Below are 115,343 nucleotides of genomic sequence, written 5' to 3'. Positions count from 1 at the left end.
AGCTACTGTACTAACTTTCGCATCAAGATTTCCAGCAACTTGAACACCAACTTTTGTATGAGGAAGAACGTTAAAAACATTTTGCGCAAAATCACGCAATGATATTGGCACATCCAAAACACCAATTCTGCCTAAGCCAATGTTACGTCCAGCAGAATCGATCTGTTTAGAAACAACAATTGGACGCAAATTATGAAGACCAAAATACTCTGCCGCAGCATGAGCAACTCCACGCCACGCGACATCCGCATTAGTGTGGCCAACCCATAGCGCACAATTATTACTAATTAAACGCTGTACAATTTCGCCACGAACAGTTTCGTTTGAAACTCCATGCACAGCTTTGAAAAATAGCGGATGATGAGTCACTAATAGGTTGGCACCCATTGATAACGCTCGATCAACTGCGCTAATCGTAGGATCACTGACACATACGATTCGCTGAATTTGGGAATTCAAGTCTCCAACAATAAGACCAGGCTCATCCCACTCTTCAGCAAAGCTTAATGGGTACAATGTTTCTATAGCTTCAATTACTTTGCTTAATCTAATCATTTCTTCTACCTTTAAGTAGTGTTAATGCGCTGCTAGTTGCCAATCTACACCAACTCCAGTAGAAACATTAAGAGGAACATCTAAATGCACAGCATTTTCCATAGCTTTACGCACAATATTTTCTACCTGCTCTTGCTCACCATGTGAAATTTCTAAAATCAATTCATCATGTATTTGCAATATTACTCGGCTACGAACTTTTGCTTCACGCAATCCCAAATCAACACGAAGCATAGCAAGTTTCATAATATCTGCGGCAGTACCTTGTATTGGAGCGTTAAGAGCTCCGCGCTCAGCAGCTTCACGAGATGCACGATTATTGGAAGAAAGCTGCGGGAAGTACCTACGTCGACCAAACATAGTTTCTGTATATCCAAGTTCTTTTGCCTTTGACACAAGAGATTCCAGATAGTCATGAACATTGCCAAAAGTATCAAAATACTTATTCTTCAACATTTCAGCTTCAGCCGGACTAATAGAAAGCTGTTTGGCTAGTCCATAAGTACTCAATCCATATGCTAATCCATAGCTCATAGCTTTTACATGAGAACGTTGATCCGGCGTTACTTGTTCAACAGGAATCTTATAAACTAAGCTCGCAACATATTTATGAAAATCTGCGCCGGAACGGAATGCTTCAATAAGAGTTTTATCATGAGATGCATGAGCCATAATACGAAGCTCAACTTGTGAATAATCACAACTCATTAAATATTCAAATTCTTCTCCTGGAATAAAAGCAGCACGAATCTCACGACCAGCAGCATTCCTATTAGGAATATTCTGGAGATTAGGATCAGCAGAACTTAAACGACCAGTTGCCGCAATAGTCTGCTCAAAAGTTGTATGGATGCGCCTATCATCATAATGAGCCGCATCAATTAAACTTTGCACAATCTGCTTCAATTTATTAGTTTCGCGATGTTTAAGTAAGGCGCCCAAGAATTGACTTGCAGGCTCTTCGGGATCGAGTTTAACGTACATAGCTTGCAAAGCTTCGGCATTAGTCGTGTACGAGCCATTCTTTGTGCGACGAGTAGGTTTAAGACCAAAATGCTCAAAAAGTATTTGCTGCAACTGCTTAGGACTTTGTAAATTAACAGAACTACCTGCAACTTTCCAAGCCATATTTTGCGCGAACTCAGCATCTGCAGAAAATTGCTTAAGCATACCACTTAAACGTTGCATATCAACTGCAGCACCGACGTCTTCCATGCCACGCAAAACTCGCGAAATAGGCATTTCCAAATCAGTCATCAAACCAGTTTGTTTTCTATCATCAAGTGTTGAAGCAAAATGAAGAGCCAAAAGACGAATAAGAAGCGCAGTTCTTAAGAATTTAGCTTCACGCGCTTGAGTTTGCTTTTCATTATTTTCTTCTTCACTGGCTGGCGTTTCATCGTCAATAAGAAGATCGAGCTCACCCTGCTTAGCTTCATTTTCACCCAAATTATCTTCATCTGACTGAATATCTAAATAATGTTCAGCCATATTTTCTAAAGTTTCAGCTCGAAAATCAGGCTCCAATAAATATGATGCCAATCGAGTATCAAGAAGTGGAGTGCCAAATGAATTATTCGAATCGAATAATTCTAACGATTTTAGCAATCCCAAATGCTTTTTATAATCATGCAATACTGTTATTGAAGAATTTTTTTGCAAGAACTTTCGCAACATCTCGAGCAAAGCTCGATCTGCCGATTGCAAATCAGACGCGTACAATAACACAGCTTTATGAGCAACAAGAATTATTAAAGAATCTGCAGTCAACTCAAAATGATGTTTTGAATTCTTCTTGCACTCATGAGCGTATATTACAACTTCTTGATTTTTCAGTATAGGTTCGGCACATTTACGAGAATTATTTATAATTTTTTCGGAACTTAATTCTTCAAAATTCTCTTCTTCGGAACTTAGTTGGTCGAAAGTATCTTCAGTATTTTTTGAATCTTTCTTTATTTCTGTATAAAGTAAAGAAGAAACGGAATTCTCCCAATTAATAAAGTCTTCTACAGTTTTAACATGATGCAAGTCAATGCTTGCTAGCATTTCTTGAAAATTTTCTGCGTCAATATTTGATTGATCACCTTGAACTAGCTCATCGTTATTAGCATTACCTTCATACGTAGACGAAAACATTATACGCATATTATTTTCAATAGATTGTTGCGTACCGTTGCTAAAAGTTTTGAGAATCTTTCTCTTTTTTAATTCGCCAAATTCAAGTTGAGACAGCAAGATTCCTAATTTTGCAGCATCAACATCACCAAAGCACAAATCATCTACAGTTACGCCTAAATCCAAATCGCAAACTAAAGCATTAACTTTACGGTTTAAACGAACTTGATCAATATTTTCTCTTAAAGCTTCTCCCTTTTTACCGCTAATCTCATTCGAATGTTCAATAATATTTTCTAGGCTGCCGAATTGATTAATCCATTTAGCAGCGTACCCATCTCCAACACCTGGAACTCCTGGGATATTATCTGCAGTTTCTCCTCTTAACGCTGCTAGATCAGGATATTGCTTAGGCGTAACATGATATTTTTCAAAAACAGCATCCTTATCCATTTCTTTTAAATCTTTAAAATGCTGTCCTGGATACAAAACAGTAATATTGTCATCTATAAGTTGGAATGCATCACGATCGCCAGAAAGTACCAAAGTTCTATAACCGGCATTCGCTCCCATTGTTGCAAGGGTGCCGATAACATCATCACCTTCATAACCTGGTTTCTCAATATAAGTGATACCAAGAGCTTTAAGCATCTGTTGAATAATAGGAAGCTGCGAAAGAAGCTCCTGCGGAGCAGCATCACGAGTACCTTTATATTGAGGAAGCATAGTATTTCTAAAAGTTCCACCTTTAACGTCAAAAGCAATAGCTAAGCGGTCAGGCTTCTCTTTTTTTACAACCTGCGAAAGCATAGTAATAAATCCCCAAATGGAATTTGTTGCTTGCCCAGAGCGAGTAGAAAAATTATCTGCAGATATTGCAAAAAAAGCACGGAACGCAAGAGAATGGCCATCGACAACCAACAACGTTCCTTTCTCATTCTTAAGTTCCGAAGAATGTTCTTCAACGATGTCGGTATTCACTGTTGACTACTCACCCACGTTCCGTAATTACTAATAAATAACTATGCAGTTATATAAAAATGAATAAATATAACCCTACTAATTTTCAGATGAAGATTCTGCTTTATCATCGCTATACTTTGCAATAATAGCCATTGCAAGACGCTTCTTAGGGATACGCTGATCCATAGAAGTTTTTTGAATCCAGCGGAAAGCACCCTGTTCAGAGAATCCAGCCTTATCCATAAGAAGACCTTTAGCACGATCTACAAGCTTACGTTCTTCTAAAGTATCTTCAGCTTTCTTCAACTTTTCTTCTGTTTTCTTCAACTGATCTTCAGCATCGTGTAACTTGTTTTCTGCACGTTCAACACTATCTAATAAATCGTTGATTTCACTAAAGCGACCCATAGCAACTTCCAAAGCAGGAAGAAGTTTAGATTCTTCATACGGTTTAGTAACGTACGCCATCGCTCCAGCACCAGTTGCTTGTTTTACTAAATCTGACTGTGAAAAAGCAGTGAGCATTACTACAGGAGCAATATTCTCATCACAGATTGTTGCAGCGGCGGTAATGCCATCCATAACAGGCATCTTAACATCCATGCATACAACATCTGGATGATTTTCACGCGTCAACTCAATAGCTTCTTGACCGTTAGCAGCCTGACCTACAACTTGATATCCGTTATCTTCAAGCATTGCCACTAAATCCATACGATTAACTGATTCATCTTCTGCAACTACCACAGTACGAATATGATTGTTTTTCTTTTCTTTAGATTCTCGCTGAGCAGCTTCATCATCTGCAGCTTTGCGCAGCTCATCATCAGTAAGTACCTCAGGCATCGCTGGCTCTGTCCCTTCATTTTCATCCATACCTGGCATATTCAAAACCTCACTTCATTGCCACACATTCACAGGGCAACATCGCCATGCATCTTTAACATGGCGCTCACGCAACGGCACACTCACAAACACTAGTGAAAATTGCGCATCATAACACAATTTGCAAGTCATTAAAATACCGCACGCGCACCATGTTCGTGTCAATTAATAATATCATAAGAATTGCAAGACGCGCGAACAAGCACATACAATTAGCACTATTTTGCTTATTTTATATAATCGCAGATAATAATACAGCCAGCGCACCAAGTATTGCCTGAGCAACGCACATAGGAAAAGCGTTCTTGTAATCACCTATAAGCACACATTTAGTAAACTTATAAGCTTTAATTGCAATGACTAACAATAAGAGCCACTGAAAAGCAGCAAAAAATAAATGCCATGAAGTATTGCATACAATCGCACTAAAACTGAGGAAAACTTCAACACTATAAAAGCGCCATATTGATGGCACTGCAGAAGGTAACACAATAATCAAAATAGAATATGCGATCAATAGAACAGCAGAAACAATGCTCATAGCAGCGCATAAACGCCTACCATTGCGCTCACCAATTCTAACCATAGCAGTTATTTTTCCATGCTCTTTATCGCTTTTAATATCTCGAAGATTGTTTACCATCATTAAGCAAGCCGAATAAGCACCAGGAATGCAAGATATTAGCAAACAAGCCAAAATCCTTTGCCCGCCATTAATAAATATACTAGTTTCTGGAATACCAATTCCATATGTAATTGCGCATAACGAACCAATAAAAGGAACAGGACCGAAAAATACAAACGCACTTACTTCTCCCCAACCTTTATAACCGTAAGGATGTTTACCCCCGGCATAAAACCAGGCTGCAGCAAAGCACGCAATTCCAAGTAAAATAAACCAATATATTCCAGTTCGCAAAACAATAATCAAACCAAAAATACAAGAAATAAAAGCAGAAATTATTACAGCTTTAAGCACAGATTTCGGGGAAATTCCAGCATTTGCAAGGCGCCAAGATACATCGCATAAAGGCTTTGAATTATTGCTACTTAAAGCACGCAAACTACGATTCTCATCCAAGCCATTCAATCCGTCACAATAATCATTGGCATAATTGACGGCGATTTGCATAAACGCAGCAACCATGCAGCACAAGAAAAATTGTATAAAACATTGCTCTAGATGCATAATTGGTTCTTCAAAATACGAAAATCGCATCATTCTAAATGAAACCGCAAACGCCATAACAACAGGAACTAAGCCTATTGGAAGCGTGTAAATTCTTGCACCCTTAAGCCAAATTTTTACACTTTTCATCAAAAGCCTCATAAATTATTTATGATTTATTTATTTATGATTTACACAAATATTTTACACTAAATTTGGCAAAAAGATTGAAGTGCATATTGGTAAAGCAATAATAAGTGCAGAAATAACTAAAGACAAGAATCCACGCCATCCGAATGGGTATTTGTAATACGAAGACTTGCGTGTACGCAAATAAAAGCCGCGCTCTTCCGCTGCTAGCGCAGAACTATCTGCTTTACGCACTGAAGAAACCAAAAGAGGCACAATAAGAGGCATCATAAGTTTTAATTTTTTAAATGGATTTTTACTATCGTATTCAACTCCGCGAGCCATTTGAGCTTCTGTGATTTGAGACATTTCTTGCGCAAAAATAGGCACAAAACGAACCGCAGTAGTTATAGTAAAAGCATAACAATATGGAATATGCAAATATTGGACTACAGCATTTGCAAGATCGTTTAATTTAGTTACTGTTAGCACTGTAACAAGAGGAAAAGCAAAACAGAACAAACGCAAAGAAGCTTTCGCTCCAATATCAATACCTCTTAACGTAAACCATAGAAAAATATAGTTCCCACTTTGAGCAATAACAGTTTGTAGCAAAAACATTACGCAAGAAATTATTAGCATAGCTTTAATAAGGCCAAATAATGTTTTAACAACATGAGTAAAAGCCATGCCAACAAAAATAATAACAGCTAGCGCAATAAGTACAGAATACTGTTTAGCAATAAATACGCTTATTACAATACTCGCAGCAAGAATTAGCTTCGCAATAGGGTTTGTGCGGTGAAGGAATGTGTTGCCTGATTGATATGTTAATAGTCTCGTTTTCATAAATATCAGATGCCTTTATTTTACTTCTAACTATTCTGCTGATTATGCTGCTTATTCTGACTAAGTTTTGCGATTTTACCAAAACGCAACGCTTCAACTAATTCTTTTCGCGTATACAATCCATAGCATTGCTTAAAACCGTTAGAAACCAAACCTTGGCAAACAGCACACAATAATGGTGGATATAAAGAAGCAGCTGAACAGACGTCTGGTTTTTCAAAAACATCATGCGCTGAACCATCAATAATAAGCTTTCCATCATTAATCGTTATAAGTCTAGTTGCATAATCAAGCACAACTTCCATATCATGACAAACCATAATCACGCAACAACCGTGAGCTCGCAACTCCTCAACCACTTGCATAATTCTCACGCATTCATAGTAATCAAGCCCACAAGTTGGTTCATCGAGAACAAGTATTTTAGGACGCGTTACGACAGTTGCAGCCAATGCCACCATTTGTCTCTGCCCTCTAGAAAGCATGAATGGGCTGTCAGTAGGATTTAAGTCAAGTTTCTCAATAATTTCCATTGCATGCGTTTTCGCCTGACTAGAATCTTCACCAATTAAAATACAGCTCAACTCTACTTCTTCAAGAACAGTCTCTTTACATAATTGATGATCAGGATTTTGGAATAATGTCGCAACATATTTTGCTATTTGACTAATTCGCAATGGCTTGGTGTCGATACCATCAATTGTTACACTACCTTCAGTAGGTCTTAGTAAACCGTTAATAATTTTTGTAATAGTAGTTTTTCCGGCACCGTTTTTACCAATTAGTGCAATCAATTCACCAGCATAAGCATCAAATGAAATATCTTTTAGAGCCTTGACATCATTTGCATAAGCAAAACTCACATGATCTATTGAAAGGCATGGCTTATCAGTATTATTAACTGCATTGTTAGCTCTTTTAGAATCTTCTTTATTAAGTTCTAAATCAGCTTCTGCATCATGCGCGTAATCGCTATTAGAAAGTTTAGAATAATCAGAATGCAAAGTTTTAACAATAGTATTTACAGTTTCTTCAACGCCAACACTAAGAGGTGCTGGATCGCAAATTTGTTCATCTTGTAATTGTTTAAGCAATCGCGTAGTACGTGGATAATTAATACCTACTTTACGAAGTAACTCTATATCTTTAAGAGCTTCGCAAACAGGAGCATCGAGAACAAGCTCACCTTTAGAAAGCACTATAAGACGCTTGCAATATTCACTTAATAAAGCTACTTTTTGCTCAATCACTACAATAGTAATACCAAAGTTTTTATTCAAATCACTTAAAACGTCGAAAATCATACGTGAAGAAACTGGATCCAGCGCACAAGTAGGCTCATCTAAAACCATCACTTTAGGCCTTAAAGCCAAAATAGCAGCTATTGCGACCTTCTGCTTTTGACCTCCAGATAGCGTGTCTAAATCACGATTCCGCAAATTGCTAATACCAACAGTTTCTAGTGCATTTGCTATACGCTCAGGAATTTCATCGTGCGAAACTCCGAAGTTTTCTAAACCAAAAAGCAACTCATCTTCAACGTTTGCAGCAACCATTTGCGCATCAATATCTTGAATAACAGAGCCAATTAAACAAGCAATATTAGTGAGCTCAAGAGTAGTAGTGTCATGACCAGCAATTCTGACAGTTCCGAAAAACTTTCCCGAATAATGGTGAGGAATTGCTCCAGAAAAAAGTGAAGCAAGAGTTGTTTTACCAGACCCAGAAGGTCCAATAATTCCAACGAATTCACCTTGATGAATACTAAGGTTTACTTTATGAAGAGCATAGTTGCAATTATCTTCATTGTCTTTTTTATCTTTATTTGCAACACTTTCATCACTATGAGTATCGTAACGAAAAGATACATTGCTTAATTCAAGCAATGGCACTTCTTTTACTGATTCATCACTTTTTTTCATAGGCTCTTTACACGGTTCGGCAGAATCAACTAAATGATTATCTGCAACATATTTTTCTTGCTGAGACATAACATTCCTAACTCTAACACACCGAGCAAACGCTAAAAAATTAATAACACAAAAACACAAGTTGACATCAATCATATTAGACTGATGCCAACTTGCTTTTATACCTTTATATTTATACTTCTATGACTTTATACATTTATACGCATTAAACACATTCGTTAATAATGATGTATAACGTGCAATTAAACATGCAATCATAAGAATTTCTTAGTTACATTATTTATTATTTGTGCAATACAAGTCGCAATGGAGTATAAAGAATTTCAACAATAATCGCATTAAATGCAGCAGTACCAAAAATAATTGGCATCATTACGATTACCATGTTTGGAGAATGAAGAATAAAGTAAGCAGCAATAGAAGCGAAAATGCAACCAGAAATTACTGTTGTAACAAAAGTTGCAATAAATGGGAAAACACTTACTTTACGAGCAGCATCCTTTGGGAAGAGATGGACATATCCAATTAAAATAGCTGTCATAATAATTGCAGCAGGAATGTCACACGCATATTCAAGGAATGGAATCGAAGTATTAAGTTGGATTAATGTTGCAGCAAGAGCTCCAATAATAGCTCCTTGATAAATCTTTGGACGAACCAACAAAATCGCCAAGCAGAATGAAGCAATAACAAACTCAGGCTGGATATTTCCAATAGAAAGAGGCTTGGCAACAGTAAAATCAAGAATGCATCCTGCTGCAAATAGAACTGCAACCAGCACTAACGAAGTAATATTTAGTGCATGATTCTTAACTTTCGCATTTTTCATCATTACCGACGCAACATCAGCAGTTGCATTTGCGACGCCGCTAGTAGCTTCCATAACTTTTTCATTAGTTTCATTAGCCATGATTTCTCTCCTTGTTTAAGCTTCATATTATTTGAATACAAAGCTATCGAATATTTTGTTGTGATTTGTGATTTGTGATTTGGTTATTTTTGAAATTTAAGGCTTGTATACAAAAAGACCCCCGGGGCTTACCCGGAGGTCTTTTACAAGCTTTTATACGCAGCTTCTAAAACTTCAGAGTAAACTCACGCCAAAGAGAAGACTGCCACCACCACATACGTGCAGCATTAAGAGTATCGAAAGATTCAGCATTCATGTTCATGTTAAGCATGATGTCTGCCTCCTTAACTCATTAATACTAACTGTGGTTCACGCACAAACCCCAACCGAAGTATTCGATATTTGTTTGTGTTGGAAATGATGCTAACACCATAAAAGTACAAATGCAAACATTTTTTCAAAAATATTCTCCTAATGAAATAATTATTACAAAAATATTTATAAATTTATTATTCGTAAATCCTTATTTTGCAAAGAAAATCTCGTTTTAAATAAAGAAACTCCCGAAATAATGTAAAAGAAAAAATTTACTTAAATAAATGCAACACGCTGATTCATTTAGTTATTTTAGAATTTTTTACATTTTGACTCTTTAATTGCTGAGCAATTTGCAATTTTACTGCAATAATTCGCTTTACAGACTCATCAATTCGAGACTCAGGTATATCACCTTGACGAACTGCATTAACAACAGAATAATACGCTTGACGCAAATTTGCAGGAGAAAGTAATATATCGATGCCTGCTTTAATTCCTGTAATTGCAGCAACTCCAGGAGAATAGCGCAACGATATTGCGCCCATTCCTAAAGAGTCAGAAATAAGAATACCTTTATAACCAAGCTTTTTACGAGCTAAACCAGTAACAATTTTCTCAGACATGCTAGCAGGAATATCATCACCTGTAATCTTCGGATACGACACGTGACTGACCATAATAAACTTAACACCAGTGTCTACAGCATCTTTGAATGGTACTAAATCTATTTTTCTTAACGCAAGTGGAGTTTGGTTCGAAACAGTAACGCCTTTGTGAGAATCCTCAAAAGTTGAGCCATGACCAGGAAAATGCTTATACGTGGCAAAAACGTGATGCTCTTGCAAACCGTCAGTAAACGCATCTGTCATATTTGCAACTAGCGAAGCATTAGAGCCGAATGAACGCTTGATCATCAGGTTATTATCCGGATTAGTAATCACATCAGCAACTGGAGCAAAATCAACATTAAAACCTAAATTCGAAAGATAATTACCAATGTAAGCACCAGTTTTATAAGCTTTGCGAGTTTTCTTAGTCGCTCCAATATCCCTCATATTAGGCGAGGAATTAACACCCATTTGAGGATTTGAGCTAACTCGCGCAACAGTGCCACCTTCTTCATCAACAGCTACTAAAGCAGGCAGTGACACTCTAGATTCGCTTATTGATTGCAACCCAGAAATCATTTGCTGAGTTTGATTAGGATTCTGAATATTCTCCCTGCTATACATTATTCCGCCAACAGGTATGGAATTAAACGACTGCTGCATTTGCGAGCCAGAAGATACCACAGTCCCGTATGTTCCAGCTAATTCTTCAGGCTTAACTATGAACATTTGAGCAACTTTATCTTCAAGAGACATCTTTGATAGCACATTTTTAACAACACTGCTATTAGGGTCAATCCCCCGTCTTGCTTGCCTTTTACGTGCTTGCTTTAGTGCTTCAAGTTTTTTAGCCACATCCGCAGGGTTAACTGTTTTCTTACTAACATAAGTTTTAGAAGAAACATTAAAAAAATGCGAGCGCATAACAGATACTGCAGCAAACATAGATATTGTAAGTAAAACAATAGCTATAATAGCCACTAAAATAGCAGCAAAACGCTTTCTTGGAACAACACTTGCAATTTGATTATGATGCTGAGCACTACGATATTGCATAGTGCGACCATCTACATAATGCGGACTGCTTTGTAGTTTACGTGTCCTTTGCTTTCGCATAACGAGTTTCCTCTAATTCGCTAAAAATGAACCAAAAAGTAGTAGCGTAATACTAATGCCTATTTATCTCACAAACATAGCCAGTTTTACCGCTAAAGGTTTTACGCAATGTAGGAGTCGTAAATAAATCATCGCGCTGATCATTCCAAGACCACTCATCATTTAAACGCCAAAGCATAAGATAGAACTCAGGCTCTCCATCTTTATCGTTTCGACTTGGTTCTCCTGGCAACCAGTTTTCATACTTTACTTTTTCACCAGTAACCCAGTGCGCAAATACGTCACCATTCTCACGTTGCGAAGTATAACCGCCAATCCACACATACTTAACGCCTTCCTTTTTCGCCATATTGATTACCTTTTTCTCTTTACTCTTACTGGTAAGAGTTACTAAGTAACCACCATCTTGCATGCATGCACTATTAGCTTCAGTCCACTTCACATCGCCCTTATGTAGCACGAAGCGAGTTGCACCCTTCTTATAATTCTTCTTCTTAATTGGCTTAAACGACAAATCATCACCAATACCACCAGACTGATGATTCTTGGAATCTGCAACCAATGCAGAAACCACTCGATCAGCATACGCATTCGAAGAAGAATCAGAATCATATTCTAAACAATAAACATTATCTTGATTGACTCGAATTCTATTCATTACCTCTTGCATATCTGAAATTGAATTCATATCCCAGAAGTAACCATTCGTTTCATTCGCAATATTTTGCAGAGTACTTGAATCAGCTTCACTAGTACCAATCAAATATACAGGAATACCTTTTTCTTTAGCTAAAGAAATAACCTCATCAGCAGTATGAGTACTCTCATTATTTTGACCATCAGTAAACGCAATTACGCAATTAAAGCCAGGATGATTAGAAGCATTAGTAATTCCGGTATAAAGTGCGTCATACAAAGCTGTCATGCCGTAAGGAGTCATATTATCAATGCCTGTAAGCAATCGATCTTTATCGTTAGTATACGTTGCCATATACATTAAGTAACTATCGAAAGATATAAGCTCTCCTGTATCGCCAACCTTATAATTAAGATTGCGCACAAAATCACTCATAGTACGTTTCATCGTATCTATAGAATCTTCCATAGATCCAGATTTATCAAGCAGAATTTCGTAATTAACACCTTGTTTATCTTTAATGCGCTCAACTTTATGGATAAGTCTTTCAGCTTCTCTGCCACCACCAATCTTCTCACGAATTGCAGCAGTAGGAGAATCAATTTCCAAAGCTTTTCCACTACTATCAGTAAGCGAAAAGTACAGTTTTACATGAGGATATTTAGATACGTCAGAGTCAACAATTTTCAACTTATAATCCGCGTATTTATTGGATTTCATAATTTCTTTTCGCAAAGTTTCGTAAGGAATTTGTTTTGGTCTCATATAATCCCAAATGCAATACCCGAAAATACTTGAAAGAATAACAGCAATCATAACAATAATAGCTATAATAATATTCCTTCGCTTCGCATCATTTTCAGCAGCAACTTGCGCATACCCGTATTGTTGTTGATACGGGTATTGTGTATTTGCTTCAGGGCGATAATACTGATTAGGAATGTTGCTGGTATAAAATACTTGCGTTTGCGCTTCAGGATGAGGCTGCTCTGCTTGCTGAGACTGAGTATTATTTGCTGAAGAAGTAATTTCTGCACCACACTGCGTGCAGAACCTCGTATTATCTTTTAAAATAGCTCCGCAATTAACGCAGTACATGATTTTCTTCTTTCTCTTCCTTATTAGTAAAACATTCACATACAGTTATAAAAAACCAAACTATCTATTAATTCTATACCCTGCTTCAAACACAAAGCCGAGGATATCGCAACAAATGCAATTATCCTCGGCTTTTATAATGAGCGAACTTATTAGTTCATTTATTTACTAATAAAACCTCACGAATTCCTATAGCGCTTGTGACTCTTAATACGAAGTAGCAATACGCTCGCAGCAGCAATAAGTATTGAGCATACAGCAGTAACTACGAATATATTACTGCCTGTCGCACTTAAACTATGAAGCTGTTGCGAAACTGCATTGTTTGTTACTGTGATATCTGTCCAAGCAACTTGATTACCTTTCTCGTCAACCAAAACAACCGTATGCTTTCCGGTGTATCCAGCTGGGAATTGAGCATCAAACTGAGGCTTGCCATTAACCATGCGAACAGTCACAAACTTTGAACCATCAGCACCCTTAAGCAAACGAGGAGACGAGTAAATGTACGCGTATGCATAAACTACTCCATCGCGCTGCAAACGCTCGATGAACTCGCTGTTTACAAGATTAATTCTTACACTGTTAACAACACCTGCAGTTGCAACGTTATTGTTACCAACGCTAAGAGTTCCCTTTAATTCTGGATTAAGCTGCTGAACAGTTTTCGGAGCAACAGGTACAGGAGTGGATTCTGCTGGTTTAGTTGGCGCAGAATGCTCAGACTTTGCCGGTGCAGACTGTTCAGACTTAGCACGCGCGGACTGTTCAGACTTAGCACGCGCGGACTGTTCAGACTTAGCAGGTGCAGAATGCTCAGATTTAGCCGACTCAGTCTGTTCAGACTTTGCTGGTGCAGGATGATCAGACTGGGCTGGCGCAGACTGTTCAGACTTTGCTGGTGCAGAATGCTCAGCTGGAGTTTCAGTCTTAGACTGATCCGGATTAGTCTGACCTGGCTTAGTCTGACCTGGCTTAGTCTGACCTGGCTTAGTCTGATCCGGCTTCGCTGGAGTTTCATGCTCAGATGGCTGATGCTGAGGAGTCGGCGCCGGAGACGGTGTTGGTGCAGGCCGAGGCGTTGGCGCCGGAGCAGGATTCACAGGACCAGGAGTTGGAGTTGGAACTGGCGCTGGTTGCGGACCAGGCTGCGGCTGAGGTCCAGGAGCTGGTGGCTGAGGTGTTGGCACTACAGGACCAGGCTGAGGATTAACAGGACCAGGACCAGGCTTAGGAGTTGGAGTCTTTTCTGCATTAAGCAATACAGCAGTCGAAAGAGCAGCAACCTTATATGTTCCGTCGGCAGAAACATTAGCCTCTTGAGCTTGAGCAGCGTCATTAACTTTGCCATTAGCAACAAGAGCAGAATACTTTCCTGCTGGAATCTTTACTTGAGTTTCAGCATTATTAGCATTGAACACTACAACGTATTGCTTATCTGCATCTTTAAGCGTGTAAGCAATTACACCATCAGGAGTGCCATCAATCATCTTCATGTTCTTGTTAATTGTTGCATAATCAAAATCACGAAGAGATTTAATGCTCTTGCGTAACTTCAACAATCCCTTGAAATAGTTCACGGAATCAGACTTTTCTGTTGCACGATTCCAATCAAGAGCATTGTCTTTATCTCCAGAATTGTAGCTATTAGCGTTACCGTTCTTAGTTCGCAAGAACTCCTGACCAAGTTGAATGAATGGCATGCCACGAGAAAGCAAAATCATTGAATTTGCAAGCTTTACTCGCTTCAATCGTACGTCTTCAGTGTCATGAGTAGCAGAAACCTTTAGCTTATCGTACAACGACAAGTTATCGTGAGCTTCAACATATTGAACAATTTGACCTGCATCAGCAAAGTGCGTTTCAGCATTACCATTCCAACACTTGATAGTACTCTTACCATCTGCAGTCTTACTGCCTGTACCAAATTGGCAACCGAGCAAATTATGCTCAAGCAAAGCCTTGGTGTCTTTACTAGTATTGCCATTGACAAAACCAGTAGACGCATCACCAAACACAGAACCCTTCGTAGAATCACGGAAGGAATCGTTAAAGAACGCTACACCTGGAATCTTATAAGCATTTGGCTGAATAGTAGACTCGCTCTTAGGAAGCAGTTTATTCATATCCCAGCCTTCGCCGAGCACAATAATTGAAGGATCAATCTTATTAAGCTCAGCACGCACTTCCTGCATAGTCTTCAGGTCAATTAAGCCCATCAAATCAAATCGGAAGCCGTCAAGGTTGTAATGCGTAGCCCAATACTTCACAGAATCCAAAATATACTTGCGCATCATTTGACGCTCAGAAGCAGTATCGTTACCGCATCCAGAATTACCATTCAGAGCGCCATCCTTATAACGGAAGTAATATCCAGGAACTGTCTTGTTAAACGAATGCTTTTGCACATCATGAACATGGTTGTAAACAACATCCATAATCACACGCAAACCAGCCTTATGAAGGCCAGCAATCATTTGTTTAGCTTCCTTAACTCGCGTTGTTGGATTAGCAGGATTCGTAGAGTAAGACCCCTCAGGAACATTGTAATTTTGCGGATCATAACCCCAGTTTTGAGCTCCTGGCTGACCGTAACCCAAGTTACCTGCTTCATTCACAGAACCAAAATCATACATTGGCATGATTTGTACGTGAGTGACACCAAGCGACTTCAAATAATCAAAGCCAGAAATATTATGCTTATCTGTGGTCTTAGTACCTTCTTCTATTACTCCAAGATACTTACCACGATGAGAATCGCTAATACCAGAGTTTGGATTGATTGAGAAGTCACGAACATCCATTTCTGCAATTGTTGCGTCACTTGGATTCGTAAACTTTGGCATACGCTTTCCAGCGTTACCAGCGTCTTTATCTGCTAATACAACAGAACGCTCACCATTTACTACTGCAGCTTTAGCATAAGGATCAGCAGAAACATCCACTGTGCCATCAGCAAAATGAACTTCATATGCGTAAGCCGTATTAGCTTTGTCGCCATCAAGCTTTACAGACCATACGCCATGATTTTCTGCTTTCATAACTGTTTCTTTATCTTTTTCAGCTTTTTCAGCAGTTGACTTATAAGTAATCAACTTTACTTCAGTTGCTGTTGGAGCCCAAAGCTTGAAAGTAGTTGAAGAAGCAGAATACACAGCACCTAAATCATCGCCAGTATAAGCGTATTTCTTATCGAATTCATCGGTACGAATTACGCTAGCACCAGTTTTCGAGGAAGCAGAAAGCTTAATACCTGTAGCTAATCCCTTAATACTCAACTCATACTTATGCTTAATATTAAGGTCATTCTTGGTTTCGATAGTAATCTCTGAACCATTAGCTTTAGCAGAAGCAATTTCAACTTTCTTGCTAGGATTTTCACTAGTATCCAAAAGTGTTACGTCAGAGTCTTTTACAGAAGACACATCTCCAGATACTTTTACAGCTAACTTCTTTAAACCAGCAATATCAGCAGACATCACGTGAGCTGTAAGTTGTGGCATAGTAGCGTTTAAATACACTGTCATGTCATCTTGCATTAACCAGACTTCAGCACTACCCTTGTTTGGATCACTTGGATCTATCTTAATAGCATTGTTTGGAATACTGCGATCGCTAGGATCTTGCTGATTCCAAGCGTCAATTGGCGTAGATTTTCTAACTTTGAAACCAACACTGTCAATACCACCATCATTCTTAGCAGTAAAGGTTGCAACTTTGCCGTAATCGTCATGCGAAGTGAAGTAACGAGCAGATCCATTAGTTCCGTCGTTCCAAGTCCACATGTTCCAGCCTTCATAATCGCCAGCATTCCTGCGATAATGAACTGTTACCTTTAATTCTTTTGGCTTACTCTTAAGGTTGTCTGGAGCAGTGAACTGTGTAGTATCCGATCCGCCTGTTACCCAAGCTTCAGCAAGACCACTTGCACAGTTTTCAATAGCACGATCGCCACCGTCTTTACTCCAACCTTTTGTAGTAGTAATAAAGGAAAGTGACTTGTTTTCAAAAGCACCATCAACTTTAGTTTCAAAAACTTTGCCGAATTTATCAGTGCCATTAAACTTATGCCAAGCTCCAGGTAAATCTTTACCATCCTTGTCTTTGCCCCACAACCAAATGCCAATATCGCGAGTATCACCCGCTTTTTGTGCATAGTGGATGCGAACAGTGGTCTTTGGATTATACGCTACTGGGCAAGGATTTACTCCAACGCTACCCTTGTGATCTTGAGCTAAATACGAATCAGTGTGAGCTGGAATCTTAAAGTTATTATTATATCCTTCGTGATACCAGTAGTTTTCACCATTATTAAACACTGCTTCATAAGCTTTACCATTGGTTCTAATTGTCTTCTTATACCAACCGTCGCAAGCCTTCTTCATCTCATCGCCAGGAGCCTGAGTCCAGCTTGAGCCTATGCCGTAATGAACATATACTTTTTTACCGTTAAACTTTTCGTCTGGCTTAAAGTAAATAGTTGTTGTAGGATCTTCTGGCATGCCTGCATCAGGCTTTTCTTCACCATATTTAGGATCAGATGGGTCTGTAGCAGTGCCAGCCGGATGTGTAGCTTTTGTTGCATTAACATGTAAAACTACTGCTTCGCGAGCGCCAATCTTGGTTTTAACTTCACCTTTTGCAACTTTAACAGTCTTAGAGCAGTCACCTGCAGCGTACACATTGCAATACTCACCATCAGGCAAATCAGTTTTATAAGAAACTTCTTTTTCGTCAAGCGAATTGTTTATTGCTAAGAAGCCCTTCTTTTCACGGCTAAAAGCAACGTTATTGTCTCCATCATCCTGCCAATTCGTAACTTTCGCACCTTGCACAGCATTGTAGAATCCAATCATTCCACGAATAGAAGTCCAACGCTGAGTGCACTGCCAATTGGAATCCTTACCACAAGTCACATCCGAAACAGAAATATCAGTTGCACCAGGAGCGCCATCATCATTCTTATCGAACTTGTATCCGGAATACACGTTTGGAGTGCCGTATGGCCACGCGAGCATGAACGCGTTTGCTAAAGCGTAACGACGACCATCCTTATACGTAAGCACGCTGTTACCGCGCTCTGTATCCCAATTCGTAACAAAAATAGCAGCTTTATCGCTCTTAACCATTCCGTCTTGAATTTTGTTCAGAGGCTTGCTTGCCTTAATCAGCGAGCCTTTGAAGTTTTGCTTAAGCTGGTAAGAGTAGCCAAACTCGTTAACTTCGCCTTCATTCAAATGTGCAGACGGCTGAATTTGTGCAGCTTCTGAAGAGTTGCCAATAGTCTCTTGCATCCACCAGATGTCATTAATCTTTTTGCTATCTTCAACACTTTCGTTGTATTGCTTTATAGCAGAAGCTTTAATGCCCCTCATATCTTCTGGCGAAATATGCTTAACTGCATCCACACGGAAACCAGCAACGCCAAGCTTCAACAAATCTGCAAAATACTTACCTAAAACTTGCTGAACATGCTGACTACCAGTATTCAAATCAAGTAAGCCTACAAGCCTGTGAGTCCAAACTTCTTCAGCATTCGTATAATCTTTAATATTTTCAGCACTTTGATGGAAATCGTCTTTAGTGTATCCAGCATCTTCAAAAGTCTGAGTAGACACATCATACTTACTTCCACCAACACCGACTTTATCTTTATTATCAGCGCCAGCCATGTGATTAATAACAGCATCAGCAATGATTCCAACATTTGCCGCTTTGCAAGTTTGAATCATCTGCTTAAACTCAGCTTCAGTGCCAAGTTTAGAATTTAATTTATAGCTAACAGGCTGGTAAGAAGTCCACCAGGCTTTACCTTTAATATGATCCTGCGGTGGAGACACCTGCACATACTTCACACCTTCAGGACCATAAGTTTTAGTGCACTCTTGAGCAATACTCTTCCAATTTTGCTGAAAAGCAGTAACAATAACACCTTTACCTTTAAGAGTTACATTCGAAGAAGTTTCTTTGCTATTGCTAGACTCCCCGCTAGTCACAGCGTTTGCACTACCCGTAACAGCAAAACCAGTTACAAGCATTGCAACAGACGTAGCAACAGCAACCATCTTCGATGCAAAGTGTCGACGATGACTCATCAGTATCCTTTCCTCCATTGGTATCAACACGCTTCTTCCTTGGGCGCATTAATAGCCTCAATGCACAAACGATGGCTAGCACTACTATGTTGCCAGCCATCGTTATAAACATGCATTATCAGCGGAGAAAATTATAACATCTACATATTGACAATATTGCAATAACTATACAAAAACTGTAATAATGTCAATACAAATTTACTTCCAGATCGTCCTTTACTTCGCAATTTACTTATTAGAACCTGCCTTATTTTTTGCACAGAATCAGAGCTAACTCAATCAATAGCACAGCGAAAACAATTACAATCATCGCCACAGTACTAAACGTGGAAGTACTTCCAAAATGCTCTACAGCCTTAACATGCAAAGCAATAGCAGAATTAGCTGGAATAGTTATCTCTACTTTCCCACCATTTACAGTAACTGTGCTAGAGCATTTACGTGAAGCATATACGTTACAATACTCACCGTCAGGCAAATCAGTTTTATAACTCACATTTTTAGGCTTATCAGTATTGTTAATCGCCAAGAATCCCTTGTTTCCGCGACTAAAAGCAATGTTATTATCGTTGTCATCCTGCCATTGAGTTACTTTCGTGCCCTTAACAGCATTGTAGAATCCAATCATTCCACGAATAGAAGTCCAACGCTGAGTGCACTGCCACTGAGAATTCTTTCCGCACTTTACATCTGGAATGTTCGTATCAGTTGCACCAGGAGCACCGTCATCGCGCTGAGTGAACTTATATCCAGAATAAATATTTGGTGTTCCATACGGATAAGCAAGCATAAAAGCATTAGCTAACTCGTACTTTGCCCCATCCTTATAAGTGAGAACTCGAGTCGAATTGTCACGCTCAGTATCCCAGTTAGTCACAAAAATAGCTGCTTTCTTATTAGGAATAAGCTGATCTGTAATATGAGACAAATTCTCAATTGAGCCATAGAAATAATTACGCAAGCGATACGAGTATTCAAACTCATCTACTTCACCTGTACCAACATATTGATCTGGCTGAATTTTAGGATCTTGTTCAGGAAAACCAATTGTTTCTTGCATCCACCAAATATTTTCAGGCTTCATTCCAGCAGCTTTAGCAGCAGCTTCTTTTATGCCTTTCACATCTTCAGGACACATATGTTTTGTGGCATCAACTCTAAAGCCCGCAACACCCATTTTCAGCAATTTTGCAAAATAGTTACCAAGAATTTTTTGTACATGAGGCTTAGAAGTATCCAAATCAAGCAAACCAACTAAACGATAATTCCAAACGACTTGCGCATCTTTATATGTGTAAATATCTTTATCTATTTGGTGAAAATCATCTTTTGTGTAACCAGCATCCGGATAGCTTTGATTTGCCGCATCATACTTACTACCGCCAACACCTACAGTATCTTTATTACTATCGCCGGTTGTGTGATTAATTACAGCATCAACAACAATTCCAACACCAGCTGCCCTGCAAGTAGTAATCATATTTTTAAACTCGTCTTCAGTGCCAAGCTTTGAATTTAGATTGTAACTAACTGGCTGATAAGAAGTCCACCATGCTTTACCTTTAATATGATCCTGCGGCGGCGAAACCTGTACATAACTCACACCCTCAGGACCATAAGTTCGCTTACACTCTTTTGCAATACTTTTCCAATTTTGCTGAAAAGCAGTAACGATCACACCTTTTGGCGGAAGACCGTCTGTTGATTTAGTTGAAGCAAATGCCGAAGAGTTTGGAACAATAGCAAAAATACACATTAATACCGTTGCTACAGCAGCAATTGCAGTAATTGCAGTAAAAGAGCACATTACATTGCGCTTGTAATTATTGATTAATTCGCAAGCATAATTACTTTTTTTACGCTCACTTGCTTGCAATTGTGCACTGTGGATCATCGTTGTTCCTTTCACATCACGTACAGCACTTTCATTGTGCGAGAATACTTTTATTATTATACGCTTATTGTTTATGTACGAGACATTAAAATATAAAATAAAAACGTCGCCTAGCAAGCTAAGCGACGTCGTGCACGTGCCCCCGGTGAGACTCGAACTCACACTGCACAGATTTTGAGGCTGTTTCCTCTACCAATTGGGATACAGGGGCATTTTTAATTTTCCGCATTTTTTTGCGACTTGTTGACTATAGCACACTTTAAGCCACATGCAAATAGTTAAAGCGTTTTGCGCGTGTCGCAAATCAACAATATTGATCATACATAACATAATGCGCGCAAACTGCAAAACAGCTAGCGCGCATTACGCAAACTATACTACTGCGCAAATGCACTTAAACTAGAAGAACTAGCGTATTAGTACAAGAAACGCAGAATCAAGCAATTAGTCGCAAGCGCCGACGGTGTGAACGTAGATGGAGTCAGTGCGACCAGCCTGGCGTTCACCCTGAGCAGTGCTCAAGATAACAATCTGATCACCATCGGAAACCTTACCGGCTTCGCGAAGAACCTTGTCAGTGAAGATCATCAAATCGTGACGATTCATGTCATGGTAATCTTCACTAATCAAGAAGCCTTCAGTACCCCAGCTCAAAGCCAACCAACGATAAGTGTGCTCATTGTTAGTCAAGCCGTAGATTGGAGCGGTTGGGCGTTCACGAGAAATGCGATGAACTGTGCGACCAGTCTGAGTGTAGGCAACAATAGCCTTAGCATTAAGCTTATCTGCCAAATCAACAGCTGCAGAAGAAACTGCACCGGTGCTAGACATGTCAAGCTCAACAGCAGGAATGCGATCATAGCCGTGCTCAGTAGCATACTGAGAAATACGAGACATAGTCTTAACGGTAACATCTGGATACTTGCCAACAGCAGTTTCGTTAGAAGTCATTGTTGCGTCAGCACCGTCGAGAACAGCGTTAGCACAGTCAGAAGCTTCTGCACGGGTTGGAACTGGAGAGTTAACCATTGTGCCAAGAACTTCAGTAGCAACGATAACTGGCTTTGCATAGCGACGAGAAAGCTCAATGCAGCGCTTGGTGACAAGTGGAACCTCTTCGAGAGGCATTTCCACAGCCATATCACCACGTGCAACCATAATGCCATCGAAGGTCTTAACAATCTCTTCCAAGTTTTCAACAGCCTGTGGCTTTTCAATCTTGGCGACGATTGGAATGCGACGACCTTCTTCGTCCATGATTTCGTGAGCGCGATCAATATCGGTAGCGAAACGCACGAAGGACATAGCAATAATGTCAGCACCAGTGCGAATAGCCCAACGAAGATCAGCCTCATCCTTTTCAGTCAAAGCTGGGAGGGAAACTGCAACGCCTGGGAGGTTAATGCCCTTGTGGCTGGAAACTGGACCAGCAACAATAACCTTAGTGTGAACGTCGTTGCCTTCTACCTTAGTTACCTCAAGGCGAACCTTACCATCATCGATAAGAATTGGGTCGCCTGCGTGGCAATCTCCTGGCAAGCCCTTAAAGGTTGTAGAAGTGCGGTGCTCGTCACCTTCAACATCATCAGTAGTGATGATGAACTCCTGACCTTCTTCCAAATAAACCTTATCTTCGCCTTCAGCGTTCTTCTTGAACCATCCACAGCGAATCTTTGGACCTTGCAAATCAACAAGAGCAGCAACATTGCGGCCAGTGGACTTGGAAGCTGCACGAACGTTGTTGTAAACGCGCAAATGATCTTCAGGAGTGCCGTGAGAACGGTTCAAACGAGCAACATCCATACCGGCTTCAACAAGCTTGGTAATACCTTCCAAGGATTCGGTAGCTGGACCAATAGTATCAACGATTTTGGCTTTACGCATAATGCCTACCTATTTTCTATTTCTGTTTATTTTTTTATGGGCGATTTAATGATAAAACCATAAAACGCCCAATTCCGCTTTCCAGTGTATCAACGTATTGTGACCGCTTATTGTATTTATTCGGCGTTTTGTGAACGCTCACAAAAAATACTCAAGGAATATCTATTTACTACGATTAAACACGACTAGATACGCTCTCTTATTAATCGAGTTTAGCTTGCGATTAGCCGCGATTAGCGCACTATATAGCTAACACTAGCTAGCGCAAATGCCTAGCATGCTTACGATTTATACCAGCCAGACTACTTTGCAACCTGCTTATTCTGCACAAGCTCAGCCTAAAGCAGCCACACACTAAACCTTTTATCAACAAAAGCTGTAGATTTAAAATGTGTTATTTTATTTCTTAAATAATTCTGAATGCGTACCAAGCCTGTATAACATCAAAACAAGAATTTCATTTTTAATTTCATAAACTAAAAGCCAATCGGGTTCAATATGACATTCTCTTGTTCCGCTATATTTTCCAGTCAGACCGTGATCACAATATTTAGCTTCTAGTACACCACCGTTAGCTAAAACATCAATTACTTTTAAAAGATTATCCGTATTTTTATTTTGCTTCTTAGCTAATTTAAGGTCTTTTTTGAATTGATTCGTGAATTTTACTTCATATTTCATAAATCAAGAGCCACCTTAAGATCTCCCATATTCCGATAACCCTTTACACTAGGATCAGACGCAATCCGTCTACCTTCCTCAATAGCAGCAATCGTTGTATCATTTGGAACCTCTAATTTAAGAGAAAATGGAATCCCGTTCTCACGAATAGTTGTTCGCAAAAACATGTTAATCGCTGTTGTCATATTGAGCCCGAGTTCTGAAAAAATCTTATCAGCTTGTTCTTTAATTCCCTTATCTGTTCTAATATTTAAATTCGTAGTAGTCATATACGACACCTCCATCTTCTTTTACTATACGCAAACATTCGTTTACATTCAACATATTGTCATTGCATTGTATATAACTTAAACTAACTAAAGTAATCCAATAATCTTTAATTCACATGATTGAATAAATTAAACTCTCTTACTAATTAAGTAGTTTTAAACCCAAAATTACATCATATTAGAAAAATCAATAAATATTTTGACATACGCGTCAAATATTTTCAGTAGATAAAAGTAATCAATTGCACGAACATTTTTGATTTGCAACGCTCATCAATTTGCAATGCTCATTTATTAGCATCACTTATTAGCCGCATCTATTTGCCGCAACTCTTTCTTTAGATCGCGTATCTCGTCGCGCAATCGCGCTGCAAGCTCGAATTGCAACTGCTCAGCAGCAACATGCATTTGCTCGCTCAAATTTTTAATCAGCGACATAATATCGTCTTGCGGAAGCTCAGAAATATTCGCCATACGCTTTTCCTTGCTTTGCTGCCCAAGATTTGGCTCTTTTGGCACGCCATAATGCGAGTTCCCAGCCTTGTTAGCATTTCTGTAACCGCCTGCTAGCAAAGTTTGCGTATCAACATCCTCTTTAGCGAGCATGTCGTTAACATCGCTAATCTTCTTTCGCAAAGGCTTAGGATCAATTCCATGAGCTTTGTTATACGCAATTTGCTTTTCACGGCGGCGCTCTGTCTCGCTAATCGCCTTGCTCATAGCATCCGTAACAGTATCCGCATACATAAGAACAGTTCCAGAAACGTTACGAGCAGCACGACCAATCGTCTGAATAAGCGAACGGTAAGATCTTAAGAAACCTTCCTTATCTGCATCCAAAATCGCTACAAGCGAAACTTCCGGCAAATCCAAACCCTCACGAAGCAAATTAATGCCAACAATCACATCAATTTTGCCTTCGCGAAGCTCACGCAAAAGCTCCACTCTGCGCAAAGTATCAACATCAGAATGCAAGTACTCAACTTTAATACCAAGCTCCAAAAAGTAATCAGTTAAGTCTTCCGCCATTTTCTTTGTAAGCGTAGTAACAAGCACGCGCTCATCTTTTGCTACTCGCTCCTTGATTTCCGCAAGCAAATCGTCAACCTGACCTTCTACAGGGCGAACCTCAATCTTAGGATCAAGCAAGCCGGTAGGGCGAATAATTTGCTCAACTACGCCATCTGAAAGCCCCAGCTCATAATCTCCAGGCGTTGCAGAAAGATACACAGTTTGACCAATGTGCTCCAAAAATTCTTTCCACTTTAACGGTCGATTATCCATTGCCGATGGCAGTCTAAAGCCATGTTCTACAAGCGTTCTTTTGCGCGAAGCATCGCCTTCATACATAGCTCCAATTTGCGGCACTGTTACATGCGACTCGTCTAAAACTAGCAAAAAGTCATCCGGGAAAAAGTCAAGCAGAGTATGCGGAGGCGTGCCTGCATCGCGTCCGTCAAAATGCCTAGAATAATTCTCCACTCCTGGGCATACACCAACTTGGCGAAGCATCTCCAAATCGTACGTAGTTCGCATTTCCAAACGCTGAGCTTCCAGCAATTTGTTCTGCTTTTTAAGCTGAGCTACTCTCTCGTCGCGCTCTTTTTCAATCGCCTCTAACACGCGCTCCATGCGCTCCGGTCCTGCAATGTAGTGAGACGCTGGGAAAATATGAACACTACTCTCCTGGCGAATTACTTCTCCTGTAAGAGGATGTAACATGGTAATTCTGTCGATTTCGTCACCAAAGAACTCAATTCGCACAGCTAATTCTTCGTACACTGGAATAATCTCAACTGTGTCACCGCGCACTCTAAAAGTTCCGCGCGTAAAGGCAATGTCATTGCGTTTGTATTGCATACTCACAAATTGACGCAATAAATCATCTCTCTCAAGTTGCTCGCCAACGCTTAGCATAAGCATTCGCTCGGCATACTCCTCTGGAGTACCGAGTCCATAAATGCAAGAAACAGTAGCCACAACAACGCAATCGCGTCTAGTAAGCAAATTCGCTGTAGCAGCATGACGAAGCCGCTCAACATCGTCGTTAATATTCGAATCTTTTTCAATATACGTGTCTGTTTGCGGAATGTACGCTTCTGGCTGATAGTAATCGTAATAAGACACAAAATAGCTCACGGCATTATCTGGCATAAGCTCGCGAAATTCCGCGCAAAGCTGAGCTGCCAAAGTTTTATTCGGCTCAATAATAAGTGTCGGTCGTTGCAAACGCTCAATAAGCCAAGCGGTTGTAGCAGTTTTACCAGTTCCAGTAGCACCCATTAAAACAACGTCGTTTTCTCCGTTTTCAATGCGATTCGCTAACTCTTCGATTGCTTGCGGCTGGTCACCCGAAGGCGCATACGGCGCTTTTACTACAAAAGGCTTGTTTGTGCGCTGAATTTTATTCGACATAATCTTTTACTTCCCCAGTTCTTTACTTCCCCAATTTCGCAATTTCAGCACTTTTATTGTTTATTTCGCGCAACCATGATTTCAACGTATCGTCAACACTGTTAAGCATAGATTCCATTGGTTTAGTGGAATCAACTACAAAATCCGCCATATCTTTTCGAACTTTACTTGGAAGTTGACTATTTATGCGCGCTAAAGCCTGACTCTCAGTCATGTTCCGCTCGCTTATCATTCGCTTAACGCGAATTTCTTGAGGCGCTTCAACAGTAATAATATGATCAAAACTAAATGGAATGCTGTCGATTACTTGCGCAAGAAGTGGAATGTCATGCACAATAACTGAATTTATACTGTCCAACACGTTGCAATTTTCTTTAGCATTGCAATTTTCCTTAGAAATTTTACTAATATACTCGCTTTCTAAAAGCTTTGCGCAATCATAAATAGCAGGATGAATTATAGACTCAATCTTACTTAACGCTTGCTTACGTTCATCGTCGTCACCAAAAATACGCTCCGCAATAAACGCACGATTTAAAGAACCATCATTCTTAACAGCATTTTCCCCAAAAATACCTACTATTTGTTGCAATACTGCGCTTCCCGGTTCCACTACTTTACGCGCTAAAACATCGTAATCAATAACAAACGCACCAAGCAAACGCAAATGGTTTACTACAGTAGATTTTCCGGCTGCAATTCCGCCTGTTACCGCAATCCGCAATATTGTCATATATAAATTATAAGTAATGCCCCAGTAAATAATTACCAGGGCATTGTTATTAAAAGAAAACAAATGGTTAATCTTGTAATTCTGCACCATCAGCATCTTTATGCCATTTAGTCCCAGGCTTTGAGCAAAGAATGCAAATTCCTTCAACACATGACCATATAATCGAAATACCTGCAAGCAAACCAATAGAAAGAACAGAAATCAACAATTGGGCAATAGCCTTGCCTTTAAAACCAAGGTAGAAATTGTGAATCCCTAAACCACCTACAAAAATCGCTAAAAGACCGGCAGCAAGCTTATGTCGAGAACTTACTAAAGTAGCATTATTCGCTGAATTATTCCCATCGTATGAAGGGAACTGAGCATTCTTCTGATTGTTATCAAATGTACTCATAATTTTCACCAATCCTTTTAATAACTTAATTAATGCTTTAACAAAATCATATAATCGTGCTTCTTAAAAGAAAATTTGTTGTACTCACATTTAATTACAGAATATAAATTATAAAATCAGAGTATTTAGAGCACATTGCGATAATCGCAATGAACGAAATGCCCTGATGATTACTCACCAGGCATTTCGTTCATACGCTTTTAGTAGAAAACTACTTCTTTTCGCTTAAAAGCTGTTCGCGCAAAGCTGCGAGCTGATCAGAATCAGCTAAAGCACCTTCACTAGTTGTTTCAGAAGAATAGTTGGAAGCAACTTCTTCCTTCTTTTCTTCCTTAGCTGGCTTCTTTTCAGCTTCTTCTTGCTGACCGTCAGCAGCAGCAGATTCTGCTGCAGCTGCAAGTTCCTTAGCAGCGAAAGCCTTGTGCTCTTCCCAAAGCTCGTGAGCTGCAGCATACTGAGCTTCCCACTCTTCGCGCTGCTGCTCGTAACCAGCCATCCACTCGTTAGTGTTTGGATCGAAGCCTTCTGGGTACTTGTAGTTGCCTTCAGCATCGTACTCAGCTGGCATACCGTAAAGAGCTGGATCGAAATCTTCAGAATTTGGATCAACAGCCTCATTAGCCTGCTTCAAGGAGAGGGAAATACGACGGCGATCAAGATCAACATCAATAACCTTGACGAATACGTCTTCATTTGCCTTAACAACAGTTTCTGGATTCTCTACGTGACGGTTTGCAAGCTCAGAAATGTGAACCAAGCCCTCAATGCCATCTTCAACGGAGATGAACACACCGAACTGAACGATCTTGGTGACCTTACCCTTAACAACCTGTCCAGGAACATGAGTGCGAGCGAAGCGCTGCCATGGATCTTCCTGAGTTGCCTTAAGGGAAAGGGAAATACGTTCGCGATCGAGATCAACGTCGAGAACCTCAACGGTAACCTTATCGCCAACCTTAACAACCTCAGATGGGTGATCGATATGCTTCCAAGAAAGCTCAGAAACGTGAATGAGACCGTCAACACCGCCGAGATCAACGAATGCACCGAAGTTTACGATAGAAGACACAACGCCTTCACGAATCTGACCTTTCTTAAGCTGCGAGAGGAAGGTCTCACGAACTTCAGACTGAGTTTCCTCGAGGAACTGACGACGAGAAAGCACAACATTGTTGCGGTTCTTATCGAGCTCAAGAATCTTAGCCTTAATCTTCTGACCAATGTATGGAGAAAGATCGCGAACGCGACGCATTTCAACCAAGGATGCTGGTAAGAAGCCACGCAAACCGATATCTACGATCAAGCCGCCCTTAACAGCCTCAATAACGGTACCTTCAACGATGCCGTCTGCATCCTTAATCTTCTCGATGTCACCCCAAGCACGCTCATACTGTGCACGCTTCTTGGAGAGAATAAGACGTCCTTCCTTGTCTTCCTTAGTGACAACAAGGGCTTCAATGGTGTCGCCAACCTCGACAACATCATCTGGATCAACGTCTTTTTTGATGGAAAGTTCACGGGAAGGAATTACACCTTCAGTCTTGTAGCCGATGTCCAGCAATACTTCGTCGTGATCAATCTTTACGACGGTACCTTCAACTAAATCACCATCATCAAAATTCTTGATGGTTGAATCGACTGCCTTGATGAAGTCTTCTTCGGTGCCAATATCATTAATCGCAACCTTGGCGACTTCGTTATTATTCTCTGCCATTAGTTATTAGTGGTTTCTTCTTGGGGTGGATATTACTCGATATTTAATTATGTATTTACGTTACGCATGTATGCCATGCACACGCTTTGTCGATTTTATATACAGGCATAGCCAAAATTTACGTTTTACTTCGGGCGTGTCGCATTTTATTTGCAATTAACTGCTCGCTCAGCCATATCTACAACATTCGCCAGCAACATAGCTCGAGTCATCGGACCTACTCCACCAGGATTCGGAGAATACGCTCCAGCAATTTCGCGACAAGCTGAATCAACATCACCTTTTACGCGGTATCTACCAGCTTCTTCATCAAAAACACGAGATACGCCTACATCAACAAGAACAGCACCAGGTTTAATATCTTCTGGCTTAACAAAACCAGCACAACCCATTGCGGCAATTATTACATCAGAACGACGCATAATCTCCTGCACATTCCGAGTATGTGTATGGCACAACGTAACAGTTGCATCTACTCCCCTGCGGGTTAAAAGAAGGCCAATAGTACGTCCAACCGTAATGCCACGACCAAGCACACAAACTTCCTTACCAGAAAGTTCAATACCGTACTCATCAAGCAAAGCTAAAATTCCACGCGGCGTGCACGGCAAAGGTGTTGTAATATTACCGGAAATATGCGTAACAAGTTCACCCAAATTATACGGATGCATTCCATCACAATCTTTTGCAGGATTAATAGAAGAAATAACTTTTTGAACATCAATTCCTTTTGGCAATGGCAGTTGCACAATAAATCCAGTACAAAGAGGGTCATTATTTAATTTCTGTAAAGCAGCAAGAATCTCATCTTCACTAGCATCTTCTGGCAGATCGCAACGAATAGAATTAATCCCCACTTCTTCGCAATCACGATGCTTACCAGCAACATATTTCAACGAACCAGGATCACTACCTACAAGCAACGTACCCAAACCTGGATTAATGCCTTTTTTATGTAAAATAGCAACGCGCGCTGCCAAATCTTTTTTAATTTTACTAGCTAAAGCTTTACCATCTAACACAATAGCCATAAAAAATTTCCTCCCAACTCGCACAATTCGTAAGGATAGGCTATCGTGAAGTATAGAAGATATGGGTCGACTAACAATTTTGCGTGCGCCGACGCACCATTATCACGGGAGGAGTCACAGTGATGCGTACCGTTCTTTGTGCAGTAAAGAAGTTTGGAAAAACTGCCATAACATGCCTTATTGCTTCTGCAGTAATACTTGGATTTGCAGCTTGTGGAAAAACTGAGGAAAAACCAAAAGAAAAACCAAAAGCTGCAACAAATATTTCCGTTGTATCCACTGTTGACACCTGGGGTAGCTTAGCTCAAGAGATCGGTGGCTCTGACGTCAAAGTTGAATCAGTTATGACTGGCTCAGATACAGACATATCGTCGTTTAAACCTAGCTCAAAAGATTTAAAAAATATGCAGAATGCACAAGTATTAGTTACAAATGGTGCAGGCTACGATGATTGGGCAAACAAAGTACACCCAGCTAAAGCTGAAGTGCTTAGTGCAGCAGGTACTGTAGGAGCACTTAACGGAGACAATCCATATCTTTGGTTTTCTCACGATGCTAGGGATGCAATGGCATCTGCCATGGCTGACACCTTCTCCAAAGTTTTGCCATCAAAAAAACAAGCTTTTTCTAAGCGACTAGCACAATGGCAGGAAAAGGAAAAGAAATTAACCACCTACTTAAGTGATTTCTCTAAAGAAAATGGTAACGCAAAGTATGCTTCTACATCTCCTATTCTTTTCTGGCTAATGTCTGATGCCAATTTGAAAGATAGCTCACCTAAAGAATATGCTGACGCACTAAATAACAATAATGAACCAGAACATTCAAGCGTTGAGGAGTTTCAGAAGCTTATTGAAGGTCGCAAAATCGATGTGTTGATTAGTGATAGCCAACAAGGAAACGATGTTCTAAATTTGCTAAACGGAATCGCAGGACGCAGCTATACGTCCACAGTGCGAGTAAGCGAACTTATGCCAAAATACGCAGATCAGCTTGATAAATGGATTATGAAGATTTGTGACGACCTACATAATGCTGTAAAAGCAACAAAGGATATGCGTAAAGACATTGATGACAAAGAGCCTCAAAAAAAGCCAATCACTGAAAAGCCACACGTAGCAAAGAATACCGATCCTAAAAATTCTAACCAAGGTCAACAAGATCCAGGTAAGTAAATTTAGGTGAATAATCTATTAACATAAAAATCCTTGCATTTTATAAATGCAAGGATTTTTTATTATCTGTTTTAAGCAAGAACAAAAGCAAAATATACAATAAATACGTAAGCAAATATATAAGCAAAAGCCCTTCTAACTCGCCTATATACCAACGTTTAGAAAGGCTTAAAATAATATGAACAATTAATATCTATTTATTTTGCATAACGCAAATCACTTTTTCTTAGATTTCTTATTACGCTCTTCTAACAGCGCTAAAGTTCGCGATGCAGGCTCTTCTGGAGCTACAGTATGGTGATTTTCATCGCCTTTTTGAGGCTCCTTGTATCCAAGATTCACATCTAAAAGTCGCTCCGCCTCAATCTCATCAATCTTTTCAGACAAAGCAATTTCGGAAATTAAAATACTGCGAGCGCGAGCAAGCATTCGCTTTTCTCCTGCAGACAAACCATGCTCATCAACATCTCGCTGAGATAAATCACGAACTACTTCAGCAATATTGTTAACATCGCCAGTAGCAATCTTCTCTACATTAAGCTTGTAGCGTCTAGACCAATTCATTTCTTTTTCAACTATTGGAGTACGCAAAATCTCAAAAACTTTTGCAACTTCTTGCGCTCCAACAATGTCTCGCACGCCAACTTTTTTAACATTATCGACAGGTACGTTAATTTCTAAACCATCAGATGATAACACTACCAATCGTAAATATTGACGAGTTACACCTTTTACGGTGCGCTCACTAATTTCTTCAATACGAGCCGCACCATGACGAGGATAGACGACCATATCGCCGACTTGATATTCCACAGAACCCTCCGTATGCACAGAAAAACTCATAACAGTTTCCCATAAGGTCACGACTTGAAAAAATTTTCATATTTTTTTCACAATAGCGCGAAACACACGCGACTTACAGCAATAAAGCATGTATGATAGTCAGCATGAGTACAGTTACTAACATCAATGAAGATGCAGTCGCAGTCCCAGTCCGACAGGACGTATTAGCTGCGGTGAGCAATGCAGAATATTACAATCCACATGAGGTTCTCGGAGGTCACCTTGGAACTGGCAAAGGTGCCGACACTGTAACCGTCCGCGTATTGCGTCCTATGGCAAAGAAAGTTGTTATTCTTACTAAGAACGGTGAATACGAAGCTAAACACGAATATAACGGCATCTTTGCAGCTGTTATTCCTGCAGTAAAGCACACAAAAACAAAGTCTTGGTCTGTTCCTAGTTATCGCGTTTACACTGTGGAAATAGACGGTTCTGAATCCACAGATGACGATCCTTATCGTTATTTGCCTCAAGTTGGCGAACTTGACATGTACTTATTTGGAGAAGGTCGTCATGAACGTCTTTGGGAAGCATTAGGCGCACATGTCAAAACAATAACAGATTCATGGGGGCTTATATCTCCTGAAACTGGAAAGATGGTAAAGAAAGTTACTGGTACTGCTTTCTCAGTGTGGGCACCAAATGCTCGTGCAGTACGCGTAGTTGGTAACTTTAATTACTGGAATGGTCGTCGCCACGCTATGCGCTCGCTCGGCTCTTCTGGCATTTGGGAACTTTTTATTCCAGGAGTTACAGCGGGCGAAGTATATAAGTACGAAATTCTTACGCAATCTGGTAATTGGATTATGAAAGCCGATCCGATGGAGCGCTCTCATGAAGTTCCACCAAACACAGGATCTGTTGTTGTTGATTCTGAGTTTAAGTGGCACGATACCGATTGGATGAATAAGCGCGCAAAAACAGACGCTCACAACGGTCCAATAAGCATTTACGAAGTGCAAGCTAACAGCTGGAATCGCGATCTGGGTAATTATCGCGAACTTGCTGATCATTTAGTTGATTATGTGCAAAGAGAAGGCTTTACTCACGTCGAGTTCATGCCGCTGACGCAATATCCATTCTCTGGGTCTTGGGGATATCAGGTAACAGGTTATTATGCAGTCGATTCTCGCCTTGGCTCCCCTGATGACTTTAAGTACTTGATAGATAAACTCCATAAAGCAGGTATTGGCGTCATTATGGATTGGGTTCCAGCTCACTTCCCTAAGGATGACTTTGCACTCGGTCGTTTTGATGGCACAGCATTGTATGAGGATCCTGATCCTATGCGAGGTGAGCATCCCGATTGGGGTACTTACATCTTCAACTTTGGTCGTCATGAAGTTCGTAACTTCTTGGTTGCTAATGCTTGCTTCTGGCTTGACGAATACCATGTTGACGCGTTGCGCGTTGACGCAGTTTCTTCAATGCTTTACTTGGATTACAGCCGTGAAGCAGGACAGTGGAGACCAAACATCTACGGCGGACGCGAAAATCTTGAAGCAATTGACTTCATTAAGGAAGCAAACGCAACTGCATACAAGAATAATCCTGGCATCATGATGATTGCTGAGGAATCCACTGCTTACCAAGGCGTAACTGCACCGACCGATATGGGTGGCTTAGGATTCGGCTTGAAGTGGAATATGGGCTGGATGCACGACACTTTGCAATACCTTAAAGAGGAACCAATTAATCGTCGTTGGCATCATAACGAAATTACATTCTCAATGGTTTATGCATACTCTGAGCATTATGTGTTGCCATTAAGCCACGATGAAGTTGTGTACGGTAAGGGTTCGTTACTTGGAAAGATGCCAGGAGACGAATGGCAACAGTTCGCAGGATTGCGAGCATTGCTTGCATACCAGTGGTCTCATCCAGGCAAGAACCTTCTGTTCATGGGTGGAGAAATCGGACAGTCCAGCGAATGGAATTTCAATACTTCGCTTAACTGGAATGAGCTGCAATGGCCGTTCCATCAAGGTGTGCAAAAGCTTGTTGCAGATTTGAATACTCTGTATAAGAGCTCTCGTGCATTCTGGAGTCAAGACTTTACTCCTGATGGTTTCCAGTGGCTTACAAGCGACGATTCCGATCACAATACTTTAAGCTACATGCGTATTGGCGACGACGGAGAAGAAATCGTTGTAGTAGTAAACTTCTCAGGTCAAGCTTGGCAAGACTATCAGGTTGCGTTACCAAAAGGCGGACAGTGGGAAGAGATACTCACAACTGATGATGCAAAGTATTGCGGATCTAATATTCACAACGGCACATTCACTGCTACTGCTGAAGAGTATCATTCTCGACCATACTCTGCAAGAATCACTGTTCCAGCGTTAGGTGCGGTATTCTTGAAGCCAGTACAACACTGAAAGGTCTTTTTAAAATATGCTAAACGCTCCATCAGCTAGCGTAAATGCTCGTACAATTCTCGTTGTTGAGGATGAGCCAGATCTTGCTACAGCAATTGCACAACGCATTACTGCACAAGGCTGGAGAGCAAGAGTCGCTGCAGATGGGGCGTCTGCTGTTAGAGCTGCCGAACAACTAAAACCTGATCTCATAATTATGGATATTATGCTTCCTATTATGGATGGGATTGAAGCAACTCGACGAATTATCTCCAAAATGCCTGTCCCTATCCTCATGTTAACAGCACGCGACGCAGAAGCCGATAAAATTGTTGGCTTAAGCGCAGGCGCAGATGATTACATGACTAAACCATTTTCGCCACGTGAGTTAATTGCTCGTTGCGCAGCATTGCTGAGACGCGTAGAACGCGCATCGCAAATAGCAAAGACAATGGAACATGAACGCACAATTAATTTTGGGTCACTTATTATTAGACCCCGTCAAAGACTTGTAACTTTAAACGACAAAGAGGTACATTTTACACCAACTGAGTTTGACTTGCTCGCTACTCTAGCTCGTCATCCTCATACCGTATTTAAGCGTGAAGAGTTACTTGAAGAGGTGTGGGATTGGCCAGATGCCTCTGGAACTCGCACAGTGGACTCGCACATTAAGTCTTTGAGGCATAAAATTGGATCGGAATGGATTCGTACTGTACACGGAATAGGATACGCATTCGAGCCACCTATTAGTGATTACGACAAAGTTCTGCAATCACAAGTTTCATAAATAGTTATAACTTTCATAAGTAGTAAATAGTTACAACACTTTAGCTTCGGAAAATTCGTAAATGGTATTAGAAAATAAAATAAATACTGCTAATTCTGAACAATATAAAAATACTAAGCAACGTAATTTATTAAATAAAAACTCAAATCCTCAACTTAGAAATAAGTCAAAAACTCGATTTACGAATTCTTCTGTAAAGCATAATTATCCAAATCGACCTGTCGGATTTTTTTCATCTCTAAAAATTGAACTTTCGGCAATTATTGTTTTTGCAACAGCAATTGCTTTTGTAATGGCATGGTTTTTACTTAAAACTGGTCTAAATGGCTGGATTGCAATGCCATTAACGCTTATTGTTGCTCTAGGAATTACATACATTTTTTCTAGAGGACTTACAGCACCACTTCGTCAAATGAAAAATGCTGCAGAAGCCATGGCTGATGGCGACTACTCTGTACGAGTTGCTGTAGAAAATCGTCGTGACGAAGTAGGTAAATTAACTCTTGCATTTAATGAAATGGCAGAAGAACTTGAACATGCAGATCAGATGCGTAGAGAGCTTATAGCAAACGTAAGTCACGAATTACGCACTCCTGTTTCTGCTTTACAAGCAATGCTTGAAAATCTTGCAGACGGAGTTGTTGATCCTACTCCATCTAATATGGAAGCTATATTAAACCAAACTCATAGACTCGCTGATCTTATTACTTTCCTTCTTGATTTATCTAGAGTTGAAGCAGGTGCGGAAAGCCTTAATATAACTTCATTTAATTTCACAGACTTTATTGACGAAATTATTGAGCCACTAGAAATAGCTGATTCAGGTCATAATCATAATATTGAAGTTCAAATTAATGATGAGATTGAATTAACAGGAGATCAAGCTCGCCTTTCGCAACTTTTTACTAATATTATTTCCAACGCTCTAAAACATTCAGATGATGGAACTCGTGTCCTTATAAGTGCTCATATTAATCACAACCAAAACTCTGTAATATGTAATGTTGTGAATTTTGGAGAACAAATTCCTCAAGAAGATCGCGCCGATATTTTCAGAAGATTTGTTAAAGGAAATCAGCGAATTGGCACAGAATCAGGAGGAACAGGATTAGGATTGTCAATTGCTCGTTGGGCTGCACAATTGCACCATGGAACTGTAAAAGTAGTAGACGATAAGCGTGGTCCAAACTTTGAGATTACGCTTCCGCTAAACTATAGCAATACAATAGTAAACTAACATTCGTAATCTGCTGTACGATCATCCTTATTGCATACACACGCTAAAGAAAAGCATGCCAAAACAGTAATTCCACTACTCTGTAGAGTTGAAACGCAGCTATTCATAGTTGAGCCAGTAGTTACAATATCATCCAATACAATAGCTTTGTACTCGCGTTGATTTTCAGACTTTTGCTTTCTCAATTCTTTGAAATCGATGCTAAACGCTTTAGAAATTCTGTTAGACCTTCCACGAAAACCGGAAGTTTGCACTGATTTCGCAGTAATTCTAGCATTCATACTTACAATATCTAAAACGTATGCCCTAATGCCACTATTACACAATCGTTTAGCAACACAATTTGCAACAGGCAACATATGTTTACGCCCACGATGTCTTGATGAATACTTAGATGACGGAACTGGTATAACAAATATAGGATTTTCACTTATATAACAAGAATGCGAGCGCAAAAATTTAGATATAACTTCTACTACTAAATCGCCAATAAGTTCACCAAATATTTTGTCACATGCAATATCGAAATGATCCTTCCACAATAATATTGAGCGGCGAACAACCGTAGAATACGAACCACACGCGTAGCGATATCCACATACTGTTCTGGTAAATGGTGCACGTTTCCAGCATTGCAACGCTTTCTTGCAGTTGTCACACAATATATAGTCTGGAGTATCACAGCCTGCACATGCGCGAGGCAAAAATAAATTAAATAAAGCAATCGCTACATTCTTCCAAGTAGCAAAACGCCAATTTACAGAATCAACATCCTTGTTTTCACATACACCACAAGGTACAGATGCGTGACATGCTAATCCCCCATGAGATGTCACGCTTCTATACTTCTTTTTGTTTTGGTGGTTTATAACCTTGCGTCTCCCAACCATAATGACAGCATATGCGATCGCTTATTAACTATGCAAATAAAAAATGTTATTGTGGATAAAAGGTATTTTAAAATGAAAAATTAATAAAATTCTATATTTCTAAAATATTAAGTACCTTATTACAAAGCTCTAAGGTATCCGAAGGATTACTTACTTTAACAACTAACGCTCCTGTAAAGGCAGTAGGATAATCGTTTCCTCCAGGATACATACGATCGCCAATAAAAGTAATTTTTTCAATATTAAAATCACAATATTGAGATAGCATTCGCAAAGCTTGAGCTTTATCGTCACCGCGCCTGTATATATCGATGCTAGTATCTCCTCCAGCGCGTACAGCAAAATTAGGTAAAGCTTGAGAAATGCTTTGTGCAAGTTGAGCTTTCAAACAACCGCTAGGATCCCAAGTTTTTTTATATTCAATAGGAGCTAGTTGTCCTAGTGCCGAAAAAGTAATTTGACTACCGCGGTTCTCTATCTGTTCTCCCCACAGCATTGGATCGCCGGGTTCTTTCCAAACGCCCATATTTTTTGCACACTTGTGTATTGCATCAATAACGCATTGCGCTTGCTTAAAATCGATACTATGCTCATAAACACATTGCAATGACATGTCATTATTCACACGATAATAACTAGTTCCATTAGTGGGCATTATGTGAATATTTTTAAGATTAGTGCCAGTAGTTAGCATATCTAAAATTTGCTTCTTAACTAACTCTAAGCAGCCACCTGTTATTACAGCAACAGGAATTATATCAATCAGCTTACTTAATGATTCAGCCATCGATTTAAGCATAGGTTTTTTAGAACATGCCAGTGTGTTATCTAAATCAAAAGCAATAAGAGACGATTCAGCAATGCTCAAGTCAAGATTAAACTCATTCCAATCATGCACTATTGGTTTGAGCATTACAAATCCTCCTGACTTTTAAAACCATATATACAGTATTCTATAGTGTGAGCGTATTTCACACACCGCATATTAATTATTTACATATTATTGCCCTAGCCTTCTCGTAAAGTGGAAGCATGACAGGTCTAATTTGGGAAGAACGTCACTATAGAAATAGGCATGGTAGAGGTCTTAGGGCACCAATATTTGGTACTCGCCTGCCACAATATAGAACCGCTAGCGGAATGTTCGATGCTATGGTAGCGGCTCAAATTAGACGTCTTAACAGTGCTTGGAGAGCATTAACTAAAGACGTTCAATTTGCAGTAGAAGATGTGCCACCTTCACAACCACTGTTATGGGAACAAAACCGCAGAATACTTTCACAAGCGTTTCCAGCTAGCCGTGGTATGCAATCTAGAATTGTATTGTATAGGCTTCCGCTATGCACTCATGTAAGCAGCAGAAGTGAACTTCAATATGCTATCAGAGATGAGCTTGTGCAACGCTTAGCAGAACTATACGGTCGCAGACCAGAAGAAATTGATCCAGATTGGGGTTTGTAAACAATTTTTAAATTAATTAAAATTATCAAGTATTTTAATTAATTTATAGTCGCTTATAGCAATATTTTTATTCGTATTATTGCACAATATGATTGTCAGTTTTAACGTATACCTTCATTTCTTGCGGCTCCAAAGATTGCGCAGAAAGCCAAGAAATACCTGCTATACCAGCCTTATCGATTTCATCTTTATGAATACGGGCAGACAAAGAAACTTTGCTATGCGATTTCGCAATAAACATAACTACATCGTGCGAAATGTCTGAAACAGGAATTCTTAAAGATGCATTCGCAGGAATCGTTACGTTTTTTGTAGCAGCTAATACACCATTTAAATCAAATCCTTGCAAACGCACAGAAGTATCTTTATCGCTTGAAGAAGAAAGGTATAGAGCTGTTTCATTAGCAGAAACAGGTGAAACAATTGCGCCACTACCTTGCACGTTAGATGGTGTAATAAAAGCTACATCTGACTGATTATCTTTGCCATCTTTAGTAATAGACATCATTACTTGAGTAGGAACATCTCCACTTACGCTCAAAGCATTAACATGCTCTGGAACTTTTCCAAGATCGACAACTTGCAAATGGTGTGCTTTTAACGTCAAATTCTTTACTTCTTTAGAACCTGTATCATTCATCCATGAAAGTGTTACATTACCATCTTTATTTGGCCATACATATAACTTAGATTGATCGCCTTCACTAATACCTGAAAGAATATTTGTGTTAGATTGAGTGCTTAATTCATGAACAATATCTACACCTTTTACAGATAAGCCACTCATATGAACGACTTTTACAAATGATGCTATAGGTGTCTGCTCGCTTTCAACTTGCACGTATAATCCAGAAGTCTTAGGAGAAGCAGCAGCAAGATCAAAATATGCGTGAGAACGAGCAGGAACAGTAAAAGCACTTCCTGTAGAAAGATTTAACTGATTGTTGCCATGTTCTGCAGACCAAGCTTTAACACGAACAACAGTAGATTTTGAAGCAGCATTAAATGCTTCTAAACGAATAGAAATTCCATCAGCAGATTCTGGAACTAGGAATGTCTGTTTCATAGACGGCATGGAACAGGTAGTTGCAGATAAACCTTTTACGTCACCTTTAGTAGCCCATGAAACCATGGAAGCAGATATTCCAGTGCCAGATCCAACTCGTGACAAATGTCCTTCTAGAACTTGAGCGTCATGATTTACATTATTGTTAGCAATAAAAGCTGACGTATCATCATCAGTTGATTTTGAATTCAACGTAATAGATTGATCATTGTTATCTCGTATGTTACGCAAGCTAGAACTATACACATCTCCAAAAGCACCATAACGAGCAGAAGATTGTAAATCGCCTTCTGATTCGTTATATTCGCTATCACCATATTGAGTCAAATCTGGAAGAGACAATCGAATAGGACAAATAGTTTGCAAACGAGTAGAACCAACACTACTTATAACGCCACTAGATGGAGTATTAGGATTATCTACAAAGTGAGGCATTGGTAAGCATAATGCAACAACACATGCAGAAGCAATAAGTATTATTGCACTAAAAATAGCAAGTGAGACAATACTGACTATTTTGTTCTTGCGATTAATATCTACATCTGCATTTACTTCACCATGCTTAGAGCCCTCATGAGGATTTTTATGCCAGTTCATCTAATTCCTCCTCATGCCTGTCATCTGAACGTTCTATCATTGCATGTCTGCCAAATCGAGGCACGGCAACAATACAGTACAGCAGTAATACCATAGAAGAAACAATAATCCAAGGAACTCTCCACGCAAGAGGCCTAGATCGATAATACGGAGATGTAGAAGACAACGACTTAGAATCAGGCACACCATCAAATCTGCAATAAGTTCCTTGCGGTGATGAAACAACTAATTGTGTACCGTCAGAAGCGTTAACGTGTGCAATTAATTGTTCAGTAGCTTCTTTGTTAACATTACTTACAGTTTGCACAGAAGGATGTAACAATTGTTGTATTGACATAGAAGTTTTATGGGAAACCTGCTTATTTTCTGAACTATTAACAATATAAATACCGCCAATTCCAAGTTGCTTTAACGTTGAAATTGCGCCATTATCTGCATGAGATAACAATTGTGCTGAGGCGCGATATATTGCTTTATTACTTGATGAATCACCAAACATTACTTGTCTAACACGAAGTGCTGGAGATTCGTCTATTGCATCTCCCTTAGATGTTCGCATAATAGAGATTGACAAATCATGGATACTTTGAGCTCTTAAAGCAAGTATTCGCCGAGTATCGTCTTTTCGCAAATAATCAGAAACAACCATAGGGAGCTCATTGTTATTTGCACAAATAGATGTAGCAGGTCCGCTCAATACAGCAAAAAGACCCAAAAGAACCGCCATAGTCAACATGCCACTTGCAAGAACAGCGCGTGCTACGCGAATTATGTGCTGCAACAATTGTGCCGCAGAACGACGCATTGCAGCACGTCTACTTGCACGAGTTTTATAGTTATCAAAAATTTGGGACTCAGATTCCTTCGAAGTACGTAGTGGCTCAAAGCGTCGAACAGCTTGACCGGCAACCATGCACATACAAGATAAAATGCCGACAGTAGATAATGCGACTCCAGGCAAAACGCTTGCAGCAACAGGTCCCGAAATATCGGATGCAACTACAACACGAGCAGCAATAAGAGATAACAGCATTCCGGAAATAATCACAACCCACATCATTCGAGAAACTCGCAAAGCAAAAGGCAAAGTTAATGACGTAACAGCCATAACAACAGCTAGAATTGCAAAAATTACCATTATTATTGTTCTTAAGCTCATCAATGGCATATTAATTTCAACATTAGGAGAAGCCATATTAAAAGCGTGCAACAAAACATCAGCGTAATCGCTTACGCGTGGAGCACCTTGCACACTTCTCAATGGCAAAGCCATACTAGAGAACAATTGACGCCACATTCCAGATCCGCCATATCTAATAGCACTTCCTATTGTAGGAAGCAGAACAATTATCGATGGTATAGGCATAAGCGCAAACATAATACGATGAGAGCGTACCATAATAAACGCTGCAATAAAAATAACAATAAGAGGCAAAACAAGCTGCGGTTCTGCAGCTACTGGAACCATAAAGCATAATGCTGCGCATGCTGCACATTGAGTGGATTTAACAGGACGCACAGGATCTTCTGTTACGTACATTCCAACAGCATGGAACGCAAAAGCAAATGCTGCAGGCAAAAATGCCATAGTCATTAACATTGGCAAATCACCGCGTGCAAACAAACCAAAAGCAATAGCAATCATAGTCCAGCAAATACCAGCGCATACACGTACAGTATCCGAGCGCGTAAATACGCCAGCAAGAGCCCAAAAACTTAAACACATAGCTGGAGCAGCTAAGAAGAACATTAATGTGACAGCCAATAACGGGTTAGCGCCAACCACAGTTGATGCGATTGCCCAAATACTTAGCCATGGTGCTGGAGGAATTGCAGGTCCAAAACCATCATCAGGAACCCATGCACCAATAGCAGAATTCCATAGTTGATTGAAATCTGCACCCGTTGGTAACCATTGCTGCGCATTCCAAGAAGCGCCACTTAAAATTTCACGCCATGGAGAGCCATATAAATTCAATATGACTGCAAAAAGAAGAAGAGACGCAAGAATAACAGCACTCCACCTACGCAACACTCGAATATGCAAATGCCGTTTCGCTAGAGGACTTAACAGCACGAAATGCTGTTGAGCTTGGAAAGCAGAACTACGATCACGCCAACGTGCAACTTGATGACGATCTGCGATAAGAGGAACAAGTCGCTTTAATGGAACACGAGTATTCCTTGCAATCCTTCTGCGAGCAAAAACTGCTCTAGGTAATTGCATAATAGCAAGCCATGGCAAAAGCAGACGGATCCACGCTATATAAGGATGTTTAGCAAACAGCGAATGCAAAGCGCCAACGAAACAAGCAGGCAAACTAAGAATCCATATAAGAGGCCACAAAAAAATACTAATATCAGTGTATTTGTAACGCTGCTTAGCTACGAGAGAAGCTGCTACACCATATTTAGATCCTGAATTATTATGATTTCTAGCATCACCGTTACGAGTACGGATACCTTCTAACCTTGCACGCCTGTGTGCAATACGAGCTGAAGGAACTACAACAACACGACCTCCAGATAGACATACTCTACGACAAAAATCTCTTGATTCGCCAAAAGTTGTCATCCATGGTTGCGTACCGCGTAAAGTCTGCCATGCAGTTAATGTGACTAAAGCACCTGCTAGCGATACTGCATACACATCTCCACGCCCATCATACTGTTCTTGATCTGGCTCGCCGTCAACAGTAAGAGTATGAACATCGTGACGCCAAGCATACATTCCAACGTTGTGCAAGATATTTCCTTGCCAATCAACTTGTTTAGCTCCCAATACTGATGCAGTCGGAGTATTGCGCCAAGTTTCACGCAAATATTCTAAGCAATGGAAGTCTGCAGGACGAGAATCATCATGCAAAAGCCATAATGCAGAAACTCCTGCACAAGGCAAAATCTTGCGCAAAGATTTTTCTATTGCATCTCCAAAAGAATGAGCATAAGAAATGGGAATAATAATTATGCGTACAGATTTATTTTCACTATTGTTTACGCGAGCATTATTTACGCGATTAGTATTTGGTCTATATTTTGAATCGCTATCAATTGTATTATTGGAATCGATATTATTAGCATTCTGCAATAATGATTTTCTAGTATTAATTGCTCCCGCAAGCATAGATGAATTAATTTTTATTTGTAAATTCGTTTGCATAGTCTGCTTTACTCGACTAGCACAATCGACTATTACCAAAGTTCCAGGAAGAATTGATTGACTTAGTACTGCATGTAACGTATCAGCATAAAAACGAGTATCTCGCTCCACACACATCATTGCCATAATGGACGAATCCACATCATGAGGATGCGCATCTTTCGCAGATGACAGCACCTGTAAAACTTCGTCTTCAAATGTAAGATTATGAGCGGTTATCGAATCCATACTTACCAGTTTACGCAGGGGGTATGTATCCACCAAAACACAAGTCGTAATTCTAAATAAATTTATACATATTTTATTAATATTTTTGTTCATATTAACCAGTGCATTCCATATAAATTTAATTAGAATATTTGCTTAAACTTATTAAAATTTTCATTAAAAGATCAAATAATATTCAACACAACCAGGTGTCATAAATCTCATTGCCATGTACTATAATGGCGCGTTATATGTGTCCATTGAATATTGATTTATTCGATGGCAAAAGAAATGATATTGCCACAACCTAAAAGGTTCCTCATTATTGAGAAAGAAGGTACGATGACAACTTCACGGTATCATGAAGGCATGCGGTACCAACCAGGCGAAGATTGGAATTCAACTCCTCATCATAGTCTTGGTTATAGAATGATTAACCGCACGCGCAAGATACTGTGTATGCTTGTTATTTCAGTACTTACATTCTTTTCAACAATCATAGCTGCAGTGTGGTTAGATTTTTCTTCTGCTGTAAGTAACAGAGTTGTAAACGTCATATCTAAAGATCCAGAAGCTAATCAGACACTTGATATTAACGCAGGCAAACCAGTAACTTTTCTTGTTTTAGGTCAAGATTCTCGAGATGGGAACAATCAAAGCTTCACACACGACGGTGAAACTGGTGATCATCAGTCAGATACTACTATGGTAGTTCAAATTAGCGCAGATAGATCATACATGAATATCGTTTCTATTCCACGAGATTCTATGGTAAACGCACCAGCATGCGACACTACAAAAGGACATATTCCTGCAAGAAAACATGTGATGTTTAATTCAATTTTCGCCTTAGGATATGCACAAGGCGGAGATTTAGCCTCAGCAGCATCATGCTCGTTAAAAGCTGTTAATTCACTTACTGGTTTAAATATCCATCATTTTATAGTCGCTGATTTCAGTGGATTAAGCAATATGATTGATGCAGTTGGTGGAGTATCCGTATGCATCCCAACAGCAACTCGCGATGCCTATACGGGTGTAAATTTCAAACAAGGAATGCAGCATCTTAATGGTCGACTTGCTACTCAATACGCTAGAATGCGCCACGATACAGCAAGCGATGGCTCTGACATAATGCGAACAACAAGACAGCAATACTTGATTAAACAGCTTTTACATCAAGCACTGTCTAAAAACTTATTTACTCAGACAAGTGAGCTTTACCAGCTTGCAAAAGCATCGTTGGGAGCATTAAATATAAGTGAAGGCTTGGCCAATCCTACCACTTTGGTCGGTTTGGCATTAAGCATGCGTAAATTAGATTCTTCACATATTTATGCTCGTACTACTCCTGTTATTCCAGATCCTTATGATCCAAATCGTGTTGTATGGTCTGACGAAGCAGACAATATTTGGGATTTAATGCGTGAAAATAAACCGCTATCGCTAAATCATAAAACTAACGGCACTAACAAAAAGAATGCCAATAATTCGCCTAAGGATACGAACGATCAAGACAATGAAGATACGGATGACAATAGCAATATAAGCGAAAACGACAAACTTAATAAAACTACAAATCCAAAGAAGATGGGACATGTTGATCCAAAAACAGGATTAATAAAAAATTCTCAAGGACAACTTATTGATCCAAATACTGGAGGAATTGTAAATCCTGAAAATGGAACTATTCACGATCCACAAACAGGACAATACGTTGGCTTTGCAGACAAGTATGCAAACAATGTACTTTGCGCTGTGCCTAGAAAAAAGTAAACAATTAAGCAAGATGTAATCTATGAATATTAATGTACGAGCATAAAATTTATATATTATATATTCATAGTCATTGAAGATACATGCTTATTTTGGAGGATGAATGAATTCGAGATTGTATGAGGACCCTTCTGAAGATAATATAAACCCACCTATCTTCACTCCTTCTCATAATAACGATTCATCTAACTCAAACGTGCCTCCTAGTTTCACTCCAAAACGCGTAAAAAGAGGCAAAATAGAGTCTAATGCGCTTCCATCACAAGCGCCGTCTTTTGCGCCTACAACTCAAAGAACAAGAATCTTAAAAAGTCCAGAACAATGTTCTTCTAGACCTGTTTCTTACACATCGCAATTGCAACCAAGACCAGCACCGCGCACAAGTTCTATTTCACAAATGCGTATTCCAACAACTATAAATAAAGCAGTTGGAAGTGCAGCAAAAATACTACCGCACAAACCGCACAGAATTTTACATGCATTTATTGCATTTTTTGTTGTTCTGGCAGTAGGTGTAACTGGTTTTGGGGTATATTCATGGAACTGGGTTGACTCAAGAATTAACCGCACTACTTGGCTTACTAATACTCCTAGCACTCAAGGCAAAGCATGGCTTATTCTTGGTTCTGATCAAAGAGAAGGCGAAGAAGCTAAAGAGATAACAGGATTTAGAACAGATACTATTCTTGTATTGACAAAGCCGAGCAATGGTCACAGCTCTCTAATTTCTATTCCTCGAGATTCTCTTGTTTCTTTAAATGGCGAACAAGTAAAAATTAATAGCGTTGCGCAAGCAGCTGGAAATAAAGCATTAACAGCAGCAATAGAAAAAATTACAGGTCATCGCATTGACCATGTTGCAGAAATACGTTTTGGCGGTCTTACTAATGTTGTTAACGCTATAGACGGCATTGATTTATGCTACAACCGTACCGTAAGCGATAAGTTTAGCGGGTTAAATTGGACTTCTGGATGCCATCACGTTGATGGGAATACAGCGTTAGCATTTTCGCGAATGCGATACGCAGATCCAGAATCTGATTTTGGACGAGCTGCACGTCAACGAATGGTTATTGCAGCTATTATGAAAAAAGCTTTAGATCACAATACATTATTGAATTTTGGAAAAGTAAAAAAGCTTGCTGAAACGGGACTTGCTTCAGTTATTTTTGACGAGAAAACCAATCCAGGAACATTATGGGAAATGGCTCAAGCATTCAAAGAAGCAACTGGACCGTCAGGCATATCTGGAACAGTATATTGGACGAATCCTGACTATCAAGTTCCAGGAGTTGGTTCATCTGTGCTTCTCGATGATGCTAAAAACTTAGATTTATTCAACCAACTTGCATCAGGCACTCATAAACCTGGATCAGTTGGAACTCTTGCGGAGCAACAATAATTTCGAAGTATTGTTGTATAAGCAACACTTCAATTAGATACCATAACTTAGAAAGCACTAAACTCATATCTTTTAACCACAATCTTGCATAAGTATTGCACAAAAATCAAAAATATTGTCTCATACATTTATGAGTAACAAATCTAATACAGGAATGTCTACAACTAAAGTACTTATGCATGTACAGATGGCAGCGAGTATAGTTCCCATATTCGCTCACATAGCATTGGCTATAATGGCATGGATGCAAAATAATTGGATGATGCTAACCATGATTATTCCAAGCATTATGATGTACATAGCAAGTCTTATTCCACAAATTTTTCAATACATATCTGAGAAAAATTCTATTCAAAGTGTTCAACAAAATCAGCAAATTCAATTATTAAACACTACGCAATCGTCAAATAACTTAACTTATAATCAACAAACTATAGAAAGTTTGCCAGATACTATTACACCAGTAAGTTTAGAAACATTACTTATGAGAAGAAATGCAATTTCTAATACGCAACATCACTGGAAAGAAGTATTGCAAACATGGTTAAAAAATGCAGGAACATACGACACAAAAAACCAATCTAATAGTATGAAGGAAAATCTAAATACAAATATTTATAACTACTTACCTAATTCAAAAACTAAACACCTTATAGCTCCACTTGGAATAAGCAATAATGGATACTGCTATTTAGATTTAATTAACAATGGACCACATGCTTTAGTTGCTGGAACAACTGGTTCTGGTAAATCAGTACTTCTTACGACTTGGTGTTTAGCTTTGGCTTTTCAATACGGCCCACAGCAGCTACGGTTTGTTTTTATGGATTTTAAAGGAGGAGCAACTTTTGACATACTATCTAAACTCCCACATGCTATGGGAAACGTAGGAGATTTAAATCTTAAACACGCAATACGCGCTCTAAAAGGTCTCGAACTAGAACTAGATAGACGAGAAAGACTAGTAGCTCATCATGGGTGTAATAATATTGCACAAGTAACTCCAGCTGAGCCTTCATTGCTTATTGTTATTGACGAATTTCATGCTTTAAAAGATCAACTTCCCGACTACATGCCTCGTCTTATACGAATTGCATCAGTAGGCAGATCTTTGGGAATGCATATTATTGCTGGAACTCAAAATCCACTCGTACAAGTAAGCGCAGATATGAAAGCTAATATTTCTATTAATATTTGCTTGAGAGTTAGAGACGGAATGCAATCGCAAGAATTATTAGGAACAGCGCATGCAGCTAGAATAAGCCCAAATACACCAGGAGCCGCATATTACAATATTGGAGAAGGAGTAGCTGCCTTGCGATGTGCTCAAAGCAGCAATCCTGCACATTTAGTACGAGCAATACAGTTAGCTGGTAGATTCTGCCATCATGATCATTCTCCAGAATTATTTAGCAAACCATTGCCGTCGATTCTTTCATCAAAACAACTTGCAGAGTATTCAAATAATTACAAATACAAAAATTCGGAGCAAAAAATATCTCAAAGTTTACGTACTCAAGAATTTCATACGAAGCATATTATTATTGGTTTGCAAGACGATACCATACACTTATATCCTGCTCTATTACCAATTCACCTTGGAAATATCGCTGTTATTGGAAGTAGAAAACAAGGCAAAACAACAATATTAAAAATAATTTCTAAAACTTTAAACCTGCCAATATATTCAGGAAAATCACTATACGAACAAAACATTAATAACATTTACAACGAAAATACGCCAATCATTATTGACGATGCGGATGAATTGCTTGATCCGCTAAATACGAGACAAACTGCTATTGCTTTTCAAAAAAGATTAAATAGTAAACAATGCCCAGTTATTATGAGCACTAGCACTTCTCGCTACTTACGTTTACCTGAGCAAGCACCAGTGAGGATAATATTCCCAACAGGAGATATTGGCACAGATACAATGCTTGGAATACCTTCTGCTTTATCTAAAAGTTTTGATATTGAAGACTATCAACTTCCAGGACGATGTGTTTTAATCACTCCAGGATCAGCAAGTTTAACTCAAATAGTGCACCTAGAATAAAATTTATTCATAGTGACGCATCTTGACTTTTACGTGCGCGCATTGCTCTACGCTTTAGAGTTCTACGCTCATCCTCGCTTAATCCTCCCCACACACCGTAATCTTGGTTAGTTTCTAATGCGCATTTTAAGCACTCTGTTGCAACATCACATGAGCGACATACTGCTTTTGCTTCTTCAAGCTGTTGAACTGCTGTACCAGCACTGCCAAGAGGAAAGAACAGTTCAGGATCTTTGTCACTACATGCTGCTGTTGTGCGCCAATCAAACGAGTTGCTCATGAATTATTATCCTCATTTCTTACCTACAACGGTGAGCTTTAGAAGTTCCCCTGAATGTAAGGAAATCATGAAAAGAAAGTTTTTTCAAGGTATTTTGCATCTTTATTAGCAATTTTAATTGTTCCTATACTTTTTACACTAAATGTATAACATTTAATGCACGTTGGAAAACAATTTTTACTAAAGCTACTCAATACCAGATACGCGCAATTTAATGTCTAACACTACCCTAGTTCCGCCTTCTCTTCGAGGAGACCAACGAACTGTACCACCAAAATCGTTAGTGACAAATGTGTTTATGATCTGCGTTCCAAGGCCAGAGCCAGATGGTTTAGCCATTCCATGAGAAGACTCGCTATCTATACCATCTCCATCATCTTCAACGACAATATTAAGATTGTCTCCGCCCCTACCAACTGCAATACGAATATGACCTTTTTCACGACCTTCAAAACCATGTTCAACTGCATTCGTCACTAACTCAGTTAAAACAAGAGATAATGGTGTAGCATCCTGAGCTGCTAATCTGCCAAATTTTCCAACAAAATCAATATCGATATTTTGATTCTGAGATGCCAACTCAATTGACATCTTCAACAAACTCGAAATAACTTTGTCAAAATCAACAATTTCGTCAGCAGTTTGACTCAAGCCTTCATGAACTAGTGCTATAGTCTGCACACGACGTTGAGCTTCCTCAAGTTCTTTTCTAACTTCAATAGATTTTGTTTTACGAGCTTGCAAACGCAAAAGAGCAGAAACAGCCTGTAAATTGTTTTTTACGCGATGATGTATTTCAGAAATAGTGGCATTCTTAGTACGCAATTCTTGTTCACGTCGCAAAACTTCAGTAACATCACGACATAACACTACGGCTCCAACACGATTATTTGGACCCCACAGAGGCAAGGAGCGCATGGAAACTATAGAATGGTTCGCTTCAAGTTCGCAATCCACATCAGCTTTTCCAGTTAATACAAGAGGTAAACTTTCAGGAACATTGTCGTTTGTATGCAACAACCTAGTACCAAATTCGCTTAAATATTCACCTTGCATAGTGTTTAATCCACCGAGTCTGCGGAAACAACTAATGGCATTAGGGGAAGCATAACGAACTATTCCATCGTCTTCTAGCACAATAAAACCATCGGATACTCGAGCATTATGTCGCTGATTTAGTACAGATTCATGATATGGGAATTGTTCACGAGGAATCATGTCAAATAAAGTTTTACCAGCATTAATACTTTCGGTTTCATAACGACCGTTAGATTCACGCGTTGCCAAATTAGTTTCACGCATAACCAATCCGAGAGTTTTACCCCTATGACGAACTGGAGCGTAAACGTAGCATACAGTAGCTCTACCAATAGAACGTAAGGTTGAAGAGTGGAAACTTGTCTCAGATTTCATCGCCTCATTAAGCTCAGGCACTAAAGAATCATCTAATTTTTTGCCTAACAAATCATCAGTACGCAAAGTAATAGCTGTTGAAGGACGACATTGTTCAGCAACAACATAATCACCGTCACCATTTTGAATAATCAGCAGCAAATCTGCAAAACTCAAATCTGCAATAACCTGCCAATCGGCCACCAAATGATGAAGCCACTCACGATCACTGTCATTAAAATCAGGACGAGTAGCAAGAATGTTAGAAAAATCAGCCATAATGTAATAATATATCGAACTCACAGAAAATTCTGTGAGGCATGTTGTTGTTTTGAACAAGAAAACCGCTCCTCCTCAATTAAGAGAAGAAGCGGTTTAATAATTTATAAATTATTCTTTAAAACTAGAAGCCAAACTTAGCAGCAGTTTCGCGCAAAGTTTCAGCAGAACGCTTCAAAGCAGCCAACTCACGATCAGAAACTGGAGTGTTTAGACGAGAGTTTACACCATTGCGATTAAGCAATGTTGGCACAGACATGCACACATCAGAAATGCCGTGGAAGTCATCGAGCAAAGAAGACACTGGAAGAATGCGGTTAGTGTCGCGAAGAACAGCCTCAACAATATCTACACCAGACATAGCAATAGCGTAGTTTGTTGCACCCTTACCGTTGATAATCTTGTAAGCAGCGTTAACAACTTCCTGATGGATTTCTTCGCGCTTAGCAGCATCAAGTGGCTCATGACCTGGAAGAGCGTTCCAATCGCACATTGGAACACCACCAATGGTTGCAGAAGCCCACAGAGGAACTTCAGAGTCACCGTGTTCGCCAGCAATGTATGCGTGAACGTTCTTAACATTAACGCCCGTGTGCTGAGCGATCAAGAAACGAAGACGAGCGGAATCAAGGTTGGTACCAGAACCAAACATTTGGTTTGCTGGAAGACCAGAAAGCTTCATAGAAACGTGCGTAACAACATCAACAGGATTAGTAATCAACATGTAAATTGCGTTAGGAGCAACCTTCACAACGTTCGGAATGATTGACTTCATGATGTTGATAGTGGCTCCTGCAAGCTCCAAACGAGTCTGACCTGGCTTCTGGCGAGCACCAGCAGTAATCACGACCATGTCAGCATCACGGCAAATTTCCACATCGTCAGAACCGGCAATAGAAACTGCAGGATAGAAGCTAGAACCATGCTGCATATCCAAAACTTCAGCTTCAACACGTTCCTTAGCAATATCTTCAAGCACAATCTCACGCGCAACACCACGCTGAGCAGCAGCGAAAGCGAGAGTAGATCCGACTGCGCCGGCACCAATAATTGCAAGCTTAGTTGGCTTAACCTGCGAACTCACCATGAGCAAAAACCTCTTTTCAACAACCTATCACACCCTTATAAGCACACAAAATACCACGATTTATGCATTACTAAGGGCTGCTCTCACATTAAGAGCTTTTGGTATGAACACCTTTACTCTAATCGCACCACCGGAATTTATTATTACAATGCTACTTTCATAAGTTTTGCAGCTAACGATGGTCCGACCCAAGCAATAAGTTCAACCCCAGAATCTACATATTCTGCCTTTTCAACTACACCATTTTCACGAACTTTTGATAATAATCCACCAAACTCGTACGGCAAAGTTACATCTACACGAACACGAGGAGACGGTAACAATTCTTCTAAACGATTGCGCAATATTTGTAAATTTTCGCCACTGAATGCAGAAACAATAACAGCATCAGGATAAAGAGAAGAAAAACGTTCTCGCGCAGCATCACTCATCATGTCTGATTTATTCAATGCCATAATTTGAGGTATATCTTCTACACCAGAAATATTAGCGAGAACTTCGTTTACTGCATTAATTTGCGAAATAGGATCTGGATGCGAACCGTCAACTACGTGCAAAATAACGTCTGCTTGTCCAACTTCTTCCAAAGTGGATTTAAATGCTTCAACTAATTGAGTTGGAAGTCTGCGAACAAAACCAACAGTATCTACCAAAGTATAGCTTCTACCATCTTGAGTTTGAGAACGACGTACTGCAGTATCAAGAGTTGCAAACAGTGCATTTTCTACTAATTCTTGTGAACCAGTAAGACGATTTATAATAGACGACTTGCCAGCATTCGTATATCCAACAACAGCTACAGTTGGAATATCTTGTCGTCTACGAGAACCGCGTTTTACATCGCGCGCAGGTGCCATATTTGCAATATCGTGGCGAAGTTTAGAAATACGATTTCGAATAGCTCGACGATCCATTTCGATTTTAGTTTCGCCAGGACCTCTAGAACCAATACCAGCATCTCCTGCAGCTCTACCACCAGCCTGCCTAGAAAGAGCAGCACCCCAGCCTCTTAACCTAGGTAGCATATATTGCAATTGAGCAAGCTCAACTTGAGCTTTACCTTCACGGCTTGTAGCGTGCTGAGCAAAAATATCCAAAATAACAGCAGTGCGATCGACAACCTTAACTTTGGTTGCATCTTCTAAAGCTCTACGCTGGCTAGGTGGTAAATCATCATCAACAATAATCGTATCTGCATCATGTTGAGCAACTACTGCTGCAAGCTCACGCGCTTTACCTGAACCAACATAAGTTGCAGCATCTGGCCTATATCTTTGTTGCAACATGCCATCACAAACAACAGCACCAGCAGTCTGTGCCAACGCTGCAAGCTCACGCAACGATTCTTCAGCTTGAGCAAGAGTTCCTTTTGCACTAGACCACACTCCTACTAGCACAACGCGCTCAAGACGAAGCTTTCTATACTCAACCTCGGTAACATCTTGTAATTCACCAAGACCAGCTACACGCTTTAAAGCATTACGAGACTCACGCTCCTGCCAAGCTTCATCATGCTTTTCACTGTCAGAAGTAGTGTCTAGAAGCACATCCGAATGAGCATAAAGCACTGCATTATTGGTGAGATTATGCTCATTCATATTATTAGAATCATTTTCGAGGGAGGAAAGATCGTTTGAATTAAGCACATCATCTCGCCCGGATACCACATTACTATCCACCAACTGTCCCTCCTCTATTTCATTGTAAATAGCGTTTTACAACGTTTGTCTTATTATGGTGACTTGAGACGACAATATATGAACACAACCTATATGTATGATATGTAAATAAAGATACAATAGTAAAAAGTATATTAATAAATTTAAATTTATAGGCGAAATACGGTATTTTTGAGCGAGATCATGGAAAGTCATCAACAATTTAAACAATACGATAAAACCAAATCACCAAAATCAGAAAAAACGCAAAAAATCAGTGGCGAACAATACTTTTCTGCAACACCATCATCTTGCGATGAGCGAAGAACGTTACATGTAACTTTGAGAAATCATGAAACTGTTATACAAGTCTCAAACGGAGTATTCAGTGCTTCTAAGCTTGATCTAGGCACGTCTGTGCTACTAAAACATGCTCCAAAACCACCAGAAAATGGCAAATTCCTTGATATTGGATGCGGATGGGGTCCTATAAGCATTGCAATGGGCTTAGAATCTCCAGAAGCTGAAATTGTAGCTGTAGATGTAAATGAGCGAGCGCTAGAGCTTACTGAACTAAACGCAAAAAACGCTGGCTTAAAGCATATTCGCACTTCTTTAGTAGATGACGCTTTAAAAGAAAATAATACTTTGGAATTTAATAATTTTGATCTCATATGGTCCAATCCACCAATTCGCGTTGGAAAAGAAATGTTGCACGACATTTTGATGACTTGGATTCCGCGTTTAAAAGTGGGAGGAGCAGCTTACTTAGTTGTGCAAAAAAATCTTGGCTCAGACTCACTTATTCCTTGGCTTGCTGAAAATCTTGGCGAAAACTACAACGTTGAAAAATATGCAAGCTCTAAAGGATACCGAATTATAGAAGTACTAAAAAGTAAGCACTAAAGAAGTACCAAAAAAGTAAAAAATTTACGAAAAGAAATATACACTATGAAATTCGACTACCCTGTTGAGCTTCCTATTTGCGCAGCACACGACGAAATAATAGAAGCAATTAAGTCTTCACAAGTCGTGATTGTTTCCGGACAGACTGGCTCCGGTAAAACTACGCAAATCCCAAAAATGGCGCTTGAGCTTGGAAGAGGCGGAAGAGGTAAGCAAATCGTACACACTCAGCCTCGCCGTTTAGCTGCACGCACTGTTGCTGAGCGAATCGCAAGCGAAATGGAAGTAAAACTGGGTGAAGAAATCGGCTACCAAGTGCGATTTACCGACGAAAGTTCACCTAAAACGAAGCTTCGAATTGTTACTGACGGTATTTTACTTGCGCAAATTCAGCGAGATCCTCTTCTTACTAAATACGACACGATTATTATTGACGAAGCTCACGAACGCAGTCTTAACATTGACTTTTTGCTAGGGTATTTAACAACTTTACTTCCGCAAAGACGCGATTTGAAGCTGATTATTACTTCGGCAACAATAGATTCTGCAAAATTCCGTGAACATTTCGAACAAGCTTTACACATAAAAGTTCCTGTTATTGAAGTTTCTGGACGCACGTACCCTGTGAGAGTGCTTTATGAGCCGCTTGGCTCCGCGCCTTCACTTATGCGACATGTCCCCGGCTTTGCAGACATAACAATGGATGAGGAAACTGTCGCAGAAAGCCAATCTAACGAAAGCAATCGAGACGATATTACAGATGAAGATATGACATCTGCAGTAACTCGCGCATGCGCTCAATTAGTTATTCATTCAAGCCACGAGCAAGGCGCGCGCGACATTATGGTTTTCGCTTCCGGCGAGCGCGATATTAGAGAGTTTGAAGCAGGATTACGCTCATATTTTGGCACTCGAGCAAGTGATATGAAACGAGCGGATGCTATTGAAATAGTGCCGCTTTTTGCGCGTCTTTCTGCAAAAGATCAGCATCGCGTATTTGAACATCACTCTCATCAACGCATTGTTATTGCTACGAACGTTGCTGAAACTTCGCTTACTGTTCCTGGGATTCGATACGTTGTCGATCCTGGTTTTGCGAGAATTAGCAGATATTCTAAGTCTGCAAAAGTGCAAAGGCTTCCTATAGAGCCGATTTCTCAAGCGAGCGCAGATCAGCGTTCTGGACGATGCGGACGAATCGCGGACGGAATTGCTATTAGACTTTACTCGCGCGAAGATTACGAAACTCGACCTCGTTTTACCGATCCTGAGATTCTGCGCACTTCGCTTGGAGCAGTAGTATTACACATGCTTTCAGTAGGCGTTGCTAAAACTGGCGAAGATATTACGAATTTCGGTTTTATTGACCCTCCTGATATGAAAGCAGTAAGCGACGGCTTTAATGAGCTTAACGAGCTTGGCGCAATAAGCAGAAAATCAGGTTTCATTACTTTAACTCATATTGGACGCGAGCTTTCGAAATTGCCTATTGACATTCGTTTAGGACGCATGATTGTTGAAGCAGCTCGTAAAACCACTCCGAATACTCTTGCTGCTGTGCTGGTAATTGTTGCGTTTTTGAGTTTGCAAGATCCTCGCGAGCGCCCTGAAGAACAGCGTGAAGAAGCAGATAAACTTCATAATCGTTATGCCGATGAAACAAGCGATTTCTTAACTGCTTTAAATATTTGGGATTATATTTTCCAAGCAGACGGAAATATGAGCAATAATGCTCTTCGCAAACTTTGCAAAGCGGAATTCTTCCACTTTTTGCGTTTAAAACAGTGGAAAGATTTAGTTAATCAACTTCAAGACTTGTGTAAAGAATTACATTATAAAGTTGGCGAGCCTATTCCATCTAAAAGGCCATCTTTGGAAATTCGTCAACTTCCTAATAATCAGCAGGCTGCTCATAGCTTGTGCTGCTCTTGGGATTCGCAAGGAATACACTCGTCGATGCTTGCAGGATTACTTTCTATGTTGGGAATGCAAGTAGTGCGTGAACCGAAAGCTTCAGATTTTGCTAATTTGCATGGATCAGCAAAAATTCGCGCTATGAAACGCGCTCAAAAAATGGCTAAAAACGACTATCAAGGCGCGCGCGGAGGAAGATTCGCAATATTCCCGGCTTCATCTGTTTCTAAAACAACTCCTTCATGGGTTATGTGTACGCAATTAGTTGAAACATCTAGACTTTGGGCAAGATATTGCGCACAAATCGATCCTGCTTGGGCTGAGCCTCTTGCTAAAAATCTTACTAGAATCACGTATTCAGACGCTCATTGGAGCGCTTCTAAAGGTGCTGCTGTAGCAAAATCTAAGGTATTACTATACGGATTGCCTATTGTTCAAGATCGCACAGTTCAATGGGCTAGAGTTAATCCTTACGAAGCTCGAATGATTATGATTCGTCAAGGCTTAGTTGAGGCAGATGTGCAACAGCGTTTTGCACACGATGAGTTTATTTTAAATAATCACAATGTGCTTGAAGATGCAGATAATCAAGCAAATCGCACTCGCCAAATAAGCGAAACTGTAAACGACGAAGATTTATTTACTTTTTACGACACTCACATTCCTCAAGAAGCAACTACTATTGCAGCTCTTGCAAAATGGTGGAAAGATAACCGCGAAGAAGATCCGCACAAGTTAGACTTTAATCCCGATGAAGTTGAACGTTTACAAACTACGCAAAGCACTGATTTAGCTGATTATCCTGACCATTGGAATACAGTTGGTACAGACGGTCAGATTATAAGGTTGCGTTTAAGTTATGTGTATGATCCGGCTAATCCTTTGGACGGCGTAACAGTGCATGTGCCGCTTTACGTACTTTCGCGTTTAACTCCTGAAGAATTTACTTGGAATGTTCCAGGTTTGCTTGATGAGCTTATTATTGGCATGATTAAATCTTTGCCTAAAGCTCTACGAGTACAGTTTGTTCCAGCTCCTGACACTGCTCAAAAAATTCGCGCTTGGATTGACGAACATTACGACGAGCTTCCTGGGACTGGAGAAACAGAAAGCAATATAAAAAGCGAATGGCAAGATTTTAGAGAAGTTTTCACTAAAGCTGCAATTTGTGTAGTTGGCGCGCAAATACATCCTGAAGTTTTCGATGACGAGCAAATAAGCAGACTTTCGCCATACTTGCGCATGACGTTTAGTGTTGAAGAGAGAAAAGCTAACGAAAGTCGCAATAAACTTGCAGGTCGCAACAAGTACTCTAATCACGTAAAACCTACTCTTCTTGGAACAGACAAATCATTAATTGCATTGCAACAGCGTTTTGCGAAAGAAGCACAAGAATCTGCACGAGAAGTTGTAAATATCAAAGCAAATAAAGCAGCACAAGCTGGTCATGTAATTGAACGAGCAGATTTATTACACAAATCTGGTGCTACAAACCTTTCACGCGCACAAATGGTTTGGCAAAGCGCATTGAATATGCTGCATTTAGACAATAAGCGTATTACTTCTCGCTGGCTTGGTTCTGAAGCTTTAATGCTCGCAGCTGCACCTTATTCAACTTCTAATGCTTTAGCAGAAGACTTGCAAATGGCTGCAGTAAAACGACTAATTGCGAACACGGATAATATTACTGACGACAATTTATTACGCGAAACTGTTGCAAACGTATCTGAAGTATATGAAGACACTGTTTATGCTGTTGCACACGATGTGATCGCAATATTGAAGCGTCAAGCAGAATCAAGTAAAGCTGTTTCCGGCAAGGCTGATTTACCGTTGCTTTCAGTGTTGCAATCAATCCGAGAACACACTGCAAGTCTTGTATACGAAGGATTTATTGCCAAAACTCCATCTGATTCTCTACCTCGTATTGAACGCTACTTGCATGCAGACGTGATTCGTCTTACTAAAGCTAAAGCAGATAAAAACCGTGACGTACGTTGGGCTTGGCAAGCAGATGAAGCACATAAGCTTGTAATAAAAACTCAAGAAGACACTCAGAAAATCCCAGCGGGACCCGCTCATGACGAGTCGCAAATGATCGCTGAGAAATTACGTTGGATGTGCGAAGAATTCTATGTGTCTCTTTGGGCGCAAGAATTGGGAACTGCATATCCGATTAGCATACAACGCATGCGAAAGATGATTGACGGAAGGTGAAAACTGTTTCGCATATATGCATATATTTTTCTTAGCGCTTGCAATGTTGTAAACAATATTGCTCATAACGTTGCAAACAAACTTTATTTGCACAGTTGCTAAGTTATTGCCAATTATAATTCTATTGCTTTTGCTTTCACTATTATTTTTGGTCTTGTTCTTGATCTTCGTCTACTTCGATTGCATTGCTTTCTTTAGTGATAAAGTTTCTGAATGTAAATACGATAATTCCTAATAATGCAACAGCAGCACACATAAGAGATATGTTTGCAAATCCAGACGAAATACCAGAAGCACCGGTTATAGAATCCCCACTCAACATGTTTTTATCTAATATTCCGTCAAAAATTACTACACCAACAGACGCAGAAACACTAATAGCTAAATCATTCATTCCGCACCCTCTGCCAGATTCTTCAACTGGAAGAGATGAAAGAATTGTTGAGGCCAGTGGAGAATATACCATTCCACAACCTGCATAATAAATGCATGCACACAAAGCTATAGCCAAGAATCCAGAATTTATTAATACTGCAATACCAATCCATCCGCAAAGTATAAACAATATTGCTAATAATAAACCTGTTTTTCTTCCTATACGACTAATTATTAAGCCTGAGCATGAACCGAATATTGCAGCAACAATAAAAGCCCAAACTAAATAAGAAGCTACTTGTGAAGTAGTCATATTATACAAAGTTTTTCCAACTCTATTGAACAGTGGACTTATGCAATAATTCGTGAAGTATATTATGCCCATCAAAATTATGCCAGAAAGCCAACGAATATTCTTGAAGAAAGCTGGCGTAACGAATGGCTCTTTAGCTTTACTAATGTAAATACCAAAAATTATAAACAATATAATTGCTGAAATAAGCATCAACAAGTTTCTGTATGAAATGAACAATGTAAGAGATGCAACAGCAAATCCAAAGACTGTAAAACCAACAACATCAATTTTTTTACCATTGCCGTTTTTTGTTGGTAAATAATGCAATAATGCCGGCAATATTAGAATAGTTAATGCTGGAATTAAGAATAAATATTGCCAAGCAATAGAGCTTAACAATCCTGCTGAAAACACTCCAATACATGCAGAAAGCTGGTACGATGCTGTAAATAATCCGAAGAAGATAACTTTCAAATCATTTCGCAAATATTTTGTTGCAATTACTAAGAATGATGAACCTGCTACTTGTTCACCAGTTGTTTGCATAATACGAGCAGCAATAACTGTCCACAAATTTGGCTCAAAACAAGAATTAGCTACAAATCCAAAAACTGAGCCTATAAACAAAGATGTTAATCCAATGGTTACTAGCTTTTTTAATGACACAAAGTCGCCTAAAGAACCGTAAATAAAGCATACGATTCCTAAAATAATGCCAGGTAAACCTGTTATAAGAGGCGCTTGATCAACAGCTTTCACATCTATACCAACTTGTTTATAAACAAGGTTGAAACCTTGCAAGCACAACGTGCTAATAATAAATGTAATAAGCAGTAGTATTAACGCACGAACAGCAACCTTATTGCGCATTTCTGGGTCATCATAAGGATCCATAGAAGAACAATCAATTCGTTTAGTTCCAATCATCATTATCTTACTCTCCTGCCACATCCTAATAATTCCAACATTTGTGCAGAAAACTACTGCAAATAAATCAATCTGCCCTAACAATCTAAAGTTAATCGCAACAAATTCTTCGCGCGTAGCTACTCAATCGGATAATTCTACAGTTTGATAGTTACAATCAACAATAAAAATTGGGAACAATTTTAAAAAATAATCACAATAATAAAATGATTCGCATATCACTTATAATGTAACAAGCTAAGTAGGAGGAAACATGGTGCAGAGAAGAAAGAAACATGATTCTATTCATGTCAACCTAAATAGTGAACATAATAGTGGTGCTCATCACAATAAAAACAACAGTTCTTTAAAGCATAAGTTTTACTCCAATAAAATTTTACGAAACATTATTATTGCTGTCATAGGCATTGCTATTATCATTCCTGTTGTTCAGTGGATACGTTGGGAACAGACTGTTTCTGATCTTCGCAACAAACAAGAACAACTTGTGTCACGCTTTGATTTTAATCCAGGCAATATTATTTCTGATTCTCAATTTTTTGACGATAACGCAATGAGTAAAGATGAAGTACGCAATTTTATACGCAAAAAAGGAGCAAAATGCACTGGTAAAAATTGCTTAAAAAATGCGTACTTTAATACTCACACTATTCCTGCCGATTCACTATGTTCAAAGTATCAAGGTGTAAGCAAAGAATCTTCTGCAGACATAATATACAAATCAGCAAAAGCATGTCATATCAGTCAACAAGTATTACTTACAATGCTGCAAAAAGAACAACATCTTGTAACAGACACTGATCCTAGCGATTTCCAATACAAATCAGCTATGGGATTAGATTGTCCAGATGATTCTCATTGCAACCCACGTTTTGCAGGATTCTTTAAACAAGTAATTGGTTCCGCAAGAAGATATAGATATTATCTTCTTCATAACGATCAATATAACTACCACCCTAACACGATTAACACAATTCAATATTCGCCAAATAAATCATGCGGATCTAGCAATGTTTATATCGAAAATAAGGCTACTGCATTGCTTTATATCTATACTCCTTATCAGCCAAATATAGAATCGTTAAAAGCTGGATACGGCGAAGGAAATTCGTGCTCAGCATATGGAAATCGCAATTTTTCATTGATTTACTCTGCATGGTTCGGAGATCCTCGCAAATAATATTCGTTAGATCAACATAGAAATACAATTTTGGTGTATAAGCGTCGAGATATACTTAAATGCCTAATTTTTGGCACAATTGGTTGCGGTATTTTACGAAGAATGGATGCGTATGTCTACCTATTCCTCACAACTTGGTGAAGAACAACAAGCTGTTGACCGAGCTTATAGCCGTCTAGACGATTTGCGTAATACTATTCGCGCACGCTTAGACGCTGTGCGCGCGTCAGGTTCGCACGGTTCACCAACACAGCGCACAGAGCGCGACTCATTCGCAACCATGTACGAAGATCGTCTTACACAATTACGAGCTGTTGAGGATCGTCTTGTTTTTGGAAGGCTTGATAACACAGAAGGCATTAGGCGATACATTGGTCGCATTGGTTTGCTTAGCGAAAACCATGATCCTATTCTTACAGATTGGCGCGCTGAAGCTGCACGACCTTTTTATGAGGCAACCCCTTCGCATCATGGCGATATTGTTATGCGTCGTCATATTACACTCCGTTTCAGAGACGTTATTGGTGTTGAAGATGAAGTACTTGACATACATTCTGATGAAATAGGAAAAGCTTCACAACAAGGTACTCTTACTGGCGAAGGAGCACTGCTCGCATCTTTAGGTTCTCGCAGAACCGGCAAAATGACTGATATTGTTGCCACTATTCAAGCAGAACAAGATCGAATTATTCGCGCTCCTCTTGATCACACTATTGTTGTACAGGGAGGTCCTGGCACAGGAAAAACAGCTGTTGCTTTGCACAGAGCAGCCTATTTGTTATACACTCACAGGCGCAAACTTGAGCGTTCAGGAGTTCTTATTGTTGGTCCAAGTTCGGCATTCTTGCGTTATATTGATCAAGTACTCCCTTCTCTTGGTGAAACAGGTGTAGTAAGTAGAACTATTCCCGACTTAATTCCTGGAATTTGTGCTACAGCTGAAGATTCTCCATACGCAGCAAAATTAAAAGGAATGTATCGTATGCGAACAGTTATTGCGAATGCAATTGCCGCTCGTATTCGCGTTCCTAAAAATCTTCCAACAATTCATGTTGGAGGATTTAGTATTCCTCTTCTAAAAGAAGATATTGAGATAGCTCAATCAGATGCTCAACGGACTCACCAGCCGCATAACCAGGCGCGAAATACTTTTATAAAAACTGTGCTCAGCATATTGAAAAATCGTTATTTGGAAAAGCTTGATTATGTTCCAGATCAAGTTGAATTAAACGATATAACTTCTCAACTTCGTCTTGACGATAAACTGCGCATTACTTTAAATCTTGCATGGTTACCTATGGCTGGAGAATGGCTTATTGACCAACTTTTTGCTAAACCTGACAAATTACGCACATACGCACCTTGGTTAAGCAACGAAGATATCAACTCACTTACTAGACCAAAAGGCAGCCCGCTTACTCGTTCTGATATTCCATTACTTGATGAAGCTATGGAATTGCTTGGTCCTGATCCAAAACTTGACGCTCAAAGATCTGCAGCACAAGCAAAAAAACTTGAAGAACAGCAATTTGCAGCTGACACTCTAGCACAAGCTGGTATTGGAAATGGCATAGTAACCGCCGATATGCTTCTTGATAATCTGCAAGGCGACGATGCAGGAATGCTTGCCCGTAAAGCAGCTTCTGACCGCGAGTGGACATATGGTCACGTAGTTGTCGATGAAGCTCAAGAGCTCACAGCAATGGATTGGAGAATGCTTATTCGTCGTTGTCCTTCACGCTCCTTTACTATTGTTGGCGATGTTGCACAGACTTCTGCGCTCGGAGGAACTCACAGATGGCAGAAGAATATGAATTCTCTATTTGGAGAACCAAATTGGGATCTTTACGAGTTAACAATTAATTATCGAAATCCTAGTGAAGTTTCTGAAGCAGCAAGCAAGGTTGCAACAGATTCAGGATTATACATTTCTACTGTTCATGCAGTTCGCTCAGTACCTGATTCACTTGTATCACAAACGGTTGAATCACAAGATGAACTCGATACTGCACTTGCAGAATCTTGTACAAAACTATTCGAAAAATTTGTCTCTGATGATGGTAGTGGTCGTATTGCAATCATTACTCCTAACAGCATGGTTAGCCATGCTAAAAAGGTTGTAAACCAAGCATTAGAACATGCATTACCTGAAAAATTATGGAATCAGTTAAACAAACAAAATGCCGATGATTGCCAATGCAGCGTTTGCACAGCTGAGGAAGTAAAAGGTCTTGAATATGACGCTGTCATAGTGTTGCAACCTTCTCAAATTGAACAGGAAGCAGCATCTAGACTAGCTGCTGCAGCCAATCTATATGTTGCAATGACTAGACCAACTCAAAAATTGCATATAATACGCACTAAAGATGACGCAAATTTTGAGAAATAGAACTCAAAATAATGCAAAAGCGCAGGGAATAGATATTCTGTAACAATAATCGATAAAATTATTATTCTTCTGTTTTACTGCGCTTCAAATCTTCAATGGCATGTTCAAAATCTTCAAGACCCGTGAAGTTTTGGTACACACTTGCAAAACGAAGATATGCAACTTCATCTAATTCACGCAATGGCTTAAGAATAGCTTTGCCAACTTCTTCAGATGTAACTTGCGCTAAACCTCGTGCTCGCAAATCAGCTTCTACTCGCATACCAATCGTCTTTAATGCCTCAGCATTAATAGGGCGTCCTTGACATGCTTTGCTAACACCGGCAACAACTTTTGCTCGATCAAAAGGTTCAATAGAGCCTGAACGCTTCATTACAAGCAACTGAGTTGTTTCTACTGTAGTAAATCGATTACCACAAACTTGGCATTCACGTCTACGGCGAATAGAGTAACCATCTTCGCTGATACGAGTATCTATAACTTTCGTATCAGAATTTTTACAAAAAGGACAATGCATATATTCAGCATACTAAAAAATAGCGAAAAACTACATAATATTATTCACTTTATTCAAATATTTCCGAATATTATACGATTTTATTGTCCATAATCCGAAATACTCCATAAAACACACTGAATATTACATCATCATTTTCAGTAAAACTTATCTCATCAGTTTCAATTTCAAATATAGTAATATTTTCCCTTCTCATATTCCCCCCAATTTCATACTATTTGCACTCAATCAACTATTGAGCATCATTTAATGGAACATTAATAGACTGTCCGATTACCAAATCTTCAGAAGAAAGATGATTTAAAGCCATTAAACGCTCTACATTATCTGATATATCACCGTTTTTAGGAGTAATAGTAGCAGCATAATTCCATAACGTATCTCCAGGACGAACTGTATATGTAACAACTCTTTCAGGTATCGCAGAAACAGCAGTCTTTGGCATAAACAATGTACAGAATGTTATTGCTGTCATCAAAAGTACAGCTACACGAAAAACTCTAGTTTTGCGCGCATGCTTATTAGAAACGCAGCGTTTACGAATCAAATAAGTATTTTCTTGTATACCTACTCTAGCTTCCCTGCCACTTCTAATTAATGATGTACTCATAACTGTCCTTTCTCCTTCCTTAATCGACTGAACATTTGTTCTATCGAACAGGTGTATTAATAATGACACATTTGTTCGATAGTTGCAACGGCGTGTCGAACAGATGTTTGATTTTTCTAAGAAAGTGCGTTAAAATAGTAAAAGCGAAAGGAGCACCATGAATAACGATGGCACAAATAATGATAACAACGGCATTAATGCTAGCGATATTAACGCAATGTCACTTACTGACCGCCAACGCAATATTATCAATGCCATCCAAAACAATATAAAAATTCATGGATTCCCTCCTTCTTTCCGCGAAATCGGAGAAGCAGTTGGACTTAGAAGCCCATCTTCTGTGAAACATCAATTGCGAACACTTGAAGATAAAGGGATTTTGCGAATTAATGCAAATAAAGGTCGCGCTATTGAAATTCTTGATAATTCAATTGTTGAAAACAATTCAAATAACAAAATTAATAAAAATTCTTCAAGAGTTGCCAATATTAGCGCATACGAATCTGATTCTGTTATAAATTCTAGAGATGTTCCTCTAGTGGGAAGAATCGCAGCAGGAGCTCCAATAACAGCAGAACAGCATATTGAAGATGTAATGCGATTGCCAGAACGTCTTACAGGTACAGGAAATCTTTTTATGCTTGAAGTACACGGCGATTCGATGATTGACGCCGCTATTTGCGATGGCGATTATGTAGTAGTTAGAGAGCAGCATGAGGCTGTAAATGGAGACATTGTTGCAGCACTGCTAGATAACGAAGCAACTGTTAAAACTTTCAGAAATGACCATGGTCACGTATGGCTTATTCCACATAATCCGGCGTACTCTCCTATTGACGGATCACACGCAACTATTATGGGAAAAGTTGTTACAGTATTGCGAAAAATCTAACAAATATAACTACTGAACAAACAATAGAATTTAACACAATAAGTTGTAAGTTGTCATTAGCTCATAGAGCTAAAGCAGCAGAGAACATAAATTGCAAACCATAAAAAACAAGTTATAAAATGCAAAACGCAAAACTTGAAACTTAAAACCCTAAAACTTAAAACCCAAACCCTAAAAAAATCTCCCCACCTATTCACAAACGAACTAGGTGGGGAGATTAATACTTACTTACGCAAGTGGATGTGAATCCTTAATTGTCACTGAAATTTCACGTCCATTTGGAGCCGCATAGCTAACAGTATCACCAGTATGAGCACCCATAATAGCCGCTCCAATTGGAGATTCCGGGCTAATAACGTCATAATCTGTAGCTACAGCAATATCGCGAGAACCAAGAACATAAGTCATTTCTCGACCTGCTAGCTCAAGAGTAACCAAAGAACCATTGCCAACAGTGCCATCCTTCGGAGCTTCAAGAATCTTCGCATTACGAAGCTTCACAATAAGCTCATTAATGCGACCTTCATTCTTTCCTTGCTCCTCGCGAGCAGCCTGATAACCACCATTTTCAGACAAATCACCTTCAGCACGAGCTGCAGCAATACGCTCAGTGATTTCTTCTCGATACTCACCTTCACGATGCGCTAACTCTTCTTTTAGTTTGTCATACGCTTCCTGCGTAAGTAAAATAGTTTTTTCTTCAGCCATTGCTACCTCCTTATCCAACAATCTCTAAAAATAAAAACTATTCGCGCGAAAATAAAATTCACGCTCTTCTATCAACGAGTTGAAATAATATCAACAACAAATACCAAAGTGTCTCCGCCACCAATACCGGCTTGCGGTATGCCACGAGAGCCATAACCATACTCTGGAGGGATAGAAATCAACAAACGAGATCCAACATTATGACCTGGAACAGTGCGATCCCAGCCCTGAATCACTTGACCGACACCAATACCGAAACTAGCTGGAGTATGACGAGCAAAGCTTGAATCAAATGGCTTTTCGCTACCCCAAACCACACCATGATAATTCACAGTTACAGTGTCACCGGCACGAACTACAGGACCATTACCTTCAACTAATTCAACAACTTTAAGACCTGCTGGCGGTTCAGATTCAGGGAACGTCACCGTTGGCGTAGTGCCAAATTCTGCAATCACTTCTGGCATATCTTGTGCCATATTTCCTCCTTTACAAACTCCAAACAGTATAATCTGAACAGTATAACATCTACACAGACAGCTTTTAACCATCCTGCATTACTAAAGCAGCGCATTTTAAATAGTACATTTAAGTAAATGCACATTCGAATAAATGCAGTTTAGACTAACACTTCCTAGATTAACCTGTCCTAGATTAGCACTGAAACGTTACGTATGTACATGAAATATACGCATTGTGTATAACTTAGCAAAAATTAATCTCAAAATATCAGCGAATTAATGCAAAATATTAGCAAATTAGCACTCAACAACGTTTACAGCTAGCCCGCCTTTTGAGGTTTCGCGATATTTAGACATCATGTCATGACCAGTTTCTTTCATAGTCTTAATCGCTTTGTCAAGGCTTACCATGTGCGAGCCATCTCCAAGCATCGCCATTCGAACGGCATTAATTGCAGTATTTGCAGCCATAGCATTGCGTTCAATACAAGGAATTTGTACCAAACCGCCTACAGGATCGCAAGTTAATCCCAAATGGTGTTCTATACCGATTTCTGCAGCATTTTCAACCTGTTCCGGGGTTCCTCCCAACACTTCGCACAATCCTGCAGCAGCCATTGAACAGGCAGAACCAACCTCTCCTTGGCAACCAACTTCAGCTCCAGAAATTGAAGCATTTCGCTTAAATAAGTAACCAACAGCACCTGCAGCAAGCAAGAATCGCACAACTCCGTCTTCATCAGCAGAATCAACAAATCGCCAATAATACTGCAATACTGCAGGAATAATTCCTGCAGAACCATTCGTTGGAGCAGTAACAATACGCCCACCACCAGCATTCTCTTCACTAACAGCGAGCGCAAAAAGATTAACCCACGCAGAATCTGAACTTTCTAAAGCAGCATCCGAACGACGACGATTGTTGCGAAGCATGTCTGAATTTGCAGCTAAGCGCTCATACATGTGAGGAGCTCTACGAGGCACATCAAGACCTCCTGGCAAAATCGGTTGCTTTGAGTTGCATCCGTTTTCTACACATTTACTCATAACTTTCCAAACATGCAGCAAATAGTTGCGCACGTAGTCGGCATCACCTTCATGCAATGCAAGCTCGTTTTGCCACACAACATCGCTTATTGACATATGCTTTTCTCGGCAAATATTTATAAGCTCGTCGCATGAAGTAAAAGGATAAGGTACAGTGGAATCTTTTGTTTGATTTGAGGAGTTTGCAGCATTATCGCTACTATTTCCGTTATTACTTTCGTTATTATTTCCGTTATTACTTTCGTTATTATTCTCGTTCTTACTTTCGTTATTACTTTCGCTATTATTCTCGCTTACACCATTCTTATTGGCATTATTTTCATCTTGCTCAGTAACACGCTCATGCAAGCCAACCATTGCATCATCTGCACACCCTTGACGAATAAATCCGCCGCCAATTGAATACCAAACTTGCTCATCGATTTTATTTCCGTCAGAATCAGTTGCAACAAAACGCATTCCATTAGGATGAACAACCATTCGCATCCATTTTTCAAAAATTACGTCCTTATCGTAATCAAAAGCAATAGTATGTTCACCTGCGAGCATTAAAGTGCCAGTTTTTTTGCATTCCTGACGAATAGTAAGCATATGATCAGTGTCTACATTATCTGGAAGATTTCCTTCAAGACCTGCAACGCAAGCACGATCAGTACCATGACCAAGACCCGTTAAAGACAACGATCCGTAAAGAGTCACACTTACATGCGCAACGTTTGCAAGACTACCACTTTTTTTAAGCGATGAAACAAACGAGCATGCAGCTCGCATAGGACCTACTGTATGTGAAGAACTAGGACCAACTCCAACTGAAAACATCTCTAAAATACTAAACACGTATCTATTGTAAGCATTATTAAGCTCACGTCGACACACTAATTACATGAGAAATATGTTAGATTGTTCACTTCTTACTTTGTTTAGATAACAAGTTTGCTAAACTCACACACGCAAACCATAAGATTACAGCTAACACAACAGCTATAAGCATTACCGTAAACGCACTTCCTGCAGTCGGCACGTGAATTTCGAAGAATTTCGCAGTAAACGGTATAAAAGCTCCAGCAACTCCAGCTGCAGCAAATAGCGCAACCATAATTCCTCTCCACGAGCACAAAGGCTTGGCGACGCTTGCAAGCACGAGTATGCCAAGAACAAATACGATTACGGAACAAATACTGCGAGTGGTTGCCAAAGCTTGCACGTTCGAAACAATAAAACGAGATGCTATCAAATTATTTGCAACAACATCGTCAAGATTTAATCCCAAAACTCGTGGAGCTATAACAGCAGTAGCGAGCACAGAAGCAGCTATAGCAAATCCGCTAGGAACAGCAAAACGAACAACTCGCTTCAAGAATCCTGGAATATATCGACGAGTATTAGGCGCCAGAGCGAGCAAAAATGCTGGAATACCAATAGTTAAAGAACCAATATAAGTAATGTGACGAGGCAAATACGGGAAGTGTAACGCTAGAAGCACAACTCCTGCAGAAATAAGCGCAGAATAAACAGTTTTTACAAGGAACAAGCCAGCCACACGTTCCATATTTGCCATCACTTGCCTACCGCGAGCAACAACATCAGGCAAATGCGAGAATCGTGAATCGACAAGAACCACTTGGGCTACAGCTTTTGCAGCAGGAGCAGCATTGCCCATAGCAACGCCCAAATCAGCTTCTTTAAGAGCCAAAGTATCGTTCACGCCGTCACCAGTCATAGCGACCACATGACCTTGAGTGTGAAGCGCCTGAACAATCGCTTTCTTTTGATGAGGAAGCACACGTCCAAGCACATCCACATTTTCAAGCACTTTAGCCAATTCGTTAATATCTTCTGGCAGTTTTCTAGCGTCCATTGCAACAGGCTTGCGATCTCCTGTTAAGCCAACTTTTGCAGCAACAGCCGCAACAGTTCTAGGATTATCTCCTGAAATTACTCGGCAGCGCACACCCTGCTCACGGAACCACGAAAGAGTTTTACGAGCGTCTTCACGAATACGCTCAGAGCAGCGAACTAAAGCAACAGGCTGAGCATTTGCGCAAATAGTGGGAGAATCGCCAAAAGTTTTATCTGTTTCTGTTACGCTACTTAAGCTGCTACTATCGACGCTACTTACAGTACTACTTTCCCTACTTACAGTACTACTTTCGCTACTTACTTTTGCAAGAAGCAGCACGCGCTCGCCTTGCTCAGCATAAGAATTAACTTTCTCTAAAAGTTCATTAGTATTTGCATAATTAATCGCGCTTAGCAATACTTCCGGAGCACCCATATACCAAGTTGCACGCTCTCCACTACTTTGTACATATTGCACAGCGCTCCATTTTCTAGCAGAAGAGAATGGAAGACGGTTAGATACATGCACGCTAGCTGCGACTCCTTGAGCGCCAAGCCCTTGCATAATTGCAACGCCTGTTGCGTTAGGATTTTCTTCGTTTGATAAGTCAAATAAAGCTTGATTAGTTTGCAAGCTGGTCTGTAAAGATATTTCTACACTACTATTATCTAGATTTTCTACACCAACGAATGCAATACCACCATCGGTTATAGTGCCAGTTTTGTCTAGGTTCAAGCAGTCTACGCGCGCTAAAGTTTCTACAGATTCCAACTCCTGAACTAACGTTTGCTTACGCGCAAGTCGCATAGCAGCCACCGCAAAATTAAGCGAAGTAAGAAGAACCAATCCTTCTGGAATCATGCCAACAACGCCTGCAACAGCAGAGACAACAGCTCCCCTCCAAGCACCAGTCTGCCAAGCTTCAACAAATCCGCCAACCTTGTGCATTTGCGACCACACAAGCAGCACACACAAAGGCACCACAACCATCGTCATATACTTCAAAATCGTATTAATTCCACGACTTAAGTCGGAAATTGTTTTGGTATAAACCTTCGCTTGCGCAGCCAATTTTGCAGCATAACTGTGCTCACCTACGGCAGTAACACGCGTTAAAGCCATTCCAGAAACTGCAGTAGATCCGGAATAAACGTCGTCACCTTGGGCTTTTCGAACTGTAGCAGATTCGCCTGTGAGCATGGACTCGTCCATTTCCAATCCCCACGATTCCAGCACTTCTACGTCTGCTGGAACCTGCTCGCCGGCTCTGAGCCACAAAACGTCCCCAAGCACAATATCTTTGTGCGCAATCTCAATATTTTCTCCACCTCTACGCACCATTGCGCGAGCGGCAATCAATATAGAAAGCCTATCCAAAGTGCGCTTTGCTTTTAATTCAGTCACAATGCCAATTCCAGTGTTTACCAGAATTACTACACCAAAAACAGCATCCTTCCACGAACCAGTTGCAAGCACGACAACCATTGCTGTGAAAATAATCGCGTTAAACAATGTAAACACGTTCGCGCGCACAATATCCATTAAAGAACGAGAAGTCTGCTTAGAAGTAATATTCACGTCTCCGCGAGAAACAGCCTCTGCAACCTCTTCGTCACTCAATCCATCAACTTCTACTTTAGGAAGCGCCGCAATAGCTTTATTATTAGCGTTTTCTGTAGACGCTATTGCATTTTGTTTATTACTTGTCATTTATAATCACTTCCCTGCTGTGTGGCGTATTGTCAATTATTGCTCGAACAATGCTTAGCAAAGACGAACGCTCAAATTTTGATTTCTTGCTTTTATTGTTTAAAGATTCGCTATTTTTTGATAAATCAGATTCATGAATATTTTTGCCGATTTCACTTCCATCGCCATCAAAATACAAAGTAGCGGCGTATAAAGTTGCGTCTTTTGGCGCTTTTACAGGATTTATTAACGCAACTGGCACTCCAGCATAACGCGCGTATTGCAGCGCAGAAATCCATGCTTTGCTTTCGTTTTGTTTATTGCGAGTGCTGTTATTAAGCTTGTTATTCTCTTTTATATTAGGTTGATTATTAGCATTATGCAGGTCGTCAACGCCTGTTACGTCGAGCGCGTCTATAAGTATTAATGAAACAGGCTGCTCGCTTGCAGCGCGAATAGCTTGCTGAGCAGCTTCGTTAGGATTAGCAACATTGGATAGCGGCACATAAGAGGCACTCAATTTTGACGTTTTACAATGCTTCATAACTTCGTCATCAAGCGCAGCTAATTTTGAACCAATTACAAGTAGATGAATATCGTCAATATCCACACCGTCGTGAATTATGTCTCCAACGCGACCAGTATTCCCCACAGCTTTACCCTGCGGCTCGCAAGCACTCAACGCACCCAGCGCTAAAGCAGTTACGACAGTAGTCGCAAAAATGGTAATAGCGCGTTTAGAAAACATAAGACTTTTATACCACACCTTCAACATAAGTGGTGGTTTTGGGGTATTTCATGCAATTCTACAAATTGTAATACATTAACACATTGACACCACATATAACACCACTTATACTTTTATAAAACTTTTAAAAATCAGCATAATATGAAATCAAATATGACTAAAACAAATAAAGCTAGCAAAAATATCACTCATAAAAACAACGCCAAAACACTAACAAATAAAACACTCAGCTACTACATGTCACTACCGTATAAGCTGGAAATTGTGAAAGATCCGGATGAAGGTGGATTTGTGTCCTACTACCCTGATTTGCCCGGATGCATAAGTTCAGGAGACTCCGAACAAGAAGCAGCAGCAAATGCGCAAGACGCTAAGCACGCTTGGATTGAAGCAGCACTTGAAAGCAAAATCAACATAAAAGAGCCGTCTCGCACTGAATTAAATGACTATTCCGGACAATTCAAGTTACGTCTTCCTAAAGAATTACACAGGCAGTTGGCTGAGCAATCTCAAGCCGAAGGCATAAGCATGAACCAGTATTGCGTGTATCTTCTTTCGCAAAATAACGCTATTGAACGCGTGCTTGAGCGAGCGTAGAAAATAAATACTTATACTAATTCATTCTTAGTATTATTTTCGACCTTACTTTCGATTTCTTCGGAAACATTTTTTACATTATCTTTGCTCTTACTAATACGATTAACTTCATCATCAACGAGTTTTCCTAATGTTTTCTCATCAATTTCAACTTTTTGAGCCGCAACAGATTCATCAGCAAATCTATTAAAGATTTCCTGTTTATTTTCAAGGACTTTTGTAATTCCTTCATCAATAGTTTTTTCAGCTAAAAGATGATAGACAATCACATCCCTAGATTGACCCATACGATATGCTCTGGAAATTGCTTGATTCTCAGTAGAGGGCTTAAGCTGTGGCTCACATATAACTACCACACTGGCGGATTGAATATTAAGACCGGTACCACCAGACATGATTTGAGACACCAACACACTTCCAGCTGGTGCATTATCAAATTCTTCAATAATCTTTATTCTTTTTTCTGGTGAAACTGAACCATTTATCAAACCAATGCACTTGTTTGAGAACGCATCAACTACTTTATGCAAAGTATCCAAATAGAAAGAAAAAATAAGTACTTTTCTCTCCTCTAGTTCTGCTTCTTCAACTATTTCTTTTAATAGTTTTGCCTTACTTGAGTTACGCATATCATCAACATTCCACGAAACTCGCCTAATAGCATGGAAATTACCACTCATCAAAGCTTTTTCGTATTCAGATTCTTCTTCTGCATTAAGCTGACACCAAGATTTATTCTCAATTAACTCAGGAAGTTCAAATAAAACATCTTCTCGTTTTCTACGGTAATAAACAGGAGCTATTTTCTCTTTAAAAAGATCTGAAAGAACGAAACTTCTGGTACCAACAATTTCGGCAGCAATATCCGGTTGCAATAATTTTATAAGTTTCACCATTTCACTAACTTTATTTTCAAGAGCAGTGCCTGTCATAAAAAGAATATTGTTAGCATGATTAAGAATTAATTTTGTATTCTGATAGCGTTTTGTTTCTGGATTTTTTATATAGTGAGCTTCATCTACAGTAATCATTGAGAATTCAAAATTATCTGGTAGGTTAAAATATGATGTCATTTCATAAGTTGTAACAGCAACACCACCATTACTCATCCAATCTTGTAACGCAAATTCTCTATCTCTTTGAGAACCATGCACCTTAACTACTCTTAAATTACTAAATCTTTTAATTTCCTTGCACCAATTCACAATAATGCTTGCAGGACATATAACAATGAAGTGAGTACCACCTTCATTTCTTAAAGAAACCATTGAAGCAATAGCTTGAACAGTTTTACCAAGTCCCATTTCATCACCAAGCAACACTCTTTTTTGGTGAAGGATATATTTCACACCCAATTGTTGGTATCGTCTAAGCTGACATGATAAACCATCTGACAATATAGGCTGTTTCTTAACTTCGCCAGCAAGCCCTTCAGGTAAACCATAAAAATCGTCAACACTTCCCAATAGCCCCGGAACAAGATCTTCAATAACATTCGCACATTGAATCGGATTCTTCCGTAATTCATCCCACGGATCACAGCTAAAATTGCGTATCTTATCTAAATTTTCTACAGACTGATGAGCTTGTTGACCATACTCACCAGTTAATATATCACTAAGCAGCCTACAAGCTTCAATTGCGCGCTGTCTATTTTCATCTGACGCAAAAGCCCATCTCAAAAACCCTTTTGCTGGTTTAGCTTGTTCGACAGCTGACTCTATAACTGGAAAATACTTATCAGCTAAATTATTACTAACCTTCGTAAACTGATTAGTATACCTATAAAGAAAAGCAAAGCGAATGATATCTTCTACATCCTTGCTTTTATTGCTTAAACTAAGCTTCAGTTTAACTCTCTTTTTTAATTCTTCTACAGTTTCATCGACAACTCTTTTTATTTCAATTGCACCATTCTCGCTAATACCTCTAATAGCCGATAATTCATACACTGATGCTTTAAATACATCAGCAAAATTATTAAAACCAGCATTCTTAAGAATTGATACTCTTATACCTTTTTTCTCACGATTAACTTCTACAATCGAAACATTTTTTGCCATTCTGATAGCTTGATTAGATATATATTTTTGTGCAACATGCTCAAGAAGCACCCTAGCCTCATCTTGTTTATTATTTAAAGAAACAAGATTGTATTGCAAATTTTTATGCAGCCTTATCAGATTCCTAGCATCTGAAAACGAAAATTCTCTTCTCATGTTTCTCCTTAAATCTGCAGAATTTTAACTTATTCTACTAGCAATCATCCGCAATTACTTGCAGCACAACTTCAATACCCCTTCATATAACTCTCACTTTATCAAAACATTAAAACGCATCACAAAAAACTGTACATATGTGAATGTCACTGTATATAAACTGTATACAAACTTCAGGATTCTACTATGTAATTCATGTTCGCGAAAAGATTAGTGATAGTCAGATTGTGAAATAACCACACAACTCCCCCCACAACACGCACAAAATCAAAATTGGTAAGACTCGCATTCGTGTAATAGTATTATGCATTGGATGTGCATTCGCGCCGCAGCGTGAATTAAACAAAGCAGTTGAAGCACATACAATAATTTCAACAGAATTTAGCGAAATTAAATTAACTAAATTAAATTAATTTCAGCAGAATTCAACAGAAATAAATAAAATTAAACTAGATTCAACGACGAAAAGAGATTACCGATGACGAAGATCATTCAGATTGGCGCAAATCACGCCGGCACTGCCTGCGCTAACACCATTTTGAGCTACCCAGGAAACGAGCTTACCATCTACGATCAGAATAGTAATATTTCCTTCCTTGGTTGCGGCATGGCTTTGTGGATTGGCAAGCAAATTCAAAGCAGCGACGGACTGTTCTATCAGAAGCCAGAAGATTTCGTTAAAAAAGGCGCTAAGGTAAATCTTGAAAGTAAAGTTCTCGACATTGATTACGCAAAGAAAGAAGTAACAGTCGAACTTAAAGACGGCACTGTTATTCACGATTCTTACGACAAGCTGGTTCTTGCTACCGGCAGCCTTCCAAACAGGCCTCGCATTAAGGGCATTGACTTGGAAAACGTGCAAATGGTAAAGCTTTTCCAGAACGCTCAAACTGTTATCGCTAAGCTTCAAGAGCGCGATTTCCGTAACGTCGTGGTTCTTGGCGGAGGCTACATTGGCGTGGAACTCGCAGAAGCTTTTAAGCGCCTTGGCAAGAACGTAACTCTTATTGACATGGAAGACCATATTCTTAACGGCTACTTTGACCCAGAGTTTTCCGATAATTTGAAGCAAATTATGGAAGATAAAGGCATTAAGTTTGAACTTGGTCAAACTGTTGAAGAAATTGTTGGAGACACTGAAGTCAAGGCTGTTAAAACAAGCAAAGGCACTTACGATGCAGACATGGTGATTTGCGCTATTGGCTTCCACCCAAACGTTGCGCTCGGCAAAGATCACTTAAAGCAGTATGCTAATGGCGCTTTCCTCGTTGACAAGAAGCAGCAAACTTCCGATCCGGACGTGTACGCAATTGGCGACTGCGCTACAATCTACGACAACGCTCGAGACCGCGTAAACTACATTGCGCTCGCTACTAACGCAGTTCGAAGCGGCTTGATTGCAGGTCACAACGTTTGCGGAACTCCTGTAGAAACCGAGGGCGTGCAAGGTTCTAGCGCAATGATGATCTACGACTACAAGCTTGTTTGCACCGGCTTGAGCTTAACTGCCGCTCAAAAAGAGGGCATGGATGTTGATTACGTTGATTTCGAAGATACTCAAAAGCCTGCGTTTATGGAAGTTGAGAATCCAGAGGTGAAGATTCGCATCGTTTACAAGAAGGATACGAAGGTTATTGTTGGTTGCCAATTGGCTTCTAACTACGATATGTCTGCCGCAATTCACCTGTTCTCGCTGGCTATTCAGAAGAAAGTCACAATTAAGGAACTTGCTTTGTGCGACATCTTCTTCATGCCTCACTTCAACCAGCCATACAACTACATTACGATGGCTGCTTACACTGCTTTGTTGAAGGGATGATTAATATCTGTAATCTTTGATGATTAATCTCTGCGATTAGCTTCTGCTATTAGCTTAAATCGCATTTATTAAACCAAGCAATCTGTTCTATAATGGAGCAGTTGCTTGGTTTTTTAATCATCCGCGCACAAAAGCGCGCACACGACGCGCATATTAGCGTAAGACATGCAGATTAAAACAAAGGAGTCTAGGATGAAGCAGCTTTCTATTAAACCAACTATTCATAAGTTCGAGCAGGCACGCGACTTTGCGCAAGAATTCAAGCTCGGCAAGGGTGATTTGGTTATTACAAACCAATACATTTGGGAGCCTTATTTTGGTGATTTGAATCTTGATTGCGACGTTATTTTCCAAGAGAAATACGGCAAGGGTGAGCCGAGCGATGCAATGGTTGATGCAATCGTTAGCGACATTCACACAACTCCAAAGCGCGTGATTGGCATTGGTGGCGGCACTGTTTTGGATATTTCGAAGGTTTGTGCGTTGAAACAAACTAGCCCGCTTGAAGACTTGGTCGACGGCAAGATTCCTGCACAAAAAGGTGCGGATCTTATTCTTGTTCCAACTACTTGCGGCACTGGCTCCGAAGTTACGAACGTTGCCGTGTTCTCGCTTACTAAGCGCAATACCAAGAAGGGTTTGGCAAACGATGCTTGCTACGCTACGGACGCGGTTCTTATTCCGGAATTGTTAAAGAGCCTACCGGATTACGTTTTTGCAACCAGCTCTATTGACGCTCTTACACATTCGATTGAGTCCGCACTTTCTCCTATTGCAACAGAGCTTACAAAAATGTTTAGTTACAAGGCTTGCGGACTTATTTTGCAAAGTTATATGCGAGTTGTAAAGGAAGGCAGCAGCGCAAAAAGCCAAGTTGTAAGCGATTTGGTTTCAGCAAGTCTTTACGCTGGCATTGCGTTTGGTAACGCTGGCTGCGGTTGCGTGCACGCTATGGCTTATCCGCTTGGCGGCACTTTCCACGTGGCTCACGGCGAGACGAATGCTGCGCTTCTTACAAGCGTTTTGCGATACTATGCTAAGCACGACGCTAACGAGAATAACGCAGAAAACACTGAGCTTTCTAAGCTTTTCGACTTCATGGCAAATATTCTAGAATGCAAGAAGGCAGACGTACTAGACAAGCTTGACGAAGTGCTTAACACGATTCTTCCTAAGCATAGGCTTCACGAGTATGGCATGAGCGAGGATATGATTCAAAGCTGGGCTTCAAGCGTTGTTAAAGAACAGCAGCGACTTTTGAAGAACTCCTATATGCATATGGACGAAGCTGCAATTGCCGAAGTCTACGCGTCTACTTTCTAAAATCAGATTTTTAGCAAACTTATTTTCTAGAATTTGTTGATTTTAATTACGTTCTAATAGTTTTTCGCAAAATAACAAAAGCAAAATAACAAAAGACCCCACAAATAAATGTGGGGTCTTTATTTTATTTGTAGCAACTATTGCAACCAGTGCAACTACCACAGCTACTTCAACTATTTCTAATTGAACAATAGCTATTCAATAACTTTTAGATTGCACAAATGAGGCTCACCTAAAGGCAATCCAGTGTCCGAAGGGAAGAATCCATCATTTACAATAAAACTTACATAAACTTTCTTATTCACATACTTTTCCATGATTTGTTTAGCTTGACTACCATCATCAAACGCCATCATGGTCGCATCGCTAGGATGAGGTGGATTGCCCATATCGCCGCTGTGAGGCAAAGTAACGCTGGTTTTATTATCCAGAATAAGAATCATGAAAGTTTGATTAGGATCTGAAGATCCCGGATTAGGATCTTGAATATTTTGCGCTTCAAGAACCTGGTTGTACGACAAAACCTTCACAGTTCCGGAAACTACTTGCCTTCCGCTTGCTTTTTCAGCTTTAATCTTGCTGTCTAAAGATTCGCCACTAGCGGATTTCTTAGAATCAGCTTTCTTACTTGCATTCTCGCCAGACTTCTTAGAATCCTTATCTTCTGAATTAGAGTCGCCGCCTTTATTGCTTACGGTTTTCTTATAAGTATTATCTTCAGTTTTTGCCAAATTATCGAGAAGCGTAGTGTCATCTGTACTGACAAAATTAATATTTTTTGTATTCTGTTTAGGAAGATCAGTGATTATTCCAGACCAGTATTTTTCTTTTTTAAGAGGATTACTATCAGCAATATTCATAGTAACCTTGTAAGCCTCAGTATCCCCTGTTCCAGAAGACCACTCAACATAGCTTAATGAATTGCTGTCTGCGTATTGCGATAACGAAGCCCTAAAACCGCCAATGTCTCCAACGCCATCGCAAATTAAATCATTTGAAGAAACAACGTCACTGTAATCTTTATTTGCAGCAAAAACCTTCGAACGTGACACATATTTATAATTTTTCCGAAGAATAAGCTCCGGAATATCCCTATCGCTCATATTGACTAACGCGTAAGAATACTTACTTTTGCTAGTATCAATTTCTGAATCAGCTTCATTAAGGTTATATTTATCAGCGTTTGCTAAAACTTTTTTATATAAAGCTGCTACTTTTGCATTAATAACATTAACTTTTTTTGCACTATTAACAGCTTCTGTATTTGCGCCATTTTGATTTGAGCATCCTGAACATAATGGCATAAAAAGAAACAGCGAAAGTGCTAATGCAATAAATTTTTTTAGCTTCACCGCAATTCCATTAGGCATAACTACCCCTTCTCAAACTTTAACTAATTGTAAGCAAGCAAGTTAAATATTCTAATACTACGTTGTAATGTTTGGAAACTGCATAAATTTAGGTTACTTAAATATAAAAAGCCTGCGCAAAAGCTATTCACTCTTACGCAGGTTAGTATTAGATAAGCGACGCTTACGCCTCAAGCGTTATCACAGGATGCAAATCAAACATCGTTACAGTACGCTTCATGCGCGCAACGATGCTTGTTATAGCAATCGCAATCACGCCGAAAAGCACAAGCATTTCAATGCCGAAAACTATTTCGCCACTGTTCTTTCCAGCCATTGCTTGACGCAACCCCATAATCGAGTACGTCATTGGCAAGTATGGGTGAACAGCTCTAAAGAATGCCGGCGTCATTTGAACTGGGAATGTTCCTGCAGAGCTTGTGATTTGCAACATAAGCAGCACAATTGCAACTATTCGCCCTGGTATGTGGAAAATCACCATAATCATTTGCATTATTGCCATAAACATTATGGATGCAATAATTCCAAGACCATAGAACGCAAGAACGTTGTCAATTTGCAACTTTAACACAACGTGCACTACGCCCATAAGAATTACAGCTTGTACAACGCCCATAATCACAAACGGCGTTAAGCTAATAAGCGCACTCTTAAGCGGATTCATGCCATTTAGTATCGCTCGCCTATCCATAACTCTCAAAACAAAGGTTGCCATAAGAGCACCGACCCAAAGTCCGATGGAAATAAAGTAAGGAGCGAAACCTGTTCCGTAATTTTCAACGTGAGAATACTCGTGTTCTTCCAAGGAAACCGGCGCGCTCATCATCTTACTTTTTTGCACGATATTGTTGATTTTTCCAGACTTTTGAGAATTCTTAAGCCCGTCATGCAACTTTTTTGCGCCTTCAACCAGCTTTGGAGTATTATCCGATAGCTTCTTAGCTCCGGAATTAAGCTGATCAGAACCGTTCACTATTTTCGCTGAACCTTGTGCAGCTGCATTCACACCATTATTTAGTTTCTCGCTACCGTTACTTACTTGAGCCAAACCTTCAGCAAGACTATTCGCTCCAGCAGCAAGCTTATTTGAGCCAGTATTAACAGCTTCAACACCTTGAGATATTGCGTCAGCTCCGCCCTTTATTTGCAAACTTCCAGCAGAAAGCTTGTCTGCTCCAGCGCTTAAAGCAGAAAGATTTGTTTCTAGAAGATCAGAATTCTCACTTAATCCTCCAGCTAAACCTTGCAAACTAGCGAGCACGTCTTCCTTAGTAACTCTAGGATCTTGCGCTTTCATAAGAAGACCCATAATTTGTGCTTTTGTTTCAGCATTTCCAGCCTTAACGCGTTCCTCTAATTCACTACTAGAAGCAGAAAGCTTTTGCGCACCATCGTAAAATTCGCTTGTTGCTGCCGATAGTTTTTGAGTTCCTTTGCTTAATTGTTGAGCTCCGTTTGCTAAATCTTGCGTTTTTTGAGCAAGATATTGCGCCCCTGCTTTACTTCGAGTATTTGCTTTAGAAAGAGTATTCGCTCCTTTTTGAAGCTCACTTAATCCGCCTTGAAGTTTTCGCAAAGATTGTGAAAGTTGACTAGATCCATCTGCAAGCTTATTTACTCCATTTTGCAAAGATTTTGAGCCTTCATGCAAAGCACCAGCACCATTTACTGCGTCACCAAGAGAATCAGAAGCAGAATTAACTTTCGCAAACATGTTCTCCCAATACTCTTGAGCAATCGCCTCGCTGATTTCGCTACGCATAGTATGGAAAGCAGTTTTACCAATTTGCGAAGCCAGCATATTACTTGCCTGATCGTACTTTACGTGAAGTTTTGCTTTAGTAGGAGTTTCATATTGCGCAGAAGCAATGCACTTACTGAAGGAAGCTGGAATGGTTGCTACCATAAAATAGTTGCCATTTTTAAGCCCCTTATTCGCTTCAGCACTATTTACAAAATTCCATTGGAATCCCTCACTACCATCTTTTTGATTCTTTAAGCGAGTTTTGATTTCGTTTCCAATGTTACGCATTTTGCCGTTAATCACAGCACCATTGTCTTCAACAACAACAGCTACAGGAACAGTATTCAAAGTCTTATAAGGATTAGTAAATGCCCACAAATAAAGCGATCCGTATAAAAGTGGAATCAAAGCTACGGTTCCAATAACAAGCTTTCGAGCTTTTCCTTTCAACGTATTGTTAAGCTCTCGAAATGCAAGAGAAAGAGTATTAACGCGCATTGTTTTCACCACCATTTGCTTCACTTATACCAAGCTGTGAATCAATATGAGAATTTTCTGATTCCCCATGATTTGGGCTTAGTCTTAAGACTTGATCAGCTTGCTTTTCTAACTCACTTTGCAAAACTCCAACAAGGCAAGAGCAGTAATTTTTACTAACATACGCGCGAATATCGGAAAATAGGTATTCGCTTTGCTCGCTAGTAAGCTCCGTTTCAATTCCATCAACAAATAGCAGCCACGGCTTTTTTAACAAAGCAAGCGCAATTGCCAAACGCATGCGCTCGCACGGAGTCAACTCTCCTATTGCTGTTTCGTGAGGAGAAAATACTTTCCATTGAGCTAACACGTTGTAAGCGTACTGCTGTAAAGCTTCACGGTTTTTAACATCATTTTTGTATTGCTTCAAAAATAGAGGCGAGCGCGCTGCTAGTTTCAACTCGCTCATAAGAACTTCTTCTATTGTTTGCGTTTTATAAAATTCGTTAATTCCGCTAAATAATCCCAAACCAACGTATTGTCGAGATTCTTGGAAATCATTAGGAAGAGTTACGTCCGCAATAGTAAGAATTCCATTAGTGAATTTCATATAACCAGATAATGCAAGCAGCAAAGCTGATTTTCCAGAACCATGTTCGCCTGAAATTGCAACGATTTGATGAGGTGCAACTTTTAGCGACACATCCCAAAATGGCGATCTTCTAAATCTTTTTAACCCTAATTCTTTAGCTTCTAAAAACGTTTGTTCCTCTTGCATAATTTGTATGTTTGACGCTTATTGCTTAGACACAACGCAGTATCTAAATTTCGCTTAGAGCGCCAGGCATTCCTCCTTACTCTAAATAACCAATTTTTAATTTTGTTGTTTGTGTTTGTTGTTTATTTTTAGATTTTCGCAATTAGCAAAACAATTTTTACTTTTCACATTGCTTTATCGCTATTTTTAGCGATAAACTCACGTTGCAATGCTGCATAAAACGGTGCAAAACCGGACATTTGGTGATTATTCTTAATTCTTCACCACTGATACCCTAGGGTACTCTTTTGGGTAAACAATTGTTAAGCTACTTCAATCTTTCTGTTGAATTGTTTATATTTCATCTTTAATTAAGAAACATGTTGTAAACACTTCCATGCTATATTGTCCTTAATTACTAAATGTAAGAAATACATATGTGAGAATACATATGCAAAAATACAAGCGTAAGCAATACGAAATAAAACGTATTGCTTCAAACAATATATTAAAATTCAAGCATTTAAAGGGGTGAACGGCATGCTAGGTTTGCAAATTTTAAATATTATATTTAATCCGGTTATTGTGTCGGTTGTAGTGCTATGCGCGCTTAGTCTTGCAAAACTTAATGTTTTGCTATCAATGATAGTAGCTTGCATTGCAGGTGGCATTGCTGGTCATCTTCCTCTTTTCGGTGACGGAAATCACACAATTATGGCTTTGCTTTGCGACGGTTTCTCCACCAACGCACAAACCGCTCTCGCTTACATTTTGCTTGGAACTTTTGCGGAAGCAATTACTGCAACAGGCTTAGCTCAAATTATTTCTAAAAAAATTAGCTCAATTATTGGCATGAAAAAGTACGCTCTACTTGCGGTACTAACTATTATTGCATGCATGTCTCAAAATATTGTGCCGGTTCATATTGCTTATATTCCTATTCTTATTCCGCCTATTTTGAGAGTTATGAATAAGATGAAGCTTGACCGCCGAGCTGCAGCATGCTGCACTGCTTTTGGTCTTGAAGTTCCGTATATTGCCATTCCATTTGGCTTTGGTCTTATTTTTCAAACTGTTATTGCTACGAATCTTTCTAAAAATGGCATGAAGGTTAGTGTTGCAGACGTTAGTGCTGTGAACTGGTATTTAGGTCTTGCGATGTTTGCATCACTACTTTTTGCAGTGTTTGTGCTTTACAGAAAACCTCGCGAATACAAAACTACAGAAACTGACACTCGTGCCGCCGACGCCGTTGTCGGACCTCTTAATTTACGCCATTATGTGACTATTCTCGCAATTATTGTTGTTGTAGTAGTGCAAGTTATTAGTAAGGATCTTTCGCTTTCGTCTATTGCAGGTCTTGCAACTATGATTATTTTTGGAGCAATAAAGTGGAATGACATTGACAATCAGCTTACTGGCGGCGTAAAACTCATGGGTCTTATTGCGTTTGTGATGCTCATTGCGGGCGGATATGCTAACGTGATCCAAGCGACAGGCGGAGTTGAGGAGCTTGTAAACTTTGGTGTAGCTTCTATGGGACAAAACAAACTTGTTGCTGCATTTGTTATTACGCTTATTGGTTTGCTTGTGACTATGGGCATTGGTACTTCGTTTGGCACGGTTCCTATTCTTGCGGTTTTGTTCGTGCCACTGTGCCAGAGCATTGGTTTCAGCACTCCTGCAACGATTCTTCTTATGTCTTCTGCTGCAGCTCTTGGAGACGCAGGCTCCCCTGCTTCCGATACCACACTTGGACCTACTTCCGGCTTAAACGCAGACGGTCAGCACAGTCATATTTGGGATACTTGCGTTCCAACATTCCTTATTTTCAATATTCCGCTTATGGCTGCCGGCATTGTAATATCACAGTTTATTTAGCAGATTATTTTGGCAAACACAGCAAGTAAAAACACAACTAGCGAATAACACAAATGACTAATAAACGCCAGTCGAGTTGAATAAACTCCCTGGCGTTTATTTTTAACCACCAATCAACCAATCGCAAAGTAGCCAATCGCTGCAAATTCGCAACGATTGGCCACTATCGCACGTCTCCCGATGATTTAATAAAAGCCATTCAAATAATAAAATAACTTAAGCTACAACCTCATTATGAAAGAACATCAAAAAGAAATTTCATATCTTGCATTATTTCTTCCCAAGAAAGACTTTTAGCCCAAGGTGCTTTCCTTTGGTAATCCTTCCACTTTATTCTCATCACTTCACTATCTTTAATCCTATCGAAAATTTCATTCACGTTACTCAGTAAATAAAGGGTGTTTCTCGTTTGAGAAGTAGCGTAAAAAGCTTTAGCAATCTCTTCTTTCTTAAAGACATTATCTCCTTGAGACACTCTAAGAGCATGCAAATCATAAAAATCTCGCATTCTCGTGTTAAATTCTTCCCTCACAAGAATTGTTTGCAACTTTTCTGCTAAAATCGTTGCAATTGGATAAGTCAATAAAGAGATAGATTATGAGAACATTAAAGGCAATTCTGCTTCCATAGCAGATGGAGTAATAGCATGTCCAGTTGAAATATCGATTTTAACAGGAGTTTTTGTACCATCAAAATCTGCAATTAGGCTAGCTCGAACCCCTGGATAGTCAGATTCTTGCATAATAGAATCAAGCGTTTGTAGCGTAAATTTAACACCATCATCGATATTGATAGATATTACATCTGATATAAAAATACGCACATCATCTTCACTAAGAGAAATATTTTGCATAGTTGTATCAATATCCATTGTTGTACGAAGATTTACGCCAACAAGATAAGAAATCAGCATTCCACCTTTTAGAACAAAATTGTCTTTATACCGCGAGCGAGAAACACGATCTAAAAAACGCTCCATCATATATACGCGCATTAGCACGCGAGGATCTACACCCTTTTGGAGTGCAACATTCTTTATTTTTGCTTTAAGCTGATTAGCATCCTTCATTCTCATAACAACACCCCCAAATATTGTGAAATCAACTTTGAAATCCTAAATTTTTTAGCGTAATCGCTTAGTATATCAAGTCGCTTATCCTTTCTTTTAACATAAGCTTTTAACGCACCAAATACCACCTGTGCATCTATTTGAGAACGAGAACGCAAAATATCGCAAATTGTGCGCTCTAAATCATAAGAAGGCACAAGATTACCTTCAAGCGACATAAGATTCGTCTTACCAATTCCTAAAAAATCTGGTTTTATATAAAACACCCTAACACCAGTCTTAATTAGACTACTTGCATTATAAGTTGACGGAACAGTCACTGTTAAAGAAGAAGGTTCTCTATCAGTCAAATTATGTAGAAGAAGGGCAGATTCATGTGAAAAAACAGCAACAGATGTGCGCTTTGACAATAAATTCATTTCATCATTCCACAAATTGCTCTTAACGTAAACACCTTTTGATACGCGTTCTAAGCTCTCATCTTTAATAAATCGATAAACACTAGACGGGCTAATTCCAAGTTCTTTGATGACACTATCAATGCTTAAAACTTGCTTTTTCTCTATGTAATTGCACAATTGATCCTTTAACATTTGCCCACCTACTTAATGATACGTTTACGCTGATTTCATATATTATATCAGCATAAACGTATCAAATGCGCAAGCAAATCGTAAAGTGTAAATAGTCAAACCACATTTAACCAATCACAAAGTAGCCAAACAACGCAATTTTGCACCTAATGGCCACTAGTGCCAAACAGAGACATCGCGCAGTACGCAATCTGCACCAGTGTCTCTACTGAGCTTAAAATTGCTCAGCGCAAGCCAAACGAAAGCCAAGCCCAAGCCAGATCAACATCCTCACATAGACACAGTGTAAAGCGAGTAGAAGTAAGCCTTTTGATTCATAAGCTCCTCAAAGCTTCCGCGCTCAATAAGCTCGCCGCTTTTCATCACAAGAATCTCATCATATTGCTTAAGCGAATTGGCATCCAAGCGGTGAGTTACCACGAGTCGAAGAATTCCTTGCAAATTCAAAATAGACTGCGTTACGTTCGCACTTGTCTCGTTATCTAACGCGCTCGTAGCCTCATCAACCAGCAGAATCTCGGACCTTTTAAGCAGGCTTCGCGCAATAGCAATACGCTGCTTTTCGCCGCCAGAAAGATGACTACCATTCTCGCCGCACTGATAATCCTTGCCTTTAGCAGCAATCAAATCATCCAAACCAGCCAAGTGAATCACACGATCCACTTCCACATCAGGGAATGGCTTAAAAAGCGTAATATTATCTAAAATCGAAGCATCAAACATAAACACAGACTGCTGCATAAGAGTCGTCTTATCGTAAAGCGAACTCTTGCTCACATCACTAAGCTCGTGATTATCCAGCTTCACACTACCTTCATAATCCTTGTAGTAGCCCATAAGCAGATTAATCAAACTACTCTTACCAGCACCAGAAGGTCCTACTATCGCGTAAGATTTTCCAGTTTGCAAAGTTAGATTTACATTTTTCAAGACTTTATGATCCGCATCATAAGCGTACGAAACATTGCGCAAAACAACGTTTTTAACAGAATCGTCAATGATCTCGCCAGAATCTTCCTTAACGTTACTCATATAATCGGCCATCTTGCTAATCAGCTTCTTAGCGCCCTTCATCTCGCCGAGCATTTGCGGAAGACTTGCAATAGGCTGAAGTACACCATTCATCAAATTGGTGAAAGCTAACACCATTCCAGCAGTAATAACACCAGCATGAGCATTAACCATCCAAGCGCCAACAAGCATCACGCCAAGCTGAGTTGCAAGGCTCGAAATCGTTCCAAGAGCAGAAACAGTAGTCATCGTTTTTTCGCGAAGATTCTTCGTATGCTCAAGCTCCATCGACTGATTCTGATAACGGTTAATCACCTCCTGCTCCGCCTTAAAACTCTTAATAACCGAAACTCCATTCAAAACATCCTTCGTCAGGGCCGTATAAGACTCATTCGACTTAGAAACCTGCTCCTCTCGAGTGGCAATTCCGCTAGCTGTAAGGATCGAGCACGCCATAGGAAGCACGGAAATAATAAGAGCAATAACAGTGAGCAGTGGACTATAGTAAATCATAAGAGCTAGCGAACTTACCAGCATAAGAACGTCTTGAACAAAGTCAAAAATCTTCTTCAAATACTTTTCTTGAATACGCTCGCAATCATTAGTAAGTACAGAAAGATACGTGCCGGAATTCGCGAGCGAAAAATCACTATAACTCTTCTGTAAAAGCTTCTTGATAACAGACTCTTTATACTGATTCATTGCTTTTTCAAGAAAGCGAGGGTACGAACTGCGCTTCAACGCGAAAATCAGGGAGATTGCCAGCATAAAGGAAACGACAAGCAGCAAAATAGTAGTTAAAGAGTAGGATCCTTTACCTGCCATATAGTCGAAAATAATTTGCAAAATCCAAGAAATAGCAGTGTAAATCATAGACAAGGAAATAAAAACTATCATCGAAAGAAAAGCTACAAGCTTGTTTTCTTTGAAAAATAGTTTTACGTAATTTTTTACGTCGGGATGCAGTTTGGATGATTGCTGATTCGCGGACGATTGCTGATTTGCTGTATTGTCAGTTTTGTTCATTCTCGCTACCTCTCACTTCCTTTATAGCTATTTTCGATATTTCTACTATTTCCTATCTAATAGCATTTTCGTAGCTAGCATTTTCGCTTCTGTTTTGCCGATTCGCCCGCTACAAAACGTTGAAAGCTACACTATCATACTTATCCTGATTGTTCATGCTTATCTACTTGACAACACCTATAAATGGTTAAACACACTTACATGTAATGCTTGTTAGAAATAATAAGCATAGAGTTAAAAAAAAAATCAAATTAGAACGATGGTTTTATACGTGATATCAGCGTAAACGTGTCAAATGCGCAACACTGCTTCAATACAAAGCTCAAGAGCATACGCTTTAGAATCCCCACCCCAATTGCGCTCATCATAATTTTCAACATCATGCAAAGTATCTGCAGTATAAAGAATCTCACCCCAAACAATCTCGCGCATTTGCGCACAAGCTGCTAAAGCAGAACACTCCATTTCAACAACCGCGCATCCCTCCTGCTTACGGTTAGCAACTTTCGTCTTAGTTTCACGGAAAAATCCATCCGTAGTCCACGTCTTAACTTCATGATAAGGCAAATTATGCGCCTGCAAAGTTTGCAAAATAGCATGCCTCGAACGCTCTGAAACATCAACATAACGACTTGGAGGCAAATAATGATAAGAAGTCCCCTCATCCCTTAAAGCTTTATACGGAACCAGAAAAACGTTTTCCGCATAATCAACTAGCGATCCGCAAGAACCAGCACTAACAACTTCACTAACACCGTAAGAAATCAACCAATCTAAGATCTGAACAGCGGCCGGAGCGCCAACCGGGGCCTGTACTAAGCAGATTTTTTGCGTTTCTTCTTCTACTGCGCTGTTTGTATTTTCTCTTACTGTATCTCCTACTTTTTCTTCCAAAACATATATCGGATATTTTTTAGTTGCAGATTCAAAATTTGCTACAATTATAGCTTTCCTACTTAAAGCATACTGATCAATTTCATCGCCTAAGAAAGCAAAAACCGCTTTAGATGGAAGCTGAACAGAAATATTATCGTGTTTTGGCATTAAAACTGCACTTTTATCGGAATCATACTCTAAAATTGGTAAATTATATTCTGTCATATAATCAACTCCATCCTACAAACCATTCAATCCTATATACAAATACACACATTAATACGCAAAGATCACAAAATGGTCAATTGCTGCAAATTCGCACTTAATGGCCACTAGAGAATCATATTTTCTGCATCATGTCCTGTCTTTTATAAAACCGCAGCAATCGATTTCTGCTAACTCAATAAAGCCAGCTGACTTATAAAAAGCAATAGTTTTTTCAGTACAATCCGTAGTCAATTGAATTTGACGAACATTAGGATAACAATCCACAATCGCCTTTAACAAAGCAGACCCTATCCCCTGCCTTTGATGCTTAGGCAAAACAAGGATATCCTGGATAAGAACAACCGTATATCCGTCGCCAACAGCTCTAACAATGCCAACTAGCTCATCACTTTTATATGCAGCTAAAACCTTGAGCGAATTGTTAAAACCATTTTCCAAAGCAACTAAATCATCTGTGTACGCAGACCAACCAACGGAATCATACAACCTTAAAATATCTTTGCTATTATACTTTTCATACTCTTTTATTTGAACATCTGCTAAATTCATTGACAATAACACCCCCGAATACTGTGCAATCAACGTTGAAACCCTGAATTTTCTAGCGTAATCGCTCAGTATATCAAGTCGCCTATCTCTTCTTTTAACATAGGCCTTTAATGCACTAAAGACAACCTGTGCATTCGTGTACTACTATAGCGCTTTGACCGAGATTGAAACCATTGGGATTTCAATTTCCTTCGATGCAAAAACTCACTTGGATTGGAAGTACTGTGAACTTCCAACGTAAGTTTCGTAAGAGATCTAACTAGCGAGCTTCTCACCGAATTTGTTTACTTAGAGGGTACACAAGTAAATAAAAACAAGAGCACTTCCCCGAATTTGTTTACTTATCAGCCATATAAGTAAACAAAAACAAGCGTCAGTAAACAAAACGGCCTTAACTATCAACTAGTCAAGGCCGCCTCATTTACTTTATAAGACTTTACGAAGCCTTATAAAAGCGCGTAAAACTTCAACTTACGCAAGTAAACGCTAGTTATCTTACGGATTTTGCTTCAAACACTCTCCTCAATCGCACAACAGCGAAACCAGCAATAGCAAAACCTAAAGCAGAAATCAACGCAACAACTGAAGCTGACTCACCAGTCTTAGGCATATCTGGAACATGCTTTTCCGTATTATGTTCAACAACAGGAGATTTCACATATTCATGCGCTGTATTATGTTCATGCTCCGACTTAGGCGCAGAAGATAGCTCTTGTTTAGTTTCCGGAGTTTGAGATTCAGGAACTGACAATGGATTCTCCATCCCTGATTCAGGCTCAAAAGGTGCAGGCAAAATTGGATCTGGAGTAGGTGCTGGTTTCAGATTCTTCGTAAAAATGGCATACACAGTCAAATCACTATTTACAAGCGTTGTTCCAGTAAATGCTTTACCTTTACCATCCGCCTTAGTATTCCACTCTTTAAACGTGTAGCCATCTTTAGTTGGATTCTTAGGCATTGACTGATCTTTTAACGCATCCGTATCAATAGCCTTACCAGTTTCCACCTTTACCGTTTGAGTCTTATCGCCGTTCTTGAAAGTAACCGTGCTTCGAATCTGCTTCCACTTGGCAGTAAACACAGTATTAGCATTCAAAGTATATTCTTCACCAGGCTTGTAAGTTTTACCAGCAGCATCTACCCAGTTTAAGAACTGATAATCTTCGCGCGTAGGAGCTTGGGCAATTGTAATTTTTTTACCAGCTATAGTTGTTACTTCGTCCTTCGTGTTCTCATTTTTATTATTGAACACTCCTCCATTTGCGTTAAAAGTTGCGCGAGCATTCCACTGTGCGCGAAGTAAAAATACGCCGTCATACAATGGATCTAGATCAGTATCATTCCATCGCATCCAATCACAATTATAATCTGAAAACAGCGATTCATTGTTCCAATAGTAACGTTTGCCTACAATCCCAAGTTTCTTATAAGATTCAGTATTAGGTAACTCGGTAAACCAGCCGCCAAACACCAAATCATCTTTTGTTGGATCAGATGGGAAATCAACACCGTTATTCTTATTGACAAATTTCACAATGCTCTTGGTATTACCATTGATATTGCCTCCCTGTAGGTCAAATTTCACCTTCATTTTAGCTAAAGAAATACGTACAGGCATACTACTATCAACAACTACTTGAAATTCAGCATAATTTTTAATTGGTTTAGGATACGTGTAATCAGACTCCCAGGAAAGATGATAGTCATCAGGAAGCTTTGAAGTATCAACTTTAATTGTTACTTTTTCGCCATTTGCAAAACTTCCAACAGTACGTTCACAGTGACCATTTAATTCTTTCTTAACTTCAAATTCATGCCCTTGTCCATCAATAACCGTTATGGGAAGATTTTTCCACATTTCTTCCATGCCAGTACTAAGCTGTCCAAGCGCCCCAGGCGTTGTATGACCTTTTCCTAATTTTTCTGCATAATTCATAGATATGTGAAGCGGCTGCTTATTCGCATTATTCACTCCAGCAGCCTGAGCTGTCACTGTTCCAGCAAAAAGTCCAATCGTAGCTACAAAAGCAACTGCTAGACTAATAACTTTTTTTATTATTTTATTATTCATTTTTTATTTCCAGCCAAACTAACTATTATCGTAACAATAATTTTTATTAAATTTCGAAAATTTATATAGTGCAAACGCAAAACCAAAAATGCGTGTAAATATGCAGAACCACTAACCTATTTCAATACAAAATAAACAATGTATAGAGTGGTGAGACGATAAAAATTATGTTACGAAAAAGACAGCATCACGCTGTCTGTCTGTCTGTCTGTCTGTCTGTCTGTCTGTCTGTCTGTCTGTCTGTCTGTCTGTCTGTCGAGGATTATATTTTTCATGATCTCAGTTTGTCAACTTCCGTACCGAATTAACATGCCAATTATAACAAACAAACTTAGCAAATTCCAGTATGAGATAACTCGCAAATAAACTATCAAATCTGCTAAACAACCAACTCTCAAAAGCAGCAATAACGAAGATACGTGAAAGTAACATATAATTTCTTAAAATTAAGTTTGACAAACATAAAATAGGATCATAAAGCACAAATTAAGATTAGCGAACTTAAATTAAGTTTGACAAACGCAAATCCATTCGCTATAGTTTCCACTTATCACCATTTCGACGAGTAAAGGAGTGCACATGTATCATACAAATATGATGACAAATTGTTGTTGTAACGTATGCTGTTGCGCATTTCTTAATCGAAATGATGTTTTCAAGCACTAACTGTGCATAACATCTAGCCTGTGTTAAAAGCATTTACGTTAGAACACAGCAAATTACGATTTAAGAAACAGCGCGCTGTTTCTTTTTTTATGCCAAAATTCGAATATAAAACGTTGAAAAGATAACAATTTAATACGGATTAGATATTAAACAGATAAATGGCATTTTTAGAAACAACTAATAAACAACAGTCTCTTTATTAATAAAAAATTATTTTTTAAAAATTAAAAATAAACAAAATTAAACAAATTAAATTAAACAAGACAAACAAGTAAGGGGAAATATTATGTCTAACATCTACAAGTCCGTGCAAGAACTCGTAGGTCACACTCCACTTCTGGAGCTTACTCACATTGAAAAAGAGTACAATCTAGCAGCAAAAATCCTCGTAAAACTCGAATACTTCAACCCAGCAGGTTCCGTAAAAGACCGCATCGCAAAGCAGATGATTGAAGAAGCAGAAACCACAGGCACAATTAAGCCAGGCTCAGTAATTGTTGAGCCAACTTCTGGAAACACTGGCATTGGTCTTGCAATGATTACACAAACAAAAGGATACAAAAGCATTATTGTAATGCCAGAAAGCATGTCTATTGAACGCCGAAAACTTATGAAAGCATACGGGGCAGAACTCGTGCTCACACCTGCTGCAGAAGGAATGAAAGGCGCAATTGCCAAAGCGAAGGAAATCGTTGAAAACACGCCAAACGCGTGGACTCCAGGACAGTTTACCAATCAAGCAAATGTGCACGCGCACTACAACACAACCGGCCCAGAAATTTGGCAAGACACTAATGGAAACGTAGATATTCTCATTGCTGGTGTTGGAACAGGCGGCACAATCACTGGTACAGGAACATATTTAAAAGAGCAAAATCCGCAGCTTGAAGTAATTGCAGTAGAACCAGCCGACTCCCCTGTGCTCGCAGGCGGCAAGCCAGGAGCGCACAAGATTCAAGGAATCGGTGCAGGATTCGTGCCAGATGTGCTCAACCAAAACATTTACGATCGTATTGTTCATGTAACAAATGAAAACGCAATTGAAAGCGGCAAGCTTATAAGCAAAAAAGAAGGCGTTCTCGTAGGCATTTCTTCCGGAGCTGCGGTTTGGACAGCAATCCAAGAAGCAAAAAGAGAAGAAAATGCGGGAAAAACCATCGTTGCAATACTTCCAGATTCAGGAGATAGATACTTGTCTACTGCATTATTTGAAAACTAACTGTATTTAGTAGCACTACTATAAACACGCAAGTTTTGATTAAATAATATATGCAAATATTAATTAGTAATTAAAACGAGAAAATAAAGAAAACAAAAAATACTGGAGATTAATGTATGAATGAGCATCTTGACCTTATAAACAAACTCAATTCAATTCATGATTCTGACATAAGGCAAGCTACATTCATACCTAACTATCACAATATTATTGCGCTCATACATGCAACTCAGGTGTTACTTTTGCCTGAGTTGCATGCACGCAATGTAAGTAACGATACTGCGCAACTCAATGCTACTTTGAATACCGTTACTTCAAACGCGTTAGACACTATAGAACGCATTATATTCCACGAACTTCAATCCTATACAAGCAACTCAATTAAAATTCAAGAAACTTGCAATCAATTCATACATAAACTTCCTGCAATTAAAAAGTTACTTTTAACAGATATTCAAGCAATATACGAAGGCGATCCTGCTTGCACAAGCAAAGTAGAAGTCACGCTCGCATACCCTGGTTTTTACGCAATGCTTATTCACCGCACAGCTCACGCACTCTATGAGCTTAACGTGCCACTAATTCCTAGACTTATGAGCGAATATGCTCACAGAAAAACCGGAATTGACATTCATCCAGGAGCAAAAATTGGTGCATATTTTTGCATTGATCACGGAACTGGCATTGTAATCGGCGAAACAACTGTAATCGGCGAACATGTTAAGCTTTATCAAGGAGTAACGCTTGGTGCGAAAAGTTTTGCGCTAGACGAGAACGGAAATCCTATAAAAGGTGGAAAGCGACATCCAAATATTGGGAATAATGTTGTAATTTACGCAAACGCAACAATCTTAGGCGGAGAAACCACAATAGGAAGCGGAAGTATAATCGCAGCAAACGCGTGGATCAACCGCAGCATTCCTGCAAACACAACCTACCACTTCCCTAAAGTCTAATGCGCGCTAAAAATACTGATTCCACTTCTACTATTTTATTTGAACATCCGTTAGATTCATTTACAATAAACATCCAAATATAATAAAAGTGCACGCTCATAAAACGTAAAAACGTAAGAACGCGCACTAGCAAGAATACTTAGCAAAAACTAGCAACAGCTAGAACAGCTACTTTTTAAGTTGCACAGTCTCGTGATCCCTGCCCATTTTAAACTTAATACCTGCACGCTGCCACATACGATATTCACCAACCGCAGTAAAGAGAACATCTGTGGAAGAGTTAAGTGCGGTTTCGCAAGAATCCTGAATAACACCAATAATAAGACCAATAGCAACTACTTGCATAGCGATATCGTTTGAAATACCAAACGACGAGCATGCAAGAGGTATAAGCAAAAGCGAACCACCAGCTACACCAGATGCGCCTGCAGCAGAAACTGCAGAAAGCACAGAAAGAATCACAGCCGTTGGAATATCAACGCGAATACCAAGCGTGTGAGCAGCGCACAAAGACATGATAGAAATAGTTATAGCAGCTCCGCTCATATTAATAGTTGAACCAAGCGGTATTGAAACAGAGTAATTGTCTTTGTTAAATCCAAGCTTTTCGCACAAATTCATATTCACAGGAATATTTGCAGCAGAAGAACGCATGAAGAACGCTGTAACACCCGAATCGCGCAAAGTTCTAAAAACAAGAGGATACGGATTCTTACGCGTAAGCACGAAAACCAAAATAGGATTAAGAATCAAAGCAACAACAGCCATTGTGCCTACTAACAAAGCAATAACGAAACCATACTCACTAAAAATACGAAGACCGTTACTTGCAACTGTTGTATAAACAAGACCCATAATGCCAAAAGGTGCTGCGTTAATAATCCAGTGGACAATTTTTCCAATAGCAGACGAAACGTTATCGAAAAATGCTTTTGTAGAAGGCTCGGCTAATCGCAGAGCAACGCCGAAAGCAATCGCCCAGAAGAGGATACCAATAAAGTTACCTTTAACGAGAGCATCTACAGGATTAACAACAATATTTAGCACAAGTGAATTAAGCACCTCACCAATTCCTTGAGGAGACGGCGAAGAGGCTGCTGCAACATGAGCAAAAGTAAAATCAACAGGGAAAATCATAGCAGCACATACAGCTACAAGGCTTGCAGTAAACGTAGATAGCGTGTACAGCCCTATTACCAATTTCATATTGCCAACACTTTTTGCTTGCGCAAGCGCACCAATAACTAGGCAAAATACCAAAATTGGCGCAACAGATTTAAGCGCACTGACGAAAAGTTTTCCCATAAGATCTAGCACATAGACGTGAGCTGGCACAAAAATACCAAGCGCAGCACCGAGAAAAAGACCAATTACAATGCGTAAAATAAGGTCAATGTTATTCCATTTTTGAACAATCTTGTGCATGAGAGTCTCCTGTATAGTAATTTGTGCAGAATGTTTTATACTCTTTTACGTGTATTAGCACTTGCAAGATTTTATTTTTTAAAGATTATACATAAGGATGCATATATATGCAAATCGTTAAGCTTTAATGTTTCGATATTTCAATAACTTAGCAACTCAGTGACTAAACACTTCAATAAGTGCTTTGTAAGCAAGATAACTCTTAAGATATAGTAAGCAACAATAACTTCCCGTGTAATCGCAAACTAAAATAGCAAAATGCCTCACTTTGCGGAGTAAAAAAGACGCAAAGTGAGGCACGTTTTACATTAACTTCATTATGCTAATTAACCCGATACTCAGCAAACTTACTGAATACAATTAAACAAGCATTAAGCAGCTCTAAAACTAGCTGATCTGCAATAACCAGACCAGCTAGCAAATATTCTACTTATTACTATGACGAGAAGTACCACGACGCTTAGCCGAGAAAAGCGCAGCACCAGCAGCACTAAGAGTTGCAGCAAACAAGCCAAACACAGACACGTCACTACCAGTCTTACTAAGCTGAGCAACACTACCACTCTTCAACACCTGAGCACGCACAGAAGCACGAACATCAGCCGCATGAGCCTTAGCAGCAGCCAAAGCCTTACGAGCAGCAGAAAGATTCTTAACCGCAGCATCAACCTGAGCCTGAGTAGCGTTAGGATCAGCAGCAACCTTCTTAGCCTCAGCCAAAGCAGCATCAAGAGCAGCCTGAGCCTTAGCAACTTGAGCATCCGCCTGCTTCACAGCCGGATTATTCTCAACAGCAGCATTCACAGCAGCAGAATTTACGCCATTAGCATTATTAGCGTTAGCGTTGGCAGCATTGGTGTTAGCAGTGTTACCTGCATTACCAGAGTTTACGCCAGCACCAGCGTTACCAGCTACGTTGGCAGAATTACCAGTATTAGCACCAGCACCAGCACCAGCACCAGCACCAGCGTTACCGTTACCAGCATTTCCAGGCTGCGAATCAGACTCAGCACCCTGAATCTGAACATTCAACTCACCCTTATCCACAGTAGTAGGCGCATTATCATTCACACCATAACCAGCTTCAGAACCAGAACCAGTATCACCAGTTCCTGTATTGCCGGTTCCAGCATTACCAGTTCCAGCATTACCTGTTCCGACATTGCCTGTTCCAGAACCAGAACCAATATTGCCGGTTCCAGCACCGTTATACTTATTCGCAATACTGTTCTTTGCAGCCTGAAGATCCTTCAACGCAGCATCAACTTGAGCCTGGGTAGCATTAGGATCAGCAAGCACACGTTTAGCTTCAGCCAACGCCTTCTTATACACATCCAAATCAGGAGCTTCACCAAGCAAGTAGGCAAACGACTTGCTAAAGTGAGAATCATCATCAACTTCAGCTTGCAATACCGTCTTATTAACACCATTCAAAGCATCTTTAGCATTCTTAAGATTCTTTAATGCAGTATTAACAAGAGCTTGACGATCTGCTTGAGACTTAGCAGCAACTTCCACGCCCTTACCAGCAGGATCAGCTAGCTTAGATATAAGCTCCTTCGCATCTTGCAAAGCCTTATTATATGTTTGCTGCTTTTCAGCAGTATCATACACGTACTTTACAGATTCTTTCACACTATTCTCAAGAGCAATCTCAGCTTGCAAATCAGCAATATCAACACCATTTAGTGCAGCAGCTGCGGTTTGAAGTTGCTGTAGCGCATCATTAACAGCTTGCTGCTTCTGCTCAGGATTATTCGTTGATTGAGCATTCTTCGCATCAGCAAGAGTAGACTCAGCAGCAGCAAGAGCAGTATCATACGCAGATTTCTTATCCTGAACAGCATTCGTATACTGTACGGACTTCTTCAAAGAATCAACTTTGTCAACTTCAGCCTGCAACTTAGACGTATCTACAGTTCCATTAAGAGCACTAGAAGCATTCTTAAGAGCAGTAGTAGCATCAGAAATTTCTTTCTCTGTTGCACCCTTCTTAGCAAGAATAGTCTGAGCAGTTTGCAAAGCCTGATCAAACGCAGTCTTCTTAGTATCAGAAGCATTCGTGTAAGCAACAGTCTTCTTCTTCGACTCAGCAGCAGTCACAGCCGCCTGCAAACCAGAAGCATCATGACCATCTAAACCAGTAACAGCATTCTTAAGAGCAGTAGTAGCATCAGAAATTTCTTTCTCTGTTGCACCCTTCTTAGCAAGAATAGTCTGAGCAGTTTGCAAAGCCTGATCAAACGCAGTCTTCTTAGTATCAGAAGCATTCGTGTAAGCAACAGTCTTCTTCTTCGACTCAGCATCAGTCACAGCCGCCTGCAAACCAGAAGCATCATGACCATCCAAACCAGTAACAGCATTCGTAAGAGCAGTGATAGCGCGAGTAATCTCATCTGCTGTTGCACCAGCTTTCTTTACAATGCCTTCTGCAGAAGCTATAGCATTGTCGAGAGCAGCTTGCTTCCCAGCAGAAGCATTCTTATAAGAAACATCATTCTTCTTATCTTTTACTTCTGTGAGCTTTGTTACCAATTGAGTCTTGTCGTTACCGTCAAGAGCGTTAATGGCATTAGTAAGTTGAGTTAATGCATCATTAACAGCTTTCTGCTTCTGCTCAGGAGTCTTAGCAGCCTCACCAGGTTTTTGAGTTGCTGTAGATTTAGCATCAGCAAGAGCAGACTCAGCCTGTTGCAAAGCCGAATCAACAGCTTGCTTCTTTGCTTCAGAAGCATTCTCATACTTAGCATCGCCAGCAGATTGAGGGTTAGTCGACTTCTTCAGCTTCTTAGCCTCAGCAACTTTCTGCTCAAGTTCAGTTGTATTAACTTTGCCATCAAGAGCAGCTTTAGCAGAATTGATAGCATCAACAGCTTGAGCTACTTTCTCAGCAGTTGCATTAGCATCAGTAAGCACTGCATTACCATCAGCAATAGCTTCATTGTAAGTAATTTTCTTAGTCTGATCTGCATTAATATAAGCAATCGTCTTCTTGAAATCAGCATCATTGTTAATAAGTGTTTGCAGCGCAGACTTATCAACAGTTTTGCCACCGAGATCCTGAACAGCCTTTTCTAATGCCTTCTTAATCTCATCAACCTTGGCACCATCAGCATTCATACCCTTAGTTGCATCAACAAGAGTAGATGCATTCGTGAACGCACTATCAAAAGCAGTCTTCTTATTATCTTTATAATCAGGCTTTGCTGTAAGAGTAGACTTCTGGCCATTAACAAGAGTCACAAGATCCTTGAGCGACTTCATCTTGCCGTCAAGCTCTTTAGCCTTAGTAACAACAGCAGTGATAGCGGTTTTCACTTTTTCGATAGTGTCTAAATTACTCTGAGGGTTAGTTTCAGGATTTGCAACTTCTTCCTTAAGAGCCTTCTTCTGTGCATTATTAAGATTCTTAAGAGTATCTATTGCAGTATTCGCATCTTTTCTAGTCTTTGCAAGCTCAGCTTCCTGAAGAATGGAATCAATGTCTTGTATAGAGTCGGTAGAAGAATCGTCTAAACGCTTATTGAAACCTTCAGACTCATCTTGCGTAAGATCACCATTCTTCTGCAGATCAGCAATCTTCTTCTTAGCTGCAGTTTTAGCATCCTCAAACTCAGCATTGTTGAGAATCTCTGCAACTTTATCAAGATTTCCAGCGTTACCAATTTCACCCTGATACTTCTGCTTATCTTGTTCGCTGAGATTATTCAGCTTACTAATCTTGTCTTTAGCAGCAGCCTTAGCAGCATTAAGACCATTGTTATTATTGCTATCAGCAGCAGCCTGATTCTGATTGCCCTTTAGTGTAGCATCATCTTTGGCTTTTTTTACACCTTCAGCATTCTGAGCTTCATTAACTTGCTTAATAAACTGCTCTTTCTCCTCAGGCTTGAGTTTGTCATTCCCGTTAATTTCATTAATAGCAGCCTGCTTTTGCTTCTCAAGTTCAGCTGTCTTCTTAGCTTCTTCAGCCTTGCCTGTGTCTTGCTGTTCTTGCTGATTCTGAGTTTGTATATCAGTATCAACCTTCGCATCATCTTTCTGCTGCTGCCGTTGCTTCTCCTGCTCAGCCTGCTGATCAGCTTGTTGCTGCTGCTTATTATGCTCTTCCTGTTTCTTTTGATCCTGATCCTTTTGGAACTCGTTTATCTTCTCACGGATCTTTTCAGGATCAGTCTCAGTACCAATCTTCTTTTTGAGTTCTTTCTTCTGATCTTCAGTCAAACCAAGATTACCCTGAGCATTCTCAATCTGCTTCTGAGCATCTTTCTTTTTCTTCTCATCTTTACCATGCTCATCAGCAGACTTAATAATCTTGTCTACATCTTCTGGCTTAGTAATATTGTTGATTTCACCTTGATGATCTTCCTTGAACTTCTTAATCTCTTGATCATTCAAGCCATTTTTCTTAAGAATCTTGTCAATAAGATCATTAGCTTCCTTTTTAAGCTTTTCAGGATTAGGAGCGGCAGCATTAGATACAAAGCAGTCGTCCTTAGTAAGAGTAAAAACGGTTCCTAGATTAAATCCATTAAGGCTCTTAACTTCAATTCCGCCACTACCCAGATAAATAGAGACTATTCCATTACCAAAATTAGCATTTGACAAATTAAGTTGGGAACCATTTTTAACTTCCCACTTATCCTTATATTTATAAAGCTGCATTCCACCTGAAGACTTGGTATCAGGAGAACTAAACATAGGAAGTAGAGAAGGTTCATTATTAATAAAATCGTCTGTTATCGAAGATTGACCATTTTTAGCTTTCCAGTTATCTTGAATAAACCTACGGGCAAAAGTATTCCAATCAGCAGCCTGCGGCTTATCCTTATCGGTAATAGCAATCTTAGTTATGTTATATGTATAACCATTCTTATTTACACCAGTTTTAAGCGTTGGCTTTTCTGGATTACCCTTGGTATACACCAACTCAGAATAGTCGAAGGTAGAAGTTGAATCATCATTAAACTTAACAGTCATAGTATGCGTATTATCATCAAATGTGATAGCACTATTTTCATTCTTACCTTTTAGCTTGCTTTGAAGGTCATTATTGGCTGTTAAGATAGCTTGTCTAATATTTGACTGTTCATCTGTTTGAATTGCCTTAGCATCTTTTACAGCTATACGAGCTGGAAGTGTAATATTCGTCAAATCAGCGAGTGGCTTACGCTGATACACCAGCTTGCTGCCATCGAGCTTATCAGTAGACTTATCAGTATAAGTGATAGTCACGTTGCCTTTATTATCTACTGTAATAGATTTCTTAGCTTCTTCTAGATTGTTAGGCTTACCAATTGCATCTATGAAGTCAGCTTTAGTTTTATTGGCTTCATAAACTTTCTTCACAAGTTCTGTTTGCTCACCTTGAGTCAACCCTTGTGGGTTTCCAACAGCCATTGGAACTGGATAGTACGGCGTAAACTTATCCGCAAGTGAACGCTGCTTCTTTACAAGATACTTGCCTTCAATTGTCTTAGTGGAAGGAGTGCCAATTTTATCATCAAACGTGATAGTCGCTTTGCCGTTAGCATCAACAGTTACACTCTTGATATTCTTATCTTTATTAGCATTCTTAATAGCATCTTCAACTTGCTTCTTCTCTGACTGATCAAGAGCAGTTGGATTCTTCACAGAAGTCAAAGCTGGATACGTAATTTTTGTGCGCTCTGACAATGGCACGTAGCGTTTAGTCAGATTCTCCTTAAAAATAGTATCCGTAGAGTTATCTTTGTACGTTACCGTTGCGCTACCATCGTTATTGACTTTTACAGCCTTCTTGAAAGCCTCTTCAGTAGGAACTTCCGGCATATCTTTAAGCTTTTTCAGTACATCAGCATTATTCTTATTAGCTTCCCACAACTTTGTAAGAACATTATTCTTTTCGTCTTGTGCAAGGTTCTTGCCATATTTCGAAGAATCAACCTCTACTTTATCTTTAGGATAAGCAAGTTCTAATTCCTTGGAATACTCTGGCAACGTCGGCGCAAGCGCAACCTTACCAACAGTGTAATGCCAGTTACCCAGTACCTGATACACACCTGCAGCAAACTTCAAAGGCTCCGTTTTATTATTCAGTTTAATAACGAAGCTAATCTTAGATCTTCTATTGCCTCTACTCTCCCAGTTAATAATCAAAGCGCTAGTAGCATTCTTATACTCCCTAGAAGTATCGAGAGTATCACCAGATTTATCATAACCGCCGGCTTCACCGGTCATTCTTTCCCAGTTACTCTTAAATTCAGCACCTTGCGCTTTATTATTATCAAACCAGAAACGGCTTACAGACTGATCCCAAGCAGCCTTTGTATATTGTGTACCTGTTTTTTGAGAAGCCGAACCACCAGTCAACTCTTCGTCCTTATACAAAGTAATGCTATCGTCTACAATCGTGACGCCATTAGGCACGCTCGCCCACCAGAATGGTCGACCGCCCCACCATTCACCATGAGAATTAAACTGGTACTCAACCTTATAGTACTGACCGAATGTTGCCCTATCAGCCTTGTCTTTATCAGTTTCCTTATTCTTATCACAAGGAACTGCGTTAATATCTACGTATTTCTGCACCTTCGCAGAAGAATCACGATTCGCATACCTATAGCTACCATCAGGAAGATTAAAACCATTAGCCCAAGCTTGATGAGTTGGCAAACCAGCACCACAAGCAAGCAAGCTTGCCAATGTTGCAGTCACAGCAATTTTCGGTAAACGTGAAACCGCATACGACTTACATGCTTCTAAACGAGTTCCACTTATCTCTTTCGCCATTGAACGAAGTGTACTCGGCTTCAAATACGCGTAATTCTTAGACACATGTAAAGCGTTTTTAGCAGCTTGTGTTTTCTTAACCATTAGCAGTCCTCACTTGTATATTTTCTCTTCAACTCGCTCTGCAGACATAAACTCACATCTTGTAAAAGAGCTTGTTAACAGAGCAAAGGATACCCCCCCCCCGCGTAATAATTCAAGTAATATAGGCAAAAACTACCATGTGATTAAGGTCATAACTATATTCAATATTAAATATTACAAATAATCATGCGAGCGCCGCATAGCTGGTATTCGGCAGCTGTGGCAAAACAGCCAGCAAACCGGCAGTAAAAATCAGCGCAAGTATAGGCAACAGATGCCATTGGAACGTAGACGAGAATGCAAATCCAATCCAAGATCCAGTAGTAGCACCAATCGCAAACGCAAGGCGCGCCCAACCAGAAAACTTAGCGAGCGCACTTCCTTTGAACAGAATCTGACGCGCAACAATAATCGGCTCCACCAACAACATTCCACCAATCGATTCAAGGAAGAATGCAACCCACATTATTGGCAAAAGACTACTAAACATAAAGCAATAAGCAAGCAAGCTCACAACAATTCCTAAAACCGCTATTTTTCTTAAACCGAGTTTTTGAGACGAATGCGCATATAAAACGGACGCAAGCACGCTTCCTACGCCACTGAAAATATACAGTATTGTTAAGGATTTAGAGCCATATTGCTTACCAAGACCAAGAAGAATATAAGAAACAGAGCATGCAGGAATAAAAGCAACCAAAAGAGATCCGGCAAGAAGCATGATTTTACTCTTGAGCGATGGATTCGCAGATTTCTTAATAGTAGATTGATTATCTGCAGATTTGGAATCTGCTTTATTTTCCAGTTCCGTCTGCTTTTCTTGATTTTCTTGCGATTCTGACGATTCATTCTCTACATCTTGCAACGCTTCCTCTTCTGCACAAGACGCTTGCGAAATATCTTGTTTCATAATAAATCGCGTAGCACAAGCCGCAAAAGAAGTCACGGACGAGAAAATCAAAACCGCAGGAATCGACCAGCTTGCAATCCAAGATCCAAGCGGAGAGCCGAGCAAGGTTCCTGTAACACTCGCCAAAATACTCACAATGCCGCTGTAGTTGACAATCATGCTGTCATCGCCGCCGGCAGCATCAACCTCGAAAACTTCGCTAGCGATATCAATCACTTGCCCGGTAATCAACAACGCGCAAGAAAGAGCCACAAGCGACCACTTCCATGCTGGAGAAGAGCAAGGTATAAGAAGCGGCAGCAAGCTGAGCACGCCTTCCACGCCTTCAGTCATTGCAAGAGCGCGAAAACCGCCAAGCTTATCAACTATCCAACCAGAGCATGGCGAAAGAAAATCGGCAACCGTCATAAAAGTCTTACGAAAACCAATCACCCAAGCCGGCAAGCCAACAATAATAATCGAAGGCAAAACCGAGCCTTCATACGCCTGATTGCCGAGCATAGAAAAACAAAAGCCAACAAGCGCCCATCGCAATGCCGGACTAATAGATCTCATACGAATAAAAATATTATCTTTGCTAAAAATCGTCTTCACAGCAACTAACTCTCCCCTAAAACTTTTTCAAAATAATGCAAACTTACATAAATACTCGCATGATTACTTGCAAATTGCTATCCAACTTAAATAATTCACTACAAACTACACAAATCCAATAGCTTATTTGACAAATTTGATAACACTATACTCTCGTTTAAAAAAAAGCAAAATTTGCATCTAAAGCCGTGAGAAACCATCCTAAAACTACTACGAGTTTCTCCACTAGCAATCACAAATAAGAGACTTGATAATAACTCAGTCTCACCTTGCCTAGTAGGCGTCCAAGACAATTGTAAACAGAGAGTTGTTAATTTTTTTGTTTGCTAATTTTTTGTTCAATAATTTTATCGGTAAATGCCTTTAAAAATTCTTTAGAATTACTCCAGCCTACGCCATTGTTTAATCCCGAGAAATCAAAACCAGATATTTCATCTAACGCTTTACTACAAACCCATTCATACATTCCAGCCTCTTTGCTTTTATATATTATTAGGAACAATGGTTTCATTGCTTTTTTACCCAACGACACAACACTCTTGTATTGTTTAGAATATATTACATCGTTATACCAGTGTCCTGTCAGCCAATGGTATTTATCTTTGATCCCCTTTTCACCAATCTCATCGCATAGATTTTGTAATTGTTTAGCCACATATGTGAGAACCTTTTCATCTATGTTTTTTATGAGCAAAGTTTCATCAACACCATTTTTACTTATCTCTTTCCAGTCAACATCTTCATTATTTTCTGAGTGTTTTTCATTCCTTGCAGACTTTTTATTTTCTGTTTTTACTTCTCTATTATTATCGCTAAAACTATTTTGATTCTTACGACCTGAAATAAGTGACATAATGCAAACTACCACAGTCAAAAAAGCATAATGCTTGATATGCTTCATTTATGCCTCCTCTACAACTTAATCTTTACCTAATTGCAGCTACGATTATCATGTTCAATCTTCACTCTGTTATTCACTATCATCTGCCCAATATTCATTCATCTCGTAGTACAAATCATCTTTGAGTCTAATAAAACTGACGGGATGTAAATTATGGACAAAGAATGCATATATGCAATCTACAAAATAATTGTAGCTAAAAATCATCCGACAATCCACAGGATTTTATTCCATACATAAACAGATGTATAGGCAAAATAAGTGCACTTTTTAACGATAGGAAAGGCTATCGTTAAAAGGTTTAAGATTGGCTTGATAACTTGATTTTTGAGCATAAAAACATCCTAGAAGCACCCCTAGGCTGGATTTTCAACATTCCAAATGCTCACATTCTTTCGACTTTTACGGAGCCGAAGCTTAGAGCAAAAGGACTTGAATACTATCTTATTAAGAATGAGAGAATCCCTGAGCTTGCCATTTATTCGTTTGATTCAGGCGAACGTTTTGAGCCTGATTTCTTGCTCTTTATTCGTGAGAAAGAGTATGAGGATGTTAAAACATATCAAGCATATGTTGAGCCTAAAGGTAGTCAACTTTTATTTGAAGATGAGTGGAAAGAAAAATTCTTAGGGCAGATTAAAAACAACTACAAGATTAACGATATTCTAGGAAGAGGATACAAGATTATAGGTCTTCCATTCTTTAATCAAGAAAACAGAATGTCTGAATTCGATAAAGCACTAAACGATTTAGTATCAAAATTATAGTGAGGTAATGAACTACAACATTTGTTCAGCGATTACCCAATCACATATCTGCGACACACCATAAGCCATATAGCAAGTTACGAAAATAATAAAAATTTTCGAAAAAATATATGTTGTTATAACATTTCGCAAGAAATTTTCATTTAGAGCACCCCCCCCCCCCCCGTAGGAAATTTTACAGCTTAAACTAATTTCAAACTGAAAAATATTATGAAAAATAACAAAAAATGATAGAATTTTAAATAGACCTGTTTAGATAGAGAGAGTTTTATTACTAGCTTTGGAGAGATTTGTCATAGAATTCGTTCTATTTATTTGTTTAAAAAATTCATTAAAGATTAGGGAAAATTAAGGAGATTGTTATGACAACGGTTAACCCTTCAAAACATACATCATCAAAATCTTCTAGAAAGCGTTCTGCGCACAAAGTACACACGCTTCCGTTAGCAACAATGGCTGCTTTACTGACAGCAGCAACCTGCTTAGGCGGACAACCTGCCATGGCTGTTCCAACAACCACAATTCCTACACCAACGTACACTTCAACAGCTAAAAAGCTTACGAATAGCACAGGTTCTGTGTATCAAGATCGTGAATATGTTCCACTAGGCGACAAGAAACCTTGGTTGCAGTATCCAAATATTCTTGAATTCAGAAGATTACGCGGTAGAAACAGCAATGCAACAGAAATAAAATCAGACGAGGAAGGATCTGATTCTTCTTGGAAAACCGTTAATGATAAAACAGCTATGTATGCGCATGTGGAAACACGTGGCAACTCTGACTATCTTGTTTTCGATATTTTCTTCAACAACAATGCTAAGTCAATGATATCTAAATCTAGCAAGCAATGGTACTTATGGCAGGTACCATATGCAATTGCAGACTTGGATCAAAATGGACTATATAAATCTGATACGGTTACTAATCTTAGATACGATGCGTACAAACCGAAACAAGAAGGTCACATTCTTTCACAAGATCCGGAAGCTTTTGTGAAAGATGATTCTCTGTCATTCTCTGTACCTAACATGAGACAAACTGATCAGCATTTTGGCAAAGATGGTTATGCTCTTTATCAGGTAGGTATAGGACTTAATCCTGGTAATAAACTTTATGACGATTTAGATCAAATCTTCCATCAAAACGCAAATGAATCACTCATTAGTCGAATGGCTGGAGATCAAGCAACGTATGCTTTTTATAATGGTTCGCAGTATAACAAAAATTACGGTTTGGGTATAACAGTTGCTAAACCGTATGACAATGTTGCGTATCATATGCATGCAGAATTAAAGCTTCGTCCAGGAGCTATTAATAAAAAAGCAGATAACTATAACGACAAGTATGCAAACATTCAAAACGCATGGACATGGGCAAATAGCGGTTCTTGGGGAGCAACTACAAGTTCTGCATACACGGTTATTTCTGGTAGAGATCCAAGCAATGATGAAGACAAAGATGATAAGTTAAAGCGCAATAAAGCCGACAACAAAGCGCCAAAAATTTATCATGGCAAAACTGAAATAACCAACGACAACCAGACCATTCAACTCAAGGAAGACGATAAACTAAGCTTCACTACCACCGATGACAAGGGTTATATTGAGAAGTTTAGCATTTCTGGTTTAACGGACACTCCTATAACCAAGCAAGGCGCTGGAAGCGAAAGTAATCCGCTTTCATCAGGCGACATCACTGTTACTAAAGACATGAACAACAAGACAGTAACTATTACTTCCGAGGATGGTTCTGGCAACGTTACCACACGCAAAGTTAAAGTCAAAGTTACTAAAAAGCCAAAACTTTCTAAAGAACATCCTCTTACCGGTAAAACCATTGATACTACCGTTGGTGGAAAATTACCGCAATTGACAGAAATTGACAATTTTGTAACTGTTAAAGATGGCAGCAAGCTTGACAAACAACCAACATTAAAGTGGAACGGCACTGCTCCAAACACTAAGACAGTCGGCGTATTTACCTCTAGTATTAAGGGAACATACTCCGATAATTCCACGAGTATAACAAAAGTAACCATCAATGTTAAACCACAGAAGCCAGTTATCGACACTGATCTGACTAATCTTGCTGGAAAGAAAGGGCAGAAAGTAACAGTATCTGTTGGAAGCGGCATTCCTGAGGGCACTACTACAACAGTTAAACTGTTTGATAAAGATAACAAGGAAATCGGCTCTACTACAACGATTAAGAATGGTAAAGCGGAGATTACTGTTAAGGATGGAATTCCTGAAGGCGCCGTGTATGCAACAACGACTGTAAAGAAGCCTGATGAAAAGACTCCTAAAGTAACAATTCAAGGGTTTAACCTAACTTCAGAAAACAGTGACAAAAAACAAGCTACTGCGCCTAAGGATACTCAAAACCCAACAATTACTGCTACTGCCGATTCATTGTCTGTAGCAGTTGGGCAAGATCTGAAGATTCACATTGTTGCTAAAGATGATGTGAAGGTTGAAGAAATCAACTATATACAGGCATTAACGGGCGCCAATCTTATTCAAGCTACCGATATCGTTAATGGTCGTGCAAGTGTTTCAAAAACCACTGACACTGATCAGGAACAAGTGTTGGATCTTACTGTTAAGAACATGCAGCCGAAGGAAGTTGGCACACATACTATAACCTTCACGGTAAAAGATTCGGCAGGAAAAACCGGCACCGCAAAGCTAACCATAACCGTGAAGCCAGCTGCTCCAACCGTCACTGTCCCAACAAGCGGAAAAGATCAAGGCTCAGCCACGATCACTCCAGCAGCCGGTACTGATACTCTGGAAATCACTTATACGCCAGAAGGTGAAACCAAAGAGAAGACCATCACTGTCAAGAAAGGCAATGACGGCAAGTGGAAGATTGATGGAAACACTCCAGAAGGCGTAACCGTTGACGAAACCACTGGTAAAGTCACCATTCCAGCAAACAAAATCAAAGACGGTAGCAGCGTAACCGCTAAGGATAAGAAGGGTAACAACACTTCCGACGAAGCCACTGGTAAAGCCGGAAACAACCCAACTACTCCAGAAACTAAGCCAGCTGCTCCAACCGTCACTGTCCCAACAAGCGGAAAAGATCAAGGCTCAGCCACGATCACTCCAGCAGCCGGTACTGATACTCTGGAAATCACTTATACGCCAGAAGGTGAAACCAAAGAGAAGACCATCACTGTCAAGAAAGGCAATGACGGCAAGTGGAAGATTGATGGAAACACTCCAGAAGGCGTAACCGTTGACGAAACCACTGGTAAAGTCACCATTCCAGCAAACAAAATCAAAGACGGTAGCAGCGTAACCGCTAAGGATAAGAAGGGTAACAACACTTCCGACGAAGCCACTGGTAAAGCCGGAAACAACCCAACTACTCCAGAAACTAAGCCAGCTGCTCCAACCGTCACTGTCCCAACAAGCGGAAAAGATCAAGGCTCAGCCACGATCACTCCAGCAGCCGGTACTGATACTCTGGAAATCACTTATACGCCAGAAGGTGAAACCAAAGAGAAGACCATCACTGTCAAGAAAGGCAATGACGGCAAGTGGAAGATTGATGGAAACACTCCAGAAGGCGTAACCGTTGACGAAACCACTGGTAAAGTCACCATTCCAGCAAACAAAATCAAAGACGGTAGCAGCGTAACCGCTAAGGATAAGAAGGGTAACAACACTTCCGACGAAGCCACTGGTAAAGCCGGAAACAACCCAACTACTCCAGAAACTAAGCCAGCTGCTCCAACCGTCACTGTCCCAACAAGCGGAAAAGATCAAGGCTCAGCCACGATCACTCCAGCAGCCGGTACTGATACTCTGGAAATCACTTATACGCCAGAAGGTGAAACCAAAGAGAAGACCATCACTGTCAAGAAAGGCAATGACGGCAAGTGGAAGATTGATGGAAACACTCCAGAAGGCGTAACCGTTGACGAAACCACTGGTAAAGTCACCATTCCAGCAAACAAAATCAAAGACGGTAGCAGCGTAACCGCTAAGGATAAGAAGGGTAACAACACTTCCGACGAAGCCACTGGTAAAGCCGGAAACAACCCAACTACTCCAGAAACTAAGCCAGCTGCTCCAACCGTCACTGTCCCAACAAGCGGAAAAGATCAAGGCTCAGCCACGATCACTCCAGCAGCCGGTACTGATACTCTGGAAATCACTTATACGCCAGAAGGTGAAACCAAAGAGAAGACCATCACTGTCAAGAAAGGCAATGACGGCAAGTGGAAGATTGATGGAAACACTCCAGAAGGCGTAACCGTTGACGAAACCACTGGTAAAGTCACCATTCCAGCAAACAAAATCAAAGACGGTAGCAGCGTAACCGCTAAGGATAAGAAGGGTAACAACACTTCCGACGAAGCCACTGGTAAAGCCGGAAACAACGGCGGAAATTCTGGTTCTGGAACAGGTTCTGATTCCGGTTCTGGTTCTGAGACTGGAAACAGCAATGGTTCTGAATCTGATTCGGATAACGATTCCACGTCTAACAACGCTGGTAACGCTGAAACCGGTAATGCTGGCAACGGCAAAGCTGGTAATACATCCACTGGCGCTTCAGGTTCCAACGCATCTACTAAGTCCGGCAACAAGGTTCCTGCAAAGCATTCGTCCCAATTAGTAAAGACTGGTACTGAAGTGGAACGAGTAGGATTGATCAGCGCAATGATTGGTGTACTGGGAGCTGCAGCAGCATTCTTCTCTCGCAAGAAGAATCGCGAGTAAAAAAGTTCACCTACAAAATTAAACAAAAGTAAACTAATAATTGAAAATAATTAGAAAAAGGAGCTGAGCCACAAACCCAGCTCCTTTTTCTATATCGCTGCTCACTTACACATATAAACTCTTGTATTGTGATTCAAAACATATCTTATTTAAGAAGAACCATCTTTGAATATATTCAAATAAGCGATAATAAAATCAATAAAAAACAATTTTTGACAGAATTGCAATATAAAAATTGTTCTTAAACAACATTTCCGCACATAAACAGATGGGTGCAAAGTGTGTGCACTTTTTAACGATAGGAAAAGCTATCGTTAAAAGGTTTAAGATTGGCTTAATAGTTTGCTGAACAATCTTACGCAATAATCAATATGCTTTTAGTATCACCCACACCTACCCGCTAATAAAATCCTTATTTAATTAACTAAATCCCATATTTATCAGCTAAAACCCTATATTTGTTAAAGTACCTTTACGCTGTTGAACCGCAACACCAATATTCCATATGATCACACCAACAATTGCCCATAACATGCCAACAATAAGAATCACAAGTAGCGATACGCCAACATTTACAGAACCATCAACTATACTAAGCGATACTTGCGTAACATGAGTTACTGGAATCACATATAACACGTATTGCATCATCTTAGGAAATACGCTAATTGAAGCAATCACACCACAAACAATAGGAAGTATTGCACTAAGCGCGTTAGAAATAGTATAAACATCATTCATCATCATGCTTATAGCAGCTATAGCGATACCAAATCCCGTAGAAGCAACAGGAACAATAAGGAACAACAGCATCAACACACTCATATTAATCACAAAGAAAGCACTTGGGCTTACTACAAGCATTGTTATAAACAAAGTCACAGCATCACTCACTAAAGAAATAGTCACGAGCGCAATAATACGACCGAACCATAATGGTAATGCAACTTTCGCGCTTGTAAGCACGAATGGTGTTGTGCCTTCAAAACGATCCCATGCTAGTGCTTCTGACACAGTCATACTTGTGGAAATAGAACACGCACCCATCACAGCAGCAAGAGTTGAAGCAATCAAACTATGATTAAAACCAGCGCTAGTCGCTACACTAGCTGCTCCATTGAATCCTCCGCTTACAGCTCCAGCTAGAAAAACGTATAAGAACGTGGATAAAAGAGGCTCAATAATCATACGAATAACAGCAGTATTCCAACTATTTAAGCTAGGTATACTCTGTATACTCACTCTTGCACCAGTTCGTATACTAGATAACACGCTCACGTGACCATACTGTGAATATTGATTATATTGATGCAATCTAGCGTACTTACTATTTTGAATAATTTTATTTCGCATAGCTTCAACCTGATTATTATTTCGTATCATATTATGTTCAAACTTCCATTAAGCGTTGCAAGTCGAATAGCATGACGTAACATAAAACCTGCAATAACAAGCAAAACGCTAGATAATACAACACATAACACAATCGCTAACACAGTAGTAGCATTAAACGATTGCGCATGAGCCACCCACACTGCAGACGTAAGCGGATGAATAAACGCAATAACGCGAACTGGCAATGACATTGATTCTACAGGGATTACTATTCCGCAAAGCATCCATACAGGAATTAAAATCAAACCTTCATAAACTGTAGCTTTACGGCATAATACAAAAATTCCAGATAATAATGCAGCAGAAGCTACGCAAGCAAGCATAGAAAGTAAGTATCCAACTAACTGCGTGAATGTTATCATAAAGAACCCATAGCAGAAAACAGCCACGGTAATAATCGCAAGCGGCATACCAATGCACCCAAGTAAAGCTGCGGATCCTACAATGGGAAGAAACACTGCAGCAGGTGAGATGACACTTAAAGTTAAATATTGTAATGTTCCTAAATAACGCTGGTATCCAATAATTCCAACAGCAGTAGTTGTAGCAGACCATAATCCAGCTATAGAAGAATCAACCCAAATATTATTAAGACAATTAGCACAATTATGAGAAAAACCATAGTAGGCAACAATTTTCATCAACGCAAAACATACTGGAGCAAGTATCGCATTTTGCAAGAAAAACGTTGTTTTCGCTAAACTTTTAAGCTGAAACCACATGCCACGAATCACAGAAGCGTATGAACGAGTAGAAGTATTCATATTAAGCCTCCTACTTACTTAATGGGAGTGAGGACGGCGAAGAAGACGGCGTAGCAGCAGAAGTAGAAGTAGAAGTATTTGATGCAGAAATATTATCATTTTGCACAATAGCAAGATACGTTTCTTCCAAACTTGCAGCGCGATCACCTAAACGCGTAATCCCATCAACAGGAATTTTAATATTTCGTTCTTGAGATAATGTTTTGCTCCACGCGATAGTAATATTTAACACTCCATGCGATTCAAAAACATCACACCACAACACTCCATCAAGTTTTTGCAATTCTTCCTTAACACTAGGAATTCCGCTTGATACTTCACCGTCATACGCGTACATTGTTACATGATCAATATGCTGTAAAGAAGCCAACTGCTGAACACTTCCCTGAGCGATAATATTACCGTGATTTATTACAGCAACAGTATCAGCTAATTTTTCAGCCTCACTCATCTCATGCGTAGTTAGCAAAATCGCTATTCCTTGATCTCGTAAAGCATGAATAATTTCACGTACTTTCCTAGCATTTTCAGGATCCAAACCAGTGGTAGGCTCATCTAAAAGCATAAGATCCGTTCTAGCAACCAGCGATCGAGCAATATGCAATCGCTGCCACATTCCCCTTGAAAAAGTTTGAACAGCATCATGAGCTTTATCAAGTAAATCAACTTGCTCAAGAGCATCATGAATACGCTTACCTTGCTCCCTATATGGAACAGCGGAAAGATCCGCAAAATAACGAAGATTATCTAATGCACTTAACCTTTGATAAAATCCTCGCTCACCTCCAAGAAGTAACGACACGTGCTTACGTGCTTCTCGAGGATTACTCACAGCATCAATACTGGCAATACGAACACTACCACTATCAGGAGCTAACAACGTACCAACAATTTTCACAGTAGTTGTTTTACCTGCACCATTCGGACCAAGCAAGCAAAATATTTCACCAGAATGAATATCAAAAGATACGTTATGTAAAACTTGGCGAGTTGTTTTCTTACGACCGAATCCACGAGAATAAGATCTTGTTACATTATCAATACACAATATTAAGTTGCTAGTTGACTGCTTATTATTGTTATCGCGACTATCAGTTGCGTTTTCTATATTATTATTCATTATTATTGCTTCGTTCTTACTTGTTATTAAAGCTTAATTCTTACTATTATTGAATAAATTTCAACAATGAAAATCAGTTAGATAAAAAGATAACGCTTGCTTACAAGAAACGATAAGAACGCGCAAAAACATGCAAAAAACGTGTAAAAACCAACGCGCACGTGCAAACATAATGACAAACATCATGTGCAATGCGTGTTTAATACTGCTAAAGAATATGTATCTTAAGCTGTTTTATGTGCTTTTATATGCCTTTCAAACCGTTCTTAAGACTAGCGATCATTTGGGCAGTCATAGCGCAACACCTCATAAACTTAAATGTGCTTTACGTGGAAAATTATATGAGCATTACGTCAAAAACTCAAATATAAGCAACCACAAAACATTTGTTTAACATTTGCAATACATTATAAGTAGTTGGAAGTAATAATATGTCTAAAACTGCAAACATCAACATACGTATTGAACCAAGTGTAAAACAAAGTGCTGAAGACTTATTTGGCAGCTTCGGAATTTCCGTCACTGATGCTATCAATATTTTCTTACGAACTTCCATAATGGAAGGCGGTTTCCCATTCATAATTAAGCAGCCACAATATAACACTGAATCACTGGCTGCTATGGAAGAAGCTAGAAGAATTTCCAGAGACCCTAACGTA

At 39.6% G+C, this 115,343-nt stretch carries 73 protein-coding genes, 1 tRNA gene and 2 pseudogenes (2 of these 76 running past the window's edge); 22 read left to right on the top strand and 54 right to left on the bottom strand.

All coding sequences use genetic code 11. The features are described from left to right. From HXT50_RS01160 to HXT50_RS01065, 20 genes are all read right to left on the bottom strand, one after another. Positions 1 to 555: the 5' portion of a Nif3-like dinuclear metal center hexameric protein gene (locus HXT50_RS01160; RefSeq protein ID WP_004106979.1), read on the bottom strand. The gene continues 330 nt to the left of window position 1, outside the view; only the first 555 of its 885 coding nucleotides appear in the window; it begins with the start codon at positions 553 to 555; its stop codon lies off the left edge, out of view. Positions 556 to 576: 21 nt separating this feature from the next. Continuing rightward, on the bottom strand, positions 577 to 3,654 hold the full coding sequence (polA, locus tag HXT50_RS01155; RefSeq protein WP_116442681.1) for a DNA polymerase I: 3,078 nt from the start codon (positions 3,652 to 3,654) through the stop codon (positions 577 to 579). A 78-nt stretch (positions 3,655 to 3,732) separates the two neighbouring features. Next, entirely contained in the window at positions 3,733 to 4,521 is a 789-nt protein-coding gene (locus HXT50_RS01150) for an ANTAR domain-containing response regulator (RefSeq protein ID WP_004119309.1), read from the bottom strand. Between the two features lie 232 nt (positions 4,522 to 4,753). Further along, entirely contained in the window at positions 4,754 to 5,839 is a 1,086-nt protein-coding gene (gene menA, locus HXT50_RS01145) for a 1,4-dihydroxy-2-naphthoate octaprenyltransferase (RefSeq protein ID WP_004119308.1), read from the bottom strand. 54 nt (positions 5,840 to 5,893) lie between these two features. Continuing rightward, positions 5,894 to 6,667, bottom strand: a complete 774-nt coding sequence (locus HXT50_RS01140; protein WP_004106997.1) for an energy-coupling factor transporter transmembrane component T family protein — start codon at positions 6,665 to 6,667, stop codon at positions 5,894 to 5,896. Positions 6,668 to 6,693: 26 nt separating this feature from the next. Further along, complete coding sequence (locus tag HXT50_RS01135) at positions 6,694 to 8,658, bottom strand: ABC transporter ATP-binding protein (RefSeq protein ID WP_421776918.1); 1,965 nt, start codon at positions 8,656 to 8,658, stop codon at positions 6,694 to 6,696. Between the two features lie 223 nt (positions 8,659 to 8,881). Beyond that, complete coding sequence (locus tag HXT50_RS01130) at positions 8,882 to 9,508, bottom strand: hypothetical protein (RefSeq protein ID WP_004107001.1); 627 nt, start codon at positions 9,506 to 9,508, stop codon at positions 8,882 to 8,884. Positions 9,509 to 10,062: 554 nt separating this feature from the next. Next, on the bottom strand, positions 10,063 to 11,490 hold the full coding sequence (locus HXT50_RS01125) for a glycoside hydrolase family 3 protein (RefSeq protein ID WP_004119300.1): 1,428 nt from the start codon (positions 11,488 to 11,490) through the stop codon (positions 10,063 to 10,065). 52 nt (positions 11,491 to 11,542) lie between these two features. Beyond that, positions 11,543 to 13,225, bottom strand: coding sequence for a VWA domain-containing protein (locus tag HXT50_RS01120; RefSeq protein WP_421776917.1), 1,683 nt, complete (start codon positions 13,223 to 13,225; stop codon positions 11,543 to 11,545). Between the two features lie 179 nt (positions 13,226 to 13,404). Next, the gene (gene pulA / locus HXT50_RS01115) at positions 13,405 to 19,290 is read right to left on the bottom strand and encodes a type I pullulanase (protein ID WP_421777138.1); all 5,886 of its coding nucleotides are present in this window, start codon (positions 19,288 to 19,290) and stop codon (positions 13,405 to 13,407) included. Between the two features lie 277 nt (positions 19,291 to 19,567). Continuing rightward, positions 19,568 to 21,076 (bottom strand): alpha-amylase, encoded by a 1,509-nt coding sequence (locus HXT50_RS01110; protein ID WP_421777137.1) that lies wholly within the window; start codon positions 21,074 to 21,076, stop codon positions 19,568 to 19,570. Between the two features lie 275 nt (positions 21,077 to 21,351). Beyond that, positions 21,352 to 21,425 (bottom strand) — tRNA-Leu (locus HXT50_RS01105). Between the two features lie 233 nt (positions 21,426 to 21,658). Beyond that, on the bottom strand, positions 21,659 to 23,098 hold the full coding sequence (gene pyk / locus HXT50_RS01100; protein WP_116971461.1) for a pyruvate kinase: 1,440 nt from the start codon (positions 23,096 to 23,098) through the stop codon (positions 21,659 to 21,661). 399 nt (positions 23,099 to 23,497) lie between these two features. Beyond that, positions 23,498 to 23,779 carry a type II toxin-antitoxin system YafQ family toxin gene (locus HXT50_RS01095; RefSeq protein ID WP_004107050.1) on the bottom strand — a complete coding sequence of 94 codons (282 nt, stop codon included), beginning with the start codon at positions 23,777 to 23,779 and terminating at the stop codon, positions 23,498 to 23,500. Next, positions 23,776 to 24,048, bottom strand: coding sequence for a type II toxin-antitoxin system RelB/DinJ family antitoxin (locus HXT50_RS01090; RefSeq protein ID WP_004107052.1), 273 nt, complete (start codon positions 24,046 to 24,048; stop codon positions 23,776 to 23,778). Before HXT50_RS01090 ends, HXT50_RS01095 begins: the two co-directional genes overlap by 4 nt. Before the next feature lie 300 nt (positions 24,049 to 24,348). Beyond that, entirely contained in the window at positions 24,349 to 26,463 is a 2,115-nt protein-coding gene (gene uvrB / locus HXT50_RS01085) for an excinuclease ABC subunit UvrB (RefSeq protein ID WP_421776916.1), read from the bottom strand. A 22-nt stretch (positions 26,464 to 26,485) separates the two neighbouring features. After that, positions 26,486 to 27,196: a dephospho-CoA kinase gene (gene coaE / locus HXT50_RS01080; RefSeq protein ID WP_004107057.1), complete on the bottom strand. Its 711-nt coding sequence runs from the start codon at positions 27,194 to 27,196 to the stop codon at positions 26,486 to 26,488. 67 nt (positions 27,197 to 27,263) lie between these two features. Then, on the bottom strand, positions 27,264 to 27,590 hold the full coding sequence (locus tag HXT50_RS01075) for a TM2 domain-containing protein (RefSeq protein ID WP_004119289.1): 327 nt from the start codon (positions 27,588 to 27,590) through the stop codon (positions 27,264 to 27,266). A gap of 211 nt (positions 27,591 to 27,801) precedes the next feature. After that, entirely contained in the window at positions 27,802 to 29,304 is a 1,503-nt protein-coding gene (gene rpsA / locus HXT50_RS01070) for a 30S ribosomal protein S1 (RefSeq protein ID WP_004107061.1), read from the bottom strand. Between the two features lie 146 nt (positions 29,305 to 29,450). Then, positions 29,451 to 30,335 carry a bifunctional methylenetetrahydrofolate dehydrogenase/methenyltetrahydrofolate cyclohydrolase gene (locus tag HXT50_RS01065; RefSeq protein WP_174191543.1) on the bottom strand — a complete coding sequence of 295 codons (885 nt, stop codon included), beginning with the start codon at positions 30,333 to 30,335 and terminating at the stop codon, positions 29,451 to 29,453. Between the two features lie 122 nt (positions 30,336 to 30,457). Between HXT50_RS01065 and HXT50_RS01060 the strand changes: the two genes are divergently transcribed. Beyond that, the gene (locus HXT50_RS01060) at positions 30,458 to 31,510 is read left to right on the top strand and encodes a metal ABC transporter solute-binding protein, Zn/Mn family (protein WP_004119288.1); all 1,053 of its coding nucleotides are present in this window, start codon (positions 30,458 to 30,460) and stop codon (positions 31,508 to 31,510) included. A gap of 216 nt (positions 31,511 to 31,726) precedes the next feature. Here the strand turns inward: HXT50_RS01060 and HXT50_RS01055 are convergent, their stop codons facing one another. Beyond that, positions 31,727 to 32,323 carry a CarD family transcriptional regulator gene (locus HXT50_RS01055; protein ID WP_410299669.1) on the bottom strand — a complete coding sequence of 199 codons (597 nt, stop codon included), beginning with the start codon at positions 32,321 to 32,323 and terminating at the stop codon, positions 31,727 to 31,729. A gap of 134 nt (positions 32,324 to 32,457) precedes the next feature. On the opposite strand from HXT50_RS01055, the gene glgB reads away from it, so the two are divergent. The 3 genes from glgB to HXT50_RS01040 all read left to right on the top strand — a co-directional run bounded on the left by glgB (position 32,458) and on the right by HXT50_RS01040 (position 36,737). Further along, positions 32,458 to 34,731: a 1,4-alpha-glucan branching protein GlgB gene (glgB, locus tag HXT50_RS01050; RefSeq protein WP_421776915.1), complete on the top strand. Its 2,274-nt coding sequence runs from the start codon at positions 32,458 to 32,460 to the stop codon at positions 34,729 to 34,731. Between the two features lie 16 nt (positions 34,732 to 34,747). Beyond that, the gene (locus tag HXT50_RS01045) at positions 34,748 to 35,500 is read left to right on the top strand and encodes a response regulator transcription factor (RefSeq protein WP_410294536.1); all 753 of its coding nucleotides are present in this window, start codon (positions 34,748 to 34,750) and stop codon (positions 35,498 to 35,500) included. 61 nt (positions 35,501 to 35,561) lie between these two features. After that, on the top strand, positions 35,562 to 36,737 hold the full coding sequence (locus tag HXT50_RS01040) for a sensor histidine kinase (protein WP_116971455.1): 1,176 nt from the start codon (positions 35,562 to 35,564) through the stop codon (positions 36,735 to 36,737). Here HXT50_RS01040 and HXT50_RS01035 read toward each other — a convergent pair. Next, positions 36,734 to 37,627: a ComF family protein gene (locus HXT50_RS01035; protein ID WP_101885990.1), complete on the bottom strand. Its 894-nt coding sequence runs from the start codon at positions 37,625 to 37,627 to the stop codon at positions 36,734 to 36,736. The genes HXT50_RS01040 and HXT50_RS01035 overlap by 4 nt on opposite strands. 91 nt (positions 37,628 to 37,718) lie before the next feature. Beyond that, complete coding sequence (locus HXT50_RS01030; protein WP_004119866.1) at positions 37,719 to 38,540, bottom strand: HAD-IIB family hydrolase; 822 nt, start codon at positions 38,538 to 38,540, stop codon at positions 37,719 to 37,721. 119 nt (positions 38,541 to 38,659) lie between these two features. On the opposite strand from HXT50_RS01030, the gene HXT50_RS01025 reads away from it, so the two are divergent. Further along, on the top strand, positions 38,660 to 39,088 hold the full coding sequence (locus HXT50_RS01025) for a metallopeptidase family protein (protein ID WP_004119868.1): 429 nt from the start codon (positions 38,660 to 38,662) through the stop codon (positions 39,086 to 39,088). 76 nt (positions 39,089 to 39,164) lie between these two features. On the opposite strand, the gene HXT50_RS01020 is transcribed toward HXT50_RS01025, so the two are convergent. Together HXT50_RS01020 and HXT50_RS01015 are read right to left on the bottom strand one after the other, a co-directional pair. Then, complete coding sequence (locus tag HXT50_RS01020) at positions 39,165 to 40,751, bottom strand: DUF5719 family protein (RefSeq protein WP_004119870.1); 1,587 nt, start codon at positions 40,749 to 40,751, stop codon at positions 39,165 to 39,167. Beyond that, positions 40,738 to 44,139, bottom strand: a complete 3,402-nt coding sequence (locus HXT50_RS01015) for a glycosyltransferase family 2 protein (protein WP_421776914.1) — start codon at positions 44,137 to 44,139, stop codon at positions 40,738 to 40,740. The genes HXT50_RS01020 and HXT50_RS01015 overlap by 14 nt, the downstream gene beginning before the upstream one ends. Positions 44,140 to 44,460: 321 nt before the next feature. Here HXT50_RS01015 and HXT50_RS01010 point away from each other — a divergent pair, with 321 nt between their 5' ends. From HXT50_RS01010 to HXT50_RS01000, 3 genes are all read left to right on the top strand, one after another. Further along, entirely contained in the window at positions 44,461 to 45,894 is a 1,434-nt protein-coding gene (locus HXT50_RS01010) for an LCP family protein (RefSeq protein WP_064340731.1), read from the top strand. 103 nt (positions 45,895 to 45,997) lie between these two features. Next, positions 45,998 to 47,296 (top strand): LCP family protein, encoded by a 1,299-nt coding sequence (locus HXT50_RS01005; protein WP_032842522.1) that lies wholly within the window; start codon positions 45,998 to 46,000, stop codon positions 47,294 to 47,296. Between the two features lie 235 nt (positions 47,297 to 47,531). After that, a complete protein-coding gene (locus HXT50_RS01000) occupies positions 47,532 to 49,355 on the top strand; it encodes an FtsK/SpoIIIE domain-containing protein (protein WP_415688502.1) in 1,824 nt (607 codons plus the stop codon). 7 nt (positions 49,356 to 49,362) lie between these two features. Here the strand turns inward: HXT50_RS01000 and HXT50_RS00995 are convergent, their stop codons facing one another. The 4 genes from HXT50_RS00995 to hflX form a co-directional block, all read right to left on the bottom strand. Continuing rightward, on the bottom strand, positions 49,363 to 49,635 hold the full coding sequence (locus HXT50_RS00995) for a WhiB family transcriptional regulator (RefSeq protein ID WP_004107118.1): 273 nt from the start codon (positions 49,633 to 49,635) through the stop codon (positions 49,363 to 49,365). 186 nt (positions 49,636 to 49,821) lie between these two features. Beyond that, entirely contained in the window at positions 49,822 to 51,306 is a 1,485-nt protein-coding gene (locus HXT50_RS00990) for a sensor histidine kinase (protein WP_415686937.1), read from the bottom strand. Between the two features lie 124 nt (positions 51,307 to 51,430). After that, positions 51,431 to 52,393: an L-lactate dehydrogenase gene (locus tag HXT50_RS00985; RefSeq protein ID WP_004107125.1), complete on the bottom strand. Its 963-nt coding sequence runs from the start codon at positions 52,391 to 52,393 to the stop codon at positions 51,431 to 51,433. 143 nt (positions 52,394 to 52,536) lie between these two features. Then, positions 52,537 to 53,991, bottom strand: a complete 1,455-nt coding sequence (gene hflX, locus HXT50_RS00980) for a GTPase HflX (RefSeq protein ID WP_050543387.1) — start codon at positions 53,989 to 53,991, stop codon at positions 52,537 to 52,539. Between the two features lie 264 nt (positions 53,992 to 54,255). On the opposite strand from hflX, the gene HXT50_RS00975 reads away from it, so the two are divergent. After that, positions 54,256 to 54,957, top strand: a complete 702-nt coding sequence (locus tag HXT50_RS00975; RefSeq protein WP_004107129.1) for a class I SAM-dependent methyltransferase — start codon at positions 54,256 to 54,258, stop codon at positions 54,955 to 54,957. An 18-nt stretch (positions 54,958 to 54,975) separates the two neighbouring features. Next, positions 54,976 to 59,088 (top strand): annotated as a pseudogene (gene hrpA / locus HXT50_RS00970) (ATP-dependent RNA helicase HrpA); the annotation flags it as partial. A 142-nt stretch (positions 59,089 to 59,230) separates the two neighbouring features. On the opposite strand, the gene HXT50_RS00965 reads toward hrpA, so the two are convergent. Further along, positions 59,231 to 60,688 (bottom strand): MFS transporter, encoded by a 1,458-nt coding sequence (locus tag HXT50_RS00965; protein ID WP_004107137.1) that lies wholly within the window; start codon positions 60,686 to 60,688, stop codon positions 59,231 to 59,233. Between the two features lie 250 nt (positions 60,689 to 60,938). Here HXT50_RS00965 and HXT50_RS00960 point away from each other — a divergent pair, with 250 nt between their 5' ends. Together HXT50_RS00960 and HXT50_RS00955 are read left to right on the top strand one after the other, a co-directional pair. Further along, the gene (locus tag HXT50_RS00960) at positions 60,939 to 61,865 is read left to right on the top strand and encodes a hypothetical protein (protein WP_004119897.1); all 927 of its coding nucleotides are present in this window, start codon (positions 60,939 to 60,941) and stop codon (positions 61,863 to 61,865) included. A gap of 112 nt (positions 61,866 to 61,977) precedes the next feature. After that, a complete protein-coding gene (locus tag HXT50_RS00955; RefSeq protein WP_421776913.1) occupies positions 61,978 to 64,254 on the top strand; it encodes a HelD family protein in 2,277 nt (758 codons plus the stop codon). 61 nt (positions 64,255 to 64,315) lie between these two features. Here HXT50_RS00955 and nrdR read toward each other — a convergent pair whose 3' ends face one another. After that, positions 64,316 to 64,771 carry a transcriptional regulator NrdR gene (gene nrdR / locus HXT50_RS00950; protein WP_004119918.1) on the bottom strand — a complete coding sequence of 152 codons (456 nt, stop codon included), beginning with the start codon at positions 64,769 to 64,771 and terminating at the stop codon, positions 64,316 to 64,318. Between the two features lie 232 nt (positions 64,772 to 65,003). Beyond that, a complete protein-coding gene (locus tag HXT50_RS00945) occupies positions 65,004 to 65,381 on the bottom strand; it encodes a LysM peptidoglycan-binding domain-containing protein (RefSeq protein ID WP_064340256.1) in 378 nt (125 codons plus the stop codon). A 217-nt stretch (positions 65,382 to 65,598) separates the two neighbouring features. On the opposite strand from HXT50_RS00945, the gene lexA reads away from it, so the two are divergent. Continuing rightward, positions 65,599 to 66,273, top strand: a complete 675-nt coding sequence (gene lexA / locus HXT50_RS00940) for a transcriptional repressor LexA (RefSeq protein ID WP_100066613.1) — start codon at positions 65,599 to 65,601, stop codon at positions 66,271 to 66,273. A 228-nt stretch (positions 66,274 to 66,501) separates the two neighbouring features. Here lexA and HXT50_RS00935 read toward each other — a convergent pair whose 3' ends face one another. The 5 genes from HXT50_RS00935 to HXT50_RS00915 form a co-directional block, all read right to left on the bottom strand. After that, positions 66,502 to 66,981, bottom strand: coding sequence for a GreA/GreB family elongation factor (locus tag HXT50_RS00935; protein ID WP_004107146.1), 480 nt, complete (start codon positions 66,979 to 66,981; stop codon positions 66,502 to 66,504). A 71-nt stretch (positions 66,982 to 67,052) separates the two neighbouring features. Beyond that, entirely contained in the window at positions 67,053 to 67,460 is a 408-nt protein-coding gene (locus HXT50_RS00930) for an FKBP-type peptidyl-prolyl cis-trans isomerase (protein WP_116971448.1), read from the bottom strand. A gap of 279 nt (positions 67,461 to 67,739) precedes the next feature. Further along, positions 67,740 to 69,308, bottom strand: coding sequence for an L-serine ammonia-lyase (locus tag HXT50_RS00925; protein ID WP_410295035.1), 1,569 nt, complete (start codon positions 69,306 to 69,308; stop codon positions 67,740 to 67,742). A gap of 85 nt (positions 69,309 to 69,393) precedes the next feature. Beyond that, positions 69,394 to 72,039 carry an HAD-IC family P-type ATPase gene (locus tag HXT50_RS00920; protein ID WP_415705878.1) on the bottom strand — a complete coding sequence of 882 codons (2,646 nt, stop codon included), beginning with the start codon at positions 72,037 to 72,039 and terminating at the stop codon, positions 69,394 to 69,396. Beyond that, entirely contained in the window at positions 72,029 to 72,766 is a 738-nt protein-coding gene (locus tag HXT50_RS00915) for a hypothetical protein (RefSeq protein WP_174164079.1), read from the bottom strand. Before HXT50_RS00915 ends, HXT50_RS00920 begins: the two co-directional genes overlap by 11 nt. A 153-nt stretch (positions 72,767 to 72,919) precedes the next feature. Here HXT50_RS00915 and HXT50_RS00910 point away from each other — a divergent pair, with 153 nt between their 5' ends. Then, positions 72,920 to 73,363: a toxin-antitoxin system HicB family antitoxin gene (locus HXT50_RS00910; protein WP_004119931.1), complete on the top strand. Its 444-nt coding sequence runs from the start codon at positions 72,920 to 72,922 to the stop codon at positions 73,361 to 73,363. 11 nt (positions 73,364 to 73,374) lie between these two features. On the opposite strand, the gene HXT50_RS00905 is transcribed toward HXT50_RS00910, so the two are convergent. After that, positions 73,375 to 75,582, bottom strand: a complete 2,208-nt coding sequence (locus HXT50_RS00905) for a DEAD/DEAH box helicase (RefSeq protein ID WP_004107155.1) — start codon at positions 75,580 to 75,582, stop codon at positions 73,375 to 73,377. A gap of 478 nt (positions 75,583 to 76,060) precedes the next feature. On the opposite strand from HXT50_RS00905, the gene nox reads away from it, so the two are divergent. Further along, complete coding sequence (gene nox, locus HXT50_RS00900; protein WP_032842526.1) at positions 76,061 to 77,401, top strand: H2O-forming NADH oxidase; 1,341 nt, start codon at positions 76,061 to 76,063, stop codon at positions 77,399 to 77,401. Between the two features lie 192 nt (positions 77,402 to 77,593). Then, positions 77,594 to 78,724 (top strand): 4-hydroxybutyrate dehydrogenase, encoded by a 1,131-nt coding sequence (locus HXT50_RS00895; protein WP_004107157.1) that lies wholly within the window; start codon positions 77,594 to 77,596, stop codon positions 78,722 to 78,724. Between the two features lie 194 nt (positions 78,725 to 78,918). Here HXT50_RS00895 and HXT50_RS00890 read toward each other — a convergent pair whose 3' ends face one another. The 3 genes from HXT50_RS00890 to HXT50_RS00880 form a co-directional block, all read right to left on the bottom strand. Continuing rightward, positions 78,919 to 80,094, bottom strand: coding sequence for a hypothetical protein (locus HXT50_RS00890; RefSeq protein ID WP_116442660.1), 1,176 nt, complete (start codon positions 80,092 to 80,094; stop codon positions 78,919 to 78,921). Between the two features lie 163 nt (positions 80,095 to 80,257). Beyond that, positions 80,258 to 82,336: a YhgE/Pip family protein gene (locus HXT50_RS00885; protein ID WP_174191537.1), complete on the bottom strand. Its 2,079-nt coding sequence runs from the start codon at positions 82,334 to 82,336 to the stop codon at positions 80,258 to 80,260. After that, positions 82,326 to 83,093 carry an ATP-binding cassette domain-containing protein gene (locus tag HXT50_RS00880; RefSeq protein WP_004119947.1) on the bottom strand — a complete coding sequence of 256 codons (768 nt, stop codon included), beginning with the start codon at positions 83,091 to 83,093 and terminating at the stop codon, positions 82,326 to 82,328. The genes HXT50_RS00885 and HXT50_RS00880 overlap by 11 nt, the downstream gene beginning before the upstream one ends. A 519-nt stretch (positions 83,094 to 83,612) precedes the next feature. Here HXT50_RS00880 and HXT50_RS00875 point away from each other — a divergent pair. Then, the gene (locus HXT50_RS00875; RefSeq protein WP_032842528.1) at positions 83,613 to 84,953 is read left to right on the top strand and encodes a Na+/H+ antiporter family protein; all 1,341 of its coding nucleotides are present in this window, start codon (positions 83,613 to 83,615) and stop codon (positions 84,951 to 84,953) included. A gap of 232 nt (positions 84,954 to 85,185) precedes the next feature. On the opposite strand, the pseudogene HXT50_RS00870 reads toward HXT50_RS00875, so the two are convergent. The 6 genes and pseudogenes from HXT50_RS00870 to HXT50_RS00845 all read right to left on the bottom strand — a co-directional run bounded on the left by HXT50_RS00870 (position 85,186) and on the right by HXT50_RS00845 (position 92,376). Then, a pseudogene (locus HXT50_RS00870) lies at positions 85,186 to 85,866 on the bottom strand (nucleotidyl transferase AbiEii/AbiGii toxin family protein). 158 nt (positions 85,867 to 86,024) lie between these two features. Further along, positions 86,025 to 86,615 carry a type IV toxin-antitoxin system AbiEi family antitoxin domain-containing protein gene (locus HXT50_RS00865; RefSeq protein ID WP_004119958.1) on the bottom strand — a complete coding sequence of 197 codons (591 nt, stop codon included), beginning with the start codon at positions 86,613 to 86,615 and terminating at the stop codon, positions 86,025 to 86,027. Positions 86,616 to 86,885: 270 nt separating this feature from the next. Continuing rightward, complete coding sequence (locus HXT50_RS00860; RefSeq protein ID WP_004107170.1) at positions 86,886 to 88,652, bottom strand: ABC transporter ATP-binding protein; 1,767 nt, start codon at positions 88,650 to 88,652, stop codon at positions 86,886 to 86,888. Between the two features lie 291 nt (positions 88,653 to 88,943). After that, complete coding sequence (locus tag HXT50_RS00855; protein ID WP_112928592.1) at positions 88,944 to 89,753, bottom strand: nucleoside phosphorylase; 810 nt, start codon at positions 89,751 to 89,753, stop codon at positions 88,944 to 88,946. A gap of 129 nt (positions 89,754 to 89,882) precedes the next feature. Next, on the bottom strand, positions 89,883 to 90,305 hold the full coding sequence (locus tag HXT50_RS00850) for a GNAT family N-acetyltransferase (RefSeq protein WP_004119964.1): 423 nt from the start codon (positions 90,303 to 90,305) through the stop codon (positions 89,883 to 89,885). 490 nt (positions 90,306 to 90,795) lie between these two features. Further along, a complete protein-coding gene (locus tag HXT50_RS00845) occupies positions 90,796 to 92,376 on the bottom strand; it encodes an InlB B-repeat-containing protein (protein ID WP_421776912.1) in 1,581 nt (526 codons plus the stop codon). 952 nt (positions 92,377 to 93,328) lie between these two features. Here HXT50_RS00845 and cysK point away from each other — a divergent pair. Together cysK and epsC are read left to right on the top strand one after the other, a co-directional pair. Continuing rightward, a complete protein-coding gene (cysK, locus tag HXT50_RS00840; RefSeq protein ID WP_421776911.1) occupies positions 93,329 to 94,261 on the top strand; it encodes a cysteine synthase A in 933 nt (310 codons plus the stop codon). A gap of 116 nt (positions 94,262 to 94,377) precedes the next feature. Then, a complete protein-coding gene (gene epsC / locus HXT50_RS00835) occupies positions 94,378 to 95,217 on the top strand; it encodes a serine O-acetyltransferase EpsC (protein WP_004119974.1) in 840 nt (279 codons plus the stop codon). Positions 95,218 to 95,385: 168 nt separating this feature from the next. On the opposite strand, the gene sstT is transcribed toward epsC, so the two are convergent. From sstT to HXT50_RS00815, 4 genes are all read right to left on the bottom strand, one after another. Further along, on the bottom strand, positions 95,386 to 96,642 hold the full coding sequence (sstT, locus tag HXT50_RS00830; RefSeq protein WP_421776910.1) for a serine/threonine transporter SstT: 1,257 nt from the start codon (positions 96,640 to 96,642) through the stop codon (positions 95,386 to 95,388). A gap of 426 nt (positions 96,643 to 97,068) precedes the next feature. After that, positions 97,069 to 103,497 carry a GA module gene (locus tag HXT50_RS00825; RefSeq protein WP_421776909.1) on the bottom strand — a complete coding sequence of 2,143 codons (6,429 nt, stop codon included), beginning with the start codon at positions 103,495 to 103,497 and terminating at the stop codon, positions 97,069 to 97,071. A gap of 184 nt (positions 103,498 to 103,681) precedes the next feature. Then, positions 103,682 to 105,001 carry an MFS transporter gene (locus HXT50_RS00820; RefSeq protein WP_004107187.1) on the bottom strand — a complete coding sequence of 440 codons (1,320 nt, stop codon included), beginning with the start codon at positions 104,999 to 105,001 and terminating at the stop codon, positions 103,682 to 103,684. Between the two features lie 310 nt (positions 105,002 to 105,311). Beyond that, positions 105,312 to 105,902, bottom strand: coding sequence for a hypothetical protein (locus tag HXT50_RS00815; RefSeq protein WP_421776908.1), 591 nt, complete (start codon positions 105,900 to 105,902; stop codon positions 105,312 to 105,314). Positions 105,903 to 106,222: 320 nt separating this feature from the next. On the opposite strand from HXT50_RS00815, the gene HXT50_RS00810 reads away from it, so the two are divergent. Then, on the top strand, positions 106,223 to 106,669 hold the full coding sequence (locus tag HXT50_RS00810) for a hypothetical protein (RefSeq protein ID WP_421776907.1): 447 nt from the start codon (positions 106,223 to 106,225) through the stop codon (positions 106,667 to 106,669). Between the two features lie 362 nt (positions 106,670 to 107,031). Then, complete coding sequence (locus HXT50_RS00805; protein ID WP_421776906.1) at positions 107,032 to 111,405, top strand: hypothetical protein; 4,374 nt, start codon at positions 107,032 to 107,034, stop codon at positions 111,403 to 111,405. Between the two features lie 444 nt (positions 111,406 to 111,849). Here HXT50_RS00805 and HXT50_RS00800 read toward each other — a convergent pair whose 3' ends face one another. From HXT50_RS00800 to HXT50_RS00790, 3 genes are read right to left on the bottom strand one after another with little or no spacing between them, the layout of a single operon-like run. Beyond that, on the bottom strand, positions 111,850 to 112,788 hold the full coding sequence (locus tag HXT50_RS00800; RefSeq protein WP_421776905.1) for an ABC transporter permease: 939 nt from the start codon (positions 112,786 to 112,788) through the stop codon (positions 111,850 to 111,852). Next, positions 112,785 to 113,564 carry an ABC transporter gene (locus HXT50_RS00795; protein ID WP_421776904.1) on the bottom strand — a complete coding sequence of 260 codons (780 nt, stop codon included), beginning with the start codon at positions 113,562 to 113,564 and terminating at the stop codon, positions 112,785 to 112,787. Before HXT50_RS00795 ends, HXT50_RS00800 begins: the two co-directional genes overlap by 4 nt. Before the next feature lie 10 nt (positions 113,565 to 113,574). Beyond that, positions 113,575 to 114,684, bottom strand: a complete 1,110-nt coding sequence (locus HXT50_RS00790) for an ABC transporter ATP-binding protein (RefSeq protein ID WP_421776903.1) — start codon at positions 114,682 to 114,684, stop codon at positions 113,575 to 113,577. 431 nt (positions 114,685 to 115,115) lie between these two features. On the opposite strand from HXT50_RS00790, the gene HXT50_RS00785 reads away from it, so the two are divergent. Next, positions 115,116 to 115,343, top strand: the 5' portion of a protein-coding gene (locus HXT50_RS00785; RefSeq protein WP_032842270.1) for a type II toxin-antitoxin system RelB/DinJ family antitoxin. The gene runs 51 nt beyond the window's last position; the window shows 228 of its 279 coding nt (coding positions 1-228); the start codon lies at positions 115,116 to 115,118; the stop codon falls past the right edge of the window.

Source organism: Gardnerella sp. KA00243 (genome assembly GCF_049244105.1).
GTDB lineage: Bacteria > Actinomycetota > Actinomycetes > Actinomycetales > Bifidobacteriaceae > Bifidobacterium > Bifidobacterium leopoldii.
The sequence above is the reverse complement of the archived record's forward strand: the minus strand, read 5'-3'. Positions and strand labels throughout refer to the sequence as shown.

Coding starts and splice junctions, on each gene's coding strand:
- HXT50_RS01150 (WP_004119309.1), bottom strand. CDS start 4,521: ATGCCAGGTATGGATGAAAATGAAGGGACAGAGCCAGCGATGCCTGAG.
- menA (WP_004119308.1), bottom strand. CDS start 5,839: ATGAAAAGTGTAAAAATTTGGCTTAAGGGTGCAAGAATTTACACGCTT.
- HXT50_RS01140 (WP_004106997.1), bottom strand. CDS start 6,667: ATGAAAACGAGACTATTAACATATCAATCAGGCAACACATTCCTTCAC.
- HXT50_RS01135 (WP_421776918.1), bottom strand. CDS start 8,658: ATGTCTCAGCAAGAAAAATATGTTGCAGATAATCATTTAGTTGATTCT.
- HXT50_RS01130 (WP_004107001.1), bottom strand. CDS start 9,508: ATGGCTAATGAAACTAATGAAAAAGTTATGGAAGCTACTAGCGGCGTC.
- HXT50_RS01125 (WP_004119300.1), bottom strand. CDS start 11,490: ATGCGAAAGCAAAGGACACGTAAACTACAAAGCAGTCCGCATTATGTA.
- HXT50_RS01120 (WP_421776917.1), bottom strand. CDS start 13,225: ATGTACTGCGTTAATTGCGGAGCTATTTTAAAAGATAATACGAGGTTC.
- pulA (WP_421777138.1), bottom strand. CDS start 19,290: ATGGTTGCTGTTGCTACGTCTGTTGCAATGCTTGTAACTGGTTTTGCT.
- HXT50_RS01110 (WP_421777137.1), bottom strand. CDS start 21,076: ATGTGTATTTTTGCTATTGTTCCAAACTCTTCGGCATTTGCTTCAACT.
- pyk (WP_116971461.1), bottom strand. CDS start 23,098: ATGCGTAAAGCCAAAATCGTTGATACTATTGGTCCAGCTACCGAATCC.
- HXT50_RS01095 (WP_004107050.1), bottom strand. CDS start 23,779: ATGAAATATGAAGTAAAATTCACGAATCAATTCAAAAAAGACCTTAAA.
- HXT50_RS01090 (WP_004107052.1), bottom strand. CDS start 24,048: ATGACTACTACGAATTTAAATATTAGAACAGATAAGGGAATTAAAGAA.
- uvrB (WP_421776916.1), bottom strand. CDS start 26,463: ATGTCGAATAAAATTCAGCGCACAAACAAGCCTTTTGTAGTAAAAGCG.
- coaE (WP_004107057.1), bottom strand. CDS start 27,196: ATGACAATATTGCGGATTGCGGTAACAGGCGGAATTGCAGCCGGAAAA.
- HXT50_RS01075 (WP_004119289.1), bottom strand. CDS start 27,590: ATGAGTACATTTGATAACAATCAGAAGAATGCTCAGTTCCCTTCATAC.
- rpsA (WP_004107061.1), bottom strand. CDS start 29,304: ATGGCAGAGAATAATAACGAAGTCGCCAAGGTTGCGATTAATGATATT.
- HXT50_RS01065 (WP_174191543.1), bottom strand. CDS start 30,335: ATGGCTATTGTGTTAGATGGTAAAGCTTTAGCTAGTAAAATTAAAAAA.
- HXT50_RS01060 (WP_004119288.1), top strand. CDS start 30,458: ATGCGTACCGTTCTTTGTGCAGTAAAGAAGTTTGGAAAAACTGCCATA.
- glgB (WP_421776915.1), top strand. CDS start 32,458: ATGAGTACAGTTACTAACATCAATGAAGATGCAGTCGCAGTCCCAGTC.
- HXT50_RS01045 (WP_410294536.1), top strand. CDS start 34,748: ATGCTAAACGCTCCATCAGCTAGCGTAAATGCTCGTACAATTCTCGTT.
- HXT50_RS01040 (WP_116971455.1), top strand. CDS start 35,562: ATGGTATTAGAAAATAAAATAAATACTGCTAATTCTGAACAATATAAA.
- HXT50_RS01035 (WP_101885990.1), bottom strand. CDS start 37,627: ATGGTTGGGAGACGCAAGGTTATAAACCACCAAAACAAAAAGAAGTAT.
- HXT50_RS01030 (WP_004119866.1), bottom strand. CDS start 38,540: ATGCTCAAACCAATAGTGCATGATTGGAATGAGTTTAATCTTGACTTG.
- HXT50_RS01025 (WP_004119868.1), top strand. CDS start 38,660: ATGACAGGTCTAATTTGGGAAGAACGTCACTATAGAAATAGGCATGGT.
- HXT50_RS01020 (WP_004119870.1), bottom strand. CDS start 40,751: ATGAACTGGCATAAAAATCCTCATGAGGGCTCTAAGCATGGTGAAGTA.
- HXT50_RS01015 (WP_421776914.1), bottom strand. CDS start 44,139: ATGGATTCGATAACCGCTCATAATCTTACATTTGAAGACGAAGTTTTA.
- HXT50_RS01010 (WP_064340731.1), top strand. CDS start 44,461: ATGACAACTTCACGGTATCATGAAGGCATGCGGTACCAACCAGGCGAA.
- HXT50_RS01005 (WP_032842522.1), top strand. CDS start 45,998: ATGAATTCGAGATTGTATGAGGACCCTTCTGAAGATAATATAAACCCA.
- HXT50_RS01000 (WP_415688502.1), top strand. CDS start 47,532: ATGGCATGGATGCAAAATAATTGGATGATGCTAACCATGATTATTCCA.
- HXT50_RS00995 (WP_004107118.1), bottom strand. CDS start 49,635: ATGAGCAACTCGTTTGATTGGCGCACAACAGCAGCATGTAGTGACAAA.
- HXT50_RS00990 (WP_415686937.1), bottom strand. CDS start 51,306: ATGGCTGATTTTTCTAACATTCTTGCTACTCGTCCTGATTTTAATGAC.
- HXT50_RS00985 (WP_004107125.1), bottom strand. CDS start 52,393: ATGGTGAGTTCGCAGGTTAAGCCAACTAAGCTTGCAATTATTGGTGCC.
- hflX (WP_050543387.1), bottom strand. CDS start 53,991: ATGAATGAGCATAATCTCACCAATAATGCAGTGCTTTATGCTCATTCG.
- HXT50_RS00975 (WP_004107129.1), top strand. CDS start 54,256: ATGGAAAGTCATCAACAATTTAAACAATACGATAAAACCAAATCACCA.
- HXT50_RS00965 (WP_004107137.1), bottom strand. CDS start 60,688: ATGATGATTGGAACTAAACGAATTGATTGTTCTTCTATGGATCCTTAT.
- HXT50_RS00960 (WP_004119897.1), top strand. CDS start 60,939: ATGGTGCAGAGAAGAAAGAAACATGATTCTATTCATGTCAACCTAAAT.
- HXT50_RS00955 (WP_421776913.1), top strand. CDS start 61,978: ATGTCTACCTATTCCTCACAACTTGGTGAAGAACAACAAGCTGTTGAC.
- nrdR (WP_004119918.1), bottom strand. CDS start 64,771: ATGCATTGTCCTTTTTGTAAAAATTCTGATACGAAAGTTATAGATACT.
- HXT50_RS00945 (WP_064340256.1), bottom strand. CDS start 65,381: ATGAGTACATCATTAATTAGAAGTGGCAGGGAAGCTAGAGTAGGTATA.
- lexA (WP_100066613.1), top strand. CDS start 65,599: ATGTCACTTACTGACCGCCAACGCAATATTATCAATGCCATCCAAAAC.
- HXT50_RS00935 (WP_004107146.1), bottom strand. CDS start 66,981: ATGGCTGAAGAAAAAACTATTTTACTTACGCAGGAAGCGTATGACAAA.
- HXT50_RS00930 (WP_116971448.1), bottom strand. CDS start 67,460: ATGGCACAAGATATGCCAGAAGTGATTGCAGAATTTGGCACTACGCCA.
- HXT50_RS00925 (WP_410295035.1), bottom strand. CDS start 69,308: ATGTTTTCAGTTGGAGTTGGTCCTAGTTCTTCACATACAGTAGGTCCT.
- HXT50_RS00920 (WP_415705878.1), bottom strand. CDS start 72,039: ATGACAAGTAATAAACAAAATGCAATAGCGTCTACAGAAAACGCTAAT.
- HXT50_RS00915 (WP_174164079.1), bottom strand. CDS start 72,766: ATGTTTTCTAAACGCGCTATTACCATTTTTGCGACTACTGTCGTAACT.
- HXT50_RS00910 (WP_004119931.1), top strand. CDS start 72,920: ATGACTAAAACAAATAAAGCTAGCAAAAATATCACTCATAAAAACAAC.
- HXT50_RS00905 (WP_004107155.1), bottom strand. CDS start 75,582: ATGAGAAGAGAATTTTCGTTTTCAGATGCTAGGAATCTGATAAGGCTG.
- nox (WP_032842526.1), top strand. CDS start 76,061: ATGACGAAGATCATTCAGATTGGCGCAAATCACGCCGGCACTGCCTGC.
- HXT50_RS00895 (WP_004107157.1), top strand. CDS start 77,594: ATGAAGCAGCTTTCTATTAAACCAACTATTCATAAGTTCGAGCAGGCA.
- HXT50_RS00890 (WP_116442660.1), bottom strand. CDS start 80,094: ATGCCTAATGGAATTGCGGTGAAGCTAAAAAAATTTATTGCATTAGCA.
- HXT50_RS00885 (WP_174191537.1), bottom strand. CDS start 82,336: ATGCGCGTTAATACTCTTTCTCTTGCATTTCGAGAGCTTAACAATACG.
- HXT50_RS00880 (WP_004119947.1), bottom strand. CDS start 83,093: ATGCAAGAGGAACAAACGTTTTTAGAAGCTAAAGAATTAGGGTTAAAA.
- HXT50_RS00875 (WP_032842528.1), top strand. CDS start 83,613: ATGCTAGGTTTGCAAATTTTAAATATTATATTTAATCCGGTTATTGTG.
- HXT50_RS00865 (WP_004119958.1), bottom strand. CDS start 86,615: ATGTTAAAGGATCAATTGTGCAATTACATAGAGAAAAAGCAAGTTTTA.
- HXT50_RS00860 (WP_004107170.1), bottom strand. CDS start 88,652: ATGAACAAAACTGACAATACAGCAAATCAGCAATCGTCCGCGAATCAG.
- HXT50_RS00855 (WP_112928592.1), bottom strand. CDS start 89,753: ATGACAGAATATAATTTACCAATTTTAGAGTATGATTCCGATAAAAGT.
- HXT50_RS00850 (WP_004119964.1), bottom strand. CDS start 90,305: ATGAATTTAGCAGATGTTCAAATAAAAGAGTATGAAAAGTATAATAGC.
- HXT50_RS00845 (WP_421776912.1), bottom strand. CDS start 92,376: ATGAATAATAAAATAATAAAAAAAGTTATTAGTCTAGCAGTTGCTTTT.
- cysK (WP_421776911.1), top strand. CDS start 93,329: ATGTCTAACATCTACAAGTCCGTGCAAGAACTCGTAGGTCACACTCCA.
- epsC (WP_004119974.1), top strand. CDS start 94,378: ATGAATGAGCATCTTGACCTTATAAACAAACTCAATTCAATTCATGAT.
- sstT (WP_421776910.1), bottom strand. CDS start 96,642: ATGCACAAGATTGTTCAAAAATGGAATAACATTGACCTTATTTTACGC.
- HXT50_RS00825 (WP_421776909.1), bottom strand. CDS start 103,497: ATGGTTAAGAAAACACAAGCTGCTAAAAACGCTTTACATGTGTCTAAG.
- HXT50_RS00815 (WP_421776908.1), bottom strand. CDS start 105,902: ATGAAGCATATCAAGCATTATGCTTTTTTGACTGTGGTAGTTTGCATT.
- HXT50_RS00805 (WP_421776906.1), top strand. CDS start 107,032: ATGACAACGGTTAACCCTTCAAAACATACATCATCAAAATCTTCTAGA.
- HXT50_RS00800 (WP_421776905.1), bottom strand. CDS start 112,788: ATGATACGAAATAATAATCAGGTTGAAGCTATGCGAAATAAAATTATT.
- HXT50_RS00795 (WP_421776904.1), bottom strand. CDS start 113,564: ATGAATACTTCTACTCGTTCATACGCTTCTGTGATTCGTGGCATGTGG.
- HXT50_RS00790 (WP_421776903.1), bottom strand. CDS start 114,684: ATGAATAATAATATAGAAAACGCAACTGATAGTCGCGATAACAATAAT.